This window comes from Phaeobacter gallaeciensis DSM 26640, from assembly GCF_000511385.1.
Classification (GTDB): Bacteria; Pseudomonadota; Alphaproteobacteria; order Rhodobacterales; family Rhodobacteraceae; genus Phaeobacter; species Phaeobacter gallaeciensis.
In genome coordinates, this window is record NC_023137.1 from 1,324,726 (window position 1) to 1,440,068 (window position 115,343).

Consider the following 115,343-nt stretch of genomic DNA (forward strand, 5'->3'; position numbering starts at 1 on the left):
CTGCTTCTTGCGTGCTTCGCTTTCCCGCTTTTGCTGTTCATATTTGAACTTGCCGTAATCCATGATCTTGCACACGGGCGGGGTGGCGTTGGGCGAAATCTCGACCAGATCGAGACCGGCCTCTTCTGCCATCTGCATCGCCTTGGCGGGGTGAACCACGCCGACGTTTTCCCCTTCGGCGCCAATCAGGCGAATTTCAGGAGCACGGATTTTTTCGTTGGTGCGCGGGCCGGTGTCGCGTTGCGGCGGCGCATTATGGGGTCTGCGGGCTATGACGTCTATCCTTCTGTCACTTCGGAAAAGTGCCCGGAAAATAACGGTCCCGGGCCTGCGATTCAAGTCAATTGCGGGTATGACCGCGCATATCGCGGTTTTCAAGGTTTGTTTGCACCTCAGAGCGTCAGCAAAGGGTTAATTCTGCGCTGCGCTGATCTTGGCGGACCGGTTATGCCAGACTGGCATGGTTTGGCCGATGCGGCGGCTCGACGTTTATTCCCCTTGTAGTTTCAGCCCCCTAAGCCCAAGTGCTATGCCGCAAGCTGCGCCCATGTGCGCAGCATTTGGAGAGAGTAAGGAGATCTATCATGAAACCGATCGTCATTGGCCTGGGTGTGGGAGCCGTCGCATTGGGCGGATATTTCTATGTCTCCTCCATGGAGACCAGCGAGCCGACGCCGGAAACCGTTATCGTGACGCCAGAAGCCGAGACCCCCGCAGAGGAGACGGCCGAGACCGCTGGCGAGGTTGCCGCAGAGGTAGAGAGTGATATCGCCACTGCGGCTGAAGAGGCCGAAAGCGCTATCGAAAATTCCGTTGAGGCCGCGACAGATGCGGTGAATGAGGCCGCCGCTGCTGTGAGCGAGACGGCAGAGGAAACCGTGAACGAAATTGCCGAGGGGATCACCGATAGTGCCAACCAGTTGCAGGACAGCGCGGCGGCTGCGGTTGACGAGGCCAACGAGGGCGCAGCGGCGCTGAGTGAGGAGGCCACCGCGACAGCCGAGGCGGCTGGCGATGCGGTAGCGGATACCGCAGCTGCGGCAGAGGATGCGGCAGAAGGCGCCGCCAATGAGGTTGCAGAGGCTGCCAATGACGCCGCGGAAACCGTGAGCGAGACTGCTGAGGCTGCGACAGAGGGTGTGGCGGATGCTGCCGGTGACGCCACCGCCGCCGCAGCAGAAGGCACCGAGGCCGCCGAGGATGCGCTGCTGACACCGGAAGGTTTCAACTACGACAAGGTGATCACCATGATCGAGGAGTCCTCGATCGAGGCCACACAGAAGGCGCTGCTGATCACCACCCTGGGCCAGGCCCGCGACAACCCGGCACTGCTGGAAGCGACGCTGAAGCGTATCAAGGACGCGCTGCCGCAATAAGCGGACCTAGACAGTTTCTGAACACCAAGGCCCCCGTCAGAGAGTGACGGGGGCCTTTCTTTTGCGGTGGTCTGTCAGGTCTCGGGCGTTATGGCGCGATGCGCCGACAGCGCTGGGGCTTAGTGGGCCATCATTCCGGCGGCAATCTCCGCGCCGCTCAATTCAGCATGGAAATAGGTCGGCCAGTTGGTCACCTCTGTCAGCAACTCCGCACGATCATCGCCCCAATAGAGGTGATAGTGGTCGACTTTGGTGGGCACGATTTCATGGTCGCTGAACTGAATGAACTGAGGTGCTGCCGCGTCTCCGCCTGACTTTTCAAAGATGAAACGGACCCCCTGATTGCCTGATGCGTAGGTCAGGATTTCATATCCGTCGTTGGTGTACTGGCCCTGCACAGGCTGGCCATCGCGGAAGAATGTGACACTGGAGCCATCAATGAGAATACGCTCGACGTCCGTTTTATAGCCGACCTCATAATATGCGCGATATTCTTCGGCGGTCTTCTTCCCGCTCTCTGCTTTGTGCGCCATCACCGGATCCAGAGTGCCGTCTTGCAGAAACGGATAGACCGATTGCCAGTCGGCCTCCCAGTCAGAGAGGTTACGGGGCTGAATCTCTGCTTCGTTGATCAGGACAGGCTCTTTGGCTTGATGGCTGTGATTGTGGGTCGAGGTGGAGCTGGTGGCGGTTTGGGCCGGTGCCTGCGTGGACAGGGCGACCAGCGCGGCCACGGCAAGGAGGTCAGGTCGTTTGAGGATTGTAGGTAGCATTTACGCCTCCAGAGGTTTTGAATAAATATGTGTAATGTTACAACATAACAGTTGCGGTTTATGCCGAAAGCCGATGTTTGGCAAGGCCTGCGAAAGCATCAGAGTGCGGCATGGCATGATCGGCATTTTACCGCCTGCCGCAGGGTTGTTTCTGCCACGCAGCACAAACGTCGGCCCGAGGACCGGAAAGGGTAAGATGGTTTCGCCCCTCAGTAGGTGAGAGGTGCCGACGTGGGCCGTTAAGGCTGTAAACTGTTTGGCGCTGTCTGCTGCACAGACGTCAGCTCTTCGGTTCCGCTGTCAGTCGCTTGGCCAAGAACAAGCTCAGCCCCGCCGCTGTGAGCAGGAACACGGCACCGACACCCCATGCGACAGGCGTGGAATAGATATCGGCCACCGCTCCTGCGAGGACCAGTCCCAATGCCGCCCCCAGTTGCTGTATGAGAGATCTCAAGGACAGCATCGTGGACCTCTGACGATCTTCCACGCAGCGATGCAGAATGCTACTTGCAGGCGTTTCGCTTGCTCCAAGAAGGATGGAGAACAGAAGGAAGACGCCGACATATCCAACGATATCGCCCTGCATCGCCAAGGCCAGCTGAACACCGGCAAGACAGGACAAAAGCACCGCAAGCGTGACCGCATGGCGCCGCCTGAAGATACGGCTGAAATAGGGTGACAGCGCGGCACCAAACGCGATTGCAAAAAAGTAACCCGCCGTCAGGGTGCCAATAGCCGTATTTGCGTAGCGCGCGTCCAGCATGGGCTTTGCGTAGGTCGGCCAGATCACCTCAACCGGATTGGTCGCCATCAGGACCAGGGCCAGTGCTGCCAGAAGCATGGAGAGTGTGGGATGCCTCAGGGCAAGCGCACCCGCCTCGGCGATCACGGACGGGACGCTGGTGAACCCTTGTCTCAACGCGCTGGCATTCAACGGGCGTGGGGCTTCGGTGATGGCAAACATCGTGTAGATCAGCACAGCAATCATCACTGCAAAGCTTGCCACATAGGACACATCGTAGATGCTGAGCCCATACCTCAACGCGGTCATGCCAAACATGTCTGGGAGCAAACCTCCCAAAATCGCGCCGAAGGCGAGGCCCATGGCATTGGCGCCTTGCGCCTTTGCAAGAGCGGGCTGGACATCCACATTTGGCGCTGCGGTCCTGAATGTCTCAACAAACCAAGCATCAAGCGTGCCTGACCGTAGGGCACGCCCGAACCCGATGAAGCCGAAGGAAAGCGCCAGAACAGTGAAGTCACTTGATGACAGAAACAGCGCGAGCGAAATCAGACTGGCGATGACCGCTGCCAGAAAGACCGGTTTGCGACCAATGGTGTCGGCCAGACCGCCAAACGGCAATTCCATTGCCATCGTCGTCAGCGAGTAGACCCCGAAGAGCAGCGAAATCTGCAACAGGTCCATGCCCCGGTCGGTCAGCGCAAGCGCGACCACGGCCACTGTCAGACCCATGGCAAACCGGTCCAGAAACTGGTGGATCTGAAACACCCGGATGTGCCGTTGTGCGGTGCCTGTCAAGGCTTTGAAAGAGAACTCAATTTCTGTTGCCATGGCGCTACCATGTTCCTTTGCCTGCCTCTGCGCAATAGCGTGACCGCAGGAGGGGCGAGTGAACGGGCATAGAACCAGTCACGCGGACAGTTGCAGCGAAGGGGGCCATGTCCCGTGCTGAGGCCAGGACAGATCATGTCACCTGATCCAGTCTGCCCAAATAAAAAGCCCCCATCAGACTATGACGGGGGCTTATAATCGTTTGATAGAGAGGGCGGGTGACAGGCCACCGCCTCTTAGGATCAGTCGAGGAACGCCTTCTCAACCACGAAATGCGCTGGTTTCGAGTTGGCGCCTTCCTCAAGACCGTAGGTGTTCTCGAACAGGTCCTTGAGCTCCAGATTGAACGCCAGGTTGCCGCAGATCATCGCGCGGTCGCTTTCCGGGTTCAGCGGCGGCACGCCTAGGTCTTCAAACGCCTCACCAGAGCGCATCAGATCGGTGATGCGGCCCATCTTGGCGCTCTCCTCGCGGGTGGTGGTCGGGTAGTATTTGATCTTCTTCCAGAAGCCTTCGCCGATCACCTCATTCAGGAGCTCGTCGTCCTTCAGGCTCTCGATCAGTTCACGGCCATAGGTCAGCTCACCTGCTTCGCGGCAGGTGTGGGTGATGATCACCTCATCGAATTTCTCATAGGTTTCCGGTTCGCGCAGCAGCGAGGCAAAGGGCGCAAAGCCGGTGCCGGTGGCAAAGAACCAGATGCGTTTGCCCGGAACCAGTGCGTCATGCACCAGCGTGCCAACGGGCTTCGGACGCAGGATGATCTCGTCGCCCACCTTGATGTGCTGCAGGCGCGAGGTCAGCGGGCCGTCCTGCACCTTGATCGAGTAGAATTCCATTTCCTCGTCCCAGCTGGGCGAGGCGATGGAATAGGCGCGCAGCAAGGGCTTCACCTTGCCGGTCTTGGGGTCGGGATCGTTCATCAGCCCGATCATCACAAACTCGCCTGAGCGGAAGCGCAGAGAGGCAGGCCGCGTGCAGCGGAAGGAGAACAGCCGGTCGGTCCAGTGCTTGACCTCGGTCACGGTCTGGGCGTCGGGCAGGGCGGGCACGGCCTTGGCCGGTTTCGGGTCGGTTGCAGTGTCGGTCACAGCTTCGGTCACGGGTGTCATCTCGTTCATCGGATCCATTACCGGAGGAATATCCGGCACCTCTGATTAGTCTTTGATACAGGTCAGGAAAACCCCTGTTTTCAGAAACCGGCTCCGCGCGGGGCGCAACGGAACCGGATCTGCGGGGGTATTACCAGAAAGCGGAGAGGGCTGGCTTAGCGCGCGGCGGTGCCGCGCAGGCGGGCCTGGTAATCATGCGCCTGCCAGTTGGCACGGGCAAGCCATTGATCCTGCGGCTGACGGGCGGCCAGATCCTCGCTGATCTCCACCTCATCGAAGCCGGAGCGGCGCGCCATAGCATATTGATCCGCCAGCACATGGCCAAAGGCCCGCAGACGTCCAGTGTAGCCCGCAAGCCGCAGGCGCCGCGCCAGGGTAAAACCCCGGCCATCGGCAAAGCTGGGGAAATGAATACGGATCATCTCTAGCCCCGGCAGTTGGTTGGAGAGAACCGCCGGATCGGCATCAGGCTGCACCTCAATGGCGGTTTCGCTGTCAAAGCCCACCGTCCAGTTGTCGGGGCCAAAGCCCGCATCGGTCACAATCACACTCATCTGTCAGGCTCCTGTGCGAATGAATTTGCCATCCACCACGTGGATGCCGCATTCTTCCTTGTCTTGGTTGCGCCAGCGTCCGGCCCGCGGGTCTTCGCCCTCCTTGACGGGCGAGGTGCAGGGGGCGCAGCCGATTGAGGGGTAGCCCTTGGCCACCAGCGGGTGACGGGGCAATCTGTTTTCGTCCATATAGGCGCGCACATCCTGCGGCGCCCAATGGGCCAGCGGGTTGATCTTGATGCGCCCGGTGGGGCCTGTGGCGGTCTCTTCCACCTCGAAGAAGTCCAACGCCGCGCGCGATCCGGCCTGAAACCGCTTGCGCCCGGTGACCCAGCCATCAAACGCTTCCAGCGCCTTTTGCAGCGGCGCGGTCTTGCGCAGGGCGCAGCAGGCGTCAGTGTCAGAGAACCGCAGCGCGCCATAGGGATCTTTCTCAGCGATGTCAGCGGCGCGGATCACCTGCACATTGCGCAGGCCCAGCCGCTCGCTCACCTCCTGCTGATAGACCAGCGTTTCGGTGAACAACAACTCCGTGTCGACAAAGACCACGGGTGTCATCGGATCAATCACCGCCGCCATATGCAGCAGTACGACGGATTCCGCGCCAAAGCTGGAGACTAGCGCGATATGGCCTGCATCCTTGAGCGCGCCCTCCATCACGGAGGTGGCAGAGTGGTGGCGGAAGCGCGCATTGAGCGCATCCACCTGTGTCGTCAGTGCCTCAAGATGCGCACTGCTCGGGCCTTGGCGTGTGTCAGTCGGTAGTGCCGCTGCATTGACCATGGTGCTAAGCAACCTTTTTCTGGGCCTCGGGGTAAAGCGCGGCCTTGAACGGATCCATGCCGACGCGACGATAGGTCTGGAGGAAGGTTTCCTCGGCGCTGTCGCGCAGAGAGAGATAGGCGGTGATCAGGCGTTCCACCGCAGGCACGATTTCATCATAGGCAAAACCGGGGCCAGTGCGGGTGCCGATGGCGGCGGTTTCAGTCGCGTCGCCGCCAAGGGTGATCTGGTAGTTTTCCACCCCGGCCCGGTCGAGGCCAAGAATGCCGATGTGACCGACGTGGTGGTGCCCACAGGCGTTGATGCATCCGGAAATCTTGATCTGGAGGTGGCCCACATCATGTTCCAGTTTCAGTTCATCAAAACGGCTGGCGATTTCCTGAGCCACTGGGATCGACCGGGCGGTGGCCAGCGCGCAGTAATCCATGCCGGGGCAGGCGATAATATCGGAGATCAATCCGACATTGGCGGTGGCCAGCCCGTGCTCTTTCAGCCTGGCATGCAGCGCAGGCAGGTCCGACTTATGGACATGCGGCAGGATCACGTTCTGCTCGTGGCTGATGCGGAGTTCGTTATAGCCGAATTCTTCGGCCAGATCCGCCATTCCGCGCATCTGCGCGGCGGTGGCATCGCCCGGTGTCTGGCCATGCGCCTTGATCGAGATGGTGACGATGGCGTGGTTGTCATCGCGGTGCGCGGCCAGATTGGTATCCGCCCAGGAACGGAACACCGGATCCGCATCATAGGCGGTCAGATATGTTTCCACATTGCCACCGCGCAGCTTCGGCGGGGTGAAATGCGCCTTGATTTCCTCCAAAAGCTGCTGATCGGTGCCGTCAAAGGCTTTGCGGCGCTCTTCGAACCGCTCTTCAACCAGCTCGCGGATGGTGTCGATGCCGTTTTCTAGCACGGTGATCTTGATGCGGGCCTTGTATTTGTTGTCGCGCCGACCCAGCAGGTTGTAGACCGCCAGAACCGACTCCAGATATGGCAGCAGATCGGCCTGCGGGAGGTAATCGCGGATCACCTTGCCGATGAGCGGCGTGCGGCCAAGGCCACCACCCACAATGACCTCAAACCCGGCCACACCGTCCCGCTCCACCATGCGCAGGCCGATGTCATGGGCCTTGGTCACGGCGCGGTCGGTGGAGCTGCCGGTGATGGCGATCTTGAATTTGCGGCCCAGGAACTGGAACTCCGGGTGATCAGTGGACCACTGGCGGATCAGCTCGGCATAGGGGCGGGGGTCGGTCAACTCATCCTTGGCGGCGGCGGCAAAATGATCCGAGGTCACATTGCGGATGGTATTGCCGGAGGTTTGGATCGCGTGCAGGCCAACCTCGGCCAGCGCGTCCAGCATATCCGGCACGTCACGCAGCTTCGGCCAGTTGTACTGGATGTTCTGACGGGTGGTGAAATGGCCATAGCCCTTGTCCCACTTCTCCGCAAGCAGCGCGAGGGCGCGCATCTGGTCGGAATTCAATGTGCCATAGGGGATTGCCACCCGCAGCATATAGGCGTGCAGTTGCAGGTAGAGACCGTTCATCAGGCGCAGCGGTTTGAATTCATCCTCGGTGAGAGAACCGTCAATGCGGCGCTCGACCTGGGCGCGGAACTGGGCGTTGCGTTCGGCCAGAAAGGCGGTGTCGAAGTCGTTGTACTTATACATTTGCTGCGGCCTCCTGTTTGCCGTGGCGATAGTTGGATGGGCCGGTGCGGCGGAAGTCTTCGCGGAAATGCGTCGGCTCGGGTCCGTTGTCGCCGGATTTCGCATCGGTAAGGTAGATGCCGACCACCCGCAGGGCGTCTTTCTCCGCTTCCAGAAGGCGCAGCTGCGCCTCGGCCTCATCCTCGATCAGCTCAGCCTCCTGCAGCTCACGGCTCCAGCTATTGGTGTCGGTGAAATAGATCACATCGCCCTCAAGCAGGTCATTGGCGGTGATGATTTTCGGGGTAAAGGGACGGGGCATCAGGCAAGCTCCAGTTTCAAATCTGTCAGGGCCTGGGCGCTGGCGCGCGGGGCAAGGCCGAGGAATGTCAGCGCGGGGCCGGTCAGTTCGGCGGCGGCGAGATCGGTGGGCAGCCGCTCCAGTGTGGTTTCAACCACCCGCTGATTGGCGCGCGAGGCGTTTTCAACAATGGTCATCGGTGTGGCGCGGTCCGCGCCATGCATGATCAGGCGGCCCTGCACGAAACGCGCGGATTTCTTGCCCATGTAGATGGCGGCCACCTCACCCGGACGGGCCAGCGCAGCCCAGTCGTGATCGGCAAAGCCTTTCATGTCGTGGCCGGTCAGAAACCGCACCGAGGCATTGCGCCCGCGCTGTGTCAGGCTCTGGCCGATGGAGGCCACGGCAGCGGAGGCTGCAGTAATGCCCGGCAGGATCTGATAGGCGATCCCGGCCTCCTCGCAGGCGGTAAGCTCCTCATCGAGACGGCCATAGACGGTCGGGTCGCCGGATTTGAGGCGCAGCACCTTCTTGCCCAGACGCGCATGGGCCACCATCCGGGCGCAGATCTCTTCCTGGCTGACCTGCGGGCCGAAGCCCTCCTTGCCGACGTCCTCCAGCACGGCCTGCGGGCCTGCCAGTGCCATGATCTCCTCGCTGACCAGCCGGTCAAAGAGGATCACATCCGCCTGCAACAGCGCGCGCGCCACTTTCAGGGTCAGAAGATCGGGATCACCGGGGCCGGAGCCTGCAAAGGCGACCTCTCCCGCCACCAACGAGGCGGAGACGGACCCACAGGCAACGCCCTGCATCGGCAGGGGCGTGCGGGGGGAGAGGGTGTTTGGACCGGTCATCTGGGGCCTCATCTGGTTTGTTTGACTTACCCTTAGATATAGGAAATATTCCCCCTTATCCGCTATATGGCGCGGCAAATAAGGAAGATTGTTCTAGCTGGCGGCAGATGCAGGCGGGTTGATCCCCAAACAAGGAGAAAACAGGGATGACAGTGCGGATCGACGGCACGGACCGGAAAATTCTGGCGGAGCTGCAACGCGATGCAGGCCAGTCGCTGGACGAAATCGCCCGCCGTGTGGGCAGTTCCAAGACCCCGGTCTGGAATCGCATTCGCAAGCTGCGCGAGGGCGGCGTCATTGGCCGACAGACCATGGTGCTGGATGCTGAGGCGCTGGGGTTTGAGGCCTGTTTCTTCGTGCTGATCCGCACCTCTGCCCATGAGGCGGAGTGGCAGGCCAAGTTTTTGAAGGCGTTGCAGGACCGTCCCGAAGTGCAGGAGGCGCATCGCCTTGCGGGGGATATTGATTATATCCTTAAGGTGCGGGTGAAGAACGCCCGTGCCTATGACAATTTCTATCAGGCGCTGATCTCTGAGGTGCGGGTTCATAATGTGACGGCCCTTCTGTCGATGGAGGAAATCAAATCCACCACGCTTCTGCCGCTTGAGGCCATCGCCGAGGACTAGGTGCGCGGTTGTCTGGTGCTGCCAAAGGAAAGGGGGCGCTGCCCCCTTTTTCGTGGCCTGTCCCTGTGGCACAGCCCGCATCCCCCGGCGTATTTTGGGAAAGGTGACGCGGGCGGCGCGCGCAGCACCTGACCTGGACTGAAGGCTTGCGCGTGGCGGGCGGCCCGGCAATGGTGAGGCATTTGCTGTTGAGTTGACGTGATCATGCCCATTCCCCCCTCGTCTGAGGCACCTGCGGGTGCAGTGACTGCCCGCCTGATGTTCCTGCTGCTGTTGTTCTGCGGCACGATCTGCACCGCGATGATTGTGCCTTTCATGAGCTATTTTCTGGTCAAGGGACTGGGCTATGAGCCCTGGGTCATCAGCGTTTACGCGGGGATGGCGATCAGCCTGACGCTGGCGGCCAACCGGCAATTTGCCCGCCGCATTGATGCTGGCGCGCGGGTGTTTCCGCTGGTCGGACTGGCGGCAGCGGGGTTTGTGTTTGCCGCCGGATCACTGGCGCTGATGCCGACGCTCTGGGTGGTGCTGAGTGCCGGGGTGCTGGGGTTTGGGATCAGCTCCAGCGCGGTCTCCACCATGTTCAGCCTCGGCGGCAGTATCGCTGAGCGGCAGGCGATGGACCGGGTGCGGTTCAATGCGCATATGCGGGCCACCACCTCGACCGCTTGGATGATTGGCCCGGCTGTAACGTTTCTGATTGCGGATGGCTTTGGGCTGCGGGCGGTGTTTGTGATGGCAGTCGCAGTGTCGATGGTCTGGATCGGTTTGTGGTGGTTTACACTGCCCCGTGACATCACCGCGATGCCGGGCCGTGCGCCCGCAAAAGATATTTCCGGTCGGATCGCAGTGGCGCCGCAGGGGTTGTGGCTGGCTGCCGGGTTTGTCTTCTGCCTCTCCACTGCGCATTCGTTGACGTTTTCCGCCTTGCCGATCTTCTATGTGCAGGAGGTGGGCTTGCCTGGTTATGCGCCTGGATTTGCCTTCAGCGTGAAGACGCTTGTCGAGGTGTTTGCCATCTTCTCAACCCCGTGGGTGATTGCGCGCATTGGCATGTGGCGGGCGCTGCTGGGGGTTACCGGCCTCGCCATCGTGACAATCCAGTTGTTGGCGGCGGTGCAGAGTTTTCCGCAGATGCTGGCGGGGGCGGCGCTTGAGGGGCTGTACTACGGGTTCTATGCCAGCCTTGGTATCAGCTATGTGCAGTCCTTTGCGCCGGACACACCCGCCCGCGCTACGGCGATTTACTGGAATACGCTGATGGTGAGCGGGGTGATGGCGGGCCCGGCTGTAGGGCTGATTGCACAGGCTTATGATTTTCAGACCGTGATCCGCTGTGCGTCGGTTGTGGCCCTTGTCGCGGGGGCTGTGCTGATGGCCGGGCGTCCCCCCAGACGCCAGCCTCTCTGAGCCATGGTGGAGGGGCGGGCCGGGGTGGCCCGCCGCAGGGAACCTTAGAACTGAACCATGAGACGGGTCAGCCCGTGGAAATGGTAGCTGTTGTTGTATTCCGGCGCGGCGGCCAGTGTCAGATCCGGACAACGCTCAAACAGGATCGGCAGGGCGATCTGCATTTCCATTCGCGCCAGCGGTGCGCCGACGCAGAAATGCAGCCCCGCGCCAAAGGAGGTGTTCACCTTTGCCGGGCGGGTGGGATCGAAGCGTTCGGGATCCTCCAGCATTTCGGGGTCGCGGTTGGCGGCAGCCAGCAGCAGGGCCACCTCATCTCCGCGCTGGAATGTATGACCGAAAAGCTCAATCTCTTCATAGGCGTAACGGGTGAACATATGCAGCGGCGGGTCGTAGCGCAGGATCTCCTCCACCAGACCGTCGATACCGTCAGGGGCAAGCCAGCTTTGGTCCCAGCCCTGTTGCAGCATGGTTTTGACGCCATTGCCCAGCGAATGCACCGTGGCCTCGTGCCCGGCATTGAGCAACAGGATGCAGGTACCGATCAGCTCATCCGTCGACAGGCTCTCGCCGTCTTCTTCTGCCTGGATGAGCCGGGTGATCAGATCCTCTCCCGGGGTTTTGCGGCGTTCGTCCACATAAGCGGTTAGGAAGTCGATGAATTCCTGGCTGGCCTTTGCAGCGGCATGTTCTGTCTCAACCGTCTTGGAGGCCTGATACATCGCCACCATCTTGTGCGACCAGTCCAAGAGCTGCGGCGCCATTTCGGTGGGCACACCCAAGAGGCGACAAATAGCGATCACCGGCACCTGCGTGCAATAGGTGGTCAGGAGATCAAAGGGCGCGTCCGTGGGGAAGGCATCGATCAACTCATGGCAGAGGGTGTCCAACCCCGGCGCCAGCGCTTTGATCTCGCGGCTGGTAAAGGCGCGGAGCACAAGCCGACGCAGGCGGGTGTGGCGGGGTGGTTCGGCATCCAGCAGCGAATGGGCCTCAACCTGCAGAAATGGGGCCAGATGGGCCGGGCTTTCGCGGGCCATCTCCGGCGGGATTTCGCGGCCAAAACGGCGGTCACGCAGCAGGGTATGCACGGCCGGGTGCGAAAAGGCCGCAACCATATTGTAGTCCTGCCAATGATGCAGATGTCCCATCGCGCGGGCCTCGGCATAAAAGCCGTAGGGCGATTGGACAAAATCGGGATCGGTGGGGGATTGGGTCAATGTCTTCATCCGCGCAGCTTTTGCCAAGGCGGCTGGTCAATGCAAGGGGGGCTTTGCTACTGTGCGGCCAATGACGCAATTTCACGCACATCGGTGGATCATTCTGGCGCTCCTTCTGGGGGCGGTCGCAGCTGTTGCGGGCGGTGTCTATCGGTTGGGCTATCGCCAAGCACTTGATTCGCTTGCCGAACGCAGTGCTGCGGATCTGGCGCTGGCCTCGGATCGGGTGACAACGCAGTTGCAGGTCTATCAAGAGCTGGCAGTTTTGATGGCCGATCACCCGACACTGAAGCGGCTGGATCGGGCCGAGGCAAGGCGGGCGGCGCAGGGGCTGTTGCGTGAGGTAGCGGATAAGACGGCGGCGCTGGATGTGTTCTTTGTCGACCGGGCGGGCCGGGTCGTGGTCGCCGCTGAGGGGGTGATGGGGCGCGATGTGACCCAGAGCGACTATTTCCACCGGGCGATGCAGGGGGCGCTGGGCACGGGCTACGGTGTGCTGCAACCGGATGGGCGGCGCGCTTATATCTATGCGGCACCGGATTTCGATGTGGATGGCCGGGTGCGCGGTGCCTTGGTGGTGGTCGCCGATGTTGAGGATGTGGAGCAGACTTGGCGCGGGTCGCTGCCAGCAGTGTTTTTCACCAACCGGGGCGGTGAGGTGTTCATTGCCAACCGGCGGGAGCTGTTGTTCTGGCAGCGCAGCACCGAGGGACCGGGATTGTCACCGCCGGACGGGCGACAGGTGGCACTTAGGTCATGGGCGGAGGGCGCGCACGAGATCTGGGATCTGCGCTGGTCGCCTTATCTGCCGGAACGTGCGTTGCATCAGGCGGTGGATCTGCCGCAGATCGGCATGGTGGGGGAGATCCTTGTGGATGTGTCTCCGGCGCAGCGGCTGGCGGGGCTGCAAGCGGCTGCGGTGGCGGCGATCGTGCTGGCGCTGGGGGCGATGCTGGTGCTGGCGCTTGAGCGGCGGCGCACCCTGGCCCAAGCCAATGCCGCGCTGGAAAGCCGGGTGGAGGCGCGCACGCAAGCGTTGTCGGCTACGAATATGCGGCTGACCCGCGAGGTACAGGAACGGCAGGAGGCCGAGGCGGCGCTAAAACGTGCGCAGGAGGAGCTGGTGCAGGCGGGCAAACTGTCGGCGCTCGGACAGATGTCGGCGGGGATCAGTCATGAGCTGAACCAGCCCTTGATGGCAATCCAGCAATATGCCGAAAACGGCGCGGCTTTTGTGGGGCGCGGCAAGCCGGAGCGGGCAGGCGAGAACCTTGACCGGATTGCGCAGATGGCCGGACGGATGGCGCGGATTATCAAGAACCTGCGCGCCTTTGCCCGCAACGAGAGTGAGCCGATGGGGCGGGTGGATCTGGGGCAGGTGATTGCCTCCGCGATTGAGCTGACGGAACCGCGCCTGCGTCAGGATGGCGTGCATTTGCATTGGCAGCCGCCTGCTGAGCCGGTTTTTGCCTGGGGCGGTGAAGTGCGCCTGTCGCAAGTGTTTGTGAACCTGATCAACAATGCCGCAGATGCGATGCTGGAGCAGGTCCAGCGCGAGATCCGGATTGCGATTGAGACAGGCGAGGGTGAGGCTGATGCGCGGCTTGCGGTGACTGTGCGCGACATTGGCCCGGGCCTGAAGGAGCCGGAAAAGATCTTTGATCCCTTCTACTCGACCAAGGCGGTGGGCAGTTCCGAGGGGATGGGTCTAGGGCTGTCGATCTCCTATGGGTTGGTGCAGAGCTTTGGTGGCCATATTCGCGGGATCAATACCGGCGATGGCGCGGAATTTACCGTGGAACTGGACCGCTGGCGCGAACGCCTAGGGGATGAAGCGCAACAAAAGGATGAGGTGGCATGACCAATCGGGTTTTGGTGGTGGATGATGATGCCGCCGTGCGGGGCGCATTGGGTCAGACGCTGGAGCTGGCGGAGTGCGATGCGATCACGGTTGGGTCCTTTGTGGCGGCCAAGGATCTGATCACGCCCGATTTTGACGGGGTGATCCTGTCCGATATGCGGATGCCGGGGCGCGATGGGTTTCATCTGCTGCGCTATGCGCGGGAGGTGGACAGCGAGCTGCCGGTGATCCTGCTGACCGGTGAGGGGGATATCCCGATGGCGGTGCAGGCAATGGCGGAGGGGGCGTTTGATTTCCTTGAGAAGCCCTGCGCCAGCGCGGATCTGATGGTGGTGGTGCGCCGGGCGTTGAAAACCCGTGCTTTGGTGCGGGAAAACCGGGCGCTGAAGTCGCGACTGGAGAGCGGCGATCCGGCAGCGCGGATGATCTTTGGCACCTCGTTGCAGATGGAGGAGCTCCGGGCACGGGCGCGCGGGGTTGCTGCCACCGGGGCTGAGGTGCTGGTGACCGGCGCGCCGGGCGGGGGGATTTCCAAGGTGGCGGAGGTCATTCACCTGATGTCGCCTCGGAGTCAGGGTCCGTTTGTGAAACGCCCGGCGGCGGGGCTCAGCCCGGATGGGTTTGCGGATCTGTGCCGCGCGGCGGCGGGCGGATCGCTTTATCTGGATGAAATCGCCGCCCTGCCAAGCGAGACGCAATACGCCATGCTGGAGGCGCTGGAGCAGGGGCTGGACGCGCGGGTTCTGGTCGGCTCAGTCGCGGATCTGGCCGAGGCAGCGGCAGAGGGGCGGTTCCTGGCAGATCTGTTCTACCGGCTTGACGTGATGCGGGTGCGCATTCCGGCGCTGTCTGAGCGGCCCGAAGATATTCCGGTGCTGTTTAGCCACTATGTCGCACAGGCCGCAGAGCAGGCAGGCATTGCCACGCCGGATATTCCACAGGAGCATCTGGCGGCATTGATGGCGCAGGATTGGCCGGGCAATGCGCGGTCACTGATGTCAGCGGCGATGCGGTTTGTACTAGGGATGCCGGAGGAAGCGGCGCAGTCTGCGGAGCTGGGGCTGGCGGAGCAGTTGGCGCAGGTGGAGCGGTCCTTGCTCATTGCGGCACTGGGGCGGCAGAACGGCAATGCCTCTGCCGCGGCCAAAGCTCTGAAGCTGCCGCGCAAGACGTTTTATGACAAGCTGGCGCGCTATGGCATCCGGCCTGAAGATTATCGCCGCTGAGGGCGGTCTGGTGTGTGTTGTGATCCGCGTCTTTGGGGATGTCGCGGGGCAGTGAGGTGGCGGCGCCGCCCCGGGCGCCCCGGAAGGGGCAGGGCGGAGGGAGATGGGGCCGGGTGTCAGCCAGTCCCATGTTCGTCGACCTTTTCGTCAACTTCGGTCATTTGAACGCCCGGCCTGCGGAGGGTCTCCGAGGGCGGGCCGATCTCCGGCCGGGGCATGTGCCAGATACCCCGGATGGGTGGGCTGCGTGTCAGGCGGCCCGAATGTCGCGACACGTCCAATCTGGCAGGTCCGGGTTAAGCGAGCGCGCGCTGGGCGTGCGCTGCCTGCGCAACGGCCCAGTGCCGGTGTTGGAGCGGGTGGCGGACGGCGGGATTTGAGTATTTGAAGAAAGGTGGCGAGGGCTGATTCCGCTTGAGGAAATGTCAGGCGCTAACAGGGTGTGCGGATTTCCGCACAAGCCTACCATCACCCTGTGCGGAAAATCGCACATCAAATCTGGTGTCGCAGTGCATAAGGTGAGAATCGTCGTGCAAGTATTTGTTTGAAAATGATAAAGAGTGTTTATTTTTGATGAGTAACAAAGGCTTGAGCAGGGCCGTATTGCCCGTGATGCTGCGCTTGGGGTCTTCGCTTGGGCGAAGGCTATGGAGACATTCCGGGAGGAAAGACATGAAATTCGTAACTGCTGCCGCCACCGCTGTGGCGCTGACCATGAGTGCCGGGACCGCAATGGCGGCCTGTGATGACGGTGAGATTGTCGTCAAGTTCAGCCATGTGACCAACACCGACAAACACCCCAAGGGGATTGCGGCTTCGTTGCTGGAAAAGCGCATCAATGAAGAGATGAACGGCACCATGTGTCTGGAGGTCTATCCGAACTCCACGCTTTATAATGACAACAAGGTGCTGGAAGCGATGCTGCAGGGTGACGTGCAGCTGGCCGCGCCCTCGCTGTCGAAATTCGAGAAGTTCACCAAGCAGTTCCGCCTGTTCGATCTGCCGTTCATGTTCAAGAACATTGATGCGGTCGATGCCTTCCAAGGGTCCGAGAATGGTCAGGCGATGCTGGATTCCATGCAGCGCCGTGGTCTGCAGGGGCTGGCGTACTGGCACAATGGCATGAAGCAGATGTCGGCCAACAAGCCGCTGATCAATCCGTCTGATGCTAATGGTCTGAAGTTCCGTGTGCAGTCCTCAGACGTGCTAGTCGCGCAGATGGAAGCGATCGGTGGCAGCCCGCAGAAAATGGCCTTTTCCGAAGTTTACGGCGCGCTGCAGCAGGGCGTTGTGGATGGTCAGGAAAACACCTGGTCCAACATCTACGGCAAGAAGTTCTTCGAGGTGCAGGACGGTGTCACTGAGACCAACCACGGTGCGCTGGACTATCTGGTTGTGACCTCGGTGGACTGGCTCGACAGCCTTGATCCGGCGGTGCGTGAACAGTTCCTGACCATCCTGGGTGAGGTCACCGCAACGCGGAACTCGGAATCCACCAAAGTGAACGGCGAAGCCCGTCAGGCGATCATCGATGCCGGTGGCGTGGTGCGTGAACTCACCCCTGAGCAGCGCGCGGCCTGGGTTGAGGCGATGAAGCCGGTCTGGGAAAAATTCGCAGGCGACGTGGGTCAGGACATGATCGACGCAGCCCAGGCGATCAACGCGGGCATGTAAGAGCCGCGGCCTTAAGATCCGGGGCAGGCGCGACGACGCGCCGCCCCAATTTGCACGGTGCGCCATCCGCGCCGGTATCCCATTATCCAAACATCGAGGGAGAGCGATATGGCGGGGGCAAAACCTGGCCCGACCGGGCTTATCAATACACTCGAAGAGACGCTGATTGCGCTGCTGCTGGGGCTGATGACTCTGATCACATTTGCCAATGTGGTGGCGAGATTTGTGTTCAATTCCAACATTCTTTGGGCGCTGGAGCTGACGGTGTTCCTGTTTGCCTGGCTGGTGCTGCTGGGCGCATCCTATGCGGTGAAGGTCCATGCCCATCTGGGGGTCGATGCGATCCTCAATATGGTGTCGCCGGGCGCGCGCCGGGTGATCGGGCTGATCTCGGTCGGCTGCTGTCTGGTGTTCTCGCTGCTGTTGCTAAAGGGCGCCTATGACTATTGGGCGGTCTTTGCCGATCTGCCGCCCACTTCCGGGCGCTGGTTTCCCACCGGTTTCGATATGAAGGCGCGGAGCCAGAGTTTCTACGAGGTGCAGGATGTGCCGATGGTGAGCTTTCTGCGCTTTCTCGAAGACCTGATCAACTACGGCGATTCCTACGAGAAACTGCCCAAAGTGGTGCCCTATGTGGTGCTGCCGCTGTCGATGCTGCTGATGGTGCTGCGCTTTGTGCAGGCGGGGCTGCAGATCCTGCGCGGCGATGTGGACCGGCTGGTGGCCAGTCATGAGGTCGAAGATGAAATCGCCGAAGTGCAGGCGCAGCGCGGGGAGCACGACTGATGGATGTCGTCCTATTGTTTTCCATGGTCATTGGGCTGTTGCTGATCGGGGTTCCGATTGCGGTGGCGCTTGGCCTCAGCTCGACATTGTTCCTGCTGATCTATTCCGATAGTTCGCTGGCCTCGGTTGCGGGCACGCTGTTTGAAGCCTTTGAAGGGCATTTCACGCTGCTGGCGATCCCCTTCTTTATTCTGGCCTCAAGCTTCATGACGACGGGCGGTGTGGCACGGCGGATCATTCGGTTCTCCATCGCTTGTGTGGGCCATTTGCCGGGTGGTCTGGCGATTGCCGGCGTCTTTGCCTGTATGTTGTTTGCAGCGCTGTCCGGTTCGTCTCCAGCGACGGTGGTGGCCATCGGCTCCATCGTGATCTCAGGCATGCGGCAGGTTGGCTACTCCAAGGAATTCGCCGCTGGTGTGATCTGTAACGCGGGCACGCTCGGCATCCTGATCCCGCCGTCCATCGTGATGGTGGTTTATGCGGCGGCGGTTGAGGTTTCCGTCGGGCGGATGTTCCTTGCTGGCGTTATTCCGGGGCTGATGGCTGGCCTCATGCTGATGGTGACCATCTATGTGATGGCCAAGGTCAAGAACCTGCCCAAGGGCGAATGGCTGGGATGGGGAGAAGTTGCCGCCTCGGCTGGCAATGCCTCGGTTGGTCTGCTCCTGATCGGCATCATTCTTGGTGGTATCTATGGCGGGATCTTCACGCCGACAGAGGCCGCGGCGGTGGCGTCGGTCTATGCCTTCTTCGTGGCGACATTTGTCTACCGTGATATGGGGCCGTTGAAATCTGCGCCGAAACCCAAGGATATGGGGCAGTTTCTGACCATGCTGCCCAAAATGCTGGGACAGACGGTGGTTTATTTCATCCCGTCCTTTTTTCACGCCGATACGCGCCATGCGCTGTTTGAAGCTGGTAAGCTGACGGTGACACTGCTGTTCGTGATCGCCAATGCGCTGATCCTGAAACATGTGCTGACCGATGAGCAGGTGCCACAGCAGATTGCCACGGCGATGCTGTCGGCGGGCTTTGGCCCTGTGATGTTCCTGATCGTGGTCAATGTGATCCTGCTGATCGGCGGTCAGTTCATGGAGCCGTCGGGGCTGTTGGTGATCGTGGCGCCGCTGGTGTTCCCGATTGCTATTGAGCTCGGCATCGACCCGATCCACCTGGGCATCATCATGGTGGTGAACATGGAAATCGGCATGATCACTCCGCCAGTTGGTCTGAACCTCTTCGTGACCTCCGGGGTTGCCGGAATGCCGATGATGGCGGTGGTGCGGGCCGCACTGCCGTTCCTCGCGGTGCTCTTCGTGTTCCTGATCATGATCACCTATATTCCGTGGATATCAACCGTGCTGCCGAATGCGGTGATGGGGCCGGAGATCATAACCAAGTAGCGCGGAGCAGCGCCCCTCAGAATATGAAAAGGCCCGGGAGCAAGTCCCGGGCCTTTTCTGTCTGGCGTTAAGTCAGGGGCGTTGCCCCTCTGCGCTGGCGCGCGTTCACCCCAGAGTATTTATCGAAAGGTGACAGCGGGGGCGCGGGGTCTGTCATCTTTCCCCAAATACTCCTGCCGTGAGGCGCGTTTAGTCGCTGGCGTCGAGGGCCGCGACGATGGGGGCAAAATCTGCCGCCTTCAGGCTGGCGCCGCCAACCAGCGCGCCGTCGACATGAGCCACGGCGAAAATTTCCTTGGCGTTGCTGGCCTTGACCGAGCCGCCATAGAGCAGGCGGATGGCATTGGCAGTTTCGCCGCCGAAGCGTTTGACCAGGCTTGCGCGCAGGTCGTTGTGCACCTCGGCAATCTGTTCGACTGTGGGCACCTTACCGGTGCCGATAGCCCAGACCGGTTCATAGGCAACCACCACGGTGGTGCCGCTGGTGTCATCGGGGAGTGAGCCTGCAAGTTGCGCCTGCACCACATCAAGTGTTTTGCCCGCCTCGCGGTCCTTGAGGGTTTCGCCCACGCAGATGATCGCGGTCAGCCCAGCGGCGATGGCGGTCTTGGCCTTCGCGCGGACCGTTTCATCCGTCTCGCCATGGTCGGCCCGGCGTTCGGAATGGCCGAGGATTACGGCGGTCGCGCCCGCATCATGCAGCATTTCCGCGCTCAGATCTCCGGTGTGGGCGCCATAGGTGGCGCTGTGGCAATCCTGAGCGCCAATGTCCACCTTGCTGTCGACGCAGACATTGGCCGCGCGGTAGAGCAGGGTTGCGGGTGGGCAGATCAGCACCTCGGCCTTGGCGGACTTGCAGCTATAAGCAAGATTGCCCAGCTCGGTCAGCGCACTTGCGGTGCCGTTCATTTTCCAATTGCCTGCGGCCAGTTTCCGACGCATCTGCGTATCTCCCTCAATCGTCTGATGTTGCCTGCGGTCACCTTTTGGCGCGCGGCACCTTGCTGCTGGGTCTGTCCTAACATTGTTCGGAATTGGGAACAATTCGACTGTTCATCAGGGGCGGTGGTCAGCACATGTTGAACAATACCGAATTGAATAATAGGGGAATGCGCCGATAACCGGGCGCAAAAAGGAGGCAGAGATCTGCCTCTTTTTGGTGCTGTCTGCGCGCGACCACCCGCACATCGGCGAGATCACAGGGCCGCTCTACTGTGGATCAGCCTGCGGGCATGTCCTTGAAGCTGATCGATTCTCCACAGCCGCAGGCCTCGGAGACATTGGGGTTGTTGAACTTGAACCCGGCCTCAAGGAGCGAGACCTCATAGTCGATCTCGGTGCCGAAGAGGAACATCTGCGCCATCGGCGCGATCAGCACCCGGGCACCGTCTTGTTCGACCACTTCGTCGTTGGGGTCGGGCTGATCGACATATTCCATGGTATATTCCATGCCGGCACAGCCGCCCTTCTTCACGCCGATGCGCAGGCCGGAATGGCCGCCCTTGTCCATCAGCTTGGCAATCTGGGCCGCTGCCTTGTCGGTGATGGTCACCGCTTGTTTGCCGGGAATGCCGAACATGTCTGTCTCCACTATCGCGCGTTATCCCTAATCTAGGGGGGGCATGGCTAAGGCTCAAGGGGCTGCGGTCACAGCCCCATGCAATTGGCGTAGTAAGTGACGGTTGCGGGCCAGTCGGAAAACACCCCGACAACGCCTACATCCTGTGCCAGCACATCAAGCACCTGATAGGTGGAGGCATCCGATTGCACCACATCAGCGACGGACTGGAAATACCAGCCACCGCCGTTTTTAAGCGGGCCGGAGCGCTCCAGCGTCCAGGTGATGATATCGAGACTAGCCTCGCGCGCAGCTTTGGCATAGGGAGAGGGGACCATACGGCCATCTTCCAATGTCAGCAGCATCCAGATCGGCGGCGCGATATAGTTGAGACCCATCTCCTTCAGCTCTGGCATGGAGGGGCGAAAGGTTGCGGGATCCATGGGATCGACCTTGCCTTCGTCGTCGTCATGGCGGGCAAAGCGATCATCCAGGTAGACGGCCTGACGGCCAAATTCGGGCGTCTGGGTGAGCCAGTATTTGATGTCGCTGAGGTCAAAACTCTGCACCCAGACATCGCTGGCGGGGATCCCGGCGGTGACATAGGCGTCGATCAGTTTCTGCGCATAAGCCTCTTGCGTCATCCCGTTGAAGGGCATGGTGACGGTTGGCGCCTTCAGCTCAGGGGTGAATTTTGCGCCGAGGTTGCGGAACAAAGCGATACTGTCGGCATGGCTGAGTAGCGTCGTGCCGTCCTGATGCAGGCTGCTGCGCCAGGGGGCGAGGCCGCCCTGAAAGGCGGCGGCACTGGTGGCGGTGGGGTCACGGCTGTCCATTTTTGGGTGCAGCGTCATCAGCTCTGCCAGTGTCAGATCGCTGGTGCGGCATTCGGCACTTGCCGGAGCATCGGCGGTGGCCGGGGCAAAGGGCTGGGTGCAGCGGTCGGCAAGATCGCTGGTGAGGATATCGGTGGTGGTGTGCAGGTCGTTCTGCGAGTGGCGGCAGACCAGTTCCAGATCCTTGGTGAAGGTCACGTCGCATTCCATGATCCCGGCGCCCATGGTGGCAGCGGCGCGATTGCCCTCAACTGTGTGTTCGGGAAACATCAGCGGGGCGCCGCGATGGGCGATGGAGAAATCGCTGCGCTGAGGCGTTTGTCCGGCGCAGGATTGCAGCTTGGTCTTCAGCGCGCCATCCGGCAGGGCATCCACCAGATAGGCCGGGCGCGGGCCGTAGCTGAGTGCGATGGTGTCCGCAGGCGAGGTGTCCGCGGCGGCGCTGGCGCATAAGGGCGCGGCAAGAGCCAGGGAGATCAGACGCGCGCAGAAGGGGGATATGCGGGACAATAGGGAAACTCCAAATCATTTGGGGGCGCCCTTGGGATGTGTTGCGGCAGTATTCCGTGGATCGCACCAAGAGCGGCTGCAGGTGAGCCGCAGCGGTTTATATCTTGGATGTTACGGGGGCTTGCCTCTCCGGGGCAAGAGGGGGCGCGCGGATTGTAGCGGCCTTGCGCGACGTTCGCCTGCGTGCGGTCCCGCTTGGGCTGCGCGCGCCTGGTGGCTGTGCCTGTGTCTGCCCCGTGCAAGGGGTACGAAAAACGCGGCAGGCCAGAGGCCGTGCCGCGTTCTGTCTGGTGGAACAAGATCGGATCAGGCGGCGGTCAGGCCCCGCCATCCGCAGATGTGGTTACATGAAGCCGAGTTCGAGCCGCGCCTCATCGGACATCATGTCCATGCCCCAGGGCGGCTCCCATGTCAGCTCGACATCGCAGCTTTTGACACCGGGGACAGGAGAGACGGCATCGACAATCCAGCCCGGCATCTCGCCTGCGACCGGGCAGCCGGGGGCGGTGAGGGTCATGATGATCTTCACATCATTCTCGGCTGAGATGTCGATCGTATAGATCAGCCCCAGCTCATAGATATTCACAGGAATTTCGGGGTCATAGACAGACCGGCACGCGTCCACCACGGGCTCGTACAGCTCATGGCTGACTGAAGAGGGGGCGATCAGCGGTGTGCCTTCCAGCGGTTCGGATGCATTGGTCATTCAGGGCCTCGGTTCGTTTCCTGACAGTTTATATAGGGAAGCTGGGGGCAGGGGTCCAGTGGCGGATCGTATGTCGCTTTGTGATCAAGCGTCGCAGAAGGGTCGATTGGGTCTTGTTGCCTTAGATTGATATGTTATATCGTAACATTTCTTGCGACTCGTGAGGGCTTGTCTGCCGATTGTGCCGGGAGGTGCTCTCATCCGTCGCGCTGACCTTCAGACTGGGTATCTAATTTGATGAACGATAATCGCCTTCCTGTAACGGTTCTGTCCGGATTTCTTGGCGCTGGTAAAACAACGTTGCTCAATCGTATTCTCAACAATCGTGACGGGCGCCGGGTCGCCGTGATCGTGAACGACATGTCGGAGATCAATATCGATGCCGATCTTGTGCGCGCGCATACGGAATTGAGCCGCACGGATGAAACACTGGTGGAAATGTCCAATGGCTGTATCTGCTGCACCTTGCGCGATGATCTGCTGGCGGAGGTGCGGCGTCTGGCTGACGAGGGGCGGTTTGATTATCTGTTGATCGAATCCACCGGCATCTCTGAGCCGCTGCCGGTCGCGGCTACCTTTGAGTTCCGCGATGAGGGAGGCGAGAGCCTTTCGGATGTGGCGCGGCTTGATACGATGGTGACGGTGGTGGATGCGGTCAACCTGCGCCAAAACTTCTCCTCCCATGATTTCCTTGAGGATCGGGGTGAGACCCTGGGCGAGGAAGATGAGCGCACGCTGGTGCATCTGCTGACCGATCAGATCGAATTCGCCGATGTGGTGATCCTGAACAAGGTGGCTGACGCAGGCCCGGATGAGGCCGATGCCGCGCGCAAGATTATTCGCAGCCTGAATGCCGATGCCCAAATAATCGACGCCAATCATAGCGATGTCACGGCAGAGAAAATTCTGGATACGGGTTTGTTCGACTTTGAACGGGCGCATGAACACCCGATGTGGGCTAAGGAACTTTACGGCTTTGCCGACCACGTGCCGGAGAGCGAGGAATACGGCGTCGCGTCCTATGTTTACCGGGCACGGCAACCCTTTGTCCCGGAGCGGATATTGGCGTTTCTCAACGGTGATTTGCCGGGGGTGATCCGGGCCAAAGGGCATTTCTGGATCTCCACCCGGCCGGATTGGGTGGCGGAGTTTTCGCTGGCAGGGGCTTTGTCTAGTGTCAAACCGCTGGGCACCTGGTGGGCCTCTGTCCCGGTCGAGCGGCACCCCACCCATGAGCAGGCGCGGGCCTACATAAAAGCCCATTGGCAGGAGCCTTGGGGGGATCGCCGTCAGGAGTTGGTGTTCATCGGGTCCGGCATCGATTGGGCTGGGCTAAAGGCGCAGCTGGATGGATGTCTTGTGCCCTTGGAGGCGGCCGCTGGTCCAGATCAACTGCCGGATTACCCAGATCCCTTCCCACTTTGGAAACGGGCAGAGGCGGCGGCATGACGGTTCTTGATAGCGCCGCTTCGGATCTTGTTATGGGCTGCGACATCACTGGGGAGGAGGCGGGCTTGCGCCGCTTTCTTGATCCCGATTGCGCGGCATTGATCTGGCAGCGTGGCATGCCCGCCGATATCCGGCGCTGGCTTGAGCAGATCGATCCGGAGCGTTTGCCGCGTGGTCGTGTTATTGTGCAGCCAGAGAGCGTCGCGCGTGTCTTTGCGGAGTTCTGCGCCATGTCCGGCCTGCCGCAGGGGGCTGGGCAGGACTGGCTTCAGGCGCATGTCGCGGGGCTTGCGCGCGAGTTCTCGTTGCTGATGGATGCCAGATACCTGCGGTTCCGGTTGGATGTGGTGACCACCAATGCCTGTCGCAAATTTCATGTGGACGCCATCACGGCCCGATTGGTCTGTACCTATCGGGGCACCGGAACCCAGCTGGGGATGTCGCATCAGGGGGCAGAGCCAGCCGAGGTTCAAACGGTCGCCACCGGATCACCGTTGCTGCTGCGCGGAAGCCGCTGGCCTGCGCAACCGGCGTCTGGGCTTCTGCACCGGTCTCCGCCGATTGAAGGCACTGGCGAAACTCGTTTGGTTCTGGTGCTGGATCCGGTGACCGACCCGGACGATGAGATGGACCACCATATGGTCACGCCCGTTGGGGTGCCTCTGCACTAACGGACGCCTGTTATTGGGCGTTCATGCTACAGGTGAGCTGCCTATCCAGTCAGAAACCCCCGCCCAAAGTCTATCGGGCGGGGGTTTTGTCAGTCGTTGATATCCCGATCGAAGTGTTTCACCTGACCTTTCGGCCCTTTGAAAAAGTGGCGCAAGGTAAGCCAGGCGATCAGGGAGAGGGTGGCGTAGATCAGCAGGAGCACGGGCAGGGTGATGGTGCCGGCCGGGGTGAGCGCCAGCAGCAGCCCCACAGCGACGGCCCCGATGGCAAACCCCACGAAGATGAACCCCGGCGCCAGAACCTCAACAATGGCGAGGCCGATGGCTATGGCGATCCAGACCCACCAGACCGAGAGCAGAGCGGTCATTTCCCGACACCTTTCAGCATGTTGAAGGCATTGCCGAAAGCTTCCAATGCGTTGGCAGGGACCAGAATGGTCTGCTTGCCATTGCCTGAACCAAGGGTGTTGAGCGCCTCGACCTGTTTCAGGGCAACCTGATACTGCGCCGCCTCCAGCCCGTTTTCGGCGATCGCTTTGGCAACCACCTCTGTTGCGTAGGCTTCAGCGTCGGCCTGAATGCGGCGGGCCTTGGCGGTCTGCTCGGCGGCGTAGAGTTCGGCGTCAGCCGCCAGCTCAACAGAGCGTTTCTGGCCCTCGGCCTCGGTCACCTGGGCGCGGCGGGCGCGTTCGGCATTGAGCTGCTGCAACATGGCGTCGCGGGTGGCCTGATCGAGGTTCACGTCGAGGATCTCGGCACGCGTCACCTCAATGCCCCAGTCATCGACGGCGCTTTCGACGCTGTTCTGGATCTGACCGATCAGCTGGGATCGGTTGGATTGCACCTCGTCCAGATCCATCTTGCCGATTTCGGCGCGCACGATCCCGGCCACGGTGGTGGCAATGGCGCCATCCACGTCACGGATGCGGTAGACGGTCTTTTCCGGCTCAAGAATGCGGTAGAAGACAGAGGTATCGATCTGCACCAGCACGTTGTCCTTGGTGATGGCGTCCTGGCTCGCATTGGGCAGCTGACGTTCCAGGATGGAGACCTTATGGGCGACGGAATCCAGCAGCGGCACGATGAAGTTGATGCCCGGCCCAAGCACCGCATGCAGGCGGCCAAAGCGTTCGACCACATATTTCTCTGACTGCGGCACGATGCGGATTCCCTTGAAAATCAGGATGATCAGGAAGATCGCGCCCAGAATGTAAATGATGTTCTGCGTCAGCAGGGATAGCAGCAATTCCTCGGTCATTATGCCTCGCAATGATGTTTGTATACTATGGTATTCAATTTGGCATTCCTCACGCCGAATTCAAGATCCGACGGTGGGGGTGCGGTCTGCATCTCTATGGCCGTTGCAATAGCGGCAAACAAGGGGAACACCACTGCGATAGGCGCATGACAGCGCGGGCAAGCCCTTTTGCCGATGACACGGGCCTTCGATGAGGGAGAGACCCATGCAGACTTGAAAACCGGGCCGGGATGGGGCACATCCGGCAAGTTCTGTTGATCCCACGAGGAGGGCGGAACACGGGGTCAGGTGGCAGGTGACCCCGATTGACATTCATTCGCTGCGGCGGGATCCCGCATATGACAGCCCCGAGGAAGATATCATGGCGCCGAAAATCTCATTCGACCTGAAAGCCACCGATGGCAAGGCCCGTACCGGGGTGATCAATACACCGCGCGGGGAGATCCGCACGCCTGCCTTCATGCCGGTTGGCACAGCCGCAACCGTAAAGGCGATGATGCCGGAGAGCGTGCGTGCGACCGGGGCGGATATCCTTTTGGGCAACACCTATCATCTGATGCTGCGCCCCACGGCGGAGCGGATCGACCGTTTGGGCGGGTTGCATAAGTTCATGAACTGGGATCGGCCGATCCTGACGGACAGTGGCGGGTTTCAGGTGATGTCGCTGGCGGGCCTGCGCAAGCTGACCGAGAAGGGCGTGACCTTCAAAAGCCATGTGGATGGCTCCAAGCACGAGCTGACGCCAGAGCGGTCGATGGAGATCCAGAAGCTGTTGGGATCCGATATCGTGATGTGTTTTGACGAATGCCCCGCGCTGCCTGCGGACCGCGACCGTATTGCTGAATCAATGCGCCTGTCGATGCGCTGGGCGGAGCGGAGCCGCGAGGCCTTTGGCGATCGACCCGGCCATGCGCTGTTTGGCATTATGCAGGGCGGGCTGGAGCAGGACCTGCGCGAGGAAAGCGCCGAGGCGCTGACGAAGATCGGTTTTGAGGGCTATGCAGTCGGCGGCCTTGCGGTCGGCGAGGGGCAGGAGGCGATGTTTGATTGCCTTGATTATGCCCCCGGTTTCCTGCCCGAGGACAAGCCGCGCTACCTGATGGGCGTGGGCAAACCCGATGATATCGTCGGCGCGGTGGCCCGTGGCATTGATATGATGGACTGCGTGTTGCCGTCGCGTTCTGGTCGGACGGGGCAGGCGTTCACCCGCTACGGTGTGGTGAATATCAAAAACGCCCGCCATCAGGATGACCCGCGCCCCTTGGATGAGAAGTGCTCCTGCCCGGCGTGCAGCAACTATTCCCGCGCCTATCTGCACCATGTGTTCCGCTCCAACGAGATGATCTCCGGCATGCTGCTGACCTGGCACAACCTGCATTACTTCCAGGAGATCATGCAGGGTATGCGCGACGCGATTGCAGCGGGGACGTTTGAGGCCTGGCAAAAGGACTTCCACGACACCCGCGCGCAAGGGGATATCGAGCGGCTTTGATCACAAGCCAAAATCGACTACGCACCAGCAGTGAATTTGAAATTACGTCTTTTTCTCCAGTATGGAATTGATCCGATGAATTTTTTGACACGCGTCACAGTTTGTTTGGGCACTGTCTTGAGCCTCTCTGCATGCATGGAGGGCGGCAGCTCATCATCCCGACCGCCTAAACAGCTGAGCTTTCAAGATGTTGCCGCGATGGAGCTCTATCAGCGCGGTGGCGATAGACCCTTTTTTGATGGTGGCCTTGCTGCCAAGAGAGTCTCGGCTGCAGTGATTTTTGTTCCAGGTGGTGCAGCGCGGCATGATGCCGTCAAGGGTAACGCCGTCTACTTTCAAGTTGCCGTAGACACATCAGAAAGCACTTTCCGTCCGCCTGAGCATTTGCCGAGCAGTGTTTTTGCCGGGCTATCAAAGCCTGAGCTGGTTGCCCTTCACAGTGACCTGACTTCGGGCCGGACGTCAGGGCGCGTCTTGGGACTGGCAAAAACGGCCGCACGCCAGACAATTTGTGCCGCTGGCACGGTGAGCCTTGATGACAGACCGATCCGCGAGGACGTTCCGTTGACACCCCGGCAACAGGCCCGTGTGAATGCGGCGCTAGGCGGTCGTTTGGATCGAATTCTGGAGATGAAAAAAGCGGACTTAGACCGGCTCGGAATTGGCTTTCTCCTGAATCGTGAAACCAGACCGGTACCGAATTTCTACTACAAAACTCATCGCTACAGCGGCACCAAATCAGCTTTACTGAGGATGAAATGCTTGTTCTAGGGAGGTGTGTCGGGCTTATTGCGCTATGTATTGCCGCGTGCAGCGGGCACGAGGTTACCAAACTCAATCCCTCCGTAGACCGGATCTCTGAGGAGGGATTGACCTATCCCTCCTCAGGGGTGACCTATCTGCACTGGGACAAGGGGCATGGCTACCAAGTCACCTACTACAGCGAAAAGCATGTCTGGCTTTGGTATCCCGGAAACAGGGCTGCGCTTCGTGGGGATTGGGTTCAAGAGTTTGTCGCGGGCGAGTATTATCTCTGCTTCACCTATCCTCACAGCTCCTACAATCCCGTGACGCGTGTTGTCGGTGGTCAAAAAGAATGCCAGTTGCAGACCGTTCTGGGTGGGGCGCTTGAGGGCGCGTTGGCTGGTGATGTGTACAACTTGTCATCGGGCATGGTTCCGTATGTGCTGCACAGGAACAAACGACCTGCAGAGTTTTGAGATGCGGGCAGACTGCGTTTGACACTGGTGGAGAGCCGCTTTGAAGCCTGGCAGAAGGGCTTTCACGACACGCGTGCGCAAGGAAATATTGAGCAGATGTAATCTAAGGTGCAGGGGCGAGCGTCGGCGTTTGTCTGTGGTCCACCTATGTTTTGCGAGTGTTGTCGAAAACTTGAGCGAATGTTCACCGGCGGGGCCCGCCCTGAACACCTTTGCGCCACAAATCAGCAGTGAACTGCGAGGCAGACATTTAACGACCCAAGTGGAGAGATCCGATGAATGACACGGCTTCGACTGGACTGGCGCATTGTTCGCTGATGATTTTGCTGGCTACGGGAGTGGCGATTTTTGCACTGATGGACGACCGCTCCGATCCTGCGGCGCGGGGCGGTAGCCTCGGTCATCTGAGTGTCACGGCCATCGACTAGCACAGCTGCGGATTTGGCCGGATGCCCTATGACAAATGGAGGGTCGGGCAGACCGGTTAACAGATGTTGCGAATGGGCGGCCTCTCGGGATCGTCTTTAATCATTTGGTATCTCTGTGCCCATTTGCGCCCTTGTGGTTCGGACGCGCTGAGGGCAATGTGATCCCAAACATTGAGGCACGGCGGTTGAAATCCTTCTCCTGCTGCACCAGATAAAAAAGCCAATGAGGAGACGCACCAAAGCTGCCGACTGATCGGGGCGGGGGCGTCTTGCCAAATCGAAGGACCGAGTATGCAAGAGCCACTCAATTCATCCTACCCCGTCCTGCCGCTGCGCGACATCGTTGTGTTCCCACATATGATCGTACCGCTATTTGTTGGGCGGGACAAATCTGTGCGTGCCTTGGAAGAGGTGATGACTGACGACAAGCAGATCCTGCTGTCCAGCCAGATCGACCCTGCGGAGGATGATCCGCAATCCGATGGCATTTATAATGTTGGCGTGCTGGCTAACGTGTTGCAGCTGCTGAAGCTGCCCGACGGCACCGTGAAGGTGTTGGTTGAAGGCCATGCGCGGGTGAAGATCACCGAATATCTGGAAAACGACAACTTCTTTGAAGCGCGCGCGGAATATCTGAACGAGATGCCCGGCGATGTGACCACCGTCGAGGCGCTGTTGCGCACAGTAGGCGATGAGTTCGAGCGCTATGCTAAGGTCCGTAAAAATATCCCGGAAGAGGCGCTGAGCGCCGTTGGCGAGACCACGGAGCCGGCCAAGCTGGCCGATCTGGTGGCCGGTCATCTGGGTATTGAGGTCGACAATAAGCAGGACCTGTTGGAGACTCTGTCGGTCTCTGAGCGTCTGGAGAAGGTCTATGGCCTGATGCAGGGCGAGCTGTCGGTGTTGCAGGTCGAGAAGAAGATCAAGACCCGCGTCAAGACGCAGATGGAGAAGACCCAGCGCGAATATTACCTGAATGAGCAGATGAAGGCCATTCAGAAGGAACTCGGCGACAGTGAGGACGGCTCTAACGAGGTGGCCGAGCTGGAGGCGAAGATCGCTGAAACCAAGCTGTCCAAAGAGGCGCGCGAAAAGTCTGAGGCCGAGCTGAAGAAGCTCAAGAACATGTCGCCGATGTCGGCCGAGGCCACAGTTGTGCGCAACTACCTTGACTGGATCCTGGCGCTGCCCTGGGGTACCAAATCGCGTGTGAAGAAAGACCTGAGCCGGGCGCAAGACATTCTGGACGCCGATCACTATGGTCTGGAAAAGGTCAAGGAGCGCATCGTTGAATATCTCGCGGTGCAGCAACGCTCTGCCAAGCTGAAAGGCCCGATCCTGTGCCTCGTTGGCCCACCGGGTGTTGGTAAGACCTCGCTTGGTAAATCCGTTGCCAAGGCGACCGGTCGCGAGTTTATCCGCATCTCCCTTGGGGGTGTGCGCGATGAGAGCGAGATCCGCGGTCACCGCCGGACCTACATCGGCTCGATGCCCGGTAAGATCATTCAGGCGCTGAAGAAGGCGAAGACCACCAACCCTCTGATCCTGCTCGATGAGATCGACAAGATGGGGCAGGATTTCCGCGGCGATCCGGCGAGCGCCATGCTGGAGGTGCTGGACCCGGAACAGAACGCGACCTTCATGGACCACTATCTGGAAGTGGAATATGACCTGTCGAACGTGATGTTCCTGACTACCTCGAACAGCTACAATATGCCTGGGCCGCTACTGGATCGGATGGAGATCATCCCGCTGTCGGGGTATACCGAGGACGAGAAGCGCGAGATCGCAAAGCAGCACCTGATTTCCAAGCAGGTGAAGAACCATGGTTTGAAGGCCAAGGAGTTCGAGCTGACCGATGAGGCGCTGACCGAGATCATCCGCACCTATACCCGCGAGGCGGGGGTGCGGAACCTGGAGCGGGAAATCGCCAAAGTGGCGCGGAAATCGCTGACCAAGATCGTGAAGAAAGAGGCGGAAACCGTATCTGTCACAGGCGATAATCTGGATGACTTCCTTGGTGTTGCGAAGTATCGCTACGGGCTGGCCGAGAAAGAGGATCAAGTCGGTGTTGTGACCGGTCTGGCGTACACATCGGTTGGCGGTGAACTGCTGAGCATTGAGGCGCTACGCCTTCCGGGCAAAGGTCGGATGAAGACCACCGGTAAGCTGGGCGATGTGATGAAGGAGTCGATTGAGGCGGCATCCAGCTATGTGCGCTCAATTTCGCCGCAGCTTGGGGTGAAGCCGCCGAAGTTTGACAAGATTGATATCCACGTGCACGTGCCAGATGGGGCCACGCCAAAGGATGGGCCAAGCGCTGGTCTGGCCATGGTGACGGCGATTGTGTCGGTGCTGACCGGCATTCCGGTGCGCAAGGACATCGCCATGACTGGCGAAGTGACACTGCGTGGGAACGCGACGGCGATTGGCGGCCTGAAGGAGAAACTGCTGGCGGCCCTGCGTGGTGGCATCAAGACGGTACTGATCCCGCAGGAGAACGAAAAAGACCTGCCAGATATCCCGGATAATGTGAAAGAGGGGCTTACCATCATCCCCGTCAGCCACGTGTCCGAGGTTCTGGAACATGCGCTGACCGCTACGCCCGAGCCGGTGGAGTGGGATGAGGCGGCAGAGGAAGCCGCCGCTGCCGCCGCCGCTAAGGCCGCACTGGGCACGCCCGACGACGCGGCTCGTATGATCTGAGATTGATCTCAATTGGACAAAAAATAATAAGGCGACCCTTTACGGGGTCGCCTTATTGCGATGTGTCGAAGAGTGGACTTGGAGCGCGGAAGTGTTTGTTACGATTGGGTGGACGGCTTTGAGCCCAGACTTTCATTCGAATGTCCGCGATAGGAACGTTGGCGACACAGATTTTTGTAGATGTGAATAGTACCAACCGGCAAGAGACGAACCGAACGAACGTTCATCTCAACTCGGCAGTGGACAGTCTCATGTCTTGTGATTGCAGAAAAGAAGCCGCTATCGCTTAACGCCCTTGGTTAAGGAAAAAGCGCCCCTCACTCGAACTGAATGCGAACCAACAGGTTAGGTTAGGTTAGTTGGCTCTGTGGTTGGAAGAATTTCTAAATCCAACTATTCGACAAGGCACTACTGCACTGCCATCACGTCCCATACTTTTCCAAATAACCCTTAGTTAAGGTAAAAGCGCCATGCTCTGCGGGAATGTAAAAGGAAGTTACGATGGCCCTATTCTTCAAGTCCGCCAAGTCCATGGTCAATGAACATGATGAACTTATCCGTGTTTTGGGGCGTTATGCAGGGGTAGGGCTTTGGGATGCCATCTTGCATGAAGGTGACGCAGCGGATCCATCTAGCAAGTGGTGGTGGTCTGGTGAGTTTCGGCGATTGCTGGGGTTCGATCCAGATGATGAAGCTGCGTTTCCAAATGAAATGACATCTTGGTCTGACCGGTTGCACCCTGAAGACGTCGAGCCAACATTCAATGCTTTTGGCGAACTACTTGCAGATACTTCTGGACGGTCTGGATACGACGTCACCTACCGTCTGCGAATGAAAGACAATACCTATCGGTGGTTCCAGGCTGTGGGTGGTGCCGTACGTGACGAAACGGGCGCACCGACCCGGGCCTGTGGCGCATTGATCGACGTTGACGAGCAGAAAAATCTGTCGGAACGCGCAACTGTTCTAGACACTAATGCAGGCGTCGGGCTTTGGGATGCGGTGTTACATGATGGTGACGCAACACATCCTGACAGCAAATGGACATGGTCTGACGAGTTCCGCCGTCTTGTCGGATTTGAACCTGGTGACCATGACGGATTTCCTAACCAGATGAATTCTTGGTCTGACCGGCTGCACCCGGAAGATGCTGGCCCCACCTTCGATGCTTTTGCAGCATGCCTGGGAGATGCCAGCGGCAATACCGGCTATGATCAAGAGTATCGTCTTATGATGCGGGATGGGGGCTACCGTTGGTTTCGTGCCATCGGCGGTGTTACACGCCACCCGGATGGAACACCGGCGAGAGCTTGTGGCACCCTGATCGACATCGACTTTGAAAAACAAGCAGCCGCGAATGCGAGCAGGGCAGACAAGCTGCGCGCCGATCAACTCGCGGGAATAGCCGAGAACCTGAATAGTTCGGTCGCGAGCGCAGCAGAAAATGCAACCGCCAACGCACAGTCGGTAGCTGCCTCAACGGAAGAGCTTACTGTCGCCGTTTCAACCATTTTGCAACATGCGAATGATGCGACTGCCAGATCCAGCGAGGCATCGAGTAAAGCAGATGAGACATACCGTGCCGTCACATTGTTGAGCGAAGGTGTCGAAAAAATTGGAGCAATTGTTGACATGATCAACAATATTTCAATGCAAACAAATCTGCTCGCGCTCAATGCTTCGGTTGAAGCATCGCGTGCCGGTGATGCCGGAAAGGGCTTCGCAGTGGTTGCACACGAAGTGCGTGGCCTCGCGACACAGACAGGCGCTGCAACGGATCAGATTGGGACCCAGTTATCCTCCCTTCAGAGTGATGCCAAAGAGGCAGTCGCTGCAATCAAAAGCATTGCCGAAACACTGGGGGAGTCGACCAAGGCAACAGAGACAATAGCCCGAGGGATCGCCGAACAGGACACCGCCACGCGTCAAATCTCAGACGGCACACGCGGCGTCGTCAACGCCATTGATCTTGTTTCGAACAATATCACGGCAGCGGCCCAAAGCATTATGGACGAAAACAATCTCGATCACTCGGGCACATTGTCATCATTCGACGCAAGCATCCGGACGGAACTGCCAATTGCGTCATAGTTCAGTGCTGAGAAGACAGTTTGAGACTAGCGGTTGTCCTGAAACATACTGTCAGCAATGGCTGCGTCAGATCAAGGTCCACCTTTATACGTATGATTTCCTTCGTAATTGCGAAGGCAGTGTTTTGACGCGCTTGGCAGACGTTCAAAGTGGCAAGGTCTCTGACGATTTCTACAGGTGAGTGGGTCTTCGGCTCTAGTTACGTTGCTCGCTCGGTTTTTTGATGTCTCAGCACATCGGGAATGGGGTTCTTCACTCAAGGTGATTATTGGGCGATGCGCAGGCGGGCGCTATTTCATTCACGAGTGATATCCTCATAGTCGCCCATCCGCAGATAGGCATATTCGCGGTAGAGTTTGATGGTTGGGCGCAGACCAAAGAGGATCGACCCGATCAGAAACAGCCAGGTGGCGACATAGGTCGTGGCTTCCTGAAAAAACAGCGCACTGCCCACCACGAACAGCACCGCAGCCGAGACGTCGACAATGGTGTAGGCAATTTCGCAATAGGCGTATATCTTCTTGTGCTGGTCGCTGCGATTGCGATTGTCTGGGTGAAACATGGGCATGCGGGGCTCCTGGTGGTGTTCTTTTGTGCTGCTGTCATCAAACGCCTGAATGGCGGTTTGGTTCAACACCTGTCTGCAGGCTGGATCCGCTGGGCACAAAAAAGGGCAACCCATCTGGGCTGCCCTAGTCGCATTTCCCCGACCAAATCAGGGTTTTCCGTCTTGCGCCCCCAGGAGGGGTGTCGCCGTTGCTTAGGCGGCCTTTGGCGTCATTTTCGCCTGCACGGTGGCGATGGCGACCGCGTCGGGGCTGACATCATCTGCGGCCGCCTGCGTCAGGATTGCCGCCATGGTCACCTCAAGCGCCTCCAGCCGGTCGGCAACAAAGCTGTTGCGGTTGCGAATCTTCTGGATTTCGGTTGCGACATTGATGATGCCGCCACCATTGGCCACGAAATCGGGGGCGTAGAGAATGCCGCGCTGGTGCAGGGCCGTTGCGTCCGCAGGGGAGGCAAGCTGGTTGTTGGCGCCGCCGGCCACCAGAGCCACCTTCAGCTGAGGAATGGTGTTGCTGTTGAGAATGCCACCAATGGCGCAGGGGGCAAAGATATCCGCCTCAACGGCGTAGATCTCATCCGGGGCAACGGCTGTGGCGCCGAAGGCCTCGACGGCACGGGTGACCTGAGCCATGTTCACATCAGTGACGATCAGCTTGGCGCCAGCCTTGTTGAGGAAGTCGCAGAGATACCAGCCCACGTGACCAAGCCCCTGAACGGAGACAACCCGATCGGTGAGGTCGATTTCCCCGGTCTTGTGCTCCCATGCGGTGCGGATGGCGTTGAAGATGCCGCGGGCGGTGATTGGCGAGGGGTCGCCGGAGGCGTATTCCCCATCGGCCAACCCGGCGACGGAGGTGGTTTCCTCGGCCAGGATCGCCATATCTTCGGGGCTCATGCCCATGTCTTCGGCGGTGATGTAACGGCCATTCAGACTGTCGATGGCACGGGCAAAGGCGCGCAGCAGTTCGGGTGTTTTCTGGGTTGCGGGGTCGCCAATGATGACAGCCTTGCCACCGCCAAGCGCAAGGCCTGCGGCCGCGTTCTTGTAGGTCATGCCTTCGCTCAGGCGTTTGACATCGGTCAGCGCCTCTTCGGCGCTGGCATAGGGGCGCATCCGCAGACCACCTGCCGCTGGACCGAGTAGTGTGGAATGCACAGCGATAAAACCAGTGAGGCCGACCGAGGTATCCTCGACGCGGTAGACTTCTTCATGTGTCGAGGTGGCGACGGGGGTGAGTGTGGCTGTCATTTTTGGATTGCTCCTCCATTTCGCCAGATAATACCCTCAGGGAACCGCGGGTTTTCTCCAAAATGGCGCGCCTTGATTGTAAAGTTTAGAGATTTACGCTAATATAGGTTAGAAAATTAGAGGAAATACGTGGATAACATCGATCGTAAGATACTGGCCGCTCTTCAGGAAAACGGGCGGATCAAGATCGCCGAACTGGCGGAGAAGGTTGGCCTTTCCGCGACGCCCTGCGCCCGGCGGGTTGCCAATCTGGAAGAGAGCGGGGTGATTTCGGGCTATTCAGCGCGGGTGAATCAGACTGAGGTGGGGCTACCGGTCACCATCTTTGTCGCCGTGGAGCTGGAGCGCCAGTCCACCGAGGGGCTGCAGGCCTTTGAGGCGGCGGTGCGGCGCTTTGATCAGGTGATGGAATGCTATCTGATGACCGGGAGCCGGGATATTTTGCTGCGTGTGGTGGCGCAGGACTTGACCGATTTCGACCGGTTTCTCGAACATCGGCTGATGCGCGTTCCGGGCATCCGCAACACCCGATCCAGCTTCACCCTGCGCACAATGATCTGTCGCAATGTGTTGCCGCTGGAGTAGCGCAGGTTTTGGGGCAAAGCGCTGGGTCGAAAACCCCGGTGCGCCGGATTTTTTCGCATCCCCCCTCTTGCAGCGGCGCGCGGCGGGCGGTATCACCGCGCTCAAGGGTGATTAGCTCAGTGGTAGAGCGCTTCGTTCACATCGAAGATGTCAGGAGTTCAAATCTCTTATCACCCACCATTCTCTCTCAATTTGATAGTTTGATGTGTCTGCAGACGGCGCGCTGTCTTGTTGCGCGCGCTCTTCCCTGCCTCGGAAAACCTGTCTAGATGTTGCGACAACGCCAAAGGGCGAAGCAGCAATGAGGGCAGGCATGGCATATCCGAAAATCTGGTTTCTGCGGCATGGGCAGACGGAATGGAATGCCGAAGGGCGCATCCAAGGCCAGCTGGAATCAAAACTCAGCCCCCTGGGGATAGAACACGCCCAACAGCAAGCCAGTCTGATGGCGCCGATTCTGGCGCAGGGACCGACCTGCATTGTCTCGCCGCTGGGGCGGGCACAGCAGACCGCGCGAATTGCGCTTGGTGGTCAGCCCTATACCACCGATGCGCGGCTTGCCGAGGCGCAGGCCGGCGTGTTTCAGGGCATGACCCGGGAGGAGGTGGAAGCTGAGTATCCGGAAATCTACGCCGCCAATCCGCTGAGCCTGGATCTGTTCTGTGCGGCGCCGAAGGGCGAAGGGTATGCTGCGTTTCAGGCCCGGATTGAGGCCTTTCTGAACGGGCTGAGCGAACCGACTGTGGTGGTGGCGCATGGGCTGTGGGGGCAGGTTCTGCGCGGGCTGATCTGCGGGCTGTCGCGCGCGGAAATGGCGGCGCTGCCGAATGAACAGGGTTGTATCTATGAGCTGTCGCAGGGCAGGGAGCAGGTGCTGCGACAGGAGGAGAATTCGCAGGTGTAATTTTTTCGCAGTTTTCTGCGATTTACCTCTTGCGTCCAGCGCGGGGTTTCTCTAAATCCGCGCTCACCGGGTCGTTAGCTCAGTTGGTAGAGCGCTTCGTTTACACCGAAGATGTCGGGAGTTCGAGCCTCTCACGACCCACCATTACCCCCTTGAAAATGCTCGTATATTGCTCTGCCAACGCTTGGCTGTCGACCTGTTGGGTGTGGCCTGAGGTTAACCGCTGACTTCCGTAGGTTATCATATTTTTGATCATTGATCGTCGCATGACGGCTGGATTTGCCGGTAACACGATCTCACGCTAGGCTGCTGGTTCTCCCCTGATGATTTTATCAGCTACGTCGGGAGAATTTGTAACCATTGTATGATTTGGAGTTTATGTGATGACGTATAAGGCAATCCTCTCAATTGCGGTGTCTGTCCTGCTGGCCATGCCGGTCGCGGGGGAGGCGGGGTCTTTCAAACATGTGAAGACCGAGGCCGATTTCCTCGCGCTGGTCAGTGGTAAAACTCTGAGCGCCGACTGGGGAAGCATGCAGATTCTGCCCAATGGGAAGATCAAGGGAAAGACCAAGCAAGGTAAGATGGTCGGCGCCTGGCAATGGAATGGCAGTTTGTGGTGCCGCAATGTGCGGATTGGCAAGCAGCCGGAGCGGGGGACCGATTGTCAGAAAATCGGCGTCTCTGGAAATCAGCTGCAGTTTATCCGTGAGCAGGGCCGGGGTACGGCCGGTGTGATGATGATTTCCAACTGATCCGCACAAGGATCGTCACGGGCGGGTCAACCACGTCCGTGGCGCGCTGCGGTGGCGATGAGATTGATGTGATCTGATAGAGCGCGCGTGGTGTGTGTCTTGTTGGTGGCTGTGACTGGGTTTCCACAGGGGAATGTAGAAAAAACAATACCTTGAGGCGCAAAGCAGAGGGGTAGGTGTTTTTTTTCACGGAAACCCGAGAAAATGCCAAAACACCGCTTGACGATCCCTCGGTGCTGGGAATATTACAGCCCAACATTCAGCGGCGACGTTGGATGGAACAGCAAGCGGTTGTAGCTCAGTTGGTTAGAGTACCGGCCTGTCACGCCGGGGGTCGCGGGTTCGAGCCCCGTCAACCGCGCCACTGCTGTCCGCCCCGGATCCGGGTTAAGGGATCCAGATGAAAGTAAATGCGCGGTTGTAGCTCAGTTGGTTAGAGTACCGGCCTGTCACGCCGGGGGTCGCGGGTTCGAGCCCCGTCAACCGCGCCACTTTCATACGTTGCCCTGACGATCAGGGTCCGCCCCGGAGGGGATATATACGTCAGGCGCTTGCGTCTGATCTGCCGAAAGGCCCATGCGCGGTTGTAGCTCAGTTGGTTAGAGTACCGGCCTGTCACGCCGGGGGTCGCGGGTTCGAGTCCCGTCAACCGCGCCACTTTCTTCCAGAATTTCGGATGAACGCACCCTTCTTTGGAAGGGTTTTTGCGTTTGTGGCTGCGTACTTGGCGGTTGCAGATGCCTGCCGGGCGGGGCGTGGTGCGCGCCGGGCGCACACCACTGGTTTTGTTATGTCTTGGTCAGCGCATCCAGCACGCGAGCCCAAGAGCGGATGCCTTTGTGGAAGCTCTCCAGATCGTATTTCTCATTGGGGGAGTGGATGGCGTCGTCTTCATTGGCAAAGCCGATCAGCATTGCATCCATACCCAGAATCGATTTGAAAAAGCCGGCAATGGGGATGGATCCGCCCATGCCGCAGAACACGGCCTCGCGGTTCCATTCATCCGACAGTGCACCACGAGCGGCCTCAAATTCAGGGCGGGAGATATTCATCACCGAGGCGCGCGAGCCTTCCAGATCATTGTCCCATTTGACCTGAGTGTCTGGCTTCAGCCGGTCCTCGACATGTTTGCGGATCTTCTGGCGCAGGGCGTCCGGGTCCATGTCGCCAACCAGACGGCAGGTGATCTTGCAATGCGCCTCGGACGGGATCACGGTTTTGGACCCCGCACCATTGTAGCCGCCCCAGAGGCCGTTCACTTCCAGTGTTGGACGGGCCCATTGCTGTTCCAGCACAGAGCGGTCTTTCTCACCGTGGGCCTGCGTGTAGCCTGCATTCGAGAGATAGTCCTGCTCTTCAAACCCGCAACCTTCCCACTGGCGCAGCTGGTCCTCGGGCACCTCTTGCACGCCCTCATAGAATCCGTCGACCGCGACCTTGCCGGTGTCCTCGTCATAGAAAGACGCCACAATGCGGCTGAGTTCGCGCAAGGGGTTGAGGCCGGGGCCACCGTAATGGCCAGAGTGCAGGTCAATTCGGGGGCCAATCAGGGTGAATTCGTCCTTCAGCATGCCGCGCAGTTGTGAGGAAATGGACGGCACGCCACGTGACACCATGGAGGTGTCGCAGATCAGCGCCAGATCCGCCTTCAGCTCAGCGGCGTGCTGTTCCATGAAGGGCACCAGCGAGGGCGAGCCGCTTTCTTCTTCACCTTCAAAGAAGAAGGTGATGCGGCAGGGCAGGGAGCCGTTCACCGTCTGCCAGGCGCGGCAGGCCTCGACAAAGGTCATCAGCTGGCCCTTGTCATCGGACGCGCCACGACCACGGATAACGGTGCCGTGCGCGGTCTCTTCCAGCTGCGGTTCAAACGGTGGGGTGTTCCAAAGCTCCAGCGGATCCACTGGCTGTACGTCGTAGTGACCGTAAAACAGGACGTGCGGCAGTGAGTCGTCCTGCGGCCCGAAGTGACCAACCACCATTGGATGGCCGGGGGTGGCGCGCTTTTCCGCGTCGATCCCAATGGAGCGCAGGTCCGCCACCAGCCAGTCGGCAGCCTTGTCGCAGTCTTCCTTGTAAGCGGGATCGGTCGAAATCGACTGGATGCGCAGCAAGTCCATCAACCGTTGGGTGGCGGCATCAAGATCGGTGTCAATGCGGTCCAGGACGTCGTTCAGTGACATATTCAGGAGGCTCCTGCTGTTGTTGATTGCTGTTTGCCGGACCCTAACAGCGCCTGTCGGCAGGGGCCAGAGCAGCGCAAAATGGTCCGGGCAGACGGGGATGCGTCGGATTGTAGCGTCAAACAGGCGTTACAATTCTTGCTGCCCGGGGCGCAAAGGTCTATTTGACCTGCATCAAGGCTGGTTCGGTCCCTTCGGCGTATTTGATTGATCAAACGGAGGGTTCGGGTTATTTATTCGGTAACGTGAATATATCAGCCTGACCACAGCTTGCACCAGATCCGTTGGTGCCAACTATGCCATGGAGATGCCGGTGGACTATACCGCGAAACTCGACCAAGCGATTGATCAGCTCCACACGGAAGGTCGCTACCGGACATTCATCGACATTGAACGGCAGAACGGGCAGTTCCCCCATGCCGTCTGGACCCGTCCGGATGGCAGCAAGCAGGATATCACCGTCTGGTGTGGCAATGACTATCTTGGCATGGGGCAGCATCCCGTTGTGCTGGAGGCTATGCATGGCGCCATCGATGCTACCGGCGCAGGGTCCGGTGGCACCCGCAATATCTCGGGCACCACAGTTTATCACAAGCAGCTGGAGGCCGAGCTGGCCGATCTGCACCAGAAAGAAGCGGCGCTGCTGTTCACCTCTGCCTATATCGCGAATGATGCAACGCTCAGTACCCTGCCGAAACTATTTCCGGGACTGATCATTTTCTCCGATGCCCTGAATCATGCCTCCATGATTGAGGGTGTGCGCCGCAATGGCGGGGCGAAACGCATTTTCCGTCACAACGATGTGGCGCATCTGCGAAAATTGCTGGCAGCGGCGGACCCTGCTGCGCCCAAACTGATCGCCTTTGAATCGGTCTACTCCATGGATGGGGATTTTGGTCCAATCGCTGAGATCTGTGATCTGGCGGAGGAATTTGGCGCGCTCACCTATATCGATGAGGTCCATGCGGTTGGCATGTATGGCGCGCGCGGCGGTGGTGTCACTGAGCGGGATGGTCTGATTGACCGCATCGACATTGTGAACGGCACCCTGGCCAAGGCCTATGGTGTGATGGGCGGCTATATCGCCGCATCGGCAAAAATGTGTGATGCCATCCGCTCTTACGCGCCGGGCTTCATCTTCACCACCTCGCTGGCGCCGACGGTTGCAGCAGGGGCGGCAGCATCGGTTGCCTATCTTAAGACCGCGCCGGAATTGCGCGAACAGCACCAGCTGCAGGCCCGTATCCTGAAAATGCGCCTGAAGGGGCTCGGCCTGCCGATCATGGACCATGGAAGCCATATTGTGCCGGTGATCGTTGGCAACCCAGTTCATACCCAGAAACTGAGTGATATGCTGTTGTCGGATCACGGGATTTATGTGCAGCCGATCAACTTCCCGACGGTGCCGCGCGGCACTGAACGGCTGCGCTTTACCCCGTCGCCAGTGCATGGTCCGAAAGAGATCGACGCACTGGTTAAGGCAATGGACGCGCTCTGGTCTCATTGTGCGCTGAATCGTGCCGAAATGGCGGGCTGAATCATAGCTCTGTGTCAAATTGGTAAGATTATGGTAGTATGGTCGTAATCAAAGGGCGCAGGCGAATCGCATTAGGCGAGTCCATGACGTCCTGAATGTCGAATACGGCAGGCTAAAATGGGACAGCAGGCATGATCGGGCGCCTTACTCAGCGCAAATCGAAGACGCACGACGAATCGACGGGGCCACGTAGCTTTGACGATTATGAGCTTCGATTGGGTGACATTATGCGCGGTGAGCGAGCCACGATGGGTAAGTCGCTGCTGGATGTCCAACGTGAGCTGAGGATCAAAGCTTCCTATATCGCTGCGATTGAAAATTCTGACCCGACTGTCTTTGACACGCCGGGTTTTATTGCGGGCTATGTGCGCTCTTATGCGCGCTATCTCAATATGGACCCTGACACCACGTTCGACAGCTTCTGTCAGGAGAGCGGGTTTCAGGTGGCACATGGCATGTCGGCGGAGGCCTCGGTAAGGAAAGCCGCGGGTGCGCCCATCGCCTCCGGCATGGGCGGGCTGCGCAGTGATGCCTTCACCTCTCCCAACACCCCCTTTGTTCCGGCCACGGGCGGCTTGTTCAGCCAGATCGAGTTCCGTGCTCTCGGCTCACTTGCGGTGCTGGTGGCGCTGATTGGCGGCATCGGCTACGGCGGCTGGGCGGTCCTTAAAGAGGTGCAGCAGGTGCAGATGGCACCGGTAGAGCAAACCCCCATTGTGTTGGCTGATCTGGATCCGCTGGCGGGAGCCACCCGCGACGCGGAGGTCCAGAATGAGGATCCCGCACTGGAGGCGCTCGACCGGCTTTACCGCCCGCAAGCGCTGGATGTGCCGCTGTTGGTGCCTCGTGACGGTCCGATTGCCACCCTTGATCCGCGCGGTTTTGGAAATTTTGCCATGCCGGAGCTGCCGTCGGTTGTGCTGGCGGATGCCAGCCTCAGCTCCGAGGCACCTTTGCCCGCGATGCCGCAGGTTGTTGAAGAGACGGCACCGGCCCTGCAGATGGTTGCAGTGCGCCCCTCCTGGGTGCAGGTCACCGCCGTGGATGGCAGTGTGATTTTTGAAACCATCATGGAGCCCGGCCAGCATTTTGAAATCCCCGCCACCGAAGAGGCCCCGCTGCTGCGCACAGGCGAAAGTGGTGCGATCTATTTTGCCGTGAACGGCGCCCACTACGGACCGGTCGGCGATCGCGGGCAGGTGACTAAAAATGTGGTGCTTTCCTCAGATGCGCTCACTGAGCGTTTTGCGCTCGCCGATCTCAGCGAAGATCGCAACAGCGCGCTGGCCACGCTTGTGGCGGAGTTGCAGGCGAGCAGCCTGTCCGTCGACCCGGTCGAGGCCATCACCGAGTAGATCACTGGTACGCTAATCGGCAATTGGTTGGTGTGCGGCACCCATCCATCTCATCTACAGCATTGATCGGATCGCCCGCCCGCTTGCGACATCTGGCCCGATCCTTGCAGGAATGCCCAGCCACCATTGAAGCTGCGCCAGACTGCGCGTATCTATGCCCGGAACCCTGAACAGTGCGGACCGGACCTCTCATGTCGATCAACCATATTCGCCCCTGGCGCCATATCGAACGCCGCAAGAGCCGCCAGATCCATGTGGGTAATGTGCCCATCGGGGGTGATGCGCCGATTGCTGTGCAGACCATGACCAATACGCTGACCACCGATGTGCCAGCAACAGTGGCGCAGGTGCAGGCCGCAGCCGAGGCCGGCGCTGATATCGTGCGTGTCTCTGTCCCGGATGAAGCCTCATCCAAGGCGCTGAAGGAAATCGTCCGCGAAAGCCCGGTGCCGATCGTCGCCGATATCCATTTTCACTACAAACGCGGGATTGAGGCAGCAGAGGCTGGAGCCGCCTGCCTGCGCATCAATCCGGGCAATATCGGTGATGAGAAACGCGTGGCCGAGGTGATCCGTGCCGCCAAGGATCACAATTGCTCGATCCGTATCGGGGTGAATGCCGGGTCCCTGGAAAAGCATCTCCTCGACAAATACGGTGAGCCTTGCCCGGAGGCGATGGTGGAATCTGGCCTCGACCATATCCGCATTCTTCAGGACCATGATTTCCACGAATTCAAAATCTCGGTGAAGGCCTCTGACGTCTTCATGTCGGCGGCAGCCTATCAGCAGCTGGCTGAGGCCACCGATGCGCCGATCCACCTAGGCATCACAGAGGCGGGCGGCTTTGTTTCCGGCACCATCAAGTCCGCGATTGGTCTGGGGCAACTCCTGTGGATGGGCATTGGCGACACCCTGCGCGTTAGCCTGTCCGCTGATCCGGTGGAGGAGGTGAAGGTCGGGTTCGAGATCCTCAAATCCCTCGGCCTGCGTCATCGCGGCGTCAATATCATCTCCTGTCCAAGCTGTGCGCGGCAGGGGTTTGATGTGATCAAGACGGTGGAGAGGCTGGAGAAACGGCTGGAGCACATCAAGACCCCAATGAGCCTCTCGATTATTGGCTGCGTGGTGAATGGTCCGGGTGAGGCGCTGATGACGGATGTCGGCTTCACCGGCGGCGGGGCCGGCTCCGGCATGGTCTATCTGGCAGGCAAAGCCAGCCATAAGATGACCAACGATCAGATGGTGGATCACATCGTTGAGGAGGTCGAGAAAAAAGCCGCTCAACTCGATACCGAGGCGGCTGCTGCTGAATAGGCCGTGACATTCAATGAAAAGTCAAAAAAACGGCGCTGATATCAGCGCCCTTTTCTCTTGTCCGTTCCGCCTGTCGTCTTTCCTGAAATACTCCGGGGGTCTGGGGGCTGGCCCCCAGTCTAGCCTGTGTCTGGGGGCTGGCCCCCAGTTTAACCTGTCTCCGGGGGAACTGTCGTGATTGGCGATCAGCTGCGTTTGTCGCGGATATCGGCGACCATGATCTCCATCTGATCGGCAGGCAGATAACCACGCAGCAACTCATCGCCCAGCACAAATGTAGGGGTTCCCGAGATTGCGAGCTGTTGAGCCAATGCGCGTGTCTCCTGAAGCTGACGCGCGATTTCCGGGTCTGACATTCGCTCCAAGATTGCATCAGCGTCCAGATCCAGCCCGTCGGCCAGACGGCGCAGGGTGCCTTCATTGGGTTCGCCGCTAAGGGTGATCAGCGCATCATGCACGTCCTTATAGGCGTCATCGCCTGCGACCAGACGGGTCGCAATGGCAAAACGAGAGGTCAGCACCGAGGCCTCACCCAGAATAGGAAATTCCTTGATGATCAAGCGGATATTGCCATCGCCTGACACCAGTTGTTCAACCTCGGGGGCGGCGCGTCGGCAGTAGCCACAGCGGTAGTCCATGAATTCGACCAGAGTGATATCACCATCGGGATTGCCACCGACCCAGGAATAGCCGTCGTCATGCAGCGCGGTCAGGTTTTCGGCAACCAGCGCATCATCGCGAGCGGCCTCATCGGCGGCCTGCTGCTGTTCCAGCTTGTTGACGGCCTCCAGGATCACCTCCGGGTTTTCCAGCAGATAAGCACGGACCTCTTCGCCAAAGGCAGCGCGTTCATCTGCGCTCATGCTGCTCAGATCAAGCGCCTGAGCGGCCGGGGCGGCGAGCAGCCCAAAGGCCAGTGCCGCGGCAGAAACGGCGGGGAGGCGGGTCAAACGGGTCATCTCGATTTCCTTTTTTCATTTTGTTCAGCGGCGATCAGCACGTCTTGCGCGCGCCGCCAGGCAGTGGATCCGGTGGGCAGCTGGGCGGTTGCACGTTTGGCGTGCAGCCCGGCATCTTTCAGTCGACCCTGTAGCGCATAGCGTTCGGCGGTGGCCAGCGCAGCCATGCCGGATTGGCCAAGTTTCGCGTAGGCCTGCGCCATATCACGTAGCATGGCGGCATTGCGGAAATCCCGCGCGCGCGCGGCTTCCAGTGACTTTAGCGCCGCCTTAGGCTGACCCGCTGCAAGTTGCGCACGCCCCAGGCTGGCGAGGATCAGCGGATCACGCCCCGCCTGTTGTACCGCCCGGCTATAGGCTGCCAGCGCTGGCTTCCAGCGTCGATTTTCCATCAGGATCTGGCCCTTCAGCTCCTGATAGTAGGGGTCGGAGGGGCGCAGGGCGAGGGCGCTGTCGATTGCGCGCAGAGCCTTGTTCAGGTTGTTGCGGCGATGGTGTGCAATGGCCTCCCGCATCAGACGCACATCCTTGTAGGGCTCATCCTTGATCCGGCGCAGGGTCCATTTGGGGGAGCGGGTGAAGGCCGACAGCTTGCCACGCACCCGCGCGAACCAATAGATCGCATTGGCATCGGGTTTGGCTGTGTCGCCGTGGCTGGCGAGATACGCTTCGGCGGCGCGGATCCGGTCCCGGCTCAGCGGATGCGAGCGCATATAGGGATCTTGATTGACGGGGCTCAGCAGCTCCTGTCCGGCAAAGATCTTGTGCACATCAACCAGCCCGCGCGGGCTGACCCCGGCGCGTTGCAGAATACCGGCAGCAGTGCGGTCGGCGGAGGCTTCTTCGGCGCGGGTATGGGCGAGAAATCCGCGCAGGGCAGAGGATTGCGTGCCAAGCGCAATACCAGCGGCGGCCTCGCCCGCGCCAGCAGCGGCGGCAAGCACGGCAAGGGCTGCGCCAAGGCCAGCCGCAGAGCGGGCAGAGCGCATGTTCTGCATCCGCCGCGACAGGTGGCCATTGGTGATATGAGCCGCCTCATGGGCGATCACGGCCTGTAGCATCTCGGGGCGATCTACCTTCAGGATCAGTCCGTAATGTATGAAAATCGTTTGCGAATCCACGACGAACGCGTTGAAGGATCCATCGTTGACCACCAACACCCGGACCCGTTTGGCATTCAGACCTGCGGCACGTAGCACAGGGGCTGCCAGCTCATTCAGGCCGCGTTCTATGTCGGGATCCCGCAGCAGCGAGATCGACGCAGCCTGTGCCGATGAGGCCAAGGTGCTTGCGACAAAGCACAAAGCCGCAAGTGCCAGAGCCGGGATTGACGCGAGGCGGGAGAAGCGGTCAAAGGTCATGGCCGCACCATGGGAGATCAACATGCGAAACTCAAGCCGGTCCAACGTCGATCCCTTCATTGTGATGGATGTGATGGACGCCGCGCGTCAGGCCGAGGAAGCTGGCCGTCACATCATCCATATGGAGGTGGGCCAACCCTCAACCGGCGCGCCTGTTGCCGCGCGTGAGGCTCTGGCAGAGGCTTTGGATCACGACAGCCTGGGCTACACCGTGGCGCTGGGTCTGCCTGCGCTGCGCAAGCGGATCGCGCAGTTGTATGGTGAGTGGTATAATGTCGATCTGAACCCGGAGCGGGTGGTGATTACCCCCGGTTCCTCCGGGGCGTTCCTGCTCAGCTTTACGGCGCTGTTTGACAGTGGCGACCGGGTGGGGATCGGCGCGCCGGGCTATCCGTCCTACCGGCAGATCCTGCATGCGTTGGGGCTGACGCCGGTGGATATTGAGACCTCTCTGGATCACCGCCTACAGCCGGTGCCGCAGGATTTGACCGGTCTGGATCTGGCCGGGCTGATGGTGGCCTCACCGGCCAACCCCACCGGCACTATGCTGGACAAATCTGCGATGACGGCCCTGATCGATGCGGCACAGGCGCAGGGGGCGGCCTTTATCTCTGATGAGATTTACCATGGCATCGAATATGAGGCTAAGGCAGTCACCGCACTTGAGGTGACGGATGATTGCTATGTGATCAATTCGTTTTCCAAGTATTTCTCCATGACCGGCTGGCGCGTCGGCTGGATGGTGGTGCCGGAGGATCACGTACGGGTGGTCGAGCGGATCGCCCAGAACATGTTCATCTGCGCGCCCCATGCCAGTCAGGTAGCTGCCTTGGCGGCGATGGATTGCGGCGAGGAACTGGAGGGCAATCTGGCGGTCTATGCTCGCAATCGTGCGCTGATGCTGGAGGGGCTGCCAAAGGCCGGGTTCAGCCGCATCGCGCCGCCGGATGGGGCGTTTTATGTCTATGCGGATGTCTCTGATCTGACCGAGGATAGCCGCGCCTTTGCCAAGGAAATTCTGGATGAGGCCGGGGTGGCAGTGACGCCGGGGCTGGATTTTGATCCCAAGCGGGGAGCGACCACGTTGCGGTTTTCCTACGCGCGCTCCACCGCCGATATAGAGGAAGGTCTGGCACGGCTGACCACCTTCATGGCGGCGCGGAGATGCTAGGTCTCTGACCCTGAACATCGGGCAGGCTGGGCCGCAGGATGAGGCTGGCCATCCGGTCCCGCAATGGCCTAGTCTGCCAGCAAAATACCTGCGCAGCCACGGCCGCGCATCCTCTTCCCGTGCTCAGGATCGGGCGAAACGGGGCGTGCAAAACAGCATAATGGGCAGAGCAGTAGCCATGAGCAGAAAAACAATGGTCCTCGCGGGTTTGCTGCCGATCTTGGTGGCGGCACCGCTGGCGGCGCAGGACGCCGCTGAGGCGATCAGCGCGCCGGCACCGCAGGTGGTCTCGCAGGCAACACAGGGCTTCAGCGGCCTTGCACGGGTAGAGCCGCAGGACACTCGGGCAGAGGATCGCCGCTCCGGCACGGATATCACCCTCGGGCTTAGCCAGGGTGTGCCGTATCGGCTGTTCACGCTGGACGCGCCGCCACGTGTGGTGCTGGATTTTCAGGAGGTCGACTGGAGCGGCTTGGCGGCTGAGGCATTGACCACTGAAGATGGCATCACAGCTGCCCAATTTGGCACCTACGTGCCGGGGTGGTCCCGTTTGGTGCTGGAACTCGCGCGCCCGATGCAGATTGAGACGGCGGCGATGGACATCGATCCGGTGACGGCGGCGGCCCAACTGTCGGTGGCCTTGCGCCAGACCTCGGCCGAGGAATTTGTCGCTACGACCGGCGCGCCGCGCGATGCCCGCTGGGATCTGCCTGCGCCCACCCCGATGATCGCGCGCGAAGCCAAGGATTCGCTGGCGCCTCTGCTGATCGTGATCGATCCGGGGCATGGCGGTATTGATCCGGGGGCGGAGGCCTTCCTTCAGGGGGGGCTGGTGCAGGAAAAGGATTTGATGCTGCAATTCGCCATTGAACTGGGGGAAATGCTGGTCCGCTCAGGGCAGTTCAATGTCCAGCTGACGCGGGATGACGACTATTTTGTCTCGCTAGAGCGGCGGATTGCGCTGGCGCATCAGGCCAAGGCGGATCTGTTTCTGTCGCTGCATGCTGACAGCCTGTCGGAGGGGCGTGCCCATGGCACCACGGTTTATACGCTCTCTGAGGATGCCTCCGATGCGGCCTCTGCGACGCTGGTCGAGCGGCAGGAACGGGGCGATCTGCTGGCGGGGACCGATCTGAGCAAGGCGGACGACCGGGTGACGGATGTGCTCTTGGATCTGGCACGGGTAGAGACCCATCCCCGCAGTCAGGCGCTGGCGCGGGCATTGGTAGAAGGGTTGAAAAGCCAAGGCGGAGCAATGAACCGCCGACCGCTGCGCGAAGCCGGGTTTTCTGTGCTAAAATCAGCCGATATCCCATCGGCTCTGGTGGAAGTTGGTTTTCTGTCCAGCCCCCGCGATCTTGCCAATCTGATGGACCCGGACTGGCGTGAGCGCACGGCGCGGGGCATTCTGAACGGGCTGTTGTCCTGGCGCATCGCGGATGAGGCGACCCGCCCGCTGGTGCGTCAATAACCTCCGCTGGTCGGTCATTTCCACTGGTCACACCCTCTGTCGATGTCGGTCGGCTGCGTGAGAGCGGAACCAATGAGGCGGATGTGAGGTTTGGTATCCGGGGACAGCCCGTCGCGCTTTCCCCCTGTTTTCTCCGGGGCGGCGGCATCAATATGCCGTTTCCCGTTTTGACCCCACGCGCCGCTGCACCTATATAGGCGGCACTGCGCGAGAAAGGCTCTACAGTGGTCAGATTTATTCTATCGTTCTTTGGTTCCATCTTCAGCACCATCACGCTGGGCATCGCAATGATTGCCCTGACCATTGGTGCGGTGTTCTGGATCTATGGCCGGGATCTGCCCAGCCACGAATCCCTGGCGCAATATCAGCCGCCGACCATCAGCCGGATCTACTCCGGCGAGGGGCAGCTGATCGACGAATTTGCCCAGGAACGCCGGTTGTTTACCCCGTCGGAGGAAATTCCCGATCTGGTGAAGCAGGCTTTTATCTCCGCCGAGGACAAGAATTTCTACAGCCACAAGGGCTACGACATGCGCGGCATCGCCGCTGCGGCGGTTGAGGCTGTGCGCTCGCGCGGGGAAAACGTGCGCGGCGCCTCCACCATCACCCAGCAGGTGATGAAGAACTTTCTGTTGTCCGGTGACCGCAAGGCAGAGCGCAAGATCAAGGAATTGATCCTGGCCTCCCGTCTGGAAGAGACGTTGAGCAAGGAAGACATTCTCGAACTTTACATGAACGAGATTTTCCTTGGCCAGAACTCCTATGGTGTAACGGCGGCGGCGCAGACTTATTTCAACAAAACGCTGAGCGAATTGGCCCCGCATGAGGCCGCGACGCTGGCCTCCATGCCGAAGGCGCCGTCGGATTATCACCCCGTGCGCCAGAAGGACCGCCTGCTGGCGCGGCGCAACTATGTGCTGCGGGAGATGCGCGAAAACGGCTATATCTCCGATGCGGTTTACAAGGTTGAGGTGGATCAGCCGCTGCGCTCGGTCCAGAACGGCGATTTCGACAGCTTCCGCACCGCGCTGCCGCCCCGGGATTATTTCACCGATGAGATCCGTCGCCAGCTGTCGGAGGACTTTGGAGAAGGGGAATTCTTCACTGGCGGTTTTACCGTGCGCGCCACTATCGACGAGGAAATGCAGACAGAAGCCGCCGCTGCCCTGCGTGCCGGTCTTCAGAAATACGACCGGTCGCGCGGGAACTGGCGCGGCACCGGCGTGACCCTTGATGCAGAGGCGTTGGCTGACGAAGAGAGCTGGCGCGCGGCGCTCAGCAACGCCTCCGTACCCCGCGATATTGATCTGGGTGGTAAATGGCATCCGGCAGTGGCGCTGGAGGTTGGCGACAAGAACCTGCGTGTGGGCATCGAAGGTGTGGCCGAGATCGGATCGGTTCCACGCGCGGACATCAAATGGATGAAGGGCAGCTTCAAGGACAATATCTCCGCCGGGGATGTGGTGCTGGTCCGCGCAGTGGAGAAAGACGGCGCGCTGCAACATTGGTCGCTGCGTCAGGTGCCTGAGGTTCAGGGCGGCTTTGTCGCGATGGATGTGAACACCGGCCGCGTTCTGGCGATGCAGGGTGGGTTCTCCTATCAGCATTCGGTGTTCAACCGCGCTACACAGGCGCAGCGACAGCCGGGCTCCAGCTTCAAGCCTTTTGTCTATGCGGCAGCGCTGGACAGCGGCTATAGCCCCGCCACAATCGTGGTGGACGCACCGATTGAGATCAACACCCCGCAGGGGCTGTGGCGCCCGAAGAACTCTTCCAATAAATTCTATGGTCCGACGCCGCTGCGCACCGGGATCGAGATGAGCCGGAACCTGATGACCATCCGTCTGGCGCAGGAAGTCGGCATGGAAGTGGTTGCGGGCTATGCCGAGCGCTTTGGTGTCTATGACAATATGGGGGCCTTCCTGGCCAACTCATTGGGGGCGGAGGAAACCACGCTTTATAAAATGGTGGCGGCCTATGCGATGTTTGCCAATGGGGGTGAGCGGGTGCAGCCGACGCTGGTAGACCGGATTCAGGACCGCCGGGGCGAGACCATCTATCGCCATGATGATCGCGACTGTGTCGATTGTGCCTCGCCCGCATTGGCGGCGGGACAGGCGCCCCGGATCGTGGACAACCGTGAGCAGGTTATGGATCCGATCACGGCGTATCAGCTGACGTCAATGATGCGTGGCGTGGTGGATCGCGGCACCGCCTCCAGCGTGATTAACCTGCCGGTGCCAACTGCGGGCAAAACCGGGACCACCAACGACTCGCGCGATGTGTGGTTCGTCGGCTTTACTTCCAACATCGTGGCTGGTTGCTACATGGGCTTTGACCAGCCGCGTCCGATGGGGCGGGGGGCCTACGGCGGCACCATGTGTGGGCCAGTGTTCCAGCAGTTCATGCAGAAGGCGACAGCCAAATACGGTGGTGGTAAATTCGCCGTGCCCGAGGGCGGTCATTTCATCAAGATCGACCGCTATACCGGCGCGCGCCTTGCCGATGCCGCCTCGGGTGGCAATGTGGTGGCAGAGTATTTCCGCGATGGCGCCGAGCCGATCTTTGGTCTGGCGTTTGATGGTGGCTTTGCGATGGGGTCAAACCTGCCGCTGTTTGAGGAAGCCGCGCAGTCGGCGCGTCGCGTGACCACATCGGATGGCGGTACCGCTGTTCTGGGACCAAAGGCCACGTTTGGCACCATCAGTTCCGGCGGACTTTACTGACGCCTGCTGAGGTGAGCGGACTTATCTGAGGGGCGGGGCGTGGATATCACGACCCCGCCCGTTTTACGCTGTGCGGTGACGGGCTGCGCCAATCGCCCCACTGCCTGCTGCCCCGACTTGCCCGTAGGGCGCGGGTGGTTTATCACGCAGGCCTGATACGTGATTTCAAGGGATTGCCATGCGCGCCGAAACTCAGAACATCGTGGCCGATATCGAAAAGTCGCTGGAGCTTTTGGCGCAGCGTCTGGATTGGGAAACCGCCGAGTTCCGCCTGGAAGAGTTCAACGCCCGCGTTGAGGATCCCAACCTGTGGGATGACGCCGATGCGGCGCAGGCCCTGATGCGCGACCGCCAGATGCTGGTGGACGCCATCGACACCTATAAGTCGATCAAACAGGATCTCAGCGACAATATGGAGCTGATTGAACTGGGTGAGATGGAGGAGGATGACGAGGTCATCGCCGACGCCGAAGCAGCCCTTAAAGCGTTGAAGGAAAAAGCCGCCGAGAAGGAGCTGGAAGCGCTTCTGGATGGTGAGGCCGACAGCAACGACACCTTCCTGGAAATCAATGCAGGGGCAGGCGGCACGGAAAGCTGCGACTGGGCCTCGATGCTGGCGCGGATGTATGTCCGCTGGGCCGAAAAGAAAGGCTATAAGGTCGAACTGCAGTCCGAAAGCGCGGGCGAAGAGGCGGGGATCAAATCCGCAGCCTATAAGATTTCTGGCCACAACGCCTATGGCTGGCTGAAGTCCGAAAGTGGGGTCCATCGTCTGGTGCGGATTTCGCCCTATGACTCGGCGGCGAAGCGCCATACCTCGTTCAGCTCGGTCTGGGTGTACCCGGTGGTGGATGACAATATCGAGATTGAGGTGAACCCCTCAGATATCCGGATCGATACCTATCGTTCGTCGGGCGCGGGCGGCCAGCACGTCAACACCACCGACTCGGCCGTGCGGATCACCCATGAACCCACCGGGATTGTGGTGACCTCCTCCGAGAAGTCGCAGCACCAGAACCGTGACATCGCCATGAAGGCGCTGAAATCGCGGCTGTATCAGCTGGAGCTGGACCGTCGGAATGCGGATATCAACGCCGCTCATGAGGCGAAAGGCGATGCCGGTTGGGGGAACCAGATCCGCTCCTATGTGTTGCAGCCCTATCAGATGGTGAAAGACCTGCGCACCAGCCACGAGACCTCGGATACCAAAGGTGTGCTTGATGGTGATCTCGATGGCTTCATGGCAGCCACACTGGCGCTGAATGTGGCGGGCAAGAGCCGCTCGGAGGCGCAGGGGGACTGATCGCAGGATCGGGCTGTTCCGGATTCGCGAGCGTCAGACCAACTGGTTGAATTCAGCGAAACCCGTTTGCTCCGGCAAGCGGGTTTTCTTTGTGTTTTGGCCCGGCTAGGCTGCTGGTAACGGCCACCTAGGAGCGCCTTTTGATGAATGAGACCACACCCAGCGCCCGCGAGACTCTGCAGAACCTCTCTGCCGGTCGGCGTACCGCTGTTGCGCTGATGACTGAGACGCTGGCGCGCATCGATGCGCTAAATCCCGGCGTCAACGCAATCGTCGCGCTGCGGGACCGCGAGGTGCTGCTGGCGGAGGCTGCGGCGGCAGACAGGTCGGCGACGCGGGGACCGCTGCATGGGCTGCCCATGGCGATCAAGGATTTGGCCAATGTCAAAGGCATACCTGCGACGCAAGGCTCGCCTTTGCTGGAGGATTTTGTGCCGCAGCAGGATGACTTGATGGTGGCGCGGCTGCGGGCAGCAGGCGCTTTGATCATCGGCAAGACCAATACTCCAGAATTCGGCCTTGGCTCGCATACCTACAACCCGGTCTACGGCGCCACGGCGAACCCCTATGACCGCAGCCGCAGTTGCGGCGGGTCATCCGGTGGCGCAGCGGCGGCGCTGGCGACAGGGATGGTGGCGCTGGCCGATGGCTCCGACATGATGGGATCTCTGCGCAATCCGGCGGGGTGGTGCAATGTCTACGGCTTCCGACCGAGTTGGGGGCGGGTGCCGGGAGAGCCGCGGGGCGATCTGTTTCTGCATCCGCTCTCGACCAACGGTCCGATGGCGCGGAACCCTGAGGATCTGGCGTTGCTGCTGGATGTGATGTCAGGGCCGGATCCACGCCAGCCGCTCGCGGCCACAGCCGGGGCTGAGCTCCTTGTCTTGCCCTTACCAGAGGTGCGGCCGATGAGGATTGGCTGGCTGGCAGATTGGGGCGGGGCCTATCCGATGGAACCGGGCATTCTGGAGACCTGCGAGACGGCGCTGGAGGTTCTGCGCACTCTGGGTCATCAGGTGGAGACGCTGGCAGCACCCTTCGCTGCAGAGCGGATCTGGCAAAGCTGGAGCACGCTGCGCTCTTTCGCAGTGGCTTCGGGGCTCCGGGTTTTTGCCGGGCAGATGCCGCAGTTGAAAGAGAGTGCCCAATGGGAGCTTCAGCGTGGGCTGGCCCTGAGTGGACAGGAGATCCAAGCGGCGTCGGACCTGCGTTCAGACTGGCAGCGGGTTGCGGCGCGCCTGTTCTCGCAATACGACGCGCTGGTCTTGCCGACTGCGCAATGCTGGCCCTTCGACATTGCGCTCGATTACCCAAAGATGATTGGGGAGACCGCACTCGACAGTTACCATCGTTGGATGGAGGTGGTGACCCCCGTTAGCCTGATCGGTGTGCCCTGTCTGGCTGCCCCTGCTGGGTTTGGCCCGGCTGGTCTGCCGATGGGGGTTCAAATCTTTGCAGCACACGGGCGGGACCAGGATTTGCTGGCCTTGGGACAGCAGTATCACAGCGCAACCCATTGGCCAGACCGTCGCCCACCGCAAACGCCATTCACAACCGCCCGCTGAACAGCTGCGTCAGGAGATCTCGCATGGAAGAAAAAGCCTTTGGAGTGCCCGATTTGCAGCCGATGACGCTGGCAACGCTGGGGCAGGCGTTACGGCATGGCTGGGGTGACTTTCGTGCCAAACCGGGCTTCGGGCTGTTTTTTGCCAGCGTTTACGTACTGGCTGGGTGGATCATGGCCTGGATCACCGTGGCGACCGGCACCACCTTCTGGTTGGTGCTGGCGGCGATCGGGTTTCCGCTGATTGGACCCTTCGCTGCAGTCGGCCTCTATGAGGTGTCACATCGTCTGGAGCAGGGGGAGGCGCTGGGATTCGGGGCCATATTGGGGGTGGTCTGGCAGCAAAGCCGCCGCCAGCTGCCGTCGATCTGCGCCATTATCATCATTGTGTTTCTGTTCTGGTTCTTCCTTGGCCACATGATTTTTGCCCTGTTTCTGGGGCATTCCACGATGACCAATATCTCCAGCTCGCCCGAGGTCTTCCTGACCGCAAATGGAATGACAATGCTGGCTGTTGGCAGCGCTGTTGGTGCGATTTTTGCACTGCTCCTCTATATGATCACGGTGCTGTCGCTTCCGCTTTTGCTGGATCGGGAGGTGGATTTTGTCACCGCCATGATCACCAGTTTTTCCTATGTGCAGAGCAATTTTGTGCTGATGATCCTCTGGGCGGCTGGCATCGCTGCGGCGACATTTGTGGCGATGATCCCGGGGTTTCTGGGGCTGCTGCTGGTGCTCCCGCTGCTGGGCCACGCCAGTTGGCATGTCTACCGACTGATCGCGGCGCGGACCTGAAGAGCGGCGCCGCGGCTCCTATCTGAACCGGGTGCCGACACCCAGCAGCCGTTGCTGGAACGGGCTGAGGTCATGTTGTTCGACAAATCCTGCCCGTCGACTCGCGCTTAGGATGGAGCTGTGGTTTTGGCCCAGATGTTCATAGACCATACGTGTGACGCGGTCGGCGGTCTCGCTTTCGCGACAGGTGCGTGCGACGTAGCCAGCCCAGACATTGGCTTCCATGGCAGGTACATTGGCCAGATAGTTGAAGGACGAGGTGCGCCCGCCGCGCCGCGCGAGTGTAAAGGCGACCCCATCGTCGCAAACCGATGCGCAGCCGCGAAACTCGCGGGATTTTGCATCAGTCGGCAGCCCTTGGTAGCGCATGGCGGATTTTGCCTCATAGCCACGGACATAGGTGATACCTTCGCGGCGAAAGACCCGCACCAGCCCCAGAATATAGCGGTCCGTCCGCACGAAGCTGCGGCGCAGAAACTGGTAGAGACCGGATGGGAAAAACGCTTCGGTCATATTGGTGACGCTGGGGCCCAGAAATTCGTTCAGAAATGGTCCCTGCAGGATCTGCCCGTTACAGGAGAGCTGCGCGACCGGGTCCAGCAGGATGCGGGCATCCACATCAAAGAAATTGCAGATCCTGTCTAAGACGTCGGGCCGTGGAAAACTTTCTCCGGTCAGATATCGGTTGAACTGGGTCCGGTTGATGCCCAGACGGCGTGATAGCTCCGATATGGACGGGTAATCCCTAGCCAGTTGCCGCAGGTTGGCGCCGAACATACTGCGAAGTTCGGCAGGGGAACGATCGGGCTGGCTCACGAAGGTCTCCTCTATGTCAGCAATTTGGCTTAATACCAGATCTTGCGGTTGTCCTAGTGTGAGCATATCACAGTTGTAGATAATAGTCGCGAAGTTGACGCTATATAGCATCAATTCTGCAAAAAACGACACAAATTGGTACAGATGTTTTCTGATGTTTTCGGTGTTCCTCCTACATGATTTATCTCAAAATGGGTCGGGGCCAATGTGAGGTATGATATGATTGGTGTCGTTCTGTGGACCGACTATGATCTACGGCAGGCTGTGATCTGGTGTGAAGATCACGGGGATCTCGTCTACTATCGCTGGACTGCACTGGACGCGCCGCCTGCGCTCAGCAAGGGTGATTGCGTGGCATTCCATGTCGAGACGAAAGGTGCCTTGCGGTTGGCCGGCGATCTGCGCATCATCGAGGAAAGCCAGAGCCCGGAGCTGGCTGCCAAACTGGTTCGGGCCGAGCATGATGCCAATCTGCAGCCGCCGAAGTCCCGGTCCAAGGCAACTGTCATGTCTTGGGAGGATGCGCGCCGCGATCCGCTATATCCCAACGCTGGCGAAGCGGAAGGGAAGGAGGGCGAGCTGTCGCAAGCAGGCTCTTATGGCGTGCCGGATGTTCGCCCAGTCGGTGGTGCAACAGTGGTTTCTTTTCCGGATAAGAAGACGAGAGAGGCCCGTGCGCAGACAAAGCGGCGCAGCGGCTGACATCGGCGGCCTTTCGGCATGTATTGCGCGGTGCACGCCATTTTGGGACCTTTGGCTAAGAGCCTTGCTTAACAGTCGTCACCACATGTGAAATGCCCAACAAAGAAGGGGGCTGTGTACTGACGCAGCCCCCTTTGAGTACTCTGTAGTGCAGGTTAGTTGCCGCGCAGCAGCGCCGCAACGCCGGTACGGGCGATCTTGGTCAGCCCCAGGGGGCGCATCAGTTCGGCAAAGGCGTCAACCTTATCCGGTGCGCCGGTCAGCTCAAAAATGAAGCTGTTTAGCGTAGTATCGACAACCTTGGCGCGAAAAATCTCCGCTAGGCGCATGGCTTCAACCCGTTTGTCGCCTTCGCCTACGACTTTCACGATGGCCAGCTCCCGCTCGACAAAGGGGCCTTCCACGGTGAGGTCGGTGACCTCATGCACGGGCACGATCCGGCCCAGCTGTGCCTTGATCTGCTCAATCACTTGCGGCGTGCCTGTGGTGACAATGGTAATGCGTGAGAGATGGCCAGTATGGTCCACCTCGGCTACGGTGAGGCTGTCGATGTTGTAGCCACGACCGGAGAACAACCCGATGACACGGGCCAGCACGCCGGGTTCGTTTTCCACCAGAATTGTGATGGTGTGACGTTCCTGAACATCCGAAAAATTCGGACGCAGGTTATAGGCAGAATGGCTGGTGGAGCCTTTTTTGATATGTAGGGCAGACATTTACGTCCCTTTCCTAAAGTCCGGGGCAGGGCGATGACGCCCTGCAAAACCTGTTCGTAACCTTGGTTAAACCAGCACCGCGCCGCCGGATTGGATGACACCTTGGGTTTCGGCTTCGCCCAGCAGCATCTCGTTATGCGCCTTGCCCGAGGGGATCATCGGGAAGCAGTTTTCGTGCTTCTCCACCAAGCAGTCAAAGATCACCGGACCGTCGTAGTCGAGCATCTCCATGATTGCGTCGTCCAGATCCTTGGGGTCCTTGCAGATGATGCCTTTGGCGCCGAAGGCTTCGGCGAGCTTCACGAAATCGGGCAGCGCTTCGGACCAAGAATGGCTGTAGCGCTCGCCATGCAGCAGCTCTTGCCACTGGCGCACCATGCCGAGGCGTTCGTTGTTGAGGATGAACTGTTTCACCGGCAGGCGGTACTGCACGGCAGTGCCCATTTCCTGCATGTTCATCAGCCAGGAGGCTTCGCCTGCCACGTTGATCACCAGCGCGTCCGGGTGCGCCACTTGCACCCCGAGAGAGGCCGGGGTGCCGTAGCCCATGGTGCCAAGACCACCGGAGGTCATCCAACGGTTGGGATCTTCAAACCCGAGGTATTGCGCCGCCCACATCTGGTGCTGGCCCACCTCGGTCGTGATGTAACGGTTGCGGTCCTTGGTCAGGGCCTCAAGCCGCTCAAGCGCGTATTGCGGTTTGATGGTGTTTTCAGACGCGGTGTAGGAGAGGCAGCGGATATCGCGCCATTCCTTGATCTGGTCTTGCCATTGCGCAATCGCTGCGCTGTCCACCTTGCGGCCGCGGCTTTTCCAGACCTTCAGCACGTCTTCCAGCACATGGCCGATGTCGCCAACAATCGGGATATCTACGCGGATCACCTTGTTGATCGACGAGGGGTCGATATCGATATGTGCCTTGGTGGAATTTGGGCTAAACGCATCGAGGCGGCCGGTGATGCGGTCGTCAAACCGCGCGCCGATATTGATCATCAGATCACAGCCGTGCATGGCCATATTGGCCTCATACAACCCGTGCATCCCCAGCATTCCCAGCCAGTTCTTACCTGAGGCGGGATAGGCACCCAGCCCCATCAGGGTGGAGGTCACCGGAATGCCCGTCGCCTCGGCCAGTTCGCGCAGCAGCTGGCTGGCGCCGGGGCCGGAATTGATCACTCCACCGCCGGTGTAGAATACCGGGCGTTTGGCGGTTTCCATCGCGGCGACCAGCTCGGTGATGGCCTCCAGATCGCCTTTTACAGGCGGCTGGTAATGCGATGCGGCGGGTTTTGGACCCTGGTAGGTGCCGGTGGCGAATTGCACATCCTTCGGAATGTCGATCAGCACCGGGCCGGGGCGACCGGCTGTGGCCACGTGGAAAGCCTCATGCAGGGTGCCTGCCAGCTTCTCAGTGTCTTTCACCAGCCAGTTATGCTTGGTGCAGGGGCGGGTGATGCCCACGGTGTCCGCTTCCTGAAAAGCGTCGGAGCCGATCATGAAGGTGGGCACCTGGCCGGTCAGAACCACCAGCGGAATGGAGTCGAGCAAGGCGTCGGTGAGGCCGGTCACCGCATTGGTTGCACCCGGACCGGAGGTTACCAGAACAACGCCCGGCTTGCCGGTGGAGCGGGCATAGCCCTCAGCTGCGTGCACAGCGCCTTGTTCGTGGCGCACCAGAATGTGCCGGATATCATTCTGCAAAAAGATCTCGTCATAAATCGGCAGAACAGCACCACCGGGATAGCCAAAGACCGTGTCCACCCCCTGATCCTTCAGGGCCTGAACAACCATTTTTGCGCCGGTCATCTCACGTTTCATCTGCTTTAGCTCCAATTGGCGGCATCGTCTGTTTCGCATAAAAAAAGCCCCCGATTTCTGGTCGGAGGCGCATGGGTTCGATTATGGTGTACCGTTACCGGCCCATGCGCGTGGTTCCTACGACTACGACTAGGATTTTCATCGTCTTGGCTCCTTTAGCGTTGAAGCGGACCTTAGGACTGGGGGCGGGGGGCGTCAACAGGGAAATGAACCGAAAACACCCTGGTTCAGGACATTTTATTGCGTCAGGTCGGCGCGTAGCGACATTATTGGGGTTTCGGGTGGGGAAAATCGTGCCATTTCGGTCCTGATTTCCCTGTTTAGGGTAGGTCAGCCCTCGTGCATCGGGGGGTGTCGGGTCTTTTCCTCCACCGATATGCCCGGCTGTGGACCTAATTTACTGGTACTGCCGCTGCATCGCAGCGTTGCGTCGGCTCAGTATCTGACATTGCCATCGGGCGGGTCAGAAACTGTGACCGGTGCCCTGCAGAACGCCGTGTTCGAGCGCATAGCGGGTGAGGCCGGCGGTCGAGGAAATTCCCAGTTTGCGTTTGATGTTCTTGCGGTGGGTTTCCACCGTGCGCACGGAAATATCCAGCGCCAGCGCCACATCCTTGTTGGATTTGCCCTGTGCCAGCTCCAACAGAATGGTCTGTTCCCGCCCGGTGAGCGCCTCGCGATCAGGATCATCCTTGGGCTTCAGGGAGCCTTCGGCACCGGTGCAGAGATAGGTCTCGCCGCGCATCACGGTATCGATGGCCTGACGGATCTCTTCGGTCGGAACGTCCTTTAGCACATAGCCCATGGCGCCATGAGCCAGCGCGCTGGAGATATATTCCGGGCTGTCGTGCATCGACAGGATGAGGATACGAGTGGCGGGAGACTGTTCCAGAATGATCTCCGTCGCACTCAAGCCGCCGAGTTTGGGCATATTGAGATCCATCAGGATCACATCCGGTTTCAGCGCGCGCGCCTCACTCACGGCCTCTTCGCCATTGCTGGGAATGCCCACGACTTCGATGTCGTCGTAGCTTTCGAGGATGGACTGGATGCCCTCGGCGACCATTGGGTGATCGTCGACGATCAGAACGCGAATGGTGTTTGGCATGATCGCCCCTCATGTGGCTTGCGCGGTTCCTGTGGCCCTATGCTGTTATGACAGATCGGGCAGGGCGCAGTTTGGCTCAGGACACCCGTTTGGAGGTCGCATTGGCCGCGTCTCCGGGTGGCAGAAGATGGCTCAGCGGCAAGAGCACCTCAATCACCGTGCCGCTTTGCGTGCCCCGTGATGACAAAATCCTGAGGGTGCCGTCAAGCTGTTCGATCCGTTCCTGCATGTTGCGCAGCCCGATCCCCGGGCCACCGCGGTCCTGCACTGGTGGGAGGCCACGGCCATTGTCCGTGATCCGCATGGTGGCGCCACGGGCATGACCGCGCAGATCCATGCTGACCTCGGTGGCCTCGGCGTGGCGTTCGATATTGGTCAGCGCCTCCTGCGCAATGCGGTAAAGCGCGATCTTGGCATCTGCGTCCAAGCGGTTGCGGAACACCACGGTGCTGAACCGCGTCTCGATGCCGGTGCGGGCGGCAAAGTCGTCGGTCAGCGCCTTCAGCGCTGGCCCCAGACCCAGATCATCCAGCACACCGGGGCGCAGGTCGCGGCTGATGCGGCGGACCTCTGTGATGGCGGTGCCCAGATGCGAGATACCCTTGTTCAAGGGGGCATCGACGTGGTCGAAATCGCCGCGTGAGAGCCGCCTACGGGCATTGTCCAGGGCGTAGCGCACCCCAACCAGCAGCTGGCTGATCCCGTCATGCAGTTCGCGCGCGACGCGGCCGCGCTCCTCTTCCTGTGTATCAAAGACCCGCTGAGTCAGCTCTTTCAGCTTGGCATCGGCCAACCTGCGTTCGCGGATATTCAGCACCATGCCGGAGGCAAAGACCAGACCCAGCGCAAAGAGGGTGATCCCCCCGATATAATAGAATGTGCGGCGAATGCGGGTCTCCACCTCGGCGCGAGAGGCTGCGACGGAGGCCAGAACATCGTCAATAAACACGCCGGTCCCGATCGCCCATCGCCAGTCCTGTAATCCCAGAACATAGGCGACCATTTGCGCTTCTTCGCCGGTGGAGGGTTTTTCCCACATAAACGTGTGCCAGCCGGCCCCCTGACGGGCGAGGCGGATGAATTCATCCACCACGGGCGTGCCGCGACTGTCCGTAAGACCGCGCCAATTCTTGTTGATATATTCAGTTTGGCGTGGGCTGACCAGATTGGTCCCGTCATAGTCATAGACAAAGAAGAACCCGTCCCGGTCATAAATCATCGCGCTGAGGATCTGGGTCACCTGTTCCTTTGCGGCCTCGTCGTCCGGAGCGGCCAGCCCGTAGATATGCGAGAACCCATTCCGTGCCTGTGTCACATAGTTGCGCAGTTCGGCCATCTTGGCCTGCAACAGCTGCTGCTCCAGTGCCTTGATCTCCCGTTCGGCCAGTGCGCGCGACTGCACGGCGACAAGAACGGCAATGGCCGCCCCGGCGACAATGAGCGGTAAGGTGGCCAGCAGAGAGAGTTTCTGAGCATAGTTCGGTCGCAGGAAATCGGGGATCAGACGCATGGTCGAATCGTTACGCAATCCGATTTGAGAATCAAAGCCCCCATTGGTGCGGTCACCGCACGAAAGTCCGACGCCCCCCATGTTACCATCACGGCCTGCCCGGATTTTGGCCAAAAAATTTGGCCAAATTGCGGTTTTCTACGCAGTAGTAGGTATTCACATGACGCAGGGTGCGGCTAGGCTTGCCCCACTCGACAAGACCTGTTTCGGGCGCAGACCCGGAGCAATCCAATTAAATGGGAGGAGAAACCTATGGATCGTCGTTCCTTTTTGAAGACATCCGCGCTGGGGGGCAGCGCCGCTGCAGCAACCACTCTGGCCGCACCAGCCTATGCACAGGGCAAACGCACCCTGACCATGGTCACCACATGGGGCCGTGGCCTGGCAGGCGTCCATGACTCGGCGCAGTATGTTGCCGATGCCATCACTGCCATGTCCGGTGGCGACCTGACCGTTGATGTGAAAGCCGCAGGCGAGCTGGTCGGCGCGTTCGAAGTGTTCGACGCCGTGACCGCAGGCCAAGCCGACATGTACCATGGCGCAGACTATTATTTCACCGGCCAGCATCCGGGTTATGCATATTTCACTGCCGTGCCTTTCGGCATGACCCCGCAGGAACTGACCAACTGGTATTACCATGGCGACGGCCATGCGCTGCATGATGAACTGGGCCAGATTTTCGGCCTCAAGTCCTTCATCGGCGGCAACACCGGACCGCAGGCCGGTGGCTGGTACAACAAGGAAATCAAGGGCCCCGAAGATTTCAATGGCCTGAAATTCCGCATGCCGGGTCTGGGCGGCAAGGCGCTGGGTAAACTGGGCGCGTCCGTGCAGAACATCCCAGGTTCTGAGGTGTATCAGGCGCTGTCCTCCGGCGCGATTGACGGCACCGAGTGGATCGGCCCCTGGGCGGACGAAAAGGCCGGTTTCCAGGAAATCACCAAGACCTACTACACCGCTGGTTTCCATGAGCCGGGTGCGGCGCTGTCGGTTGCCACCAACCGTGACGTCTTTGAAGGCCTGTCGCCTGCGCATCAGAAGATCATTGAGATGGCAGCGGCCGCCGGCCACCAGTGGAGCCTGGCTCAGTTCATGAACAACAACGGTGCAGCGCTGCAGCGCCTGCAGTCCGGTGGCGTGAAGACCCTGGAATTCCCCGACAGCGTCTGGGATGCCTTCGGTGCCGCGACCAAGGAAACCCTGGACGAGTTCATGGGCGACGAACTGTTTGCGAAAATCCGCGGCAGCGTCGAAGAGTCCATGAAGGCCTCCTCCGGCTGGATTACCAAATCCGAAGGCGCGTACCGCGTTCAGCGCGACCGCGTTTTGGGCTAACCCTCTTCGAGCGGTTTCAATCGGATCCTCCGCAGCGGCGGGGGATCCTTTCGCAATTGCAGCCGGCAGGGATGGTCGCGGCCATCTGTGCCCATCGGGTCCAACGATCCGTGCGCGCCTGATTTTATCCCAAAGATGACAATCAAACGGCCCGCGCTGCACGCATTTATTCGAGGGAAAAATGCAGGACGAAAGTGGCGTTTCCTTTTTTGGAGCCTTACTGGGCGGCCTGATCTGGCTGGTTCAGAACATTGCGGGCGCCTTCTATAATTTCGGCTATGCCGTCGCCAACCCGCAGCTCTGGCTCGATTGGTCCGACAAGGCCTCTGTCATGCGGTTTGTCTACTATGGCGGGTCGGTTGAGTTCTTCTTTGTGGTGTTTACCGCGTTTCTGGTGCTGACGGCTGTCGGCATCTATCGTCATTCCATTATGTGGGGGGTCGTGCGCGGGTTGGAGGGCTTTGCCAACACGCTGGGGCGTCTGTTTGCCTGGGCAGGCCTGCTTATGGTGCTGCAGCAGATCATTATTGTATTCATGCAGCGGGTGTTTGCACGCCCGGACATGAGTTTTGGTCTGGGCATCGCGCTGGAAAAAGACATCAGTTGGTTTGCAGAAGAACTGAAGCTTTACAATGCTTTGGTCGTCTGTCTTTGCGTGACCTACACGTTTGTGCAGGGCGGCCATGTGCGGGTGGATCTGATCTATTCCGGTATCAGTTTCCGCGCCAAGCGAGTGGTGGACATGCTGGGATCACTGATCTTCATGATGCCTGCCGCAGTGCTGACGTGGATGTATGGCTGGTTCTTCCTGTGGCGCCACCTGATTGTGCCCAAACCCTCCGCCTCTGACACTCTTGAGCGACTGGTGATGAAATCACGGGCCCTGCGCTGGAACGTGGAAACCATCGGCTTCAGCCCCAACGGGTTCAACGGGTATTTCCTGTTCAAGATCCTGCTGGTGGTCTTCGCCGGTATCGTCTTCCTGCATGCCATCGCGTTTTTCTACCGCTCCTTCCTTGAGTTTGTGGAAGGGCCTGGCAGTGAGAACAAACACCTCGACAAGGACAGCCTTGGTGAAGGTGAAGAAGCCTATGAAGGCGCGCATTAAATAAGGGACAGCCCCCATGCTATTCGGACTTGATGGCGTTGAAATCGGCCTGATCATTGTCTTCTTCTGCCTCTTTGGCGGTATTCTTTCCGGCTTTCCGGTGGCCTTTGCCATCGGTGGAGCCGGGGTCATCTCCTTTGGGATCATTGCGGCACTCGACAGCGCCGGGATCCTTGTTCACCAGGCCATCGACACCTCGTCGCAGGTCTATCGGGATCTGGTGAATTCCGGCGTGAAGCCGGATACTGTGTCGGTCTTCCGATACCCCGATCTGCCACGCGTCGCCGAGGCCGTCTTCCCCCAAGGCTGGGAAGTTGCGATGGATCGCAACGTCTCCTTTATTGTGAACCGGATGAACGAACGGGTTCTGGCGGGGGCGTCGATTGAGACCCTGCTGGCGGTCCTAATGTTTGTTCTGATGGGCATCACACTGGAACGTTCCAAGATCGCCAACGACCTTCTGACCACCATGGCGCGCGTCTTTGGCCCGCTGCCCGGCGGTCTGGCAGTGTCGATTGTCGTTGTGGGCGCGTTTTTGGCAGCCTCAACAGGGATCGTGGGCGCAACCGTTGTGACCATGGGGCTGCTGGCGCTGCCAACCATGTTGCGCAACAACTATTCGCCGGAACTGGCGACTGGTGTGATTGCGGCCTCCGGGACGCTTGGCCAGATCATTCCGCCGTCCATTGTGATCGTTCTATTGGGCACGCTGGCGGGAGATCTCTACTCCACCGCGCAGGAAGCCCGCGCGCAGGAGTTTGGCTGCTCTGATGCGCTGACCTATCTTGGCGAGCCCGCGGTTGTGTCGGTGGGCACCCTCTTTCAGGCAGCGCTGTTGCCGGGCATTATGCTGGCATTGCTCTATGCACTCTATGCCTTTGGGTACGCGCTGCTGAACCCGGAAAAAGCCCCTGCGGTGGTTCTGGAAGGTGGCACCGGTGAGCCGATCACCCGTGGCGAAGGCCTGACCTGGTTCCTTGGCGTACCGGTTGCGTTGATTGCGGGTGCTATGCTGCTTGGCCAGATCAATCTGATTGGCAGCCAGAACGTCAATGTCTCTGCCTTCTCCGATGCAGGTCAGACCGCAGCATTGCGCACCAATGTTGGTGATGACTGTAAGGCCGCGATGATTGATCTGCATGGTCAGGAAGCCTGGGATGCAGCAGTGGTCGAACAGGAGGCCATTGATGCGGCTGGCGGCGTGACCCAAGCAACCAAGCTGACAGAGGAAGAGTTGGAAGCTGCCAAGATCGCCAAGATCGACGCCGCAGCCCCGATTGGCACCGGTCTGACCGTGCTGATGGTTCTGATGGGGCTGGTTCTGGCGGTGGGGCGTGGTGTTTCGCCCTCGGCCGATCCTAAGCCGCTGATCCTTGGCGCAATTGGCGTTCTGCTGATCGCGTTGGTGGATGTTGTGGCGATTGCTCCGACCACCAGCCCGGGTGTCACCGTTGTGCTGATTGCGCTGCCGACGCTTCTGGCCCTTTATGGCTGCAGGGTCGCTGCGGGACGCAGCGCCCAAAACGATCTGATCCGGGTGGTCTTTCCGCCGCTGATCCTGATTGTTGCGGTGCTGGGGTCCATTCTGGGCGGTATCACCAACCCGACGCCGGCTGCGGCGCTTGGGGCCGGTGGCGCCATTATGCTGGCGGCCTACCGCAAGCTTCAGGATCAGGGCAAATCCGGCAAGATCATCATCTGGGCAACCTTCGCAGTGGCAATCTGTATTCTGGTTGGCGTGAATTTCGATTTGCGCATCAACGGTCAGAGCGGTGTGTCGGCCGAAACGGTCATCGCCTTTGGCGTGGCCTATGGCGCCTACCTCTTTGCGCTGTTTGGCCTGCTTTATGGGTGCTGGGTGTTGTTCAAGGGCGGGGTGCTCACCCCGGTCGTGCGCGAAACCGCCAAGGTGACATCGATGGTGTTCACCATCCTGATCGGCTCGCAACTGTTGAACCTGGTGGTGATCTCTTTCGGCGGGGAGCATTACATCCAGCAGTTCCTCAAGAGCTTTGACAGCGAGTTGAAGGTCTTCCTCATTGTGATGGTGGTGCTGTTCATCTTGGGCTTCGTGCTCGACTTTCTTGAGATCATCTATATCGTGATCCCCATTGTCGGGCCGGTGATCTATGGTGGGTCGTTCGATCCGAAATGGGTGACCATCATGGTGGCTGTGAACCTGCAGACGTCCTTCCTGACGCCACCCTTTGGATTTGCGCTCTTTTATCTGCGCGGGGTGGCACCGAAGGAGGTCACCACAGGCCATATCTATCGCGGGATCCTGCCATTCGTGCTGATCCAGGTGGTGGGGCTTGGCATTCTGTGGATGTTCCCGTCGATCGTGACCATCGTCCCGGCGCTGATGCCGAACTGATCCTGTTTAATCGACAGATCAAAGGGCCCTCCAGACGGAGGGCCCTTTTTATTTCATTGATATGCCATCAAGGGGTGCCTGCCGCCCTGGGCGCATTCATTTTGGGATGCTTTCAGGCCGTAAGAGGCGCGCGAGACCGCTTAGGTAAGCTGAAGAAGATCCCAGCGATTGCCGAAGGGGTCGCGCCAGACCGCGACACTGCCGTAGGCTTCGTGGCGGGGCTCTTCCTCGAACATGACGCCTGCGGCAAGCATCGCGGCATGATCGCGGTCAAAATCATCGGTGCGCAGGAACAAGCCAACACGGCCACCGAATTGATCACCGATAATGGCCCGCTGCGCATCACTGTCAGCACGTGCCAAAATGAGGCTGCCTTGGCTGGCGCCGGGCGGCAGGATCCGCACCCAGCGTTTGCGCCCCTGGTCAATGTCCTCGGCCAGTTGCCAGCCAAGCGTTCCGCAATAAAAGGCAATCGCCGCGTCGTAGTCGGGCACGACAAGGGTGACGGCATGAAGGCTCTGCATAGGTTACCTGCTGTGGTTGCGCGAATCTGGCAGGTGGATATTGGCGACCTGTTCCGCAATCGGATCGGTCGACAGGGGATGTGCCGTGTCGTCGAAGGCGTCGGGGTCGGTCATCGGCTGCCAGGCGCCGCCGTGGTAGACCTCAAGCCCGGTGAACTTGGCCTTGTAGCCCATCTTGGCGCTGCCAGGAACCCAATAGCCGAGATAGACATAAGGCAACCCGGCCTCACGCGCGATTTCGATATGGTCCAGGATCATGAAGGTACCGAGCGAGTTCTGTGGCAGATCGGGTTGGTAGAAGGAGTAGACCATGCTCAGCCCATCTTCGAGAACATCGGTGAGCGATACAGCGGTCAGCGCATTGGTCTCACGATCGTTGTATTCCACCACCCGGCTGCGGATCGGTGTTTCTTCGATCATGGCAGCATATTCAAAGACATCCATATCAGCCATCCCGCCATCGGCATGGCGGCTGTCCAGATAGGTGCGAAACAGCGCATATTGATCTTCTGTTGCCCAAGGCGAGGTGGCGCGCCGCTCCAGCCCGGAATTGCGCTTCAGGGTCCGTTTCTGCCCCCGGCTGGCCTTGAAGTCAGCAACATTGATCCGGGCCGACAGGCAGGCCGAGCACTCCGAGCAGGAGGGTCGGTAGAGCACGTTCTGAGAGCGGCGAAAGCCCTGTTGTGACAGGCTGTTGTTGAGCTGCTCAACCCCATCCCCCTGTAGCGCAGTAAACAGCTTACGCTCCATCCGATCTGCCAGATAAGGGCAGGGCTGCGGCGCAGTCACGTAGAACTGTGGGGCAATCGGCAGAGTATGGCGCATCAGGCGGGTGGGTGTCCGTTTGGTCTTGGCGCGGAAGGTCCCGTTGTCGCATAGATGCGCTGACAGAGCGGGGCACTCTGGCCGCTAGGTTGATGCCGATGATAGCAACGCCACCGCCATGCGCCAAGAGGCCAGTTTCGATTAAGGTTTACAGAGTTTGAGTGTTGGATCGGGTTCGCGTTTTTGACCGTTGTCTCGACGCTCAGCTTGCCGGTTATCTGCGCCGGTTCAGCATTACCGTGCCCAGTACCGCATCCGTCAGCCCCTGACCGCGCGCAGACATCAGCATCATCAGGATCGAGATCACCTGCAGCACGGGAAAGGCCATCGAGATCGAGTAGCCAGCGGTATGCAGTAACGCGCCCTGACCATCAAGCTTGCGCCCCGAAAGGTCCCGCAGCTCAATCCCGGCGATAACCATTCCCCACGTGGCGGAGCCTGCCGCGATGGTGACAGCGCGGTAGATGAAGCCGATGACCAGATAGAGCAGGGGCCAGATGAACAGCCCAGTAAAGGCGGTGAAAACCACCGCAACACTGGCCAGAAGCGTGATCAAGACGCTGTCAATCAGCCAGGCGAACAGGCGCTTTGAGGCAACAAACTGGTAGAAATCGGCCTGATAGTCGGGGTCGGGCAGGGCGGTCATCACAGCCTCCTTCTGGCTTTATCTCGGTGGGATGGGGGAATGGATCTGCGGCCTACGAGAAGCGGCAGCGGTTTTGGCAACGGTAGGTGCCCCGCCCCGGATGGGGCGAGGCTGGGGGGACAGAGGTCAGTGACGCTTGCTACGACGGGAGCTGCTATCGTCGTTATCCTCATCGTCGAGTTCGATAGCCTCATCATCGTTCTGCAGCGCGCGCTCATGCATGAACTCATCGAATTCCGATTTATCCTTCGCGGCGCGCAGGCGCTGCAGGAAGGCCTCAAAGTCATGCTGTTCCTGCTCCAGGCGCTGCAAGGTGTCGGCCTTGTAGGCGTCAAAGGCGCTGTTGCCAGACGGAGTCATCGCCGACATGCCATGGCGAGCCCAGGATTTACGGCGAGCGGTGCAGGATTTCGAAAACATACGTTTGCTCCAGATCATGTAAAACAAGAGGGCCAGGCCAACCGGCCAGAAGAATACAAAGCCAAGGACCATCGCGGCGATCCAGGCGCCTTTGCCCTTGCTGTCCAGCCAGGATTCGCTGCGGGAAAACCAGCCCTGTTCGGACGGCTGCGGGGCGGTTGAGGTATAACTCGTCATCGGGGTCTCCAGGTTAACGTTGCAAGGTGCGGCGTCTATGTAAATGCGCTTCACATTATGGAATATCGGAGTCCCCGGACTTGGTTTCAAGGCTCGATGTAAATCTTTTTCACATAATGACGCCTATTGTGAGGAGTGAGTGAAAGGCAGCGGTGTAGCGGTGAGTGTAGCTGCGCTCAGCCGACTTTGACCTCTGGTTTCGGTCCCGGTTTGGTACGCTGCCGCACCGCCGCATGGCGGCTTTGAGCCCAAAGTGATCGATTCTGCGGTTGGAATGAATGGCTGCTTCAGAGATGCAGTAGCTTGATTCTGGATTTTCTATGTGCGAAATCTTAACGCCCCTCCTTTGGTGTCCAGCAACTGCTGGCGTTAAACACATCAACGGCTTTCAACAGCCAATAGAGTAAATTGTAACACCCGATGTTTAGAGTAATGAGACTAACTGCGAGAATCCTGGCAATGCCTATGCTGATATTTGGCGTGTCTGGGGTACTACTAGCGGCTTCAGGCTACTATTCGCCTAACTCCACGGGGTTTAATGCTAGTTGCATGACACAGTTGCTGACGAGCACCCGCCTGTTGGTCTTGTGTGTCGGCTCAATAGCAATTTCTTTTGCAGTTGTATATTTGGGGTATGGTTCCTATAAGCTCATATTTCTTTTGGGTTTTTTGGCTTCGACATTAATTTGGCTGGGTAACTATGAAAGTGATCTTGGAGACCTGCGAGATGCTGCAAATCTCAACAGTGACGAATGTGTGCGCCGGGGATTGGCCTTAGTAATCGTTTTTTGCGGCGGCGTTATTTTGCTGCTGACGCTAGGTCAAGCGGCCATTCGAAAAGGAAGCAATTAGGATAGGCTGTGCGATATCTGTCCTTTAATCGACGGATTTTGCAGTTCAATAGTGATTTTCGTTTGGCGGCGCCAGGTTTTCTGATGCTCCAACAAAAAAGGCAATATGAGGCCACTCCGACAAATGTCCCCCACGCCTTAGTTGGACGTTTTGAGGGGAGGTGCGCCAGTTTGAAAGAAGACATAGGCGCAGCCGCAGCGAAATGATGCTCTGTCCGCATCCAGTCCGTTCGATGATGGTTGGTGGCTGCTCTTGCGGCGAAGGTCTGCTCCATCCGTTGCTCGTGCAGCATGGGACCGCCGTCCGGCTGGCAGATTTCACGGCTTTGCAAAGGTCTCTATCTGCGCTTTGCCACCGCTACTGAAGGTGTCCGATTATGCCAAGGGAGTACGGCAGTCGATTAGTCCTCGTCATTGCCTCCATCGTCATCGGGCCGATCCTCATGCCAATAAATGTAGTTGAATAGTGCATCGAGTTCGGTGAAATCGCGAAGCTCGAGCGCCTTGCACACGGCGCCCGCGTGATCGCAATAGAGCTGATACTTGTCGGGGCTCACGCTTCCCTTCGATGGGTGAAGCGGGAATTCATCGTAGCCAGCTAGACGCAGACCCGCGACCGCATTCTGATTCATAACCGCAAAACGTGTGTTGTCCAACGTGTGCAAAATCTCGGTAAGGAGATTGATCCCAGCACCTTTGATGTTTGCAAATGCCGCGTGGAGAGTAGCGAACGCATCACGCGGCGACAAATCAGCGTGATCGATGATCGATGCCACCGCGCAGACAAAATCCTCGCGCTTCTCAGTAATGCGCGTCTTTGCGCGGTCGAGGCCGCCCGAATGAAATGACCCGATTAGATGCTCATATTCGGTCAAGAATCCATGCGCTGTTTTCCCCTTCCACGCTGCGATGGAACGAAGCTGTGTCGGCGCAACCGAAAGATTGTCCCGTCTGGCTTTCATTTGAGCATTGAACGGCGATGATGCGTCACCTTCCTGCATCATTCTCAGGAAGCCGGCTAGGACATCGAATGGCGCCTCGTCGGAATTAACAGCGTGTGAGGCGCGACGCTTTGCAAAACGCGCCCATGCAGCGTTGATCGCATGATCATTTGCATAACTATCAATCAGCGGCTTTGTCGCCAGTACAATCTCATTATTGTCGATCAAGCCGTCGAAATGACTAGTGATCTTTTCCATCATCGCGCTGCTCTCATCGTCGATCAGAAGCGACGCTTCATAATTATGAAGCAGTCCGCCTTGCGTGAAGTTCGCCGATCCGACAACGATCTTGCATCCACCGCCGGTCTCGAATGCATAAATTTTCGGATGAAACGTACTCTGGGAGTTACTGAGGTATAATTCGAGGTTGTGCTTCTTGCTCAACCGGAAGAGGGCACGAAGTAGCGCAGGATCAGTGTGATAAAAATCCAAGCCGACCGCGAACCGCGCCGCCATACCTTTAGACAACGCCTTTTCCAGTGGCGCTTTCATTTCCTTCCAGCCCGACATTTTTGCGAATGCGACCATGCATTCGAAACGCCGCGCATTCTTGAACAGTGCTCCAATCTCCGTTCGGTGGCCCGTGCAGTCGTCATTAAGCAGAAGTTGGATTGATTGCGTGTGCGCCATGCTTCCCCCTTGAATTCAGGGGAAGATTTAATGTCTTGGCGCAAAAAAAGAAAGAAGGCCGTGGCAATAGCCTCGGTCCGTTATCCACCTGTCACTGGCGAGCCTTTCAACCAAGGCACCAGCGACCAGGGGCGAGGCGCGACACGTGACCGGCATGTCCGCACTGTGTGAATTCACGGGGTTCAGAAGCTTGCTGTCGCAGCGAACGGCAGAAACATCGGGCTGCGACGCAGCACAACAGCTCAGCTGGTTGCGTAAAACGGCCGAGTTTGCAAAGGGCGCTTGCTGCGCAGTACTGACGTTGGGGCTACAAAACTGCGCTTGCGAAGAATTTCGGCGAAGTGAGCAAGTCCGTCAGAATCAGTTCCAAGTTAGGGGGTATGGATAAGACAGTCGTGTTTGATCATCTATTTGATTTTATGTAGCTAATCCCGTTCTAGGAAATGACCGTTCTGATGGTGCGCTAGTTCCAAGTTCGGTGGACTACATGGCGGTTAGAAACTCAACATAAGGGCCCTTATTGGGTTTTTGCTGCGCTGCTGTGATGGCACCGCTTTGGCTGGGGGGCTGTGCCCTCACAGCCTTACAATAAAGGCCGACAGGGCAGGTGGGCGGTGTTGTGCGCTACGATGGAGAGCCTGGGCAGCATAGAGGCAGGTAGCCCCGGATAATTTGAAACTTGAACTGTCTCAGTTTTCGACATCAGCTCTAAATTCGCCCGATTTTTAAGTTGTGCAAGACAAGCACATTTTGGCCCGAGCCTTTAAAAACCCTCTTGGAAGCTCAATTTTTTATGCCTCATCCGGGTTTGTCCGGCTTCACCCGGTTTCTTCCGGTTACTGCAATATAAAGTGTCTCCTAACAAGGATGCTGCCTGTGCAAAATTTTCGGGCCATCTCACCGAAAGCGGCCACTCACCGAACCCGGCGAGCTACTGGCAATGCTGCGGACCGCTCCAGGGGGCGCGATGCGCAGAGGGCGGGCTTTGCAATGTCTAGGGTCGCTACATAAATCTATGGCCACCGTGATTCACGAACACCGTTGAGCGGATCGATCGATGCTACCCTTCAGTATAGGCAAAGCGGACGTTGCTTCTTCTCCGTAGATACCCCATCTTCACTACAGTGAATTTTCGAGGTCAGCGTTGATGACTTTGGGTTTCACCGTCGGAGATGTTGGGGCGTGGCTGTTCATCCTCTGGGCTTGCGTGGACTTGTACATCAATCTCACCCTGTCGATGGAGGATTTCATGAAAGCAACGTTTAAGACTGGTATGGATGCTCTCGCGGTTCTGTGGGCCTAGTTGGGTGAGCAGCCACGCCAACCACAAGATGGCGGATCGATCCTGGGTTTGAGCTGGTAGACCGCGAGGGGACGGTGCAAATCCGTCCCCCCACACCACAACTGTTCAACGCCTCCGCTGGTCAATAACGCGGATATGGCAAAACGAGGCCAACACCTCAGACGAGGACGCGTTCTTTTGCAGCCGCACGCATTTTGCGGCTCACAAAACGGATACTTAATATAGTTAAACTTACCATCTACCTCGACACATCGTCGTGGAACCATCTTCTCGGTGGGCAAATGTCATCGTTGGAACGGATCATTCGAAAATCGGAAACTTGTATTCCTTGCTATTCCACTCAGACCATCGAAGAGCTTCTCGGGGCAAGCAACGAGACGAAAAGAAATGAATTGGACATACAGCTAGACGAAGTCGGTGCTAGATTTCTTGAGACAATTTCCGATGCCTTAGGCAGCATGCCAACAGACTACAGGATAACTGTGAAGAACAGCAAGGAACGCAGGCAGATCCACGAAGACATGCAGAGTTTCTCATCTGTCGGCGGCTTTGGACTTGGCGACCTTCTTCAAAAGTTTATTGGCGGAATTGGCTCTGCATCCTTTGAGGATGTATTCCAAAAGGCGCAGACAGACATTGAACGCCTGCTCGACTTTGATGTTTCAGAGTTCCCTCCCGAATTAGCGGCAATCGTCACGAGCAAGGCAGAGGCGATGATGGAGCAAGCCCGCATAACTCAGAACGATCTCTTGGAGCAATTGAGCAAAGAGGATGGCATTCGGCTTGAACAGTTGGATCCTGCCCGCATCAACAATTTTACTGGAGCGGGTGCTGTTGAACGGATCATTGAAGCAGCAAAACAACACGACGGCACCTCTGTTTTGGTTGAGAAGTTTCTTGAAGAGCCGCCGCGCATACCTTCAAATCGCACTGATGCGCACCTCGTTGATCCAAGTTGGGAAAAGATTCACCGGCTCGCTCAGTTCTTGTTCCTACTTGGTTATTGGAGAGAACCAAAACATAGGAAGGATACGGAGAGAGCGAGGATTGATTTTTCCGGAGGACAAGCCGACATTTGTCACATCGCAAATGCATCCTTCTGCGGTGTTTTTCACACTTCAGATCGGCCACAAGCCTATCTCGCGGCGGCTGTCTATGACCACCTCAAAGTCCCTACAGCAGTTCTTCTGTACACTCCGAAGACCAATGAAGAAACAATGCTGCACGCGCCCGAAAGCATCCAGGCAATTTATGAGTGATGTGTTTTCGTCCCAGTAAAGGCTGTAGTCGGGGTGAACTCCTCACAATGTCCGCTTCCTGCTGAAACAAGGGTGCGTTCGCATGTGAAGTGAATATCTGAAGACTGCCGTGCCTGCAGATGGGCAAGCATTTGGACACGCAGAATGAATGTCGCCTTCGGGCTGGCTGCGGTGATCCCATGATAGGCATAGGTACGGGACCTACTACAACTTTGGTACTGCAATGCCGCAAGGCTGCAATGAGCCCAAAGCAACGGATGCTGCAGTTCGTTCAAACGGCGGTTATCAGCGGAGGTGCGCATCATAAATCTCTGACCAACTTCATTTAGCTGCCTATCGAGAACTCAATGGAACGTGGTTGCAGTTTCAGATTTGTGCGTTCACGCAAGCTTTGCTTACATAGATGATGAATTATCATGCGCTAAGCATCAGGCTATCATTTGCGCAAACGACTTGGAGAAACACAATGAAAATTCTGATCGTAGGTGCAAACGGGCTGATTGGTGGGGCTATTGCTGACCGTCTCTCGGTCAAACATGAACTGATCCGAGCAGGACACAGCGGTGGCGACGTTCAAGTAGATCTCGGATCAAAGGCTTCTGTTGAAGGAATGTTCGAGGCAGCCGGTCCTGTCGATGCCGTCGTATGTGCGGCGGGTTTAGCTAACTTCGGAGCGTTCAAAGAACTAGATGATGGTGACTTTGATCTTGCTCTGTCGAACAAGCTGATGGGTCAGGTGAACCTTGTCCGGGTTGGCCAAAACCACATTCGCGATGGCGGTTCGTTTACCCTGACATCCGGCATCTTGTCCCAAGAGCCGTCCCCAGGTTCCAGCGTTCTCAGCATGGTGAACGGCGGGCTGGAGTCTTTTGCCAAGGCCGCAGCGCTTGAGCTTGAGCGGGACATGCGGGTGAATGTCGTCAGCCCGGATTTCGTCAAAGAGACCATGGAAATGATGGGTATGGATTCCGCAGCGGGGATTTCGGCAGCAGATACTGCCAAAGCCTACGAAGCCGCAGTTGAGGGCCAACATAACGGCGCAACACTCGCTGCGCGCGACTACGCGTGATTGATCGAGACAAGAGGAGAGGAAAAATGAAGGCTTACTTTGGAGTTGCCGCACTGGCAGCGCTTCTCGTGACCACCGGAGCCGGTATTGCAACAGCGGAAGATGACCACAATCACACGTTTGCACCTGTACCAACGGAAGCGGCAGGTCCGGCCATTGATCCAGCCATCGGTTACGCCGTTGAGGATCTGGGCGGCGGGATATACGTAGTTCACGACGGTGCCTATCAGATGATGTTTCTGACCACCGGCGAAGGTGTGATCGCCATTGATGCGCCGCCGACATCCGGTGAGAAAATTCTTGCTGCAATCTCCAGCGTGACAGATGAACCAGTCACCCACGTCATCTACAGCCATACCCACACTGACCACATTGGTGCAGCTGCGATCTTCCCGGATGATGCGGTTGTTATTGCGCAGGATGAAACTGCAGCACACCTCGCGGAGAAGAAAGATCCGAACCGCCCTGTCCCGACTCAGACATTCACCGACAGTATGACGCTTGAGGTCGGCTCTCAGACGCTTCAGCTCGACTACAAGGGTCTGAACCACAGCCCCGGCAATATCTTCATCTATGCACCGGAACAGAAGGTTCTGATGCTGGTTGACGTAATTTTCCCTGGCTGGGCACCCTTCAAGGATCTGGCTGCGGCGGAGTCTGTTGATGGCTTCCTTGAAGCCCATGATCAGGTGCTTGAATACGATTTCGACCACCTAGTTGGGGGTCACCTGACACGGATCGGGAACCGTGAGGATGTGAACATTCAGAAAGAGTATGTTGCGGACATCCTCGACGCGGCTGCCAGGGCCAACGCAGCCATGGACTTTGGGGCAGCATTCGGCGAGGCGTCAGAACGTGGTGGCGATGGCAACCCCTATGCCTTCATCAACATCCTGTTCGATAACATTGCCCAGCAATGCGCAGACGAGGTTGAAGAAAAATGGCGCGACCGACTTGGCGGTGTCGATATCTTCACACTGGGTCATTGCATGCAGGTCACATGGCATCAGCGCCTTGACTGAGGCGGGCTGTCTCTAAATCGGTCAAACTGTGTAGGCAAAGCCCGAGTGTAGTACTTTCGGGCTTTGCCATTGCTATTCAACGAAACTGAACTGGCCTTCACGGATCTTTACCGTGGCGAATTCAAAGAAGGCATGAACCCTTGCACTTCTTCTGATGTCAGGATGTGCCAACAGCCAGAGGCAAGTATCATTCTTTGTCTCCGGGGCGTGCAGCTGCTGCAACTCGGGACAAGTCCGGCCAAGGTAGCACGGCAGCACAGCGATACCGAGACCTGCACGGGCCAAGTCGAACATCCCCATGACCGAACTGGTTAAGGATACAGGGGCAATGTCCGCTTTATGAGTAGCTGTCACTTTGTTCATAGGTGATTGCCGCAGACTGTCGTCCAACTGCAGCCAGCGGTGCCGTTCCGGCGGCAGGTACTGCATAGCTTTCACATAATCCGAATGGGCATAGACCGCGTAAGAAACTGGCAACAGGTTACGGCCTATCCAGTGTTCCGGCGGATTCTGCGTTGGACGCAATGCAATATCCGCGTCACGCTGCATCAGATCCAGCGGACGGGTGCCTGTAAGCAGCCGCATTTCCACCTCAGGGTATTTGTGCTGAAAATCCCGAAACACCGGTGAAAGCAAGTACAATAGTGAGTCTGTTGTCGTCACAGACAAAACCCCTTCCAGCCGCAAATCCTGACCGCTCAGCTCACGCTGTATCCGGGTCATGCGCTCCTGAAGCTTCTGGCCATGCTGAAGAAAATACTCGCCCGCAGCAGTCATCACATACCCATGCGACAACCGCTCAAATAAGGTTACGCCAAGCCTGTTCTCCAGGCTCTCGACGCGCCGGAAGACAGTCGAATGGTTCACCCCCAGTTTTCGCGCGGCCCCGGACAAGCTTCCTGTTTCGCAGACGGCCAGCACAAAGGGGACATCGCTCCATTCTATCGTCTGTGCGTCCATGCAACTCTTCTTTGCAGCTGTTTGGAATTTCCTTGCAAGTTGTATCATCTTAAATCTGCAAGACCAACCTGTTGCTGGAGGCAATACCATGAACGACCAGACCAATATCGTGACGCTGGCTTTTTCTGATCAAGTTCGCCTTTCTTTGGTAGGCGAACTGGAGCCCAAAGTCCGGGAAATGCATCTTTTGTTCGAGAAAGTGCCGGGTTTTATTTCCGCCGATGTCGTCCGCCATCCTGGCAAGGAACACATGGGCTACACCGTACAGCTCCGGTTTGAAAATGAGGAAGCGTCGGAGCGATGGAGGGTCAACACTGAAATCATGAAGAAGCTGGCAGAAGTTGAGGCCGTGACCGGCGGAGCCGTCCACACATCCAAATGCGTTGGACTTGGCATGTGGGTAGATCACGTCGCAGGCGCGGAGCTCAAACGGCCGCCGTTCTGGAAGCAGCTCGTTTTATCGGTGTTGGGAGTATATCCCACTCTCGTCCTGCTTCGACTGATCACTGAACCTGTCGTTGGCGGATTGCCACCATTGCTCGGAATGTTCGTGATTGTGACCCTTTTGTCAGCTCTTCTGATCAATCCAATAATGCCGATGCTGAGCAGGCTGCTGCAGCCTTGGCTATCGAGGTAACTGATTCCACATGCAGCAGACTTTGCGAACGGTTCTACAGCAGACCTTACTGCGCAATCGGTCTACTGCTGCTTTGTCCGCAGTACTGACGTTGGGCCTAGGCTCCAGACACATTAAATTACAGCCAGAACAGGACGGTAGCTGCGAGAGCGATGGCCGAGAGGAAGACCTTCGGGCACCTGTCATAGCGAGTGGCTACACGGCGCCCGCCCTTCAGGCGTCCGAACATAATCTCGATCCTGTTACGGGGTTCGTAGCGGCGCTTGTCGTATCGGACAGGTTTGTCGCGCGATTTTCGACCCGGAATACAGGGTTTTATTCCCTTGTCTGTAAGGGCTTCGCGGAACCAATCGGCATCATAGCCGCGATCACTCAGTAGCCAATCAGCCGATGGAAGGCTATTCACCAAAGCTCTGGCCCCCATGTAATCGCTGACCTGCCCTGCGGATATGAAGAAGCGTATCGGGCGTCCGAGACCATCGGTAACGGCATGCAACTTCGTATTCATGCCCCCCTTGCTGCGTCCGATCAGCCTGCCATGCCCCCCCTTTTTCAACCGCAGGCTGGAGGCCGTGCGGTGCGCTTTGAGGTAGGTTACGTCGACCATGAGGGTCTTGTGATCGGTTCCCTCCGCAGCGAACCCGGTCATGATCCGAGCGAACACACCCATATCGCTCCACCGCTTCCATCGGTTGTAGAGGGTTTTTGGTGATCCATATTCGCGAGGCACATCAGACCAACGCAACCCATTGCGATTAATGAAGATAATTCCGCTCAAAACACGTCGATCATCAACTCTCGGCTTGCCATGTCTCTTCGGAAAGTAAGGCTGAAGGCGCGCCATCTGTTCGTCAGTCAGCCAGAATAGATTGCTCGTGATATACCCCTGAAACTCAGGGGCTTGAAACACGCAGCCGAGATGGCGGCAACCAAACTAATGGGGCCAGAACCTAGGCAACGCTGGGGCAGCTGGATCCGAGTAATTGACAACTCGAGCTGTCTTGGTTTTTGATGTCGGACCGATCCCAGCGCGGTTTTCAAATTGCGCAAGACAAGCGCCAACTTGGTACGTCCCCTTAGTATCGTCTTGAAACCCGAATTTTACGCGTCGTCCGGTGTGATCCGGTTTCCCCCGGTTTCTTCCCGTTACTGCAATATCAAGTGTCTCCTAACAATGAGAATGGTAAGCAACTGGTCTCGGCCGCAGCCGCGCCTTGCGTGGTGCTTTCCCAGCCCTAAGGTCGCTGGATAGGCTTTCGTCTGCACCTAAGGTAAGACCACCCTTATTACCGGGTGGTCTTACTATTTCGCTGCGCAGCAATTAATGGTTATAGATCCAGTGTCCCGCATTCCAGAATACGTAGCATTCGGCTGGGCCGAGATTGCCACGGGGACAATAGATATCATAAATAATTTCCGCCGTACCTTCTATGATGATCCCAAACCCTACGGCCACAAGGAACACGGAGCCAAGGAGGTATCGACCCTCCTGTGGAGTGTAACCTAGCGGTTGGTTCTCTTGGTTTTTCTCCCAATTCAGGTGAATGCCGTCGTTGCTCGCATATCCAGCAGCATCAAGTCCGGTCACATCAACAGCAGGCAAATCCCAACTCCAATTTGAGTTTACTGCGGGATACTGCAAGGTGGCGGACAGGTTGTACTGACCGAGATGGCGGTCTGAACGCAAATCGAAGCCAAAATCGGACGATGTTTTGGGTTGGTGAGACTTCGTCCTCTCGTCAGTGTGACTGGCGGTTTGCGACGTTGATGAGTGAGCATTATGCGAAAACTCGCGTTGGCGATGTTCCGGCAACGGACCGGCCGTGGAGGTGCCGGCACTCAGGATAAGCGCGAATGTGGTAGCGATTGTAACCAGTGGCTTTGTCATGTCTTGGTCCCTCTAGGTTGAGCGTGTCTGATGCGTTGTTGATGGAACCAACTTGGCAATTTGCGGTTCAGGGTTATTGTCGTGACACGTCAAGGTTTTGGGAAAAGGCTTCAATGTGACGCGGACTTGCTTCAACTTCCCACCATTGAGGATCTCAATCAGGGTGACGCTGATCTTGCTTCCGCTGTTCACAAAAATGCGTGGCTGAGAGCTGGCGATGATCAAACTGTGATGGCTTAAAGTCGGTCTTAGATTTAGCGGGAACGAAGGTCTGCTTTGCGTTGCAGGCCACGTTTTCCAAAGCCCGCCAACAGGACTTATCTCAGCAACGCTGGCTACTTAAAGCGGATGGAAAAGTAATGACTTGGAGCACCTTGATCCTGATGGACTATATATCTGTCTTGAAAGGAATGATCTGGTTGACACGCTTAAGGTGAGAGGGCCTCATTGACCGGTCCACTGCAAGAAACTGCCCCATACCACCCATTTGTGAGGTCGAGTAACAGCCCATGCAGACGCGGAGGCAAACTTTGAAACTCGGGATTGCCAGTTTTCTGGCAGTACTGGCATCTCAATCATCCGCCCAAAACCTAAACGGCAGAACGGTGATTGTTATCGGTGCCGGTATTGCCGGACTGGCCGCCGGGCAAGCGCTGCGCAAGAGCGGGGCAACTGTCATTGTATTTGAGGCGGGTGAGTATGTCGGCGGACGCATCCGAACAGACATGTCGTTGGGAGCACCATTTGAATATGGGGCGGGCTGGATACATGGCCCGAGCGAGGATAACCCAATCCAGAAATTGGCAGAGCACGTCGGCGGACCAAGTTTTGTTACCAATGATGATAACCTCGAAGTTTTTGGCTCGGATGGCAAACCTCTGGCTGAAGCAGAGTATGCGTATATGGATGAGACCTACGAGCACCTTTTGCGCGAGCTTAATATGCTTGTTTTGAGGAGGGATAAACGGAGCGTTGCAAAGGCAATTGCAGATATTAAGCTCGAAGTTTTGGGTAATCCGCTTGGTCAACTGCTGCTTTCAACATTCATAGAGTTCGACATCGGAGCTGGTATCGAAGACATCTCAGCCGCAAATGCCTTCGCAGATAAAGCGTTCGATGGTGATGACGCGATATTATTGAACGGATACGAGACGATCCTTGCTCCTCTAACCGAGGGATTGGACATTCACCTTAACACGCCGGTTAATCAGATCAGCTACGATGCAAATGGCGTAACGGTTGGCGACCTGCGGGCAGACTACGCCATTTGCACCGCGCCTTTGGGTGTTTTGAAAGCAAAAACTATCCAGTTCGATCCGCCTTTACCTGGTAAACTGCAAACGGCAATTTCCGAGCTTGGCTTTGGGTCTGTAACCAAGATCGCTATGAAGTTCAAAACCGCATTTTGGGATAAGGGTATCCAGTATTTTGGGATTAGCACAGAGCCAAAAGGGCGCTGGAACTACTGGCTCAACTACCGCACATTCAGCGATCAGAACATCCTGCTTGGCCTTTCATTTGGTCGTTATGCACCCATTGCAGATCAAATGGATCCATCCGAAATGACCGAAGACGCGCTGGACGTTTTGCGATCTGTTTGGGGGGATACTATTGGCACGCCCGAAGCTGTGTTGACTACACACTGGTCTGAATATCCGAATTTCAGAGGTGCGTATTCGTATCCCCAGGTGGGCGGCTCGCCAGATCAGTTCGAGATTTTCGCAGAGCCAATCGAAGACCGTCTTTTTTTTGCAGGTGAACATACAATTTTTGACTATCACAGTACGACCCACGGTGCTCTTATGTCCGGCCTGCGCACTGCGAATGCGATAACCAGGAGGTAAATCCGATCCGAAGGCGGCCATCTCGTTGTTTCGCAGCATCGGTCGCTCTGAGCTTTGGTCCGACCAGCTTCGCATATCCCAACGCGCTGTACGGCCTGACGGTGCTGTAGGGCATACGCCATTGCTGGATCAGGACTTGCGCCTCCCGTATTGGTCTTCGCAAGGAATTGCCGTCGCAGGCGGTGAAAACTGCCACCGCTACGGACGCTCGTTTTCCCGAGCGCGCCGTCACCCGGACAGAGTGATCATCCCGGGGGGCTCCTAGCTTGTGGAGTGAGGCGGTGTCGTGCCTTTCCACCCTTTGGGGCAATGGCATCTTGCAGTATTGCTCTTCGCTGACGGTTACCGGGTGGGGGGCGTCGCGGCCTCTGCACTTGTTACCTACACCTCGCCGTATTCCCGTTTAACCGCGTGGTTTCCAGCCGGACCAGAACAACGGGGCTCAAGCAAAGCCACGTCCCGGGTCAGCTTAAGACCGCGTGGCAAAGGTACGGGCTAGATCGTCCATGACCTGCACCCGGTAACGGTTGTCTTCTCCTTCCGACAAAAAGCACAGCTGTGGGTCAGCCACTGTAAGAAGAGCCATTCCGACGCTGCGGCGGTTGCTATCGGACATCACAAAAAGCCCCTGTCCTGCGCCACGGTAGCGGTGCTCTTCTATGAAACCGGGGAGGGCTTCTCTCTCGGGCCAAGGGACGGGTCCGGCGGCCGTTAGCATCTGCGCAAGGACTGGAGTGTCCTGCTGCCGGGCCGGGCGAAACGACAGGTCGCCTGCTCTGAATGTCAGCGGATGTAACAGGTGCCATTGCTCGGGCGCCATCACGTAGTCGCGGCAAGGCTCGGATGTTTCGGTGCCGTGAAAGAACATGCGTCGTGGTGCGGGGGAAATTGAAAACCCCAGGCCAGTCAGCAGTTCACGCGATGCGGTGTTTTCTGCATGGGCGGTGGCGATCAGGGGCGGAGCTGTGCTGGTAAAGCGGGCTGTGATAACCAGTTCCAGCGCTCGACGCATTAAGCCCTGGCGCCAAAATTCCGGTGCGAGCCAGTACCAGAGCGACGCTCCGATGCAGAGACCTCCCACCAGTCTGCCATGATATTCTATGACACGTAGGTTTTCACCGGAATGCATTCCATGTGCCAGAAGCTCGTGCGCTGCCTCGGGCCCGAAAGGCTGCGCCACGGCTGCAAGCCAGCGTGTGACGCGTTTATCGTTGAAATGCGCTGTGACAAGCGTCAGGTCGTCCGCAGACATCGGGCGTAGACGGAGGTCGCCATCGGTCAGAATGTCAGGAAGATTCCCCATGGTGCTCCGCTGTTCAGTTGCCGCCCTCTTTGAATTGGGCGGTGATTCGGTGCCCGAATCAAGCAAGTGATTCGGCTTTTTACAGGTTTAGGAGGATTTTCTGCGGCGCAGCAAAAAACGACTTCGAAACAGGCCGTTACAAAGCCCGGCGCAAAACGTAACGCAATTTTACATGTTTCAGGACCTGCCTGAGCAATTCGCAGAAAAACGTAGGTTTCCGTCCTTTCTAATTGCGTCAACCCGTTGCTCGGATACCCTGAGTGCCACCCGAAAACGGGGACCTGGGGAGGGGAGCCAATGCAGAAGACGTTAAGTCGACATCGCATCAAATCAATGATGGCTTCAGTTCGGCTTGTTGGATCCTGGCTTGCCGGGCAACGAATCCCATATCGCGGAAAGATCGCTGGCCATGCGGAGATGGACCTGCCGAAAAAGGTCGGACTTGAGAGTATCATCCAATCTTTCCAATGCTTTGCGGGCGGATCTCATATCCAGTGGGTCTCTGGTTTCCAGCGCACGATCAATGGCATCGCGACAGCTTTGATCGACATTTTCGGTGCTGTTGCAAATATCTTTGAGCGCCTGGAAAAAACGGAGATCGGCAGGATCTGTCATCGGATTTGCCTTTTTCTGCAAAAGTCGGCGCTGATTTACAGGGGGTGCCTATGACAGGTCAATCACGCAGTTCTGGCGAGATCATCATGGACCGGGTGAAAATTGTTCAGGCAATTGCCCAAGCCAATACTGAACAGCTGCGGCTGAATCAGGCGGCCAGCGGTTTAATGGTGCTGGATATGAAAGACACGCGGGACGGGGTGGAGGATCACACCCACGAGGATATGCGCGCACAGAACGATGCCGCGCTTAAAGAAAACACTGAGACGATTAATCGGCTAGAGGCCGAGCTTGCCGTCCTCGATGAGGAACTGGAAGCCGTGATGAAGGAGCAAGCGGAATGACACAGCACAAGCCACCGCAGGCGATGACACTTTTTGACCTGATTGCCCGCACATGGGATGTTAAAACCGAGGTGCGTGCCCTTCTATTCAATGCCAAGGGGAGCTCTCTGGCTGCGCAACTGGCGAATGGTCAACTGGCGTTTGTCTCGGTGCATGACGCCGAGAGCCCGGACAGTCGGGTCAGGGTTGAGGCGGATACGGGGCGGTCGAGCATTCGACCTAGGTCCAAGCCGTTACCACCGCCGGTTTTGAGCGAGACATCCATGGCGCGTACCGATGTGTCGCTTTGCCGGTTGGAGGAGCAGGGGTTTGCCTTTTCCCATTCCGAGACGGGAGGGCTTTGGCGTGCAACTGCGCGAGGCCAGACTCTAGCAATGACTGCGGCGGGGTCGGATACGGTCACAGCGCTCGCGACGCTTTCGCGCTCTGGTCAGTTGGCTGTTGCGCATGAGACGCATGTGGCCCTTGCAGCGGCAAGCGGCGGGGCCGAGATAGCGGATGTTTCGCTGGATCACAGTGTAGCCCGTATTGCAGTGTCTGATGATGAATCCCTGTTGGCCTGCTGGGGCGCAGGTCAAGTGAGCATCGTCCGCACCAAAGACTTGTCCTGCCAGGCTCAGATTGCTTGCGATGGTAAGCTGCTCAGCCTCGAATGGTCGCCGTGCCAGCGCTGGCTGGTGGCGGGCTGCGAAGACAAGGCAGTATTGTTGGTCGATGTGTCGGCGGGGACAGCCGACCGGATCGTCGATTTTCCGGCTTCCGTCCTGTCTGCGCAGTTCAGCGACAAGGCTAAGGCGGTTGTCGCCTCAGGTGCGTTTAGGGTCGTGGGGTGGTCCTTGCCGGATCTGCCATTCGGCGATCATACGGGTGAACCGATTGAGACGGGCAAACCTGGTCTCACAATCGTCGACCGGATCGCAGTGCATCCGAAGCGGGATCTATGCGCCGTAAGCTACGGCACCGGCCTCGTGATGCTGTCCCGTATCGGGCATCCGGATGAAATGCTGGTGCGTGAGGGCACAGGCTCGGCGGTTACTGCACTGGCCTGGTCTGACGATGGAACGCATCTGGGCATTGGTGGGGAGGACGGCAGTCTGTCGATCGCGACCTTCCCCAAGAACATGTTCAAATAATACCCAGGGAGGGAGAACAATGACACAAGCACTATCAACCGAAGAACAGAGTAAGGACCGTTTCTTTCAAGAGCTTGCGAAAGTTGCAGAAGAGATGGTTTCGGAACATGGCAAAGATTTTGCCGCAGGCGCGCTGGTTCTAGCTGCGCGTTGGGTGTCGGAAAATCGGCTCGGGACACCCGAGGACTTGAAACACTAATGGTGTTTGGCCGCCTTCGAAGAGTTCGAAGGCGGCGCCGATAAACTCTGAATCTGATTGACGATGATTGCGCTCATCGGAGCGGCCAGCCCTGCAAGCGGGTTGGGCGATGGTGCGGAATTTGCTGCCGTCTCGAGTGCGTTGGTCAGATCTGGCTCAAGCAATTGTGCAAAGGCGCAAAGTTCATGAATGCGAAAGGTGGCGAAATGCAGGCTGTCCCCATTCATCATGACCGTGCCCGGCTGACGCCGCGGCGCTTCGGTCTTGAGCACATTGCTATGGACCGCTGCACCCAGCGTGGTCAGCACCGACTTGCGCCATTTGGCGTAATCAGTGTCGGCGGAATAGTCGATGCCAACCGCATAGAGCTTTTCAGAGATCGTGCGAAAGGCGCGACCCCCGGCAATGTGACGACGCCAGAAATCGCTGGCCTCCTCGGCGCTTCGGCAGGCTGCGAAACGTTCGGCCAGTTTGCGACGGATCAGGATCACCAGTGCCATATCCACGTCTTCCGACAGCGATCGGGCGATCTGCATCGCGGGCATCGGCAGATCCGTCAAAGCAAGAAGGCGCAAGGCTGCAAGCTGTTCAGTCAATCGGGCAGAGAGCGCCGCCAGCCCGTGCCATTGATCAGCGGTCAGTTCGCCGGTTTGAACCTGACGTCCGATAGCCGCAGCCTCGTGCAAGGCGCGAACCCAGAGTACGGCCTGATCGTAGAGAAACACCAGATCAACGTCGGTGCTGGCGGGTGCCGCCTCAATGCGGGGCAGGGCACGAAACCCCGGCAGGCTGCGCAACCCCACACGCCAGCTATGGTCGAAATCCAGACCAGCGGCGGACCAAAGCTGCCGCACCCGTGCCAGAAGCTGGGGCGAAAGACCCGGATAGGAGAGTTCCGGAGCGGCTCCGTCGAGCGGAATAATACCAGCGATGGGAAAATGAGGGCTCATCTGGCTGCTTTTCCATTGTCACTTTCTTGCAGGATAGCGCGGGACTTACCCTTGGGGCTAGCGTTATATCGGCCCTTCGCACAGGAGACAGTGCCGTGCCTTTAAAGACGCAGCTGCGCGCGAAACACGGCCAGGTTTTTCGACTTGGTCAAGTTGTAAACCTGCTGCAGATGTCATCTGCCGAACTGACTGAGCATCTGGCAGCGCAGGCGCAGGAAAATCCGGTGTTGGTTTTGCGCCAACGCCGTGCGGCTTCGATGAGTGCCACCGATGTTCTGGAGATGACTGCGGTAGAGCAAGCAAACAGCCTTTACGATCATGTATTTCAGGAGCTGGCAGGGTTGATCGGTCAGGGCGGGCTGATGGAAAAAGTCATCACCGCATTGGTGGCGGAACTGGAACCGTCGGGCTGGCTGGGTCGTCCGGTTGACGCGATTGCTGAAAGCCTAGATCTGAGTGTTATGCTGGTAGAGACCGCCTTGCAGGTTGTCCAAAAACGTATTGATCCGCCGGGGCTGTTTGCACGGAATTTACAGGAATGCCTGCGGTTACAGCTGGAAGAGCGGGAGACCATGACTGCGGATATGGACGTGGTTTTGGCCCATCTTTCTGAGCTGGAAAGCGGTGGTACTGCAGCTTTGGTCCGGGCGACAGGGTTGTCAGGGGATGCCGTGCAGGATTGTCTGGTACTTCTGCGACAGCTTGACCCGAAACCGGGCACTGCTTTTGTCTCTGATCCGACGCTTACTCGGGAACCGGATGTTCGGGTTTCGCTGTCAGATGATCGGCTGGAAATCGAATATCTCGCGGCTTGGCAAGGCGACGTCGAGATTATTGATCTGCCCCGCAGCGGTCGCGCAAGTGAAGCTACAGAAGCATTGGCTCAAGCGCGATCACTGCAACATGCTTTGAAAGCGCGCGCCTCGGCGCAAAAACAAGTTGTTGGACAAATTGTGGAACGTCAGGGGGCGTATTTCCGGTTTGGCGATCAGGCTTTGGTTCCCATGACCTTGTCTGAAATAGCCCAGGAAACCGGGTTTCATCTGAGCACTGTCAGCCGTGTTTTGAATGGGCTTCTGATCGAAGGGCCGAACGGTATTGTTTTGGCACGCACTTTGTTTTCCGGCACGGCATCTGTTCGCGGAACCCAATCCAAGCCACAGGTGCAGGCGCGTATTCGGGCGCTGCTGGCTGAAGAAGACAGCAAGAAACCGCTGTCGGACCGGCGACTGACAGCGATCCTTCAGTCTGAAGGGATCGCGATTTCACGCCGGGTTGTCTCAAACTACCGTCAGGATATCGGTATCCATCCGGCAGCAAAGCGACGCCAGCGAGCCTGACGCGTTTTTTCAGCAGGTCACGGAACTTCTGAAGTCGTATTACGCCTTTGCAGAGCAGATGCGTTCCTATGCTGCTGCAGTGCAGAAATTTCAAAGATTTCCAAAGATTTGTGCTGCGTTCCGCCAGGGCTTTTGAGGTCCTGACACAGGATCGTGTAACGCAAGTGTTTCAGCAAGTGTAACGCCGAGTGTAGCGCCTGAAACAGCGTGTGTAACAAATTAAGACAATGTCTTGATGTAGCTCGTTTGATCATTTTGCCAAGAAAAAACGCACATAAAAAAATTGCAAAAAAAGAAATTAAAAAACAGTGGCTTGGATGTTTTTCCATGTCCGGCACGGCTGTTTTTCGAATTCTGGAACGGGCCTTGCCTGAATAATAGCACAAGACGCTAGCGTTCACATCGGACGCTCTAAAGAACGAAGGATAGGGAGACAGGCCAGCAGCCGCTGCACTGCAGCGGGCAGTCGATCTTCTCAACCTTTGCCGAGAACCGGCGCCTAAAGCGGGCGCTAAACCGAAACGGCAAAAGCCGCCAACCGGGTGTCGGGTAACCGGCCCCAGAGCTAAGGAGGCTCATGGCATGACTTTGACGCTAAATAAAATCACGTCCCAGCGTGGTATCTCGGTAGGGGAGGCCACCAAGAAGATCTCCGATCTCGGATGGAATCCGTCCTACGTTCAGGAAGCAGCTACCTTCCCGACCGACTATAAAATCACCAAAGCACCTCGCGATCCTATGAAGCAGGTTCTGCGCTCTTACTTCCCGATGGAAGAAGAGAAGGACAACCGTGTTTACGGCGCGCTGGATGCGGCACTTCGTGGCGATATGTTCCGCAACGTGGAACCGCGCTGGATCGAATGGATGAAGCTGTTCCTGGCAATCATCCCATTCCCCGAAATCTCGGCGGCGCGGTCGATGGCTATGGTTGCACGCCTGTCACCGGGTGAGGACCTGCGCACCGGCTTCACCATGCAGATGGTTGATGAATTCCGTCACTCCACAATTCAGATGAACCTGAAGAAGTGGTACATGGAGAACTACATCGATCCGGCGGGCTTCGACATTACCGAAGAAGCTTTTGGCAAGTGTTATGCCACCACCATCGGCCGTCAGTTCGGCGAAGGGTTCATCACCGGGGACACCATGACCGCGGCCTGCATGTACCTGACCGTGGTAGCCGAAACCGCCTTCACCAATACGCTCTTTGTGGCGATGCCTTCGGAAGCGGCACGGAACGGTGACTACGCACTGCCGACCGTGTTCCTGTCGGTTCAGTCGGACGAAAGCCGTCACATTGGCAATGGTCACTCGCTTCTGATGGCCGCGCTGAAAGAGCCGGAGAACCACCTGCTGCTGGAGCGCGACCTGCGTTATGCTTTCTGGCAGAACCATGCCATCGTTGATGCCGCCATCGGTACGTTCATCGAATACGGCACCACGAACCGCGACAAGGAAAAGGAATCCTACGCGGAGATGTGGCATCGCTGGATCTTTGAAGACTACTACCGGACCTACATGCTTCCGCTCGAAAAATATGGCGTGAAGGTGCATCACGACGACGTTCAGGAAGCCTGGAAGCGGATCACCGAAAAGAACTACGTCCACAAGGTCGCACAGTTCTTTGCCGTCGGCTGGCCCGTTAACTTCTGGCGCATTGAAGCCCAGACCGAAAAGGACTTCGAGTGGTTCGAGCATAAATATCCGGGCTGGTACGCCGAGTTTGGCGAGTTCTGGAAGTGGTATGCGAAGCTGTCGAAGCCGGGCGAAAAGGTTGTCACCTTTAATGAGGACACCGGTTACGTCTATCCGCATCGCTGCTGGTCGTGCCTCGTGCCTTGCCTGATCCGTGAGGACATGGTGGTCGATGAGATCGATGGTGAGCTGCATACCTTTGCTCATGAACTGGATCGTTGGACTGCGGTCGAGGCCTTCTCTGACGAGTTCCAGGGTCGTCCGACCCCGGCAATGGGCAAGTTCTCGGGCAAGCGTGAATGGGAAACCGTCTATGACGGCTGGGATCTGGCGGATGCCATTAAGGATCTCAACTTCGTCCGCGACGATGGTGAGACCCTGATCCCGCAGCCGCATCTGCGCTTCGACAACAAGGATATGTGGAAGCTGGAGCACGTCCGCGGCCACACCCTGGCGTCACCGCTCAAGGCGCTGCGCGGCATGTCCGAAAGCGACCGCGAGGCACACATCGCCGAGTACCGTGCAGGCTTCACCATCAATCCCTGCAACTGATCATCACTATCGCTTGGGCCGCGGAAGCGGCCCAGGCACACCCCCCTGCCAGCAGGGGGAGAGGGAGGAAACAACAATGACAGACACCTACAAGGTGCGCCTTGAACCAGTCGGCGTGGAGTTCGAGGTCGAGGACGGCGAATACATCCTTGACGCTGCCTTTCGCCAGGGCATCGCGTTGCCGCACGGTTGCAAAGAGGGCCAATGCTCAGCCTGTAAATGCGTCCAGTTGGACGGCGAGTCCGAGATGGAAAACTACTCGACATTCGCACTCAACGATATGGAGAAGGACGGCGGCCATATTCTGATGTGCCGTTCGCTAGCTCTCAGCGATCTTGATATTGAGCTGCTGAATTACGACGAAGAAGTTCTATCCAAAAGTATCCCGGTCAAGCAGTTCACCGGCCGGATCACCGATTTTCAGAAGCTCACCCATGATATTCGCGGAGTCCAGATCGAACTGGATACGCCTTTGAAATTCTGGGCGGGTCAATATGTCGACATCACGGTCAAAACCGAAGAAGGGGAGGAGATTACACGCTCGTTCTCCATGGCAAATCCGCCGAGCGAAACCCAAAAACTCGGCTTCATCATCAAAAAATACCCCGACGGACGCTTCAGCAACGAACTTGACGACGGAGGTATCAAGGCCGGAGCAGAAGTCAGCATCGAAGGCCCCTACGGAATGTGCTTCCGACGGGAAGAACGACAAGGACCCGTGATCCTGGTCGGTGCCGGTTCGGGCATGTCGCCGGTGTGGTCAATCCTGAACGACCAAGTGACCAGTGGCGAAGATCGTCCGGTTTACTTCTACTATGGCGCTCGTACGCAGGACGACCTGTTCAAGCTTGATGAGATAAATGCCATCACCGAAGCACATCCCAATGTGCAGTTTATCCCTGTGCTTAGCCATGAGGATGAAGGCAATGGATGGGCTGGCGCACGTGGGTTCGTACACGAATACGTCGACACGCATCTGCGCGATCTGGGAGTTAACGGCGAGGGGGACGTTTATGCCTGTGGCCCGCCGCCGATGATTGATGCGCTGACACCAGTGCTGTTCATGCACGACTTCGATACCGACCGCATCTTCTTCGACAAGTTCACGCCCACGTCCGGTTCTTCGGACCACTGACGGTCCGAACGCTCGTGAAGTGAACGAAAACTAAGGGAGGCAATCATGCCAGCAACATCCAGCTCAGTCGGGTCCGGTGCCGCCGGTGCCGCGGAATTCATCGGCTCCAAGAGCCGCAAATACAACTACTTCGAGCCGCGCGGCAAGCGGGCGACCCATTACGAGGATGTCACTGTTGACGTCCAGCCTGATCCTGAACGCTACCTGATCCAAAACTGGATCATTGAATTTGAGGGTGGCAAGGGCGGTGGCGCCTACCAGAAGGACAACACAGCAGCGTTGTCGTCGAACTGGCACGCCTTCCGCGCACCGGACCAGGAATGGGAGCGGACCCATTATCAGCGCCAGTCGAAGATTGAGACCATGGTGCAGAATGTAATCTCGAACGCTCGCAAAGCTGGCGCGCACAAGGTCTTCGACAGGAATTGGCAGACCATCCTGCAGAAGCACTTGGGGGCTTGGAAACACGCGGAATTCGGCCTCGGCACGTCGCTGATGCAGGCGCAGCGTTACGGCTATACCCAGATGATCAACAATGCCACGTTGACCAATTCTTCCTACAAGATGCGCTTGACCCAGGACATCACGCTGTATCTGGCCGAAATCGGCATGGATATCGACGGCTGGGATGACACTCTTGGCAAGAAGATGTGGCTGGAAGATCCGATCTGGCAGCCCTGCCGCGAGGCAATCGAAACGATCATGGGTTCGGAAGATTATCTCGAACAGTATTTCGCTATCAACATCGTCTTCGAGCCGATGGTGGGTGAATTGATCCGCTCGGGCTTCTTCATGCAGGCGGCAGCAGCCAACAACGACTTTATCACCCCGCCGGTGATTTCCGCCGCTGAGGCCGACTATGAGCGCAACCTCGCAAATACTGTCGATCTGATCCACCTCCTGGCGCACGACGAAGAGCATGGTCAGCACAACCGTGCGCTCTTCAAGGCCTGGCTCTCGAAGCACGGTGATCTGGCTGAAAAGGCTGCCGCTGCACTGCAGCCGATCTGGTCACAACCGCATTCTAAGCCGGTCTCCTTCGAGGATGTGAAAGCTGTTTCGAAAGAGCGTATCGGCAGAATTATTGCCGAGCTGGGCTTGTCGTAACTCTCTAAAAAGGAACTGAAAAAATGTCTACTGTAGCGCGCAATGCGTCCAACCAGAACATCTTCAAATCGATGAAGGACATCGATCTGACCTCTCGTGAGGTTTCACACCAGTGCGGTGTTACCATGAACGACAGCGTTGAGGCCCGTGCCATCGCTGAGTTCATGGGGGAGAACGACCCCAATGTCACGATCACCTACAACCCTGCAACCATCCGCATTGATGGTGAGGGCAAGCTGATCTTCAAAATGAACGAGATCACCGAGTTCCTGGGCCGCGAGATGACGGCTGAGACCTTCGAGGTCAACACCTCCACCCACTACGGGCGGATGGTCCGGGTCGACGACGATACCGTGATCCTGTTCGGCGACATGAATGAGGTTATGGACTACATTTGATCGCCTTCTGACCGTTCCGGGGCCTCCGCATCAGAGAGGTCTCGGGACCACAAAAAACTCAGCAAATATGCAAGGGAGGACACTATGTTCAAGACACCGGATGGAAAAGAGATTTTCGTACTCGACGGGCACACCCATTTCTGGGACGGCAGCCCCGAGAACCAATCAAATGTACACGGCAAGCAGTTTATTGATTGCTTCTATGCCTATCATACCAACCTGAGCCCTGAGGATCAGCTTTGGGAGAAGGCCAAGTTTGAGAAGTATTCCGAGGACGATATCTACCGTGACCTGTTCGTTGACGGGCCCGACGATATGGCGATCATCCAGTCGACCTACTTGAACGATTTTTACAAGAACGGCTTCTCTTCGATCGAACGTTCATCGTCGATGGCGCAACGTCACCCAGAGCGCTTTATTGTCAACGGCAGCTTTGATCCGCGCGATGGTGAAAAGGCGCTGGAATACATCCACTACATGAAAGAGACCTTTGATATCAAAGGTGTGAAAATGTACACGGCCGAGTGGAACGGCGAGAGCAAGGGTTGGGCGCTGAACGATCCTGCGGCTTACAAGTGCTTTGAGCTGTGCGAAAAACTGGGTATCAAAAACGTCCACGTCCACAAGGGTCCAACGATCATCCCTCTGTCAAAGGATGCGTTTGACGTTCATGATGTCGACCACGCGGCGACTGATTTCCAGGGCCTTAACTGGATTATCGAACATTGCGGCATGCCGCGGATCGATGACTTCTGCTGGATCGCCACGCAGGAGACCAACGTCTATGGCGGCCTGGCGGTGACCATGCCCTTCGTCCATTCGCGTCCACGCTACTTCGGAGAAGTGATGGCTGAATTGTTGTGGTGGGTTGGCGAAGACAAGCTGCTGTTCGGCTCGGATTATGCGATCTGGACCCCCCAATGGCTGGTTGAGCAGTTCTGGAACTATCAGATCCCCGAAGACATTTCGGCCGAACGTGGTGGTGTGCAGCTGACCGACGAGGTGAAGGAGAAGATCCTCGGACTGAACGCGGCCAAGCTCTACGATATCGACGTAGCTGCTAAAAAAGCCGAGCTTTCTGGCTCTCCTGTGCAGATTGCGGCGGAGTAGAGCGATGCTCGTGGCCAATCTAAAAGCAGAGTTGGAAACCGACGTTTGGGAATGTCTCGACGCAGTGACAGACCCTGAACTTGACGAGCCCATCACAGAGATGGGCTTCGTCGAGCGGATTGAGGTTACAGACGCGAAGAAGGTGCGCGTTGAGTTTCGACTTCCAACCTATTGGTGTTCGCCGAACTTCGCCTTTCTCATGGCCTTCGGTATCCGCAAAGAGGTGACCTCAATCCCTTGGGTGGTCGAGGCGGAGGTGCAGCTGAACGATCATTGCTTCGGTGAAAAGGTCAACGAGGGTGTCAATAGCGGTCGTCCCTACCATGAAATCTTTGCAGATTATTGTGATGGGGCACGGCTTGATGAGGTGGTTGACACCTTCCTCGCCAAAGCTTTCGACCGGCGTCAGGAAACTGTGCTGCTCGGATTGCAGGGGCTTGGCTATGACGCAGGAGACATCGTCTCAATGCCTCTTGAAAAGCTTCAGCGGGTGGCCTTCACCGGTGAGGAGGAGCTGCGGCAATTGCCGCGTTACCTTGATCTGCTGTTGGCTCAGGGGTTGGCGTCTGCTCCGGATGATCTGGCCTTTCCCGCATGGGACGGAGATGAGATCGCTCCGCATGAACTTGGGGCACATCTTGCCAAGCTGCGCGGCACTCGGATCAATATGGAGTTCAACGGAGCGCTGTGTCGGGGGCTTGCCAAGACGCGATATAAAGAGGTCGAAATTGGGGCTGATGGCCCGAGGTTGATCGACTTTATCGAAGGCCGGGTTCCGCCTCGGGAAGACCGCGCTGCGCGAAGTTAACTATCAGAAATATAATATAAAAATTTGAATGTGCCTGGAATTTCATCTGGGCCGATGGAGGAAGATATGGCTAAACTCATGGTACACGGCCAGACTGCTCGCAACTGCCTGGCGCGCGGCGTTGCGCGGCTGGCGGCAGCGGTAGAACCGACGCTTGGGCCCAAGGGGCTGAACGCGATGGTGGACCGCCCAGTGGGCACTCCGCTAGTGACCCGTGACGGGGTGAGTATTGCGTCGGAGATCGAACTCAGGGACCGGTTCGAAAACATGGGCGCACAAGTCGTGCGCGAGGTTTCGATGCAAACCAATGACGTGGCAGGCGACGGGACCACGACCGCTATTGTGCTTGCCAACTCATTGATTCAGCGCGGTGTTGATCTGACCGAAAAGGGGGTGAAACCAGTCGATCTTTGCAAGGGGATTGATCTGGCGGTAGCGCGGATTGTTGATGCGATTGATGCGTCTTCGCTCGATTGCGACGACCACCCAGAATATCTTGAGGCCGTTGCGCGCGTGTCGTCGACCGATCCCAAGCTGGGTGAACTGGTCGCAGAGGCCTATCGTAGAGTGGGCCGAGATGGTGTGATTTCGGCTGATTTTGGCGTCACCATCGAAACCACGATGGATGTGGTTGAAGGTATGTCTTTTGAGCGTGGATACATCTCCCATCACATGGTCACGGACCGCGAGCAGATGGAAGCTGTGCTGCGTAACCCGCTGATCCTGTTGACAGATCAGAAGATCCTGAAACCGGAGACGCTGAATTCCGCCATTTCTATTGCTGACAGCGAGGGTCGGCCGCTTCTGATCGTCGCGGAGGAGATCGCGCCAGAGGTCGTGATCAAGCTGCTGGAGACCGGCGGTGCGGGGAAATATCTGATCGTACATCCGCCAGAATATGGTCATTGGCGCACGGCCATGATGGATGATCTTGCCATTCTGACGGGCGGTGAAGTTCTGGCGCGCGATCTTGGTAAGAAGATTGAGAATGTCACACTGGCTCAGCTGGGAGGGGCGGAAATGGTTCGTTCTCACTCTTCCGGAACCTCGGTTTTGCGTGGTGAGGGTGATCCAGACGCGATCACAGCGCGTCGCAATCAGGTTCAGCGCCAGCATGACGTGGCACCGCCGAACATCGAAAAAGATAAACTGCGCGAGCGGTTGTCGAAGCTAACAGGCGGCAGCGCGATCATCTACGCAGGCGGTTTCACCCCGGTGGAGCAGAAGCGCACGATCCAGCTGATCGAAGATGCGCTCTGTGCGGTCCAGGCTGCTGCTGAAGATGGCGTGATTGCAGGTGGCGGAACGGCGTTGGCGCAAATCTCTGATTGTCTCGACACGCTGGATGCACTCGGCGACGTGGCGAAAGGGATTCAGCTGGTGCGGTCGATCCTGACCGAACCGGTCCGTCGCATTGCCCGCAATGCCGGGGCCGACATAGCTGCCGTGGCGCAGGCGGTGGCTGAGGGGCCCGCGGGCCACGGCTACAACGCTGCCACCGGTGCCTTCGGCGATATGTATGAGGCTGGCATTATCGATCCAGCCCGTGTGCCTGCCAGCGCGCTGGTCAACGCCGCCTCCGTCGCGACGTTGATCCTGACCACCGAAACTCTTGTCGGAGACCTCGACGAAGGGGAAGCCGACCCGACCGAAGGTCCCGCTCTTGGTGGCGGAGCCGAACTTTTGGGCCGCGCGTGACCCATCAATAAAGGAGAACTACTATGTCCAATCAGAAACTTGCAGGACAGACAGCAATTGTCTCGGGCGGATCCCGTGGGATCGGCAGAGGGATCGCCCTGGCGCTCGCCGCCGAGGGTGCGGATGTCGCCTTCTGTCACTACCGCGATGACGAACGAGCGGCCGAAACCGCCAAGGCCATCGAGGCGACCGGTCGTAAGGTCTATGCCGCCGAATGCGACGTATCCTCTGTCAAGGCGATCCAGAAATTCTATGCGGATGCCAAGGCTGGCCTGGGCGAGATCGATATCCTCGTAAACAATGCCGGACATAACATCACCGAGAATTTCGAAGACATCAGCGAAGCCAGCTTCGACCGGATGCTTGATGTGCATGTGAAGGGAACGTTCTTCATGGCGCAGACGGTTTTTCGCGACATGAAGAAACGCGGCAGTGGTCGGATTATCAACATCACCTCGCAACTGGCCTACAAGGGAGCGCCGACTCTGACGCACTATTGCGCAGCAAAAGGGGCAAATATGACGTTCACCCGGGCGCTGGCGTTGGAATGTGCAGGCACTGGTGTGCTGGTAAACGCGGTGGCACCCGGTGTGACCAACACTGACCTGCTGACCCCGTTGTCTCAGGAGTTGCTCGACACGCTGAAGGCGGCAATCCCGCTGGGTCGCTTTGCCGAGGTGGACGAAATCACCCCGGCAGCCATCATGCTGGCATCACCAGAGGGGAAATTCTTCCACGGCACCTGTATCTCGCCCAATGGTGGCGAAGTGATGCTCTGAGCGGGCGCTCTCGACAATACGCATATCGCACGCGGGCCGTTATCCGGCTCGCCAAGGTGCGCGCTGCCCGCGCGCCTTGCCCCGCGGGCCTGACTTCTCCCTGCGCCCGCGGGACCCCCTTTCACCTGCAATACAGAGGACACAATGGCCAAAGTCATTCATTCCATGATCCGCGTGTTGGACGAAAATCGGTCGGTCGATTTTTACCGCAGAGCCTTTGGGTTGACCGTTGCGGAACGTCTCGATTTTGACGGCTTCACGCTGGTCTATCTGTCCAATGACGAGGCGGGCTTTGAGCTCGAACTGACGATTAACAAGGGGCAGAGCGAGCCCTACGACCTGGGCAATGGCTATGGCCACCTGGCTGTCTGCGTGCCCGACGTGGCGGCGGAGCACGCACGGTTTGAGTCCGAGGGGCTGAAGCCCCGGAAACTCGTTGATTTCAAACATGACGGCGCAACGCTCGCGCATTTTTTCTTTGTTCAGGATCCCGACGGTTACGAGATCGAGGTTCTGCAACGTGCCGGGCGCTACCGGTAATCCAGATCAGACAGGGAGGACCCTAATGTCACTTAGCAAGCAAGGCATGACACGCCGCCAGTTACTTTCGCAAAGCGCGCTCTGCGGGGCTGGTTTTATTATCGGGGCAGGTTTTGTCGCCAGCAAGGCGAGCGCCTCTAATTGGGCGCTTGAGGTGGAGCATCTCAAGCCTGAAACCATGGCGACGCTTATCCAGATGGCGCGCGATATCTATCCGCATGATCAGGTCGGGGACCAGTATTATGCCGTTGCGGTGAAAGGATATGATACCGCAGCGGCTGTCGAGGGAGTTGAAGCCGGTGTCGCCGCTCTGAACGAAGCGGCCAAAGGCATGGGCTACGCCCGCTACATCGACATCGGATGGGAACGTGACCGGACTGACCTGTTGCGCAGTATCGAAGATACCGCCTTTTTCCAGCAGGTCCGCGGTGGTCTCGTGACGGGCCTCTATAACCAAAAAGCGGTTTGGCCGATCTTCGGATACGAGGGCGAGAGCTTCTCTGAAGGCGGCTATATCGACCGCGGTTTCGACGACATCAACTGGCTTTGAGGGGGGCTTGAGACATGAGCGCACCATTTGACCTGACAGACGGCAGTGTTGTTGTCGTAATTGGAACTGGCGCCGGCGGTGGCGTCCTTGCAAACGAATTGGCCCAGAAAGGCGTGTCCGTCGTCGCGCTTGAGGCCGGCGGGCGTTACCTGCCTGAGGACTACATCAATGATGAATGGGACAGTTTCGGGCAGCTTGCCTGGGTTGACCCTCGCACCACCAGCGGTGATTGGCGGGTATCAAAAGACTTCTCGGGCCTGCCGGCCTGGATCGTTAAGGCGGTCGGGGGGACGACCACCCATTGGGCCGGGGCATCGCTGCGCTTTCAAGATCACGAATGGAAGGCGCATACCACCTATGGCGATGTTGAAGGCGCCAATTTGCTGGATTGGCCGATCGATCCGCGCGAGATGGACAACTACTACACCCTTGCCGAAAACAAGCTGGGTGTGACGCGCACGGGCGACCGAGCTGGCCTGCCGGGCAACAACAATTTCAAAGTCTTCGAGAAAGGCGCACAGGCGCTGGGGTATAAAGCGGTTCACACGGGCCGGATGGCCATCAACTCTGCTGACTACGATGAGCGCCCTGCCTGCCAGCAGACAGGGTTCTGTTTCCAGGGCTGCAAATGGGGTGCCAAGTGGTCCGCTGCCTACACCGACATTCCGCGCGGTGAAGCGACCGGCAATCTGGAAGTGCGTGAGCGCTGCCATGTTATGCGGATCGAACACAATGATGAGGGCAAGGTTACGGGCGTCATCTATATCGATGCGGATGGCAACCAGCAGGAACAGAAGGCACGGGTTGTGTGTGTTGCAGGGAACTCCATCGAGAGCCCGCGGCTTTTGCTCAATTCCGCCTCTGCAATGTTCCCTGACGGGCTGGCCAACAGCTCCGGCCAGGTCGGGCGCAATTACATGCGGCATGTGACAGGCTCGGTCTATGCCGTTTTCGATGAGCCCGTGCGTATGTGGCGCGGCACAACAATGGCCGGGATCATTCAGGATGAGGCCATTCACGATCCCGCCAGGGGCTTCGTCGGTGGTTATGAGCTAGAGACGTTGGCGTTGGGTTTGCCGTTCATGGCAGCCTTTCTTGATCCCGGTTCATGGGGGCGCGAGTTCACGACTGCGCTTGATCATTACGAAAACATGGCGGGCATGTGGATCGTTGGCGAGGATATGCCGCAGGAAACAAACCGGATCACGCTGAACACCGACGTGACCGATCAGCACGGATTGCCAGTGGCCAATGTGCATTTCGATGATCACCCGAACGACATCGCGATGCGAGACCATGCCTACGCTCAGGGCAAAGCGGTTTATGAGGCAGTGGGCGCAACCCGCACCTTCCCGACGCCGCCATATCCGTCGACCCATAACCTGGGCACCAACCGGATGTCTGCCAACGCTCGCGATGGGGTGGTTAACGGCCATGGTCAGAGCCATGACATCCGCAACTTGTTTGTCTCAGACGGCAGCCAGTTCACGACCGGTGCCGCGGAGAACCCAACGCTCACAATTGTGGCCTTGGCGATCAGGCAAGCCGAATACATCGCAGCGGAGATGGGGCGTCAGAACCTCTGACCCAGCACCGCTCCACCCAATCACAAAACGAATAAATAATTCAGGAAAGTAAAGATGGACGGAAACGACATGAAAACGGCGGGCGGATGTCCCGTTATGCATGGCGCAATAAACAAAGCGGGGCGTAGCAACCGGGACTGGTGGCCGAACCAGTTGAACCTTTCGGTGCTGCATCAGCATCAATCAGTGTCCAACCCGATGCCCGAAGGATTCGATTATGCAAAGGCTTTTCAGGCGCTGGATTTGGATGCTGTCAAAGCTGACCTGACTGCATTGATGACAGACAGCAAAGACTGGTGGCCCGCTGATTACGGTCATTACGGGCCATTTTTCATACGCATGGCCTGGCATAGTGCGGGCACCTACCGGACTGCCGATGGGCGCGGCGGCGCCTCGAGCGGATCACAGCGTTTTGCGCCACTTAATTCTTGGCCTGATAACGGAAACCTTGATAAGGCCCGCCGACTGCTCTGGCCGATCAAGGAAAAATATGGCTACGGCCTGTCTTGGGCTGATTTGATGATCCTCGCCGGAAATGTCGCCATCGAAAGCATGGGTGGCAAGACATTCGGCTTTGGCGGTGGACGCGAAGACATTTGGGCACCGGAGGAAGATATCTACTGGGGGGCAGAGGCGGAATGGCTGGCCACATCCGAGACTCCTGATAGCCGTTATTCTGGTGAGCGCGAGTTGGAAAACCCGCTGGCCGCTGTGCAGATGGGTCTGATCTATGTGAATCCAGAAGGGCCGGACGGCAACCCTGATCCTATCGCTTCGGGGCGCGATATCCGCGAAACTTTTGGCCGGATGGCTATGAATGATGAGGAAACTGTGGCCTTGGTCGCAGGGGGGCATACTTTTGGTAAGGCGCATGGGGCAGGGGATACGGCCCTGGTCGGTGCCGAACCTGAGGCCTGCCCACTTCATGACATGGGGTTTGGCTGGAAGAATGCACACGAGTCCGGTCACGGTGTGCATACGACGACCTCGGGCATCGAAGGCCCCTGGACGTCGAATCCCACAAAATGGGACATGGGGTATTTTGATGTACTCTTCGGTTACGATTGGGAGCTGACAAAAAGCCCGGCGGGCGCGCAGATTTGGCACGCCAAGGGACTTTCGGACGAGGATCACGCGCCTGAAGTCGACGCTTCGGTCGCCAAAGTGCCGCTGATGATGACGACCGCCGACATGGCGATGCGGATGGACCCAATCTATGGCCCAATCTCTAAGCGGTTCCATGAAAACCCGGAGGAGTTCGCTGACGCCTTCGCTCGTGCCTGGTTCAAACTGACACACCGCGACATGGGCCCCAAATCCTGTTATCTGGGTAAGGACGTGCCTGATGAGGAGCTCATCTGGCAGGATCCGGTGCCGACCGTCGATCATCCGTTGATTGACGGTAAGGATATCATCTCGTTGAAAGCGGAACTCCTCGGGTCCGGTCTTTCGGTTGCCGATCTGGCGTGGGTCGCGTGGGCCTCGGCCTCCAGTTTCCGTGGCTCGGACAAGCGCGGTGGTGCCAATGGCGCGCGTATCCGGCTTGCCCCGCAGAAGGACTGGGAGGTCAATGAGCCGGATCGTCTGGCACATGTTCTTGATGTTTTGACTGGCATCACCAGCTCCTTTAATGGTGGCGCATCCGGCGGCAAAAAGGTGTCTCTGGCCGATGTGATCGTCCTTGCGGGTAATGCAGCTGTTGAAGCGGCCGCTAAAGCCTCGGGACACAACATCACAGTGCCATTCACACCTGGGCGCACTGATGCGGACGAGGCTCAAACCGATGCAGAGTCCTTCGATCCAATGGAGCCCATCGCAGACGGTTTCCGCAACTACGAGAAAGCTGCCTATTCAGTTCCAGCCGAGGCGCTTCTGGTAGACAAAGCCCAGCTTCTCGGTCTCAGCGCCCCTGAGATGACGGTGCTGGTTGGTGGATTGCGCAGTATAGGCGTGACCCATCAAAGTGCGGATATGGGTGTGCTTACAAAGGCTCCCGGAACCCTTAACACAGACTTTTTTGCCAACATTCTGGACATGGAGACCAAATGGGCTCCAGTCGATGGCGCCGAGCGCGTCTTTGATGGCTGTGATCGCGTGAGCGATGCCAAGAAATGGAGTGCATCACGTGTAGATCTTGTGTTTGGTTCGAATTCGCAACTTCGCGCGCTGGCGGAAGTTTATGCCAGCCGCGGCAATGAGGACCTCTTCGTCGCTGACTTTGTTGCCGCTTGGTGCAAAGTTATGAATGCTGATCGGTTCGAGTTGAGCTGACAGTTGGAACGGTGGATCAGATAGAAGCGAGCTTGGTTCGCGAATAAATTTGTCGGGGGTCAGATATAGGTCCCCGACAGGCCGCTAGATGCGAATGCCGGATCGCGATATCGCGCACTGATTGAACTCCGGAATGGGAGCACAGCCGAGACCCAAAATAAGATACATGTTGTAGTCATATTACGTCTAAACTTTTGGCAATTGACTGCACAGTCTGATAATATTTAGGCATGGGAGGAGAGATAGTGGTGGATATTTTCTCGAAGCGGGATGGTCCGCGTCTCGAGGACGTGAGGGCAAAGCGTCTGCTGTCGGAAAATGCTGGGACGATACGCAAACTTGCGGATCAGATCAGCAATGGCGGGTTCAGTCGAATGCAGGCTGATCAAGCACGCCGGAAACAACAGCCCAAGCCCGAGGGTTTGATCATCCACGACATGAAGGCGCGGGTCAATTCGGACGTGCCGGAGCCTTATGTCAAGGTCAGCCTTAACAACCGGGTTGTGCTGGTTGACAAGTCAACCGGCATGCAGATGTGTATGCTCGGCGAGATCCGCGGCAACTTCCTGTCGAAAAAATTTGTTTTGGCGACGAAGGAAAATGGTTTCCTCTCGCCGCTAGAGGGCGAGTTGGCCGCCGCGCTGGCGCATCTGGAGGGAGCGGAGATAACCGAAACGTTTGACGACCGCGCCCTAGCAGAGGCGATTGAATCCTTGATTATCTCGAAGGACGATTAATCCACAGCCTCCAAAATTGTCTCGTAATCAATCAGAAGGAATGCCGACAGAGCCGGCACCATATGCCTGTAACGACACAAGAGAACAGCGAGAGGGCGCAGCAATTGCCTGATAACTCCAGCTATTCAGAAGGCGATACCCGTAAAGCCTGGGAGAGATTTGTCTCCTCCGAGAAAGACGGCGATGGGATACCGGCGAAGGTACGAGACGAAATTCTGGCGTCATGGCGGCGTAGTCGGGAGTTCGGAGTCGACGCCGGTAGCCAAGCTTCACGAAAGGTGATTGACGACACTCAGTTGTTTCAGCGCCGAGAACGCAATATCGCGCTCCGCAAGGCCGCCTCAGCGGCCTTCAAGCGGCTTGAGCCGCATCTGAAAGAGGCCCGCACCATATTGATCCTGGCGGATAGCCATGGGGTGATCATTGACGCCATTGGCGACGAAAATGTGCTGGACGAGGGGCAGGAAATCCACCTGGAACTAGGCGGCGACTGGAGTGAGCGCTCGATCGGCACCAATGGTATCGGTACGGCGCTTAGAACAGGAAAGCCTTCTTATGTGCACGCTTCCGAACATTTCGCCGAAGGCGTACAGGCTTGGACTTGCGCAGGAGCGCCTATTTTTGATCCTCTCACCCAGAATGTGATAGGGGTCGTTGATCTGTCGGGTCCGCCGCAGATTTTCCGCCAGCATAATGTGGCGCTTGTCTTGGCAGCGGCGCGCGAGATTGAGATTGCTCTTGCAGAGCAAAAACAGATCGAACGCACGGAATTGCTAGAAGCCTTCCTGATGTCGGATTATGGCCGCGCGCATGACGGTGTGGTGCTGGTCGATGAGTCAGGCAGCGTGCTGTTCCGGCGCGGGCTGGACGACGACCCGTTGCGCCAGAGCAAGGAATTGTTGATTGGCCACAAACTGTTGCCCAAGCTGGAAGGTTTGTCAGACCAGGATATCCCCAAGCTCTTGCCACTCAACGTGGAGGCGGAAGGCATCGAGCGGCTCAAACTGGAAGGCGTCTTTCGGGGCGCCGCCCTGTTCCTCAAAGGCAAGGGCGAGGCGCAGCGTCAAGTCAGGGCAAGCTGCATCATCAGGCCGCGGATCAATGTAGCGGAGAGCGAGATTGAAATCATCGGCTCGTCACCAAAGATGGCCGATGCCATCAGCCTAGCCGAGCGCGCAGCATTGGCCAATGTTTCGGTTCTGATCCACGGTGAAACCGGGGTCGGCAAGGAATTGTTCGCACGCCTGATCCACAGCCGCCTGCCGGATGAAAATGCGCCCTACGTTCCGGTCAACTGTGCGGCGATTTCCAGCGACCTGATTGGCGCGGAACTGTTCGGTTATTCGGAGGGCGCGTTTACCGGAGCCGTACGCGGTGGACGCGCCGGCAGGTTCGAACAGGCGAACAACGGGATGCTCTGCCTCGATGAAATCGGCGATATGCCGATCGAGTTGCAACCCTACCTCCTCAGAGCGCTCGAACAGCGCGCGATCTACCGCATGGGCGACAACAAGCGGCGTCCGGTAGATGTTCGGCTGGTATCAATGACCAATCGCGACCTGCGACAGGAAATCGAGAAAGGTAATTTTCGCCGGGACCTGTTTTACCGGATCGGGGTGATGACCATCGAGGTCCCGCCTTTGCGCGAGCGTGGCAACGATATCGTGGCGCTGCTTGATCATTTCTCGCAGAAGTATGCCGAAGAAACCGGGCGCACGCCCATGACGTTTACCAACCGGGCGATGGAATTGCTCCTTCAGTACCAGTGGCCTGGAAACGTACGGGAGCTGCGCAATGTGGTCCAGCGCTTCTACCTTATCAAGTTAGATAGTTTCGTAACCGAGCGGGATTTGCCTCCGGAGATCCATGATGAGTTCGAGGGGGGCGCTGAGGATTCGCTGGAGCACATCCTCGGCGGTCATTCCGGAGACCTGGAGAGCATCGAAGCTAGTGCCATTCGCCGGGCGATTGCCTCAGAGAACGGCAACCTTACCAAGGTGGCCCAGGTTCTGGGGATATCACGTCCAACTCTGTATCGCAAAATAAAGCGGTATCACATTCGCAAGGTTTGAGACCGCATAGATCAGATGCTCAGCGCGCCCTGTGTCACCTGCGTCGGTGACAGGGGCGCGGCCTGCGCTTCACGGGGGACCTGGCTTTTGGAGACTATTCAGGTTCGCCGGTTCATGCATCCCCCTTCGGGAGGGTATTTCAGGCCAGCTGATCAAACACTTTGGCGGGATTGAGCGTAGATTGAGGATCAAACGCTGTTTTTAGCTGTCGCATGGCCGCCAGAGTTGCCATGGGTCGGCTAAGTGGCAGATGCGTGCGTTTTTCGAGTCCTATGCCGTGCTCTGCGGAAACGGTCGTACCTGTGAACTGTTGCAGCACGCCATAGACAGCGCCGTCTATGGCGGCGTGTCTGGCGGGGTCGCGGGCGGGGCCTGCCATGATGTGCAAGTTGCCGTCGCCCATATGCCCGAAAACATAGCAGGTGACACCCGGACAGTCGCTTGCGATCCGCACCTGCAACCGTTCGACATAGTTTGGGATATCGCTGAGGCGCAGGCCAACGTCGTAAGACAAGCACGGACCACTGCGGCTTTCGATCAGGTCAGCGTCCTCGCGAAGCTGCCAGATGGTGCGGCGTTGCGCTTCGGATTGGGCGACAACGCCGTCCTGCAGCAGATCGTCCTCGAAACACTGGCCCAGGAACGCTGTGAGAGCGCCCTCATGTTCTGCGTCGCCCCATTGGCCGGTTTCGATCACGCCGTAGATACCGCAGTGGGGGGACATCATGCTGTTGTTCAGATGGGTGGTGATTTCGGTGAAAAATTCCGGCCACATCGCTTCAAAAGATAGCAGATTGCCTCCGAAGGCTCTGCGGGCACGGGCCAGTACGTCGAACAACTGCTCGGTGCTGTCACATCCGATCAACGCGGTTTGCACTGAAGACGGTCGGCTGTGCAGGCGCAGGGTCGCTTTGGTGATGACGCCCAGCGTTCCTTCGGAACCGACAAAAAGCTGCTTGAGATCATAACCGGCATTGTTCTTGAGCAGTGTGTTGTTCATATCCAAGAGTGTGCCATCGGCCAGCACGGCTTCCAATCCTAGGATGTTATCGCGGGCCATGCCGTAACGGATCGCCTGAATGCCGCCGGCATTGGTCGAGACAATCCCCCCCAAGGTACAGCTGCCGCGCGAAGGCAGGTCGATACCGGGGGCCAGCCCATGCGGTTCAGCGACGTCGATCACCTGCTGCAGGGTGACACCAGCCTCAGCGGTAACAATGCCCTGCATCGGATCGAATTCCAGAATGCGGGTCATCTTCTCCAGCGACAAGGCGACCTGCCCCGGGGCCGTGGCAGTGCCTTGTACAAGCCCTGTCAGCCCGCCTTGGGGAACAATTGCCAGCCCATGTTCGGCGGCCAGCCTGCAGATTTCGCTGACCTCTTGTGCTGAGCCGGGAGTGAGCAGCACGCCGCCATCATAGCTGGCCGCGCAATAGCCGGTATTCCGCAGGGCGAGCTGCGCGCCGGTGATCACATTCCGCGCGCCGATTATTGAAGAAAATAGAGCGGAAACCTGACTTATGTCCATTGGATGTGCTTTCGATTACGCCCGATCTCAGCTGTCGGACTTGTCTTTGCGGTGCTCGTAGAGGGCCTTGGCGACGATGGCGATGGTGGTCAGAACCATCAGGATGACCGAGACCGCGGCGATGATCGGGTCAACGTTAAGGCGCAGCCCGTCCCAGATCCGTTTCGGCAGGGTGATTACGTCGATACCACTGACAAACAGGGTGACGGCAATCTCCTCCCAGGACAGCACCAGGCTCAGGAACCACGCCGAGAACAGCCCAAACTTGAGGTTCGGTAGCACCACCCAGAAGGTGGTCTGCATCCGCGAGGCGCCAAGGTTGCGTGACGCGAGCTCCAGCGATTTGTCGAGGCGCGAGGTGGCGGTCAGCATGACGATCACCGCAAAGGGGGTCACCATGATCACATGAGTCAGGATCAGCCCCGGATAGGTGTCGATCAAGCCGATGCGTGCCTGCAGGAAATAGATGATCACGGCTGATACCACTGGCGGCACCGCCATCGGCAACAGCGCCAGCCCTACCAGTGCCCCGCCATAGCGCGGCTGCCGGAACCAAAGTCCCAAGGCAAAGGCGGCGGCCAGAACCGTGGCGATCACGCTGCTGGCCAGCGCCACCAGCACGCTGTCGGAGATACTGGCGAGCCAGGCCTCGTCCGTCAGCAGCGCCTGATAGTGGCGCAGGGACCAGTCGCCCTTTGGAAGGGACAGGAACCGTTTGGGGGTGAAGGATACCGGGATCACAGCAACCAGCGGCATCAGCATGAAGAGGCCGGTCAGAATGGCGGCAAGTTTCAAAAGCCAGCCCTGCAAATTCGTTGGCTTGCGGATCATTTGACCAGCCTTTCCGGGCGGATGACCCTGAACAGCAGGCCCGCCATTACCGCGACCACGGCCAGCACTCCGATGCTGAGCGCGGCGCCAAAGCCCCAATTCGAAGTCTGGAACATCTGGATGTAGATGTATTCCGCGATCATCACGATTTTGCCGCCCCCAAGGATCGCCGGGGTGATGAAGAAGCCAAGGGCAAAGACAAAGACGATGATCACGGAGGCGAGGATACCGGGCACGGTGAGCGGCAGGAACACGTTCCAGAAAGTGAAGGTGGGACTGGCGCCCATGCCGCGCGAGGCAAGGAGCACCCGTGAGTCAATCTGGCGCATCACCGATGCAATCGGAAACACCGCGAAGGGCACAAGGAAATGCACCATGCCCAGGATCACCGAAGGCTCGGTCCTCACCAGTATGAGCGGCTCGGAAATGGCACCGATGGACAGCAATGTTTCGTTCAGAATGCCTTTGTTGCGCAGGATCACCACCCAACCAAAGGCGCGGATCAATACCGAGATCCAGAAGGGGATAAATATGCAGAGCTCCATGAACAGTTTTCGGCCGGGTGAGCCGAAAACCCAGTGGTAGGCCAGAAGATAGGCAAGCAGCACCGAGATGCCGGTGACCAGTATGCAGACGCGTGCGGTGCGCAGCATAATATTGAGTGCATCGGCGTCGGTCAGCATCCGCACATAGTTCTCGGCGCCCGGTTCGGGCCGGGAGACGGACCATCCGAAGACACCCAGAAGTGGCGCCAGATAGACCGCCAGGAACAGGGCAGGCAGTAGCCACATGGCAATGGTGTGTATATTGAACCGTGCGGCCATCCTGCTGCCCCCTCCTATGCTTTAGCTGCTGATTAGCGCCAGATATTTGTCCAGTGCAGTGCCATAGTGGTCTGCGTACCATTCCGCCTGTAGTACAATCTGACGCTCCAGATTTTCCTCCGAGCTTGCATCCACATGTTTCATCTCGTCCGAAACCAGCGCATGTGCGGCGGGGTTGGCCGGACCATTACCCAGTTCGTTCAGCAGGGTCACCTGATTGTCCGGGTTCTGAGCCAGAGCGATGAACTCCATTGCTGCCTTGGCACCGGCGGGGTTGCCCTTGATCACGGTCCAGCCAGACGGCGACACCAGCCCCTGATCAAAGGTCCAGTCGACCTCGCCTTCGGTGTCCTGTTTGGTCAGGTTCGCGCGGGTGTGCCACAGCAAGCCCATCGAGGCCTCGCCGTCGCGCAAAAGCTGCTGGCTTTCGGCGCCCGAGGACCAGAAGCTGATGATATGCGGCTTAAGCGCTTCGATCTTGGCTAGCGCGCGATCCACATCCAGCGGATAAAGCTCGGCAGGTGCAACGCCATCGGCCAGCAGTGCGGCCTCCAGCACGCCGGTCATCCATTTGTAGAGCGTGCGTTTGCCAGGGTATTTTTCCACGTCCCAGAAGTCGGCCCACGTGCGGGGGGCATCATCGCCGAACCGGGCGGCGTCATAGGCGATGACATTGCTGTAGAAATAGGACGGAACGTAGAATTCACCATCAAAGCCCGGTTCGATCTTGCTGCGGTCGACAATAGAGTAGTCGATCTTTTCCATCATCCCTTCGCGGCCCAGGCGGATCGCGGAATAGGGTTCCGCATCGCAGACGTCCCAGCGTACAGATTTGCTTTCATACTGGGTCTTCATTGAGCCTTCGAGGGGGCCGGATCCGTCGATTTTCAGCTTGTTTCCGGTGGCCGTTTCATAGGCCTCGGCAAAGGCTGCGGAGTAGGCATCAATCGCATCACCGCCCCAGTTGACCACGACCAGTTCCTTGCCTGCGGCCTGAGCGCCTGGCGCGGCGACAGTCGCGGCTCCCAAGGCCACCAGCCCGGTCAGAAATCCGCGGCGATCCAGCCTGCCGCTGCGGAAGCGCTCGGCCAGTAGCTCACAGCAGTCTCTTTGAAAGTTGTTCATTGTTTTCTCCCTGGTCATGTTGCGCCGACTGTCGCTTCGGACAGAGCAGCCCTGGTCTTGTTAATCGGCAATCACGATGCTGTTTTCGGGCGACCAACTGACCCACAGTTCACTGTCAACATGTGGCAGCGCGCCATTCGCGCTGTGAGTGGAGGCGCTAATGGTATGGCCCTGCGGTGTCTCCAGCACCAGATCGCTATGCGAGCCCTGATAGGTGGTCTGGACCACCCGGGCGGGTAGTACATTGGCCTGATCGGCAGGGTGTTCGGCGCTGAGGGTCATGTGTTCTGGTCGTACCGCGACGCTGGCGCCGCCGGCCACGTGGTTTCCCGGATTTGCAGCCGAAAGCGTTGTGCCGTCCAGATTGCCGTGCAGCAGACCGCCGCTGATGCCGGGGTTCGCTACCGGGAAGATATTGATCTGCCCCAGGAATTCCGCGACAAACCGCGAATCCGGCGCGTTATATATCTGGTCAGGCGAATCCAGCTGCATCAGCCTGCCGTTATTGAAAATTGCGATTTTATCGGACATTGCCAGCGCCTCACCCTGGTCGTGGGTGACAAAGACAAATGTGGTTCCGGTTTCCTCATGCACCCGTTTCAGTTCGCTCTGCATTTGTTCGCGCAGATTGCGGTCGAGTGCTGACAGGGGCTCATCCAGCAGCAGCACATCCGGTTGGAACACCAATGATCTCGCCAATGCCACCCGCTGCTGCTGGCCGCCGCTGAGTTGCGAGGGTTTTTTGTGGGCATGTTCAGTAAGGCCAACGGTTTCGATGATCCGCCCCACCTTCTGTTTGCGCTCGGCGCTGTCCATCTTCCGCACCCGCAGGGGGTAGTCGACATTCTGCCAGACCGTCATATGAGGAAACAGCGCATAGCCCTGGAACACCATGCCGAAATTGCGCTCCTCGGCCACCATTGCGCTGATGTCCCGGCCGTCTTTCATCAATTGACCTGAAGTCTGTTCGGTAAAGCCTGCGAGGATCATCAGAAAAGTGGTCTTGCCGGACCCAGAGGGGCCGAGGAAGGTCAGGAACTCGCCCTTGTTGATCTCCATGCTGACATCGTGCAGAGCCTTGAAATTACCATAGGACTTGCAGATGTTGCTGGCCGCGATTTGTGACACTAACTGGCTCCCCATCGTTCCTGGCCCCGGCAGGCCCTGAGCATTGGCGAGAGGATTGCAGTCAGTTTTTTTCACGTCAAATGAAAGTAATTTCCGTGTTTGAATGAGATTTTTTCATGAATTGAGCTATGACTAACTCTGCGTTTGCAGCGTGTATTCCTGGAACCAGCGCGACAGCCAGTCGATTGCCAGTTGGCAAACCCGCCGTTCCATCCGCTCTTTCTGGATAACGATGTAATAGGCGTGGGGGCCGCGAATATCGATATCAAACAGGCGTACCAGCTTGCCCTCGCTCAGCGCGTGGCGGCCCAGGATGTCGTCGCCGATGGCAATTCCAACTCCGGCAATAGCGGCGTTGATATTTTGGGTCACGTCCGAGAACATGATGCCCTTGCTCAACTCAAAGCTTTTGTTGCTGGCGGCGGATAGCCAGACCACCCAATCGCTTTGATTGCGGTGGTGCAGCAGTGGCAGTTTTACCAGATCCTCGGGTGTTCGGATGCGGCCGTGGCGCTCTAGGAAGGCGGGCGAACAGACCGGGAAAGCGCGTGGGGTGAACAGATGCTGGACGTGCTGGCCGGGCCAGTCACCGTCACCGTAAATGATCGAGAAATCAGTTTGATCGTTGAGAATATCACTACGGTCGGTTTCGTTGGTAATTTCGAGGTCTATGTTTGGGAAAAGGTCCAAGAACTCGGTGATATGGTAGGCGAGCCAATAGCTGCCAAGACCTGATGCACAGTTGATCCGCAAGGGTCCAAAGGGTTCGCTGCCGCTCAACGGAGCGTTGGCGCGTTCGACGATCTCCAGCGCCTTGCGGATATCCCGAACATATCGGTTGCCAGCCGACGTCAGCTCGACTTTTCGGCCCGCGCGGCTGATCAGTTTGACACCCAGCATTTGCTCCAGATTGCGCAATTGGTGCGAAACCGCGCTGGGGGTCACGAACATCGCCTCTGACGCTTTGTGCAGGCTGCCCAACCGCGAGACCGCCTCCAGCATCCTTAGGGCGGTCATTGACGGGTAATGCCGACGGGCATCGCTTGCGTCTCTTTCGGCCATGCTGCCCATGATTGGTACCTCTCTGCGATAGGTTTCGGTCAACATACGTGAGAAAACTTCAGAGCACAGTCGAATTTCTTTCATTTGACGTGAGAAATTTTGCGTTCTTACTGTATTCGGACAGGCTAGCCGTGCTTTCGGACATGATGGCGAGAGGGCGGGGCTTCGGGCCAGGGAAAGGACTATCGCATGGTTTCGAGCGCCGGAATCCGGTCGACCAACACACCTGAGGGGTTGCCTGCGGCAGAATTGGTGTTGCTGAATGGGCGGATTTACACCGTTGATACGGCCCAGCCCTGGGCCGAAGCGGTGGCGATCAAACACGGACGGTTCATCGCCGTTGGCAGCAACGCTGACATGGAACCTCTGATTGCCGATTATACCCATGTGCATGATCTGCAGGGGGCTTTCGCGATGCCGGGCCTGTACGACATGCACACCCATCCTGACCTTGCTCTGGGGCCGAAGTATTCGGATTATCTAGATGTAGGTCTGGAGACACCAACCCCGGAACAAGTGCGCGACGCTATTCTGGCTTATGCTGGTGAACATCCGGGCGACGGATGGATTTTCGGGAAGCACTTCGTTCACTACGGATTCCGCAAGGCGGGGCTGCAGCCAGGGCGCGACTGGCTCGACAGTTTTATCCCCGACCGGCCGGTTGCGATCATGGACCGGATGTGGGGCAGTTGCATGGCCAACTCCAAGGCCTTGGAGTTGGCAGGTGTCAGCAAGGATACGGTGGATCCCAACAATGGCTACATCGTGCGCGATCCGCTGACGGGAAAGCCGGACGGTATCCTGGTTGACGGCGCCTATGCGCTGATCATGGCAGCGATGCCGCCGCCGCCGATGCACGCTTTGACCCGGGCCTACCGTGAAGGCGCTCGGTTTCAGTCCGCCCGCGGCGTGGTGGCCACCAAATACGTTCATGTCTGCGAACGACGGCTGGATGCGCTGCGGGCGATTGATCTGGCCGGTGACCTGCCGGTACGGGTTGAGGCGGCGATCAGCTGGCAGGACGATATTTTTCCGGTGCGCCGCCGCTGGGAACTGCTGGCGGGTGAGCGGCACTATTATCGCTCCAAACGGCTGAACGCAAATGCGGTGAAGTTCCATTTTGACGGCACCTCCGAGCCCCGGACCTCCTACCTGATTGCCCCGTGGCCGAACGAAAAGACCTGGCAGGGATCGCTGAACCTGACGCCTGAGCATATCTACGATATGGTTGCGGAAATGGACCGCAAGCGGATCCGGGTAATCGCCCATTGCACGGGTGATGGCGCCTCCGACATTTTTTTGGATGCAGTGGCCGAATGCCGCCGCCGGAATGGTGTGGGCGGAATGCGCCACCAATGCGCACATTCCACCTTGCTGGATGAAGGCAACCTGGCCCGTTTTGCCGAACTGGACGTGATTGCCGAGTTCTCGCCCGTGGGTTGGTTCCCGTCAGAGTTCACCATCGGCGCGCGCTCGTCTTTCGGGGAGCGTTTGCAGGAGGCCTACAACGTGCGCGGAGTGCTGGATGCAGGCGGAGTTACCGTAATGGGCACCGACTGGCCGGTCAGCAGTATTGACCCTTGGTTCGGATTCGAAACACTTGTCACCCGCGAAAATCCCCGCGCGGAGATGGAGGGGAGGCTGGGCCAGTCAATCACCCCGCAAGAGGCGATCCGGATGCTGACCATTAACGGCGCCTGCGCCATGGGCTGCGAGGATGTGTCAGGCTCGATCACAACGGGCAAGACCGCCGATATCATCGTCCTGGATCGCAACCTTTTGGAGATCGAGGTCAAGGGCAACTGGCACAAGTCGCAGGTGCGGCTGACCATGGTAGATGGCGAGGTTGTGCATGACCCTGAGGGCTGGATGCAGGGCGCCGAGTTCGAAAGCCGCATCACCTCTCCAGTTCCAGACTTCATCCCGGCGGACATCTGATGGACACGCGCGTTCCGGTTACCCTCATCGCTGGCTTTCTTGGGTCTGGAAAAACCACCTTGATCAATACTCTTCTCCAGGGGGATCACGGGTTGAACATCACCGTGCTGGTCAATGATTTCGGTGCGGTCAACATCGACGCCGACCTGATCCTGAAGCGTGAACGTGAAGTCGTGGAGCTTTCCAACGGTTGTGTTTGCTGTTCAATCCAAAGTGATTTGGTGGCGCAGTTACAGACCCTGTTCCGGTCAGAACACCCGCCGACATATCTGTTGATTGAGGCAAGCGGCGTTTCTCAACCCGGCCGCATTGCCTCGGTGTTCAGCTATCCGCAGCTGCGAAACTATGCACGGCTCGATGCGGTCGTAACACTGCTGGACGTCGAAAACACCGACATGCTATCTGACAACTGCCAGCAGCTGGTACAGGCGCAGATCGAGGCTGCGGATATTGCGGTCCTGACCAAGACCGATCTTGTCGCAGCGCAAAGGGTCGCAGACTTCCGCGAGCGGTGGCTGTTCCCGGATCTACCCAGCTATGAGGCCTGTAAGGGAAATGTTCCGGTGCAGTATCTGCTGGACACCGGTCGACATGACCCAGACAGCTCAGCCTTACTCAAATCCAACCCAGCGGCCGGATTTTGCTCGCAAAGCTGGTCATCGCAGAAGCCGTTTCGTTATGCCAGCTTCAAATCGGCACTGGCTGCCTTGCCCGCTTCGGTCTTCAGGGCAAAGGGTGTGCTACATTGCATAGACTTTCCGGATACTCGGATTGTGGTGCAGAAGGTCGGTTCCCGTTTGGAATTCCGCAAGGACGGCCCGTGGTGCGGAACTCCTCAAACCCGGTTGGTTGCCATAGGTGAAGATAGGCTGGAGCAGGACGGTTTCCTGCAAAACCATATGGAACAATCCCTGGCCGACTGCTCTTGAAGTCATGAAGGCCTCCGCCGGACGCACCGCTGACATCAGATTTCACAATGGTTGGAGCCCCTTGCATATACTGTCATTTGGTGAGCGAGACGACAGGCTCATTCATCCCCAGCACGGCATCCTAAATCCTGACGTGTGTTCGCCAGTTGTAGCCGCCGGCAAGGACATCAACGCCGATTGCCATACTTCCATAGATCTGACCTCGGTAGGAGTAAGATGCAGGTGCTCAAATCAAAAAAATGTGAGAGCGAGAGAAAATGGGAAAAAGCATACGGCTGCGCTTTGCCATCAGACGATGTGAAATACACTTGGTGAGAGCGGCAGTCCGGCGCCGTCCTGTTCTGGACGTCCGCATGCCGCTGATCACCATATCACTCGTTACTACAAAACTGTCTGACCGGCCCCCGGATAGTAAGCGCAGCCGCAGGCTCAGGGTTAACGTATCGTTATTTAGAGAGCCATTCCGGTATTCCTTACCTTACGTCACCTTTTGCAACGTGGCAGCGCGTTGGTGTGGTTTCGTCGATTGACGGCGGCGGCATCTGATCGCAGTGTCTTGATATGGGACAGTCTATTGAAATTCAGCGCCTTCCACGGGCTTTTGATGCAGATC

General features: G+C 58.3%; 102 protein-coding genes, 5 tRNA genes and 1 riboswitch (2 of these 108 only partly in view). Of the genes, 65 read left to right on the plus strand and 42 right to left on the minus strand.

Annotation, left to right across the window (positions count from 1 at the left end):
- Positions 1–378, minus strand: the 5' portion of a protein-coding gene (infC, locus tag GAL_RS06430) for a translation initiation factor IF-3 (protein ID WP_014875076.1). The gene continues 276 nt to the left of window position 1, outside the view; 378 of the gene's 654 nt are visible here — the first part of the coding sequence; the start codon lies at positions 376–378; its stop codon lies beyond the left edge, outside the window.
- A gap of 206 nt (positions 379–584) precedes the next feature.
- Here infC and GAL_RS06435 point away from each other — a divergent pair, with 206 nt between their 5' ends.
- A complete protein-coding gene (locus tag GAL_RS06435) occupies positions 585–1,376 on the plus strand; it encodes a hypothetical protein (protein ID WP_024096776.1) in 792 nt (263 codons plus the stop codon).
- A 119-nt stretch (positions 1,377–1,495) separates the two neighbouring features.
- Here GAL_RS06435 and GAL_RS06440 read toward each other — a convergent pair whose 3' ends face one another.
- The 8 genes from GAL_RS06440 to cobA form a co-directional block, all read right to left on the minus strand.
- A complete protein-coding gene (locus GAL_RS06440; RefSeq protein ID WP_024096777.1) occupies positions 1,496–2,149 on the minus strand; it encodes a metal-binding protein ZinT in 654 nt (217 codons plus the stop codon).
- A gap of 280 nt (positions 2,150–2,429) precedes the next feature.
- A complete protein-coding gene (locus GAL_RS06445; RefSeq protein WP_024096778.1) occupies positions 2,430–3,722 on the minus strand; it encodes an MFS transporter in 1,293 nt (430 codons plus the stop codon).
- A 242-nt stretch (positions 3,723–3,964) separates the two neighbouring features.
- A complete protein-coding gene (locus GAL_RS06450; RefSeq protein WP_024096779.1) occupies positions 3,965–4,852 on the minus strand; it encodes a ferredoxin--NADP reductase in 888 nt (295 codons plus the stop codon).
- A 137-nt stretch (positions 4,853–4,989) separates the two neighbouring features.
- Positions 4,990–5,388, minus strand: coding sequence for a DUF934 domain-containing protein (locus GAL_RS06455; protein ID WP_024096780.1), 399 nt, complete (start codon positions 5,386–5,388; stop codon positions 4,990–4,992).
- A gap of 3 nt (positions 5,389–5,391) precedes the next feature.
- The gene (locus GAL_RS06460) at positions 5,392–6,171 is read right to left on the minus strand and encodes a phosphoadenylyl-sulfate reductase (protein WP_024096781.1); all 780 of its coding nucleotides are present in this window, start codon (positions 6,169–6,171) and stop codon (positions 5,392–5,394) included.
- Between the two features lie 4 nt (positions 6,172–6,175).
- On the minus strand, positions 6,176–7,840 hold the full coding sequence (locus GAL_RS06465; protein ID WP_024096782.1) for a nitrite/sulfite reductase: 1,665 nt from the start codon (positions 7,838–7,840) through the stop codon (positions 6,176–6,178).
- Positions 7,833–8,141 (minus strand): DUF2849 domain-containing protein, encoded by a 309-nt coding sequence (locus tag GAL_RS06470; protein ID WP_024096783.1) that lies wholly within the window; start codon positions 8,139–8,141, stop codon positions 7,833–7,835. The genes GAL_RS06465 and GAL_RS06470 overlap by 8 nt, the downstream gene beginning before the upstream one ends.
- Positions 8,141–8,974 (minus strand): uroporphyrinogen-III C-methyltransferase, encoded by an 834-nt coding sequence (cobA, locus tag GAL_RS06475; RefSeq protein WP_024096784.1) that lies wholly within the window; start codon positions 8,972–8,974, stop codon positions 8,141–8,143. The genes GAL_RS06470 and cobA overlap by 1 nt, the downstream gene beginning before the upstream one ends.
- A 146-nt stretch (positions 8,975–9,120) precedes the next feature.
- Between cobA and GAL_RS06480 the strand changes: the two genes are divergently transcribed.
- Positions 9,121–9,600, plus strand: coding sequence for an Lrp/AsnC family transcriptional regulator (locus GAL_RS06480; protein ID WP_024096785.1), 480 nt, complete (start codon positions 9,121–9,123; stop codon positions 9,598–9,600).
- 204 nt (positions 9,601–9,804) lie between these two features.
- A complete protein-coding gene (locus tag GAL_RS06485) occupies positions 9,805–11,010 on the plus strand; it encodes an MFS transporter (protein WP_024096786.1) in 1,206 nt (401 codons plus the stop codon).
- A 44-nt stretch (positions 11,011–11,054) separates the two neighbouring features.
- On the opposite strand, the gene GAL_RS06490 is transcribed toward GAL_RS06485, so the two are convergent.
- Complete coding sequence (locus GAL_RS06490) at positions 11,055–12,239, minus strand: cytochrome P450 (protein WP_024096787.1); 1,185 nt, start codon at positions 12,237–12,239, stop codon at positions 11,055–11,057.
- A gap of 61 nt (positions 12,240–12,300) precedes the next feature.
- On the opposite strand from GAL_RS06490, the gene GAL_RS06495 reads away from it, so the two are divergent.
- The 5 genes from GAL_RS06495 to GAL_RS06520 all read left to right on the plus strand — a co-directional run bounded on the left by GAL_RS06495 (position 12,301) and on the right by GAL_RS06520 (position 19,180).
- Positions 12,301–14,091 (plus strand): sensor histidine kinase, encoded by a 1,791-nt coding sequence (locus GAL_RS06495; RefSeq protein WP_024096788.1) that lies wholly within the window; start codon positions 12,301–12,303, stop codon positions 14,089–14,091.
- On the plus strand, positions 14,088–15,317 hold the full coding sequence (locus tag GAL_RS06500) for a sigma-54-dependent transcriptional regulator (RefSeq protein ID WP_024096789.1): 1,230 nt from the start codon (positions 14,088–14,090) through the stop codon (positions 15,315–15,317). Before GAL_RS06495 ends, GAL_RS06500 begins: the two co-directional genes overlap by 4 nt.
- A gap of 672 nt (positions 15,318–15,989) precedes the next feature.
- A complete protein-coding gene (locus GAL_RS06510) occupies positions 15,990–16,991 on the plus strand; it encodes a DctP family TRAP transporter solute-binding subunit (protein ID WP_024096790.1) in 1,002 nt (333 codons plus the stop codon).
- A gap of 108 nt (positions 16,992–17,099) precedes the next feature.
- The gene (locus GAL_RS06515) at positions 17,100–17,777 is read left to right on the plus strand and encodes a TRAP transporter small permease (RefSeq protein ID WP_024096791.1); all 678 of its coding nucleotides are present in this window, start codon (positions 17,100–17,102) and stop codon (positions 17,775–17,777) included.
- Positions 17,777–19,180: a TRAP transporter large permease gene (locus GAL_RS06520; protein ID WP_024096792.1), complete on the plus strand. Its 1,404-nt coding sequence runs from the start codon at positions 17,777–17,779 to the stop codon at positions 19,178–19,180. Before GAL_RS06515 ends, GAL_RS06520 begins: the two co-directional genes overlap by 1 nt.
- Before the next feature lie 189 nt (positions 19,181–19,369).
- Here GAL_RS06520 and tpiA read toward each other — a convergent pair whose 3' ends face one another.
- The 4 genes from tpiA to GAL_RS06540 all read right to left on the minus strand — a co-directional run bounded on the left by tpiA (position 19,370) and on the right by GAL_RS06540 (position 22,790).
- Positions 19,370–20,122: a triose-phosphate isomerase gene (gene tpiA, locus GAL_RS06525; protein WP_024096793.1), complete on the minus strand. Its 753-nt coding sequence runs from the start codon at positions 20,120–20,122 to the stop codon at positions 19,370–19,372.
- A 277-nt stretch (positions 20,123–20,399) separates the two neighbouring features.
- A complete protein-coding gene (locus GAL_RS06530; RefSeq protein WP_014875056.1) occupies positions 20,400–20,759 on the minus strand; it encodes a HesB/IscA family protein in 360 nt (119 codons plus the stop codon).
- A 68-nt stretch (positions 20,760–20,827) separates the two neighbouring features.
- On the minus strand, positions 20,828–22,075 hold the full coding sequence (locus GAL_RS06535) for a glycerophosphodiester phosphodiesterase family protein (RefSeq protein ID WP_043939818.1): 1,248 nt from the start codon (positions 22,073–22,075) through the stop codon (positions 20,828–20,830).
- A gap of 352 nt (positions 22,076–22,427) precedes the next feature.
- Entirely contained in the window at positions 22,428–22,790 is a 363-nt protein-coding gene (locus GAL_RS06540; RefSeq protein WP_024096795.1) for an SUF system Fe-S cluster assembly protein, read from the minus strand.
- 237 nt (positions 22,791–23,027) lie between these two features.
- Between GAL_RS06540 and GAL_RS06545 the strand changes: the two genes are divergently transcribed.
- Together GAL_RS06545 and GAL_RS06550 are read left to right on the plus strand one after the other, a co-directional pair.
- The gene (locus tag GAL_RS06545; protein ID WP_024096796.1) at positions 23,028–24,239 is read left to right on the plus strand and encodes a GTP-binding protein; all 1,212 of its coding nucleotides are present in this window, start codon (positions 23,028–23,030) and stop codon (positions 24,237–24,239) included.
- On the plus strand, positions 24,236–24,910 hold the full coding sequence (locus GAL_RS06550) for a DUF1826 domain-containing protein (RefSeq protein ID WP_024096797.1): 675 nt from the start codon (positions 24,236–24,238) through the stop codon (positions 24,908–24,910). Before GAL_RS06545 ends, GAL_RS06550 begins: the two co-directional genes overlap by 4 nt.
- 89 nt (positions 24,911–24,999) lie before the next feature.
- On the opposite strand, the gene GAL_RS06555 is transcribed toward GAL_RS06550, so the two are convergent.
- Complete coding sequence (locus GAL_RS06555; RefSeq protein ID WP_024096798.1) at positions 25,000–25,278, minus strand: NfeD family protein; 279 nt, start codon at positions 25,276–25,278, stop codon at positions 25,000–25,002.
- Positions 25,275–26,168, minus strand: a complete 894-nt coding sequence (locus tag GAL_RS06560; RefSeq protein ID WP_024096799.1) for an SPFH domain-containing protein — start codon at positions 26,166–26,168, stop codon at positions 25,275–25,277. The genes GAL_RS06555 and GAL_RS06560 overlap by 4 nt, the downstream gene beginning before the upstream one ends.
- A 361-nt stretch (positions 26,169–26,529) precedes the next feature.
- Between GAL_RS06560 and tgt the strand changes: the two genes are divergently transcribed.
- The 6 genes from tgt (at position 26,530) to GAL_RS06585 (ending at position 34,105) form a co-directional block, all read left to right on the plus strand.
- Positions 26,530–27,660: a tRNA guanosine(34) transglycosylase Tgt gene (gene tgt, locus GAL_RS06565; protein ID WP_024096800.1), complete on the plus strand. Its 1,131-nt coding sequence runs from the start codon at positions 26,530–26,532 to the stop codon at positions 27,658–27,660.
- 75 nt (positions 27,661–27,735) lie between these two features.
- Positions 27,736–28,431, plus strand: a complete 696-nt coding sequence (locus tag GAL_RS06570; RefSeq protein WP_024096801.1) for a hypothetical protein — start codon at positions 27,736–27,738, stop codon at positions 28,429–28,431.
- 98 nt (positions 28,432–28,529) lie between these two features.
- Complete coding sequence (locus GAL_RS06575; protein ID WP_244462736.1) at positions 28,530–28,880, plus strand: hypothetical protein; 351 nt, start codon at positions 28,530–28,532, stop codon at positions 28,878–28,880.
- A 275-nt stretch (positions 28,881–29,155) separates the two neighbouring features.
- Positions 29,156–29,308, plus strand: coding sequence for a hypothetical protein (locus tag GAL_RS22455; protein WP_024096803.1), 153 nt, complete (start codon positions 29,156–29,158; stop codon positions 29,306–29,308).
- 291 nt (positions 29,309–29,599) lie between these two features.
- On the plus strand, positions 29,600–32,014 hold the full coding sequence (gene lon, locus GAL_RS06580) for an endopeptidase La (protein WP_024096804.1): 2,415 nt from the start codon (positions 29,600–29,602) through the stop codon (positions 32,012–32,014).
- A gap of 501 nt (positions 32,015–32,515) precedes the next feature.
- Complete coding sequence (locus tag GAL_RS06585) at positions 32,516–34,105, plus strand: methyl-accepting chemotaxis protein (RefSeq protein ID WP_024096805.1); 1,590 nt, start codon at positions 32,516–32,518, stop codon at positions 34,103–34,105.
- A gap of 295 nt (positions 34,106–34,400) precedes the next feature.
- Here GAL_RS06585 and GAL_RS06590 read toward each other — a convergent pair whose 3' ends face one another.
- Both GAL_RS06590 and GAL_RS06595 read right to left on the minus strand, forming a co-directional pair.
- Positions 34,401–34,673, minus strand: a complete 273-nt coding sequence (locus GAL_RS06590) for a YrhK family protein (protein WP_024096806.1) — start codon at positions 34,671–34,673, stop codon at positions 34,401–34,403.
- A gap of 192 nt (positions 34,674–34,865) precedes the next feature.
- Complete coding sequence (locus GAL_RS06595; RefSeq protein WP_024096807.1) at positions 34,866–35,921, minus strand: Leu/Phe/Val dehydrogenase; 1,056 nt, start codon at positions 35,919–35,921, stop codon at positions 34,866–34,868.
- Positions 35,922–36,050: 129 nt separating this feature from the next.
- Between GAL_RS06595 and GAL_RS06600 the strand changes: the two genes are divergently transcribed.
- The 8 genes from GAL_RS06600 to GAL_RS06635 all read left to right on the plus strand — a co-directional run bounded on the left by GAL_RS06600 (position 36,051) and on the right by GAL_RS06635 (position 38,822).
- Positions 36,051–36,506, plus strand: coding sequence for an Lrp/AsnC family transcriptional regulator (locus GAL_RS06600; protein ID WP_024096808.1), 456 nt, complete (start codon positions 36,051–36,053; stop codon positions 36,504–36,506).
- Positions 36,507–36,611: 105 nt separating this feature from the next.
- Positions 36,612–36,686 (plus strand) — tRNA-Val (locus GAL_RS06605).
- A 133-nt stretch (positions 36,687–36,819) separates the two neighbouring features.
- Positions 36,820–37,410 (plus strand): histidine phosphatase family protein, encoded by a 591-nt coding sequence (locus GAL_RS06610; RefSeq protein WP_024096809.1) that lies wholly within the window; start codon positions 36,820–36,822, stop codon positions 37,408–37,410.
- A 68-nt stretch (positions 37,411–37,478) separates the two neighbouring features.
- A tRNA-Val gene (locus tag GAL_RS06615) sits at positions 37,479–37,554 on the plus strand.
- Positions 37,555–37,793: 239 nt separating this feature from the next.
- Positions 37,794–38,165, plus strand: coding sequence for a hypothetical protein (locus tag GAL_RS06620; RefSeq protein ID WP_024096810.1), 372 nt, complete (start codon positions 37,794–37,796; stop codon positions 38,163–38,165).
- Between the two features lie 287 nt (positions 38,166–38,452).
- Positions 38,453–38,529: transfer RNA gene (locus GAL_RS06625), tRNA-Asp, on the plus strand.
- A gap of 50 nt (positions 38,530–38,579) precedes the next feature.
- A tRNA-Asp gene (locus GAL_RS06630) sits at positions 38,580–38,656 on the plus strand.
- 89 nt (positions 38,657–38,745) lie between these two features.
- Positions 38,746–38,822: transfer RNA gene (locus GAL_RS06635), tRNA-Asp, on the plus strand.
- Between the two features lie 131 nt (positions 38,823–38,953).
- On the opposite strand, the gene GAL_RS06640 is transcribed toward GAL_RS06635, so the two are convergent.
- Positions 38,954–40,345 (minus strand): M20/M25/M40 family metallo-hydrolase, encoded by a 1,392-nt coding sequence (locus GAL_RS06640; RefSeq protein ID WP_024096811.1) that lies wholly within the window; start codon positions 40,343–40,345, stop codon positions 38,954–38,956.
- A 301-nt stretch (positions 40,346–40,646) separates the two neighbouring features.
- Here GAL_RS06640 and hemA point away from each other — a divergent pair, with 301 nt between their 5' ends.
- From hemA to ispG, 3 genes are all read left to right on the plus strand, one after another.
- On the plus strand, positions 40,647–41,882 hold the full coding sequence (gene hemA / locus GAL_RS06645) for a 5-aminolevulinate synthase (protein ID WP_174888025.1): 1,236 nt from the start codon (positions 40,647–40,649) through the stop codon (positions 41,880–41,882).
- A gap of 131 nt (positions 41,883–42,013) precedes the next feature.
- Positions 42,014–43,237, plus strand: a complete 1,224-nt coding sequence (locus GAL_RS06650; protein ID WP_024096813.1) for a helix-turn-helix domain-containing protein — start codon at positions 42,014–42,016, stop codon at positions 43,235–43,237.
- A 191-nt stretch (positions 43,238–43,428) separates the two neighbouring features.
- Positions 43,429–44,550, plus strand: a complete 1,122-nt coding sequence (ispG, locus tag GAL_RS06655) for a flavodoxin-dependent (E)-4-hydroxy-3-methylbut-2-enyl-diphosphate synthase (protein ID WP_024096814.1) — start codon at positions 43,429–43,431, stop codon at positions 44,548–44,550.
- A 185-nt stretch (positions 44,551–44,735) separates the two neighbouring features.
- On the opposite strand, the gene GAL_RS06660 is transcribed toward ispG, so the two are convergent.
- A complete protein-coding gene (locus GAL_RS06660) occupies positions 44,736–45,509 on the minus strand; it encodes a DsbA family protein (protein WP_024096816.1) in 774 nt (257 codons plus the stop codon).
- Positions 45,506–46,894, minus strand: a complete 1,389-nt coding sequence (locus GAL_RS06665; protein ID WP_040103957.1) for a M48 family metalloprotease — start codon at positions 46,892–46,894, stop codon at positions 45,506–45,508. The genes GAL_RS06660 and GAL_RS06665 overlap by 4 nt, the downstream gene beginning before the upstream one ends.
- Between GAL_RS06665 and GAL_RS06670 the strand changes: the two genes are divergently transcribed.
- From GAL_RS06670 to GAL_RS06695, 6 genes are all read left to right on the plus strand, one after another.
- Positions 46,893–48,041: a pyridoxal phosphate-dependent aminotransferase gene (locus GAL_RS06670; protein WP_024096818.1), complete on the plus strand. Its 1,149-nt coding sequence runs from the start codon at positions 46,893–46,895 to the stop codon at positions 48,039–48,041. The genes GAL_RS06665 and GAL_RS06670 overlap by 2 nt on opposite strands.
- A gap of 160 nt (positions 48,042–48,201) precedes the next feature.
- Complete coding sequence (locus tag GAL_RS06675) at positions 48,202–49,512, plus strand: N-acetylmuramoyl-L-alanine amidase (protein WP_040103958.1); 1,311 nt, start codon at positions 48,202–48,204, stop codon at positions 49,510–49,512.
- Positions 49,513–49,736: 224 nt separating this feature from the next.
- The gene (locus tag GAL_RS06680; protein WP_024096820.1) at positions 49,737–52,238 is read left to right on the plus strand and encodes a penicillin-binding protein 1A; all 2,502 of its coding nucleotides are present in this window, start codon (positions 49,737–49,739) and stop codon (positions 52,236–52,238) included.
- 178 nt (positions 52,239–52,416) lie between these two features.
- Positions 52,417–53,541: a peptide chain release factor 2 gene (prfB, locus tag GAL_RS06685; RefSeq protein WP_024096821.1), complete on the plus strand. Its 1,125-nt coding sequence runs from the start codon at positions 52,417–52,419 to the stop codon at positions 53,539–53,541.
- A gap of 143 nt (positions 53,542–53,684) precedes the next feature.
- Positions 53,685–55,106: an amidase gene (locus GAL_RS06690; RefSeq protein ID WP_024096822.1), complete on the plus strand. Its 1,422-nt coding sequence runs from the start codon at positions 53,685–53,687 to the stop codon at positions 55,104–55,106.
- Positions 55,107–55,129: 23 nt separating this feature from the next.
- The gene (locus tag GAL_RS06695) at positions 55,130–55,900 is read left to right on the plus strand and encodes a DUF2189 domain-containing protein (protein ID WP_024096823.1); all 771 of its coding nucleotides are present in this window, start codon (positions 55,130–55,132) and stop codon (positions 55,898–55,900) included.
- Positions 55,901–55,918: 18 nt separating this feature from the next.
- On the opposite strand, the gene GAL_RS06700 is transcribed toward GAL_RS06695, so the two are convergent.
- Complete coding sequence (locus GAL_RS06700) at positions 55,919–56,677, minus strand: helix-turn-helix domain-containing protein (protein WP_040103959.1); 759 nt, start codon at positions 56,675–56,677, stop codon at positions 55,919–55,921.
- 258 nt (positions 56,678–56,935) lie between these two features.
- Here GAL_RS06700 and GAL_RS06705 point away from each other — a divergent pair, with 258 nt between their 5' ends.
- Entirely contained in the window at positions 56,936–57,418 is a 483-nt protein-coding gene (locus GAL_RS06705; RefSeq protein WP_024096825.1) for a hypothetical protein, read from the plus strand.
- A gap of 155 nt (positions 57,419–57,573) precedes the next feature.
- Here the strand turns inward: GAL_RS06705 and ilvN are convergent, their stop codons facing one another.
- The 4 genes from ilvN to GAL_RS06725 form a co-directional block, all read right to left on the minus strand.
- Positions 57,574–58,134 (minus strand): acetolactate synthase small subunit, encoded by a 561-nt coding sequence (gene ilvN / locus GAL_RS06710; RefSeq protein WP_024096826.1) that lies wholly within the window; start codon positions 58,132–58,134, stop codon positions 57,574–57,576.
- Positions 58,135–58,200: 66 nt separating this feature from the next.
- Positions 58,201–59,952, minus strand: a complete 1,752-nt coding sequence (locus GAL_RS06715; RefSeq protein WP_024096827.1) for an acetolactate synthase 3 large subunit — start codon at positions 59,950–59,952, stop codon at positions 58,201–58,203.
- Positions 59,953–60,415: 463 nt separating this feature from the next.
- Positions 60,416–61,060 carry a response regulator transcription factor gene (locus GAL_RS06720; RefSeq protein WP_024096828.1) on the minus strand — a complete coding sequence of 215 codons (645 nt, stop codon included), beginning with the start codon at positions 61,058–61,060 and terminating at the stop codon, positions 60,416–60,418.
- Between the two features lie 76 nt (positions 61,061–61,136).
- On the minus strand, positions 61,137–62,570 hold the full coding sequence (locus tag GAL_RS06725) for a cache domain-containing protein (RefSeq protein WP_040103973.1): 1,434 nt from the start codon (positions 62,568–62,570) through the stop codon (positions 61,137–61,139).
- Between the two features lie 252 nt (positions 62,571–62,822).
- Between GAL_RS06725 and GAL_RS06730 the strand changes: the two genes are divergently transcribed.
- The 3 genes from GAL_RS06730 to GAL_RS06740 all read left to right on the plus strand — a co-directional run bounded on the left by GAL_RS06730 (position 62,823) and on the right by GAL_RS06740 (position 67,387).
- Entirely contained in the window at positions 62,823–63,905 is a 1,083-nt protein-coding gene (locus GAL_RS06730) for a TRAP transporter substrate-binding protein (RefSeq protein WP_024096830.1), read from the plus strand.
- A 181-nt stretch (positions 63,906–64,086) separates the two neighbouring features.
- A complete protein-coding gene (locus GAL_RS06735; RefSeq protein ID WP_024096831.1) occupies positions 64,087–65,013 on the plus strand; it encodes a TRAP transporter small permease subunit in 927 nt (308 codons plus the stop codon).
- Between the two features lie 16 nt (positions 65,014–65,029).
- Positions 65,030–67,387 (plus strand): TRAP transporter large permease, encoded by a 2,358-nt coding sequence (locus GAL_RS06740; RefSeq protein ID WP_024096832.1) that lies wholly within the window; start codon positions 65,030–65,032, stop codon positions 67,385–67,387.
- A gap of 140 nt (positions 67,388–67,527) precedes the next feature.
- Here the strand turns inward: GAL_RS06740 and GAL_RS06745 are convergent, their stop codons facing one another.
- The 4 genes from GAL_RS06745 to GAL_RS06760 all read right to left on the minus strand — a co-directional run bounded on the left by GAL_RS06745 (position 67,528) and on the right by GAL_RS06760 (position 69,979).
- A complete protein-coding gene (locus tag GAL_RS06745; protein WP_024096833.1) occupies positions 67,528–67,911 on the minus strand; it encodes a VOC family protein in 384 nt (127 codons plus the stop codon).
- A 3-nt stretch (positions 67,912–67,914) separates the two neighbouring features.
- The gene (locus tag GAL_RS06750) at positions 67,915–68,736 is read right to left on the minus strand and encodes an arginyltransferase (protein WP_024096834.1); all 822 of its coding nucleotides are present in this window, start codon (positions 68,734–68,736) and stop codon (positions 67,915–67,917) included.
- A gap of 214 nt (positions 68,737–68,950) precedes the next feature.
- Entirely contained in the window at positions 68,951–69,382 is a 432-nt protein-coding gene (locus GAL_RS06755; protein WP_024096835.1) for an RDD family protein, read from the minus strand.
- Between the two features lie 126 nt (positions 69,383–69,508).
- Entirely contained in the window at positions 69,509–69,979 is a 471-nt protein-coding gene (locus GAL_RS06760) for a DUF2852 domain-containing protein (protein ID WP_024096836.1), read from the minus strand.
- A 549-nt stretch (positions 69,980–70,528) separates the two neighbouring features.
- Here GAL_RS06760 and GAL_RS22460 point away from each other — a divergent pair.
- On the plus strand, positions 70,529–70,831 hold the full coding sequence (locus tag GAL_RS22460; RefSeq protein ID WP_145957936.1) for a hypothetical protein: 303 nt from the start codon (positions 70,529–70,531) through the stop codon (positions 70,829–70,831).
- 400 nt (positions 70,832–71,231) lie between these two features.
- Here the strand turns inward: GAL_RS22460 and GAL_RS06765 are convergent, their stop codons facing one another.
- Positions 71,232–72,461, minus strand: a complete 1,230-nt coding sequence (locus GAL_RS06765; RefSeq protein WP_024096838.1) for a phospholipase D family protein — start codon at positions 72,459–72,461, stop codon at positions 71,232–71,234.
- Positions 72,462–74,045: 1,584 nt separating this feature from the next.
- Between GAL_RS06765 and GAL_RS06770 the strand changes: the two genes are divergently transcribed.
- From GAL_RS06770 to GAL_RS21910, 3 genes are all read left to right on the plus strand, one after another.
- Entirely contained in the window at positions 74,046–75,023 is a 978-nt protein-coding gene (locus GAL_RS06770) for a hypothetical protein (RefSeq protein WP_024096840.1), read from the plus strand.
- 466 nt (positions 75,024–75,489) lie between these two features.
- Positions 75,490–76,092: a short chain dehydrogenase gene (locus GAL_RS06775; RefSeq protein ID WP_024096841.1), complete on the plus strand. Its 603-nt coding sequence runs from the start codon at positions 75,490–75,492 to the stop codon at positions 76,090–76,092.
- A gap of 26 nt (positions 76,093–76,118) precedes the next feature.
- The gene (locus tag GAL_RS21910) at positions 76,119–77,114 is read left to right on the plus strand and encodes an MBL fold metallo-hydrolase (protein WP_024096842.1); all 996 of its coding nucleotides are present in this window, start codon (positions 76,119–76,121) and stop codon (positions 77,112–77,114) included.
- Positions 77,115–77,186: 72 nt separating this feature from the next.
- Here GAL_RS21910 and GAL_RS06785 read toward each other — a convergent pair whose 3' ends face one another.
- On the minus strand, positions 77,187–78,074 hold the full coding sequence (locus GAL_RS06785) for a LysR family transcriptional regulator (RefSeq protein WP_024096843.1): 888 nt from the start codon (positions 78,072–78,074) through the stop codon (positions 77,187–77,189).
- Between the two features lie 88 nt (positions 78,075–78,162).
- Between GAL_RS06785 and GAL_RS21915 the strand changes: the two genes are divergently transcribed.
- Positions 78,163–78,711: a hypothetical protein gene (locus GAL_RS21915; protein WP_024096844.1), complete on the plus strand. Its 549-nt coding sequence runs from the start codon at positions 78,163–78,165 to the stop codon at positions 78,709–78,711.
- A 118-nt stretch (positions 78,712–78,829) separates the two neighbouring features.
- On the opposite strand, the gene GAL_RS22165 is transcribed toward GAL_RS21915, so the two are convergent.
- Positions 78,830–79,591, minus strand: a complete 762-nt coding sequence (locus GAL_RS22165) for an IS5 family transposase (protein WP_275541822.1) — start codon at positions 79,589–79,591, stop codon at positions 78,830–78,832.
- 441 nt (positions 79,592–80,032) lie between these two features.
- Complete coding sequence (locus GAL_RS06800) at positions 80,033–80,599, minus strand: hypothetical protein (protein WP_024096846.1); 567 nt, start codon at positions 80,597–80,599, stop codon at positions 80,033–80,035.
- A gap of 530 nt (positions 80,600–81,129) precedes the next feature.
- Here GAL_RS06800 and GAL_RS06805 point away from each other — a divergent pair.
- Complete coding sequence (locus tag GAL_RS06805; RefSeq protein WP_158524444.1) at positions 81,130–82,443, plus strand: flavin monoamine oxidase family protein; 1,314 nt, start codon at positions 81,130–81,132, stop codon at positions 82,441–82,443.
- A 235-nt stretch (positions 82,444–82,678) separates the two neighbouring features.
- Positions 82,679–82,890, minus strand: a riboswitch (cobalamin riboswitch).
- Between the two features lie 22 nt (positions 82,891–82,912).
- Here the strand turns inward: GAL_RS06805 and GAL_RS06810 are convergent.
- Positions 82,913–83,746: a GNAT family N-acetyltransferase gene (locus tag GAL_RS06810; protein WP_024096848.1), complete on the minus strand. Its 834-nt coding sequence runs from the start codon at positions 83,744–83,746 to the stop codon at positions 82,913–82,915.
- 297 nt (positions 83,747–84,043) lie between these two features.
- Between GAL_RS06810 and GAL_RS22465 the strand changes: the two genes are divergently transcribed.
- Genes GAL_RS22465 through GAL_RS06830 form a run of 4 tightly spaced genes read left to right on the plus strand, consistent with a single transcriptional unit; the run spans position 84,044 to position 86,037 of the window.
- Positions 84,044–84,415 (plus strand): hypothetical protein, encoded by a 372-nt coding sequence (locus tag GAL_RS22465; RefSeq protein WP_024096849.1) that lies wholly within the window; start codon positions 84,044–84,046, stop codon positions 84,413–84,415.
- Complete coding sequence (locus GAL_RS06820; protein ID WP_024096850.1) at positions 84,412–84,705, plus strand: hypothetical protein; 294 nt, start codon at positions 84,412–84,414, stop codon at positions 84,703–84,705. Before GAL_RS22465 ends, GAL_RS06820 begins: the two co-directional genes overlap by 4 nt.
- Positions 84,702–85,838, plus strand: a complete 1,137-nt coding sequence (locus GAL_RS06825) for a WD40 repeat domain-containing protein (protein WP_024096851.1) — start codon at positions 84,702–84,704, stop codon at positions 85,836–85,838. Before GAL_RS06820 ends, GAL_RS06825 begins: the two co-directional genes overlap by 4 nt.
- Before the next feature lie 19 nt (positions 85,839–85,857).
- Positions 85,858–86,037 carry a hypothetical protein gene (locus tag GAL_RS06830; RefSeq protein ID WP_024096852.1) on the plus strand — a complete coding sequence of 60 codons (180 nt, stop codon included), beginning with the start codon at positions 85,858–85,860 and terminating at the stop codon, positions 86,035–86,037.
- On the opposite strand, the gene GAL_RS06835 is transcribed toward GAL_RS06830, so the two are convergent.
- Positions 86,034–86,987 carry a hypothetical protein gene (locus GAL_RS06835; RefSeq protein ID WP_024096853.1) on the minus strand — a complete coding sequence of 318 codons (954 nt, stop codon included), beginning with the start codon at positions 86,985–86,987 and terminating at the stop codon, positions 86,034–86,036. The two genes, GAL_RS06830 and GAL_RS06835, sit on opposite strands and share 4 nt — an antisense overlap.
- A gap of 95 nt (positions 86,988–87,082) precedes the next feature.
- On the opposite strand from GAL_RS06835, the gene GAL_RS06840 reads away from it, so the two are divergent.
- The 15 genes from GAL_RS06840 (at position 87,083) to GAL_RS06910 (ending at position 105,365) form a co-directional block, all read left to right on the plus strand.
- The gene (locus tag GAL_RS06840; RefSeq protein ID WP_024096854.1) at positions 87,083–88,327 is read left to right on the plus strand and encodes an RNA polymerase factor sigma-54; all 1,245 of its coding nucleotides are present in this window, start codon (positions 87,083–87,085) and stop codon (positions 88,325–88,327) included.
- Positions 88,328–88,909: 582 nt separating this feature from the next.
- The gene (locus GAL_RS06845; RefSeq protein WP_024096855.1) at positions 88,910–90,574 is read left to right on the plus strand and encodes an aromatic/alkene/methane monooxygenase hydroxylase/oxygenase subunit alpha; all 1,665 of its coding nucleotides are present in this window, start codon (positions 88,910–88,912) and stop codon (positions 90,572–90,574) included.
- Positions 90,575–90,650: 76 nt separating this feature from the next.
- Positions 90,651–91,709 carry an NADH:ubiquinone reductase (Na(+)-transporting) subunit F gene (locus tag GAL_RS06850; protein ID WP_024096856.1) on the plus strand — a complete coding sequence of 353 codons (1,059 nt, stop codon included), beginning with the start codon at positions 90,651–90,653 and terminating at the stop codon, positions 91,707–91,709.
- A 45-nt stretch (positions 91,710–91,754) separates the two neighbouring features.
- Positions 91,755–92,816, plus strand: a complete 1,062-nt coding sequence (locus tag GAL_RS06855; protein ID WP_024096857.1) for an aromatic/alkene monooxygenase hydroxylase subunit beta — start codon at positions 91,755–91,757, stop codon at positions 92,814–92,816.
- A 23-nt stretch (positions 92,817–92,839) separates the two neighbouring features.
- On the plus strand, positions 92,840–93,214 hold the full coding sequence (locus tag GAL_RS06860; protein WP_024096858.1) for an MmoB/DmpM family protein: 375 nt from the start codon (positions 92,840–92,842) through the stop codon (positions 93,212–93,214).
- A gap of 84 nt (positions 93,215–93,298) precedes the next feature.
- Positions 93,299–94,324 carry an amidohydrolase family protein gene (locus tag GAL_RS06865; protein WP_024096859.1) on the plus strand — a complete coding sequence of 342 codons (1,026 nt, stop codon included), beginning with the start codon at positions 93,299–93,301 and terminating at the stop codon, positions 94,322–94,324.
- Between the two features lie 4 nt (positions 94,325–94,328).
- The gene (locus GAL_RS06870; RefSeq protein ID WP_024096860.1) at positions 94,329–95,132 is read left to right on the plus strand and encodes a metal-sulfur cluster assembly factor; all 804 of its coding nucleotides are present in this window, start codon (positions 94,329–94,331) and stop codon (positions 95,130–95,132) included.
- Between the two features lie 66 nt (positions 95,133–95,198).
- Positions 95,199–96,830 carry a molecular chaperone GroEL gene (groEL, locus tag GAL_RS06875; protein ID WP_024096861.1) on the plus strand — a complete coding sequence of 544 codons (1,632 nt, stop codon included), beginning with the start codon at positions 95,199–95,201 and terminating at the stop codon, positions 96,828–96,830.
- Positions 96,831–96,853: 23 nt separating this feature from the next.
- Entirely contained in the window at positions 96,854–97,609 is a 756-nt protein-coding gene (locus tag GAL_RS06880) for an SDR family NAD(P)-dependent oxidoreductase (protein ID WP_024096862.1), read from the plus strand.
- Positions 97,610–97,753: 144 nt separating this feature from the next.
- The gene (locus tag GAL_RS06885; protein ID WP_024096863.1) at positions 97,754–98,149 is read left to right on the plus strand and encodes a VOC family protein; all 396 of its coding nucleotides are present in this window, start codon (positions 97,754–97,756) and stop codon (positions 98,147–98,149) included.
- A gap of 25 nt (positions 98,150–98,174) precedes the next feature.
- The gene (locus GAL_RS06890; protein ID WP_024096864.1) at positions 98,175–98,699 is read left to right on the plus strand and encodes a gluconate 2-dehydrogenase; all 525 of its coding nucleotides are present in this window, start codon (positions 98,175–98,177) and stop codon (positions 98,697–98,699) included.
- A 14-nt stretch (positions 98,700–98,713) separates the two neighbouring features.
- Entirely contained in the window at positions 98,714–100,285 is a 1,572-nt protein-coding gene (locus GAL_RS06895; protein WP_024096865.1) for a GMC family oxidoreductase, read from the plus strand.
- A 54-nt stretch (positions 100,286–100,339) separates the two neighbouring features.
- On the plus strand, positions 100,340–102,556 hold the full coding sequence (gene katG, locus GAL_RS06900; RefSeq protein WP_024096866.1) for a catalase/peroxidase HPI: 2,217 nt from the start codon (positions 100,340–100,342) through the stop codon (positions 102,554–102,556).
- Between the two features lie 248 nt (positions 102,557–102,804).
- Positions 102,805–103,293 carry a hypothetical protein gene (locus GAL_RS06905; RefSeq protein WP_081731409.1) on the plus strand — a complete coding sequence of 163 codons (489 nt, stop codon included), beginning with the start codon at positions 102,805–102,807 and terminating at the stop codon, positions 103,291–103,293.
- Positions 103,294–103,355: 62 nt separating this feature from the next.
- On the plus strand, positions 103,356–105,365 hold the full coding sequence (locus GAL_RS06910; protein WP_024096868.1) for a sigma-54-dependent Fis family transcriptional regulator: 2,010 nt from the start codon (positions 103,356–103,358) through the stop codon (positions 105,363–105,365).
- Between the two features lie 139 nt (positions 105,366–105,504).
- Here the strand turns inward: GAL_RS06910 and GAL_RS06915 are convergent, their stop codons facing one another.
- From GAL_RS06915 to GAL_RS06940, 6 genes are all read right to left on the minus strand, one after another.
- The gene (locus GAL_RS06915) at positions 105,505–106,893 is read right to left on the minus strand and encodes an FAD-binding oxidoreductase (protein WP_024096869.1); all 1,389 of its coding nucleotides are present in this window, start codon (positions 106,891–106,893) and stop codon (positions 105,505–105,507) included.
- A 27-nt stretch (positions 106,894–106,920) separates the two neighbouring features.
- Positions 106,921–107,724 carry an ABC transporter permease gene (locus tag GAL_RS06920; protein ID WP_024096870.1) on the minus strand — a complete coding sequence of 268 codons (804 nt, stop codon included), beginning with the start codon at positions 107,722–107,724 and terminating at the stop codon, positions 106,921–106,923.
- Positions 107,721–108,548 (minus strand): ABC transporter permease, encoded by an 828-nt coding sequence (locus tag GAL_RS06925; protein ID WP_024096871.1) that lies wholly within the window; start codon positions 108,546–108,548, stop codon positions 107,721–107,723. The genes GAL_RS06920 and GAL_RS06925 overlap by 4 nt, the downstream gene beginning before the upstream one ends.
- A gap of 21 nt (positions 108,549–108,569) precedes the next feature.
- On the minus strand, positions 108,570–109,673 hold the full coding sequence (locus GAL_RS06930; protein WP_024096872.1) for an ABC transporter substrate-binding protein: 1,104 nt from the start codon (positions 109,671–109,673) through the stop codon (positions 108,570–108,572).
- Between the two features lie 60 nt (positions 109,674–109,733).
- Positions 109,734–110,801 carry an ABC transporter ATP-binding protein gene (locus GAL_RS06935; protein WP_024096873.1) on the minus strand — a complete coding sequence of 356 codons (1,068 nt, stop codon included), beginning with the start codon at positions 110,799–110,801 and terminating at the stop codon, positions 109,734–109,736.
- A gap of 132 nt (positions 110,802–110,933) precedes the next feature.
- Entirely contained in the window at positions 110,934–111,863 is a 930-nt protein-coding gene (locus GAL_RS06940; RefSeq protein WP_043939823.1) for a LysR substrate-binding domain-containing protein, read from the minus strand.
- Between the two features lie 189 nt (positions 111,864–112,052).
- On the opposite strand from GAL_RS06940, the gene GAL_RS06945 reads away from it, so the two are divergent.
- From GAL_RS06945 to GAL_RS06955, 3 genes are all read left to right on the plus strand, one after another.
- On the plus strand, positions 112,053–113,801 hold the full coding sequence (locus GAL_RS06945; protein ID WP_024096875.1) for an amidohydrolase: 1,749 nt from the start codon (positions 112,053–112,055) through the stop codon (positions 113,799–113,801).
- Complete coding sequence (locus tag GAL_RS06950) at positions 113,801–114,730, plus strand: CobW family GTP-binding protein (RefSeq protein WP_024096876.1); 930 nt, start codon at positions 113,801–113,803, stop codon at positions 114,728–114,730. Before GAL_RS06945 ends, GAL_RS06950 begins: the two co-directional genes overlap by 1 nt.
- A 561-nt stretch (positions 114,731–115,291) precedes the next feature.
- Positions 115,292–115,343: the 5' end (the start) of a [protein-PII] uridylyltransferase family protein gene (locus tag GAL_RS06955; RefSeq protein WP_024096878.1), read on the plus strand. It continues 2,765 nt past the right edge of the window; only the first 52 of its 2,817 coding nucleotides appear in the window; it begins with the start codon at positions 115,292–115,294; the stop codon falls past the right edge of the window.

Excerpts from the sequence above, each read along its gene's own strand:
- GAL_RS06595 (WP_024096807.1), bottom strand. The coding sequence starts at position 35,921 with ATGACAGCCACACTCACCCCCGTCGCCACCTCGACACATGAAGAAGTC.
- GAL_RS06695 (WP_024096823.1), top strand. The coding sequence starts at position 55,130 with ATGGAAGAAAAAGCCTTTGGAGTGCCCGATTTGCAGCCGATGACGCTG.
- GAL_RS06465 (WP_024096782.1), bottom strand. The coding sequence starts at position 7,840 with ATGTATAAGTACAACGACTTCGACACCGCCTTTCTGGCCGAACGCAAC.
- GAL_RS06640 (WP_024096811.1), bottom strand. The coding sequence starts at position 40,345 with ATGTCACTGAACGACGTCCTGGACCGCATTGACACCGATCTTGATGCC.
- GAL_RS06610 (WP_024096809.1), top strand. The coding sequence starts at position 36,820 with ATGGCATATCCGAAAATCTGGTTTCTGCGGCATGGGCAGACGGAATGG.
- GAL_RS06740 (WP_024096832.1), top strand. The coding sequence starts at position 65,030 with ATGCTATTCGGACTTGATGGCGTTGAAATCGGCCTGATCATTGTCTTC.
- GAL_RS06515 (WP_024096791.1), top strand. The coding sequence starts at position 17,100 with ATGGCGGGGGCAAAACCTGGCCCGACCGGGCTTATCAATACACTCGAA.
- tgt (WP_024096800.1), top strand. The coding sequence starts at position 26,530 with ATGGCGCCGAAAATCTCATTCGACCTGAAAGCCACCGATGGCAAGGCC.
- GAL_RS06650 (WP_024096813.1), top strand. The coding sequence starts at position 42,014 with ATGATCGGGCGCCTTACTCAGCGCAAATCGAAGACGCACGACGAATCG.
- GAL_RS06500 (WP_024096789.1), top strand. The coding sequence starts at position 14,088 with ATGACCAATCGGGTTTTGGTGGTGGATGATGATGCCGCCGTGCGGGGC.
- GAL_RS06570 (WP_024096801.1), top strand. The coding sequence starts at position 27,736 with ATGAATTTTTTGACACGCGTCACAGTTTGTTTGGGCACTGTCTTGAGC.
- GAL_RS06455 (WP_024096780.1), bottom strand. The coding sequence starts at position 5,388 with ATGAGTGTGATTGTGACCGATGCGGGCTTTGGCCCCGACAACTGGACG.
- GAL_RS06620 (WP_024096810.1), top strand. The coding sequence starts at position 37,794 with ATGACGTATAAGGCAATCCTCTCAATTGCGGTGTCTGTCCTGCTGGCC.
- GAL_RS06690 (WP_024096822.1), top strand. The coding sequence starts at position 53,685 with ATGAATGAGACCACACCCAGCGCCCGCGAGACTCTGCAGAACCTCTCT.
- tpiA (WP_024096793.1), bottom strand. The coding sequence starts at position 20,122 with ATGCGTCGGAAACTGGCCGCAGGCAATTGGAAAATGAACGGCACCGCA.
- GAL_RS22460 (WP_145957936.1), top strand. The coding sequence starts at position 70,529 with ATGACACAGTTGCTGACGAGCACCCGCCTGTTGGTCTTGTGTGTCGGC.
- GAL_RS06590 (WP_024096806.1), bottom strand. The coding sequence starts at position 34,673 with ATGCCCATGTTTCACCCAGACAATCGCAATCGCAGCGACCAGCACAAG.
- GAL_RS06945 (WP_024096875.1), top strand. The coding sequence starts at position 112,053 with ATGGTTTCGAGCGCCGGAATCCGGTCGACCAACACACCTGAGGGGTTG.
- GAL_RS22455 (WP_024096803.1), top strand. The coding sequence starts at position 29,156 with ATGAATGACACGGCTTCGACTGGACTGGCGCATTGTTCGCTGATGATT.
- cobA (WP_024096784.1), bottom strand. The coding sequence starts at position 8,974 with ATGACCGGTCCAAACACCCTCTCCCCCCGCACGCCCCTGCCGATGCAG.
- GAL_RS06785 (WP_024096843.1), bottom strand. The coding sequence starts at position 78,074 with ATGGACGCACAGACGATAGAATGGAGCGATGTCCCCTTTGTGCTGGCC.
- GAL_RS06940 (WP_043939823.1), bottom strand. The coding sequence starts at position 111,863 with ATGGCCGAAAGAGACGCAAGCGATGCCCGTCGGCATTACCCGTCAATG.
- GAL_RS06470 (WP_024096783.1), bottom strand. The coding sequence starts at position 8,141 with ATGCCCCGTCCCTTTACCCCGAAAATCATCACCGCCAATGACCTGCTT.
- GAL_RS06745 (WP_024096833.1), bottom strand. The coding sequence starts at position 67,911 with ATGCAGAGCCTTCATGCCGTCACCCTTGTCGTGCCCGACTACGACGCG.
- GAL_RS21915 (WP_024096844.1), top strand. The coding sequence starts at position 78,163 with ATGAACGACCAGACCAATATCGTGACGCTGGCTTTTTCTGATCAAGTT.
- GAL_RS06510 (WP_024096790.1), top strand. The coding sequence starts at position 15,990 with ATGAAATTCGTAACTGCTGCCGCCACCGCTGTGGCGCTGACCATGAGT.
- GAL_RS06735 (WP_024096831.1), top strand. The coding sequence starts at position 64,087 with ATGCAGGACGAAAGTGGCGTTTCCTTTTTTGGAGCCTTACTGGGCGGC.
- GAL_RS06560 (WP_024096799.1), bottom strand. The coding sequence starts at position 26,168 with ATGACCGAGGAATTGCTGCTATCCCTGCTGACGCAGAACATCATTTAC.
- GAL_RS06495 (WP_024096788.1), top strand. The coding sequence starts at position 12,301 with ATGACGCAATTTCACGCACATCGGTGGATCATTCTGGCGCTCCTTCTG.
- GAL_RS06895 (WP_024096865.1), top strand. The coding sequence starts at position 98,714 with ATGAGCGCACCATTTGACCTGACAGACGGCAGTGTTGTTGTCGTAATT.
- ispG (WP_024096814.1), top strand. The coding sequence starts at position 43,429 with ATGTCGATCAACCATATTCGCCCCTGGCGCCATATCGAACGCCGCAAG.
- GAL_RS06485 (WP_024096786.1), top strand. The coding sequence starts at position 9,805 with ATGCCCATTCCCCCCTCGTCTGAGGCACCTGCGGGTGCAGTGACTGCC.
- GAL_RS06440 (WP_024096777.1), bottom strand. The coding sequence starts at position 2,149 with ATGCTACCTACAATCCTCAAACGACCTGACCTCCTTGCCGTGGCCGCG.
- GAL_RS06925 (WP_024096871.1), bottom strand. The coding sequence starts at position 108,548 with ATGGCCGCACGGTTCAATATACACACCATTGCCATGTGGCTACTGCCT.
- GAL_RS21910 (WP_024096842.1), top strand. The coding sequence starts at position 76,119 with ATGAAGGCTTACTTTGGAGTTGCCGCACTGGCAGCGCTTCTCGTGACC.
- GAL_RS06800 (WP_024096846.1), bottom strand. The coding sequence starts at position 80,599 with ATGACAAAGCCACTGGTTACAATCGCTACCACATTCGCGCTTATCCTG.
- GAL_RS06700 (WP_040103959.1), bottom strand. The coding sequence starts at position 56,677 with ATGTTCGGCGCCAACCTGCGGCAACTGGCTAGGGATTACCCGTCCATA.
- GAL_RS06870 (WP_024096860.1), top strand. The coding sequence starts at position 94,329 with ATGCTCGTGGCCAATCTAAAAGCAGAGTTGGAAACCGACGTTTGGGAA.
- GAL_RS06755 (WP_024096835.1), bottom strand. The coding sequence starts at position 69,382 with ATGACCGCCCTGCCCGACCCCGACTATCAGGCCGATTTCTACCAGTTT.
- GAL_RS06490 (WP_024096787.1), bottom strand. The coding sequence starts at position 12,239 with ATGAAGACATTGACCCAATCCCCCACCGATCCCGATTTTGTCCAATCG.
- lon (WP_024096804.1), top strand. The coding sequence starts at position 29,600 with ATGCAAGAGCCACTCAATTCATCCTACCCCGTCCTGCCGCTGCGCGAC.
- GAL_RS06880 (WP_024096862.1), top strand. The coding sequence starts at position 96,854 with ATGTCCAATCAGAAACTTGCAGGACAGACAGCAATTGTCTCGGGCGGA.
- ilvN (WP_024096826.1), bottom strand. The coding sequence starts at position 58,134 with ATGTCTGCCCTACATATCAAAAAAGGCTCCACCAGCCATTCTGCCTAT.
- GAL_RS06670 (WP_024096818.1), top strand. The coding sequence starts at position 46,893 with ATGCGAAACTCAAGCCGGTCCAACGTCGATCCCTTCATTGTGATGGAT.
- GAL_RS06665 (WP_040103957.1), bottom strand. The coding sequence starts at position 46,894 with ATGTTGATCTCCCATGGTGCGGCCATGACCTTTGACCGCTTCTCCCGC.
- GAL_RS06520 (WP_024096792.1), top strand. The coding sequence starts at position 17,777 with ATGGATGTCGTCCTATTGTTTTCCATGGTCATTGGGCTGTTGCTGATC.
- GAL_RS06460 (WP_024096781.1), bottom strand. The coding sequence starts at position 6,171 with ATGGTCAATGCAGCGGCACTACCGACTGACACACGCCAAGGCCCGAGC.
- GAL_RS06835 (WP_024096853.1), bottom strand. The coding sequence starts at position 86,987 with ATGAGCCCTCATTTTCCCATCGCTGGTATTATTCCGCTCGACGGAGCC.
- GAL_RS06720 (WP_024096828.1), bottom strand. The coding sequence starts at position 61,060 with ATGCCAAACACCATTCGCGTTCTGATCGTCGACGATCACCCAATGGTC.
- GAL_RS06730 (WP_024096830.1), top strand. The coding sequence starts at position 62,823 with ATGGATCGTCGTTCCTTTTTGAAGACATCCGCGCTGGGGGGCAGCGCC.
- GAL_RS06775 (WP_024096841.1), top strand. The coding sequence starts at position 75,490 with ATGAAAATTCTGATCGTAGGTGCAAACGGGCTGATTGGTGGGGCTATT.
- GAL_RS06890 (WP_024096864.1), top strand. The coding sequence starts at position 98,175 with ATGTCACTTAGCAAGCAAGGCATGACACGCCGCCAGTTACTTTCGCAA.
- GAL_RS06545 (WP_024096796.1), top strand. The coding sequence starts at position 23,028 with ATGAACGATAATCGCCTTCCTGTAACGGTTCTGTCCGGATTTCTTGGC.
- GAL_RS06585 (WP_024096805.1), top strand. The coding sequence starts at position 32,516 with ATGGCCCTATTCTTCAAGTCCGCCAAGTCCATGGTCAATGAACATGAT.
- GAL_RS06555 (WP_024096798.1), bottom strand. The coding sequence starts at position 25,278 with ATGACCGCTCTGCTCTCGGTCTGGTGGGTCTGGATCGCCATAGCCATC.
- GAL_RS06830 (WP_024096852.1), top strand. The coding sequence starts at position 85,858 with ATGACACAAGCACTATCAACCGAAGAACAGAGTAAGGACCGTTTCTTT.
- GAL_RS06825 (WP_024096851.1), top strand. The coding sequence starts at position 84,702 with ATGACACAGCACAAGCCACCGCAGGCGATGACACTTTTTGACCTGATT.
- GAL_RS06810 (WP_024096848.1), bottom strand. The coding sequence starts at position 83,746 with ATGGGGAATCTTCCTGACATTCTGACCGATGGCGACCTCCGTCTACGC.
- prfB (WP_024096821.1), top strand. The coding sequence starts at position 52,417 with ATGCGCGCCGAAACTCAGAACATCGTGGCCGATATCGAAAAGTCGCTG.
- GAL_RS06910 (WP_024096868.1), top strand. The coding sequence starts at position 103,356 with ATGCCTGTAACGACACAAGAGAACAGCGAGAGGGCGCAGCAATTGCCT.
- GAL_RS06915 (WP_024096869.1), bottom strand. The coding sequence starts at position 106,893 with ATGGACATAAGTCAGGTTTCCGCTCTATTTTCTTCAATAATCGGCGCG.
- GAL_RS06920 (WP_024096870.1), bottom strand. The coding sequence starts at position 107,724 with ATGATCCGCAAGCCAACGAATTTGCAGGGCTGGCTTTTGAAACTTGCC.
- GAL_RS06845 (WP_024096855.1), top strand. The coding sequence starts at position 88,910 with ATGACTTTGACGCTAAATAAAATCACGTCCCAGCGTGGTATCTCGGTA.
- GAL_RS06765 (WP_024096838.1), bottom strand. The coding sequence starts at position 72,461 with ATGGCGCACACGCAATCAATCCAACTTCTGCTTAATGACGACTGCACG.
- hemA (WP_174888025.1), top strand. The coding sequence starts at position 40,647 with ATGGAGATGCCGGTGGACTATACCGCGAAACTCGACCAAGCGATTGAT.
- GAL_RS06770 (WP_024096840.1), top strand. The coding sequence starts at position 74,046 with ATGTCATCGTTGGAACGGATCATTCGAAAATCGGAAACTTGTATTCCT.
- katG (WP_024096866.1), top strand. The coding sequence starts at position 100,340 with ATGGACGGAAACGACATGAAAACGGCGGGCGGATGTCCCGTTATGCAT.
- GAL_RS06820 (WP_024096850.1), top strand. The coding sequence starts at position 84,412 with ATGACAGGTCAATCACGCAGTTCTGGCGAGATCATCATGGACCGGGTG.
- GAL_RS22465 (WP_024096849.1), top strand. The coding sequence starts at position 84,044 with ATGCAGAAGACGTTAAGTCGACATCGCATCAAATCAATGATGGCTTCA.
- GAL_RS06480 (WP_024096785.1), top strand. The coding sequence starts at position 9,121 with ATGACAGTGCGGATCGACGGCACGGACCGGAAAATTCTGGCGGAGCTG.
- GAL_RS06530 (WP_014875056.1), bottom strand. The coding sequence starts at position 20,759 with ATGTTCGGCATTCCCGGCAAACAAGCGGTGACCATCACCGACAAGGCA.
- GAL_RS06865 (WP_024096859.1), top strand. The coding sequence starts at position 93,299 with ATGTTCAAGACACCGGATGGAAAAGAGATTTTCGTACTCGACGGGCAC.
- GAL_RS06885 (WP_024096863.1), top strand. The coding sequence starts at position 97,754 with ATGGCCAAAGTCATTCATTCCATGATCCGCGTGTTGGACGAAAATCGG.
- GAL_RS06450 (WP_024096779.1), bottom strand. The coding sequence starts at position 4,852 with ATGGATCCGATGAACGAGATGACACCCGTGACCGAAGCTGTGACCGAC.
- GAL_RS06760 (WP_024096836.1), bottom strand. The coding sequence starts at position 69,979 with ATGACGAGTTATACCTCAACCGCCCCGCAGCCGTCCGAACAGGGCTGG.
- GAL_RS06850 (WP_024096856.1), top strand. The coding sequence starts at position 90,651 with ATGACAGACACCTACAAGGTGCGCCTTGAACCAGTCGGCGTGGAGTTC.
- GAL_RS06660 (WP_024096816.1), bottom strand. The coding sequence starts at position 45,509 with ATGACCCGTTTGACCCGCCTCCCCGCCGTTTCTGCCGCGGCACTGGCC.
- GAL_RS06540 (WP_024096795.1), bottom strand. The coding sequence starts at position 22,790 with ATGACCAATGCATCCGAACCGCTGGAAGGCACACCGCTGATCGCCCCC.
- GAL_RS06725 (WP_040103973.1), bottom strand. The coding sequence starts at position 62,570 with ATGCGTCTGATCCCCGATTTCCTGCGACCGAACTATGCTCAGAAACTC.
- GAL_RS06435 (WP_024096776.1), top strand. The coding sequence starts at position 585 with ATGAAACCGATCGTCATTGGCCTGGGTGTGGGAGCCGTCGCATTGGGC.
- GAL_RS06750 (WP_024096834.1), bottom strand. The coding sequence starts at position 68,736 with ATGCGCCATACTCTGCCGATTGCCCCACAGTTCTACGTGACTGCGCCG.
- GAL_RS06705 (WP_024096825.1), top strand. The coding sequence starts at position 56,936 with ATGATTGGTGTCGTTCTGTGGACCGACTATGATCTACGGCAGGCTGTG.
- GAL_RS06860 (WP_024096858.1), top strand. The coding sequence starts at position 92,840 with ATGTCTACTGTAGCGCGCAATGCGTCCAACCAGAACATCTTCAAATCG.
- GAL_RS06950 (WP_024096876.1), top strand. The coding sequence starts at position 113,801 with ATGGACACGCGCGTTCCGGTTACCCTCATCGCTGGCTTTCTTGGGTCT.
- GAL_RS06855 (WP_024096857.1), top strand. The coding sequence starts at position 91,755 with ATGCCAGCAACATCCAGCTCAGTCGGGTCCGGTGCCGCCGGTGCCGCG.
- GAL_RS06715 (WP_024096827.1), bottom strand. The coding sequence starts at position 59,952 with ATGAAACGTGAGATGACCGGCGCAAAAATGGTTGTTCAGGCCCTGAAG.
- GAL_RS06550 (WP_024096797.1), top strand. The coding sequence starts at position 24,236 with ATGACGGTTCTTGATAGCGCCGCTTCGGATCTTGTTATGGGCTGCGAC.
- groEL (WP_024096861.1), top strand. The coding sequence starts at position 95,199 with ATGGCTAAACTCATGGTACACGGCCAGACTGCTCGCAACTGCCTGGCG.
- GAL_RS06675 (WP_040103958.1), top strand. The coding sequence starts at position 48,202 with ATGGGCAGAGCAGTAGCCATGAGCAGAAAAACAATGGTCCTCGCGGGT.
- GAL_RS06445 (WP_024096778.1), bottom strand. The coding sequence starts at position 3,722 with ATGGCAACAGAAATTGAGTTCTCTTTCAAAGCCTTGACAGGCACCGCA.
- GAL_RS06930 (WP_024096872.1), bottom strand. The coding sequence starts at position 109,673 with ATGAACAACTTTCAAAGAGACTGCTGTGAGCTACTGGCCGAGCGCTTC.